Origin of the sequence: Kribbella rubisoli (assembly GCF_004217145.1) — a bacterium.
Lineage (GTDB): Bacteria > Actinomycetota > Actinomycetes > Propionibacteriales > Kribbellaceae > Kribbella > Kribbella rubisoli.
Window position 1 is genome coordinate 619,522 of the sequence record NZ_SHKR01000011.1, and the last position, 110,711, is coordinate 730,232.

Annotated in this window: 122 protein-coding genes and 2 tRNA genes (2 of these 124 only partly in view); 43 read left to right on the top strand and 81 right to left on the bottom strand. The window is 67.9% G+C overall.

The genetic code is table 11. From position 1 onward, the window contains the following. Positions 1 to 324, top strand: the 3' end of a protein-coding gene (locus tag EV645_RS05705; RefSeq protein ID WP_130440448.1) for an NADPH:quinone reductase. It extends 699 nt beyond the left edge of the window; the window shows 324 of its 1,023 coding nt (coding positions 700-1,023); the start codon falls outside the window, past its left edge; its stop codon occupies positions 322 to 324. Positions 325 to 475: 151 nt separating this feature from the next. Here EV645_RS05705 and EV645_RS05710 read toward each other — a convergent pair whose 3' ends face one another. Continuing rightward, on the bottom strand, positions 476 to 1,300 hold the full coding sequence (locus EV645_RS05710) for an AAC(3) family N-acetyltransferase (protein ID WP_130440450.1): 825 nt from the start codon (positions 1,298 to 1,300) through the stop codon (positions 476 to 478). 66 nt (positions 1,301 to 1,366) lie between these two features. Here EV645_RS05710 and EV645_RS05715 point away from each other — a divergent pair, with 66 nt between their 5' ends. After that, positions 1,367 to 2,116 carry a hypothetical protein gene (locus tag EV645_RS05715; RefSeq protein WP_130440452.1) on the top strand — a complete coding sequence of 250 codons (750 nt, stop codon included), beginning with the start codon at positions 1,367 to 1,369 and terminating at the stop codon, positions 2,114 to 2,116. On the opposite strand, the gene EV645_RS05720 is transcribed toward EV645_RS05715, so the two are convergent. Next, positions 2,085 to 3,410 carry an FAD-binding oxidoreductase gene (locus EV645_RS05720; protein WP_242000228.1) on the bottom strand — a complete coding sequence of 442 codons (1,326 nt, stop codon included), beginning with the start codon at positions 3,408 to 3,410 and terminating at the stop codon, positions 2,085 to 2,087. The two genes, EV645_RS05715 and EV645_RS05720, sit on opposite strands and share 32 nt — an antisense overlap. A 190-nt stretch (positions 3,411 to 3,600) precedes the next feature. Here EV645_RS05720 and EV645_RS05725 point away from each other — a divergent pair, with 190 nt between their 5' ends. Both EV645_RS05725 and EV645_RS05730 read left to right on the top strand, forming a co-directional pair. Continuing rightward, the gene (locus tag EV645_RS05725; RefSeq protein WP_198681477.1) at positions 3,601 to 4,830 is read left to right on the top strand and encodes a lactate racemase domain-containing protein; all 1,230 of its coding nucleotides are present in this window, start codon (positions 3,601 to 3,603) and stop codon (positions 4,828 to 4,830) included. Positions 4,831 to 4,852: 22 nt separating this feature from the next. Next, complete coding sequence (locus EV645_RS05730; RefSeq protein ID WP_130440456.1) at positions 4,853 to 6,304, top strand: flavin-containing monooxygenase; 1,452 nt, start codon at positions 4,853 to 4,855, stop codon at positions 6,302 to 6,304. 231 nt (positions 6,305 to 6,535) lie between these two features. Here the strand turns inward: EV645_RS05730 and EV645_RS05735 are convergent, their stop codons facing one another. Beyond that, a complete protein-coding gene (locus tag EV645_RS05735; RefSeq protein WP_130440458.1) occupies positions 6,536 to 7,909 on the bottom strand; it encodes a cystathionine beta-synthase in 1,374 nt (457 codons plus the stop codon). Between the two features lie 78 nt (positions 7,910 to 7,987). Between EV645_RS05735 and EV645_RS05740 the strand changes: the two genes are divergently transcribed. Together EV645_RS05740 and EV645_RS05745 are read left to right on the top strand one after the other, a co-directional pair. Beyond that, positions 7,988 to 9,016 (top strand): SGNH/GDSL hydrolase family protein, encoded by a 1,029-nt coding sequence (locus EV645_RS05740; protein ID WP_130440460.1) that lies wholly within the window; start codon positions 7,988 to 7,990, stop codon positions 9,014 to 9,016. A gap of 114 nt (positions 9,017 to 9,130) precedes the next feature. Beyond that, positions 9,131 to 9,361 carry a DUF4287 domain-containing protein gene (locus tag EV645_RS05745; protein ID WP_130440462.1) on the top strand — a complete coding sequence of 77 codons (231 nt, stop codon included), beginning with the start codon at positions 9,131 to 9,133 and terminating at the stop codon, positions 9,359 to 9,361. Between the two features lie 72 nt (positions 9,362 to 9,433). On the opposite strand, the gene EV645_RS05750 is transcribed toward EV645_RS05745, so the two are convergent. The 4 genes from EV645_RS05750 to EV645_RS05765 form a co-directional block, all read right to left on the bottom strand. Further along, positions 9,434 to 10,273: an LLM class F420-dependent oxidoreductase gene (locus tag EV645_RS05750; RefSeq protein WP_198681478.1), complete on the bottom strand. Its 840-nt coding sequence runs from the start codon at positions 10,271 to 10,273 to the stop codon at positions 9,434 to 9,436. Between the two features lie 5 nt (positions 10,274 to 10,278). Continuing rightward, a complete protein-coding gene (locus EV645_RS05755; protein ID WP_130440466.1) occupies positions 10,279 to 11,409 on the bottom strand; it encodes a VOC family protein in 1,131 nt (376 codons plus the stop codon). A gap of 128 nt (positions 11,410 to 11,537) precedes the next feature. Next, positions 11,538 to 12,362 carry a Bax inhibitor-1/YccA family protein gene (locus EV645_RS05760; RefSeq protein ID WP_130440468.1) on the bottom strand — a complete coding sequence of 275 codons (825 nt, stop codon included), beginning with the start codon at positions 12,360 to 12,362 and terminating at the stop codon, positions 11,538 to 11,540. A 226-nt stretch (positions 12,363 to 12,588) separates the two neighbouring features. Continuing rightward, positions 12,589 to 13,350, bottom strand: a complete 762-nt coding sequence (locus EV645_RS05765) for a DUF4118 domain-containing protein (protein ID WP_242000230.1) — start codon at positions 13,348 to 13,350, stop codon at positions 12,589 to 12,591. A gap of 62 nt (positions 13,351 to 13,412) precedes the next feature. Here EV645_RS05765 and EV645_RS05770 point away from each other — a divergent pair, with 62 nt between their 5' ends. The 4 genes from EV645_RS05770 (at position 13,413) to EV645_RS05780 (ending at position 16,729) form a co-directional block, all read left to right on the top strand. Continuing rightward, on the top strand, positions 13,413 to 13,913 hold the full coding sequence (locus EV645_RS05770; protein WP_130440470.1) for a DinB family protein: 501 nt from the start codon (positions 13,413 to 13,415) through the stop codon (positions 13,911 to 13,913). Then, on the top strand, positions 13,910 to 15,106 hold the full coding sequence (locus EV645_RS05775; protein WP_130440472.1) for a GNAT family N-acetyltransferase: 1,197 nt from the start codon (positions 13,910 to 13,912) through the stop codon (positions 15,104 to 15,106). The genes EV645_RS05770 and EV645_RS05775 overlap by 4 nt, the downstream gene beginning before the upstream one ends. Before the next feature lie 60 nt (positions 15,107 to 15,166). Beyond that, on the top strand, positions 15,167 to 15,313 hold the full coding sequence (locus EV645_RS41775; protein WP_157997011.1) for a hypothetical protein: 147 nt from the start codon (positions 15,167 to 15,169) through the stop codon (positions 15,311 to 15,313). Positions 15,314 to 15,421: 108 nt separating this feature from the next. After that, positions 15,422 to 16,729 (top strand): NAD(P)/FAD-dependent oxidoreductase, encoded by a 1,308-nt coding sequence (locus EV645_RS05780; RefSeq protein ID WP_130440474.1) that lies wholly within the window; start codon positions 15,422 to 15,424, stop codon positions 16,727 to 16,729. A gap of 43 nt (positions 16,730 to 16,772) precedes the next feature. Here EV645_RS05780 and EV645_RS05785 read toward each other — a convergent pair whose 3' ends face one another. Beyond that, positions 16,773 to 17,432, bottom strand: a complete 660-nt coding sequence (locus EV645_RS05785; RefSeq protein ID WP_130440476.1) for a response regulator transcription factor — start codon at positions 17,430 to 17,432, stop codon at positions 16,773 to 16,775. Between the two features lie 115 nt (positions 17,433 to 17,547). Then, a complete protein-coding gene (locus tag EV645_RS05790) occupies positions 17,548 to 18,666 on the bottom strand; it encodes a histidine kinase (RefSeq protein ID WP_130440478.1) in 1,119 nt (372 codons plus the stop codon). Between the two features lie 104 nt (positions 18,667 to 18,770). On the opposite strand from EV645_RS05790, the gene EV645_RS05795 reads away from it, so the two are divergent. The 3 genes from EV645_RS05795 to EV645_RS05805 all read left to right on the top strand — a co-directional run bounded on the left by EV645_RS05795 (position 18,771) and on the right by EV645_RS05805 (position 19,916). Continuing rightward, positions 18,771 to 19,277 (top strand): glycine cleavage system transcriptional repressor, encoded by a 507-nt coding sequence (locus tag EV645_RS05795; RefSeq protein WP_130440480.1) that lies wholly within the window; start codon positions 18,771 to 18,773, stop codon positions 19,275 to 19,277. Continuing rightward, a complete protein-coding gene (gene def / locus EV645_RS05800; protein WP_130440482.1) occupies positions 19,274 to 19,816 on the top strand; it encodes a peptide deformylase in 543 nt (180 codons plus the stop codon). Before EV645_RS05795 ends, def begins: the two co-directional genes overlap by 4 nt. Positions 19,817 to 19,835: 19 nt before the next feature. Then, positions 19,836 to 19,916 (top strand) — tRNA-Leu (locus EV645_RS05805). Positions 19,917 to 19,945: 29 nt separating this feature from the next. On the opposite strand, the gene EV645_RS05810 is transcribed toward EV645_RS05805, so the two are convergent. Together EV645_RS05810 and EV645_RS05815 are read right to left on the bottom strand one after the other, a co-directional pair. Next, positions 19,946 to 20,692, bottom strand: a complete 747-nt coding sequence (locus tag EV645_RS05810) for a hypothetical protein (RefSeq protein ID WP_130440484.1) — start codon at positions 20,690 to 20,692, stop codon at positions 19,946 to 19,948. 61 nt (positions 20,693 to 20,753) lie between these two features. Then, positions 20,754 to 21,602: a uracil-DNA glycosylase gene (locus EV645_RS05815; RefSeq protein WP_130440486.1), complete on the bottom strand. Its 849-nt coding sequence runs from the start codon at positions 21,600 to 21,602 to the stop codon at positions 20,754 to 20,756. A gap of 17 nt (positions 21,603 to 21,619) precedes the next feature. On the opposite strand from EV645_RS05815, the gene EV645_RS05820 reads away from it, so the two are divergent. Next, entirely contained in the window at positions 21,620 to 22,144 is a 525-nt protein-coding gene (locus EV645_RS05820) for a flavoprotein (RefSeq protein ID WP_130440488.1), read from the top strand. On the opposite strand, the gene EV645_RS05825 is transcribed toward EV645_RS05820, so the two are convergent. Then, positions 22,133 to 23,563 (bottom strand): MFS transporter, encoded by a 1,431-nt coding sequence (locus EV645_RS05825; protein WP_130440490.1) that lies wholly within the window; start codon positions 23,561 to 23,563, stop codon positions 22,133 to 22,135. The two genes, EV645_RS05820 and EV645_RS05825, sit on opposite strands and share 12 nt — an antisense overlap. Before the next feature lie 129 nt (positions 23,564 to 23,692). Between EV645_RS05825 and EV645_RS05830 the strand changes: the two genes are divergently transcribed. Next, positions 23,693 to 24,268, top strand: a complete 576-nt coding sequence (locus EV645_RS05830) for a TetR/AcrR family transcriptional regulator (RefSeq protein WP_130440492.1) — start codon at positions 23,693 to 23,695, stop codon at positions 24,266 to 24,268. A 9-nt stretch (positions 24,269 to 24,277) separates the two neighbouring features. On the opposite strand, the gene EV645_RS05835 is transcribed toward EV645_RS05830, so the two are convergent. The 8 genes from EV645_RS05835 to EV645_RS05870 are packed head-to-tail and all read right to left on the bottom strand — an operon-like array spanning position 24,278 to position 29,720. After that, on the bottom strand, positions 24,278 to 24,679 hold the full coding sequence (locus EV645_RS05835) for a type II toxin-antitoxin system VapC family toxin (RefSeq protein ID WP_157997012.1): 402 nt from the start codon (positions 24,677 to 24,679) through the stop codon (positions 24,278 to 24,280). Beyond that, entirely contained in the window at positions 24,676 to 24,972 is a 297-nt protein-coding gene (locus tag EV645_RS05840; RefSeq protein ID WP_130440496.1) for a type II toxin-antitoxin system Phd/YefM family antitoxin, read from the bottom strand. The genes EV645_RS05835 and EV645_RS05840 overlap by 4 nt, the downstream gene beginning before the upstream one ends. Positions 24,973 to 25,011: 39 nt before the next feature. Beyond that, positions 25,012 to 25,920, bottom strand: a complete 909-nt coding sequence (locus EV645_RS05845; RefSeq protein ID WP_198681479.1) for a Ppx/GppA phosphatase family protein — start codon at positions 25,918 to 25,920, stop codon at positions 25,012 to 25,014. Beyond that, on the bottom strand, positions 25,913 to 26,395 hold the full coding sequence (locus EV645_RS05850) for a DUF501 domain-containing protein (RefSeq protein WP_130440498.1): 483 nt from the start codon (positions 26,393 to 26,395) through the stop codon (positions 25,913 to 25,915). The genes EV645_RS05845 and EV645_RS05850 overlap by 8 nt, the downstream gene beginning before the upstream one ends. Further along, a complete protein-coding gene (locus tag EV645_RS05855; protein ID WP_130440500.1) occupies positions 26,392 to 26,997 on the bottom strand; it encodes an FtsB family cell division protein in 606 nt (201 codons plus the stop codon). Before EV645_RS05855 ends, EV645_RS05850 begins: the two co-directional genes overlap by 4 nt. 18 nt (positions 26,998 to 27,015) lie before the next feature. Further along, positions 27,016 to 28,296 carry a phosphopyruvate hydratase gene (eno, locus tag EV645_RS05860; RefSeq protein ID WP_130440502.1) on the bottom strand — a complete coding sequence of 427 codons (1,281 nt, stop codon included), beginning with the start codon at positions 28,294 to 28,296 and terminating at the stop codon, positions 27,016 to 27,018. Positions 28,297 to 28,356: 60 nt separating this feature from the next. Beyond that, positions 28,357 to 28,881 (bottom strand): RNA 2'-phosphotransferase, encoded by a 525-nt coding sequence (locus tag EV645_RS05865; protein ID WP_242000231.1) that lies wholly within the window; start codon positions 28,879 to 28,881, stop codon positions 28,357 to 28,359. Further along, on the bottom strand, positions 28,878 to 29,720 hold the full coding sequence (locus EV645_RS05870; protein WP_130440504.1) for a LysR family transcriptional regulator: 843 nt from the start codon (positions 29,718 to 29,720) through the stop codon (positions 28,878 to 28,880). Before EV645_RS05870 ends, EV645_RS05865 begins: the two co-directional genes overlap by 4 nt. 69 nt (positions 29,721 to 29,789) lie before the next feature. Here EV645_RS05870 and EV645_RS05875 point away from each other — a divergent pair, with 69 nt between their 5' ends. After that, positions 29,790 to 30,242, top strand: coding sequence for a hypothetical protein (locus EV645_RS05875; RefSeq protein ID WP_130440506.1), 453 nt, complete (start codon positions 29,790 to 29,792; stop codon positions 30,240 to 30,242). Here EV645_RS05875 and EV645_RS05880 read toward each other — a convergent pair. From EV645_RS05880 to EV645_RS05925, 10 genes are all read right to left on the bottom strand, one after another. Next, positions 30,216 to 31,406: an aminotransferase-like domain-containing protein gene (locus EV645_RS05880; RefSeq protein ID WP_130440508.1), complete on the bottom strand. Its 1,191-nt coding sequence runs from the start codon at positions 31,404 to 31,406 to the stop codon at positions 30,216 to 30,218. The two genes, EV645_RS05875 and EV645_RS05880, sit on opposite strands and share 27 nt — an antisense overlap. A 32-nt stretch (positions 31,407 to 31,438) precedes the next feature. Then, entirely contained in the window at positions 31,439 to 31,624 is a 186-nt protein-coding gene (locus tag EV645_RS05885; RefSeq protein ID WP_130440510.1) for a hypothetical protein, read from the bottom strand. A 147-nt stretch (positions 31,625 to 31,771) separates the two neighbouring features. Further along, complete coding sequence (locus EV645_RS05890; RefSeq protein ID WP_130440512.1) at positions 31,772 to 32,746, bottom strand: nucleoside triphosphate pyrophosphohydrolase; 975 nt, start codon at positions 32,744 to 32,746, stop codon at positions 31,772 to 31,774. A 6-nt stretch (positions 32,747 to 32,752) separates the two neighbouring features. Then, positions 32,753 to 33,376, bottom strand: a complete 624-nt coding sequence (locus tag EV645_RS05895; RefSeq protein WP_130440514.1) for a hypothetical protein — start codon at positions 33,374 to 33,376, stop codon at positions 32,753 to 32,755. Positions 33,377 to 33,405: 29 nt separating this feature from the next. Continuing rightward, a complete protein-coding gene (gene mfd / locus EV645_RS05900) occupies positions 33,406 to 37,035 on the bottom strand; it encodes a transcription-repair coupling factor (RefSeq protein WP_130440516.1) in 3,630 nt (1,209 codons plus the stop codon). Continuing rightward, entirely contained in the window at positions 37,032 to 37,607 is a 576-nt protein-coding gene (pth, locus tag EV645_RS05905) for an aminoacyl-tRNA hydrolase (RefSeq protein WP_130440518.1), read from the bottom strand. The genes mfd and pth overlap by 4 nt, the downstream gene beginning before the upstream one ends. Before the next feature lie 45 nt (positions 37,608 to 37,652). Continuing rightward, the gene (locus EV645_RS05910; RefSeq protein ID WP_130440520.1) at positions 37,653 to 38,294 is read right to left on the bottom strand and encodes a 50S ribosomal protein L25/general stress protein Ctc; all 642 of its coding nucleotides are present in this window, start codon (positions 38,292 to 38,294) and stop codon (positions 37,653 to 37,655) included. Between the two features lie 60 nt (positions 38,295 to 38,354). After that, on the bottom strand, positions 38,355 to 39,335 hold the full coding sequence (locus tag EV645_RS05915; RefSeq protein ID WP_242000232.1) for a DUF1932 domain-containing protein: 981 nt from the start codon (positions 39,333 to 39,335) through the stop codon (positions 38,355 to 38,357). A gap of 9 nt (positions 39,336 to 39,344) precedes the next feature. After that, positions 39,345 to 39,986, bottom strand: coding sequence for a response regulator transcription factor (locus tag EV645_RS05920; protein ID WP_130440522.1), 642 nt, complete (start codon positions 39,984 to 39,986; stop codon positions 39,345 to 39,347). Beyond that, a complete protein-coding gene (locus EV645_RS05925) occupies positions 39,974 to 41,938 on the bottom strand; it encodes a sensor histidine kinase (RefSeq protein WP_130440524.1) in 1,965 nt (654 codons plus the stop codon). The genes EV645_RS05920 and EV645_RS05925 overlap by 13 nt, the downstream gene beginning before the upstream one ends. 137 nt (positions 41,939 to 42,075) lie before the next feature. Between EV645_RS05925 and EV645_RS05930 the strand changes: the two genes are divergently transcribed. Further along, the gene (locus EV645_RS05930) at positions 42,076 to 42,741 is read left to right on the top strand and encodes a hypothetical protein (RefSeq protein ID WP_130440526.1); all 666 of its coding nucleotides are present in this window, start codon (positions 42,076 to 42,078) and stop codon (positions 42,739 to 42,741) included. A 3-nt stretch (positions 42,742 to 42,744) separates the two neighbouring features. Here the strand turns inward: EV645_RS05930 and EV645_RS05935 are convergent, their stop codons facing one another. From EV645_RS05935 to EV645_RS05945, 3 genes are all read right to left on the bottom strand, one after another. Continuing rightward, a complete protein-coding gene (locus tag EV645_RS05935; protein ID WP_130440528.1) occupies positions 42,745 to 43,725 on the bottom strand; it encodes a ribose-phosphate diphosphokinase in 981 nt (326 codons plus the stop codon). A gap of 26 nt (positions 43,726 to 43,751) precedes the next feature. After that, entirely contained in the window at positions 43,752 to 45,203 is a 1,452-nt protein-coding gene (glmU, locus tag EV645_RS05940) for a bifunctional UDP-N-acetylglucosamine diphosphorylase/glucosamine-1-phosphate N-acetyltransferase GlmU (RefSeq protein WP_242000233.1), read from the bottom strand. Between the two features lie 163 nt (positions 45,204 to 45,366). Next, the gene (locus tag EV645_RS05945; RefSeq protein WP_130440532.1) at positions 45,367 to 46,440 is read right to left on the bottom strand and encodes a beta propeller repeat protein; all 1,074 of its coding nucleotides are present in this window, start codon (positions 46,438 to 46,440) and stop codon (positions 45,367 to 45,369) included. Positions 46,441 to 46,533: 93 nt separating this feature from the next. Between EV645_RS05945 and EV645_RS05950 the strand changes: the two genes are divergently transcribed. After that, positions 46,534 to 46,866 (top strand): VOC family protein, encoded by a 333-nt coding sequence (locus tag EV645_RS05950; protein WP_130440534.1) that lies wholly within the window; start codon positions 46,534 to 46,536, stop codon positions 46,864 to 46,866. On the opposite strand, the gene EV645_RS05955 is transcribed toward EV645_RS05950, so the two are convergent. After that, positions 46,856 to 47,551 (bottom strand): phosphotransferase family protein, encoded by a 696-nt coding sequence (locus EV645_RS05955; RefSeq protein WP_130440536.1) that lies wholly within the window; start codon positions 47,549 to 47,551, stop codon positions 46,856 to 46,858. The genes EV645_RS05950 and EV645_RS05955 overlap by 11 nt on opposite strands. Before the next feature lie 62 nt (positions 47,552 to 47,613). After that, positions 47,614 to 48,087, bottom strand: coding sequence for a hypothetical protein (locus tag EV645_RS05960; protein ID WP_130440538.1), 474 nt, complete (start codon positions 48,085 to 48,087; stop codon positions 47,614 to 47,616). A gap of 38 nt (positions 48,088 to 48,125) precedes the next feature. Here EV645_RS05960 and EV645_RS05965 point away from each other — a divergent pair, with 38 nt between their 5' ends. After that, entirely contained in the window at positions 48,126 to 48,947 is an 822-nt protein-coding gene (locus tag EV645_RS05965; protein ID WP_130440540.1) for an alpha/beta fold hydrolase, read from the top strand. Between the two features lie 64 nt (positions 48,948 to 49,011). Next, the gene (locus EV645_RS05970; RefSeq protein ID WP_157997013.1) at positions 49,012 to 49,452 is read left to right on the top strand and encodes an NUDIX hydrolase; all 441 of its coding nucleotides are present in this window, start codon (positions 49,012 to 49,014) and stop codon (positions 49,450 to 49,452) included. Here EV645_RS05970 and EV645_RS05975 read toward each other — a convergent pair. Further along, the gene (locus EV645_RS05975) at positions 49,417 to 49,899 is read right to left on the bottom strand and encodes a GNAT family N-acetyltransferase (protein ID WP_157997014.1); all 483 of its coding nucleotides are present in this window, start codon (positions 49,897 to 49,899) and stop codon (positions 49,417 to 49,419) included. The genes EV645_RS05970 and EV645_RS05975 overlap by 36 nt on opposite strands. 33 nt (positions 49,900 to 49,932) lie before the next feature. On the opposite strand from EV645_RS05975, the gene EV645_RS05980 reads away from it, so the two are divergent. Next, entirely contained in the window at positions 49,933 to 50,439 is a 507-nt protein-coding gene (locus EV645_RS05980) for a DinB family protein (RefSeq protein WP_130440546.1), read from the top strand. On the opposite strand, the gene EV645_RS05985 is transcribed toward EV645_RS05980, so the two are convergent. Both EV645_RS05985 and EV645_RS05990 read right to left on the bottom strand, forming a co-directional pair. Further along, complete coding sequence (locus EV645_RS05985) at positions 50,424 to 50,870, bottom strand: AAA family ATPase (protein ID WP_130440548.1); 447 nt, start codon at positions 50,868 to 50,870, stop codon at positions 50,424 to 50,426. The two genes, EV645_RS05980 and EV645_RS05985, sit on opposite strands and share 16 nt — an antisense overlap. 15 nt (positions 50,871 to 50,885) lie before the next feature. Beyond that, positions 50,886 to 51,173 carry a hypothetical protein gene (locus tag EV645_RS05990; protein WP_130440550.1) on the bottom strand — a complete coding sequence of 96 codons (288 nt, stop codon included), beginning with the start codon at positions 51,171 to 51,173 and terminating at the stop codon, positions 50,886 to 50,888. Between the two features lie 318 nt (positions 51,174 to 51,491). Between EV645_RS05990 and EV645_RS05995 the strand changes: the two genes are divergently transcribed. After that, entirely contained in the window at positions 51,492 to 51,851 is a 360-nt protein-coding gene (locus tag EV645_RS05995) for a hypothetical protein (protein ID WP_130440552.1), read from the top strand. A gap of 76 nt (positions 51,852 to 51,927) precedes the next feature. On the opposite strand, the gene EV645_RS06000 is transcribed toward EV645_RS05995, so the two are convergent. Further along, the gene (locus EV645_RS06000) at positions 51,928 to 53,106 is read right to left on the bottom strand and encodes a WD40/YVTN/BNR-like repeat-containing protein (protein ID WP_130440554.1); all 1,179 of its coding nucleotides are present in this window, start codon (positions 53,104 to 53,106) and stop codon (positions 51,928 to 51,930) included. Next, positions 53,099 to 53,608: an RNA polymerase sigma factor gene (locus tag EV645_RS06005; protein WP_130443549.1), complete on the bottom strand. Its 510-nt coding sequence runs from the start codon at positions 53,606 to 53,608 to the stop codon at positions 53,099 to 53,101. The genes EV645_RS06000 and EV645_RS06005 overlap by 8 nt, the downstream gene beginning before the upstream one ends. A gap of 158 nt (positions 53,609 to 53,766) precedes the next feature. Between EV645_RS06005 and EV645_RS06010 the strand changes: the two genes are divergently transcribed. Further along, positions 53,767 to 54,249 (top strand): HIT family protein, encoded by a 483-nt coding sequence (locus EV645_RS06010; RefSeq protein ID WP_130440556.1) that lies wholly within the window; start codon positions 53,767 to 53,769, stop codon positions 54,247 to 54,249. A gap of 75 nt (positions 54,250 to 54,324) precedes the next feature. Then, positions 54,325 to 54,789 carry a HEAT repeat domain-containing protein gene (locus tag EV645_RS06015; protein WP_130440558.1) on the top strand — a complete coding sequence of 155 codons (465 nt, stop codon included), beginning with the start codon at positions 54,325 to 54,327 and terminating at the stop codon, positions 54,787 to 54,789. Positions 54,790 to 54,804: 15 nt separating this feature from the next. Here EV645_RS06015 and EV645_RS06020 read toward each other — a convergent pair whose 3' ends face one another. Then, on the bottom strand, positions 54,805 to 55,242 hold the full coding sequence (locus EV645_RS06020; RefSeq protein WP_130440560.1) for a hypothetical protein: 438 nt from the start codon (positions 55,240 to 55,242) through the stop codon (positions 54,805 to 54,807). 201 nt (positions 55,243 to 55,443) lie between these two features. On the opposite strand from EV645_RS06020, the gene EV645_RS06025 reads away from it, so the two are divergent. The 3 genes from EV645_RS06025 to EV645_RS06035 all read left to right on the top strand — a co-directional run bounded on the left by EV645_RS06025 (position 55,444) and on the right by EV645_RS06035 (position 57,590). Further along, on the top strand, positions 55,444 to 55,755 hold the full coding sequence (locus EV645_RS06025; RefSeq protein ID WP_130440562.1) for a hypothetical protein: 312 nt from the start codon (positions 55,444 to 55,446) through the stop codon (positions 55,753 to 55,755). Positions 55,756 to 56,010: 255 nt separating this feature from the next. Further along, complete coding sequence (locus tag EV645_RS06030; protein WP_130440564.1) at positions 56,011 to 56,793, top strand: hypothetical protein; 783 nt, start codon at positions 56,011 to 56,013, stop codon at positions 56,791 to 56,793. Positions 56,794 to 57,152: 359 nt separating this feature from the next. Further along, complete coding sequence (locus EV645_RS06035; protein WP_130440566.1) at positions 57,153 to 57,590, top strand: hypothetical protein; 438 nt, start codon at positions 57,153 to 57,155, stop codon at positions 57,588 to 57,590. Positions 57,591 to 57,615: 25 nt separating this feature from the next. Here the strand turns inward: EV645_RS06035 and EV645_RS06040 are convergent, their stop codons facing one another. After that, on the bottom strand, positions 57,616 to 58,230 hold the full coding sequence (locus EV645_RS06040) for a hypothetical protein (protein WP_130440568.1): 615 nt from the start codon (positions 58,228 to 58,230) through the stop codon (positions 57,616 to 57,618). A 524-nt stretch (positions 58,231 to 58,754) separates the two neighbouring features. Between EV645_RS06040 and EV645_RS06045 the strand changes: the two genes are divergently transcribed. Continuing rightward, positions 58,755 to 59,990, top strand: a complete 1,236-nt coding sequence (locus EV645_RS06045; RefSeq protein WP_130440570.1) for an IS110 family RNA-guided transposase — start codon at positions 58,755 to 58,757, stop codon at positions 59,988 to 59,990. A gap of 99 nt (positions 59,991 to 60,089) precedes the next feature. Here the strand turns inward: EV645_RS06045 and EV645_RS06050 are convergent, their stop codons facing one another. Together EV645_RS06050 and EV645_RS41780 are read right to left on the bottom strand one after the other, a co-directional pair. Next, positions 60,090 to 60,584 carry a hypothetical protein gene (locus EV645_RS06050; RefSeq protein ID WP_130440572.1) on the bottom strand — a complete coding sequence of 165 codons (495 nt, stop codon included), beginning with the start codon at positions 60,582 to 60,584 and terminating at the stop codon, positions 60,090 to 60,092. Positions 60,585 to 61,193: 609 nt separating this feature from the next. Then, positions 61,194 to 61,265, bottom strand: a tRNA-Gln gene (locus EV645_RS41780). Positions 61,266 to 61,388: 123 nt separating this feature from the next. On the opposite strand from EV645_RS41780, the gene EV645_RS06055 reads away from it, so the two are divergent. The 6 genes from EV645_RS06055 (at position 61,389) to EV645_RS06080 (ending at position 68,336) form a co-directional block, all read left to right on the top strand. Continuing rightward, positions 61,389 to 62,384 (top strand): acyl-CoA desaturase, encoded by a 996-nt coding sequence (locus EV645_RS06055; RefSeq protein ID WP_130440574.1) that lies wholly within the window; start codon positions 61,389 to 61,391, stop codon positions 62,382 to 62,384. A gap of 53 nt (positions 62,385 to 62,437) precedes the next feature. Further along, complete coding sequence (locus EV645_RS06060; RefSeq protein ID WP_130440576.1) at positions 62,438 to 63,079, top strand: TetR/AcrR family transcriptional regulator; 642 nt, start codon at positions 62,438 to 62,440, stop codon at positions 63,077 to 63,079. A 74-nt stretch (positions 63,080 to 63,153) separates the two neighbouring features. After that, positions 63,154 to 64,332 (top strand): sensor histidine kinase, encoded by a 1,179-nt coding sequence (locus EV645_RS06065; RefSeq protein ID WP_130440578.1) that lies wholly within the window; start codon positions 63,154 to 63,156, stop codon positions 64,330 to 64,332. Then, positions 64,332 to 64,997: a response regulator transcription factor gene (locus EV645_RS06070; protein ID WP_130440580.1), complete on the top strand. Its 666-nt coding sequence runs from the start codon at positions 64,332 to 64,334 to the stop codon at positions 64,995 to 64,997. The genes EV645_RS06065 and EV645_RS06070 overlap by 1 nt, the downstream gene beginning before the upstream one ends. Before the next feature lie 95 nt (positions 64,998 to 65,092). Continuing rightward, on the top strand, positions 65,093 to 65,872 hold the full coding sequence (locus EV645_RS06075; protein WP_130440582.1) for an ABC transporter ATP-binding protein: 780 nt from the start codon (positions 65,093 to 65,095) through the stop codon (positions 65,870 to 65,872). Between the two features lies 1 nt (position 65,873). Further along, on the top strand, positions 65,874 to 68,336 hold the full coding sequence (locus EV645_RS06080) for an ABC transporter permease (protein ID WP_130440584.1): 2,463 nt from the start codon (positions 65,874 to 65,876) through the stop codon (positions 68,334 to 68,336). 43 nt (positions 68,337 to 68,379) lie between these two features. On the opposite strand, the gene EV645_RS06085 is transcribed toward EV645_RS06080, so the two are convergent. Next, positions 68,380 to 68,733 carry a VOC family protein gene (locus tag EV645_RS06085; protein WP_130440586.1) on the bottom strand — a complete coding sequence of 118 codons (354 nt, stop codon included), beginning with the start codon at positions 68,731 to 68,733 and terminating at the stop codon, positions 68,380 to 68,382. Further along, positions 68,730 to 69,515, bottom strand: a complete 786-nt coding sequence (locus EV645_RS06090; protein WP_130440592.1) for a methyltransferase domain-containing protein — start codon at positions 69,513 to 69,515, stop codon at positions 68,730 to 68,732. Before EV645_RS06090 ends, EV645_RS06085 begins: the two co-directional genes overlap by 4 nt. A gap of 97 nt (positions 69,516 to 69,612) precedes the next feature. Here EV645_RS06090 and EV645_RS06095 point away from each other — a divergent pair, with 97 nt between their 5' ends. Continuing rightward, positions 69,613 to 70,110: a MarR family winged helix-turn-helix transcriptional regulator gene (locus EV645_RS06095; RefSeq protein ID WP_130440594.1), complete on the top strand. Its 498-nt coding sequence runs from the start codon at positions 69,613 to 69,615 to the stop codon at positions 70,108 to 70,110. Positions 70,111 to 70,489: 379 nt separating this feature from the next. On the opposite strand, the gene EV645_RS06100 is transcribed toward EV645_RS06095, so the two are convergent. After that, on the bottom strand, positions 70,490 to 72,250 hold the full coding sequence (locus tag EV645_RS06100; RefSeq protein ID WP_422386617.1) for an ABC-F family ATP-binding cassette domain-containing protein: 1,761 nt from the start codon (positions 72,248 to 72,250) through the stop codon (positions 70,490 to 70,492). A 73-nt stretch (positions 72,251 to 72,323) separates the two neighbouring features. On the opposite strand from EV645_RS06100, the gene EV645_RS06105 reads away from it, so the two are divergent. Next, positions 72,324 to 73,172 carry a fructosamine kinase family protein gene (locus tag EV645_RS06105; protein WP_157997016.1) on the top strand — a complete coding sequence of 283 codons (849 nt, stop codon included), beginning with the start codon at positions 72,324 to 72,326 and terminating at the stop codon, positions 73,170 to 73,172. Here the strand turns inward: EV645_RS06105 and EV645_RS42575 are convergent. The 14 genes from EV645_RS42575 to EV645_RS06170 all read right to left on the bottom strand — a co-directional run bounded on the left by EV645_RS42575 (position 73,156) and on the right by EV645_RS06170 (position 84,007). Beyond that, on the bottom strand, positions 73,156 to 74,307 hold the full coding sequence (locus EV645_RS42575; RefSeq protein WP_242000234.1) for a translation factor GTPase family protein: 1,152 nt from the start codon (positions 74,305 to 74,307) through the stop codon (positions 73,156 to 73,158). The genes EV645_RS06105 and EV645_RS42575 overlap by 17 nt on opposite strands. 7 nt (positions 74,308 to 74,314) lie before the next feature. Then, positions 74,315 to 75,034, bottom strand: a complete 720-nt coding sequence (locus EV645_RS42580; RefSeq protein ID WP_242000235.1) for a GTP-binding protein — start codon at positions 75,032 to 75,034, stop codon at positions 74,315 to 74,317. 148 nt (positions 75,035 to 75,182) lie between these two features. Next, the gene (locus tag EV645_RS06115; protein WP_242000236.1) at positions 75,183 to 75,578 is read right to left on the bottom strand and encodes a type II toxin-antitoxin system VapC family toxin; all 396 of its coding nucleotides are present in this window, start codon (positions 75,576 to 75,578) and stop codon (positions 75,183 to 75,185) included. Further along, positions 75,575 to 75,832 carry a type II toxin-antitoxin system Phd/YefM family antitoxin gene (locus EV645_RS06120; RefSeq protein WP_198681480.1) on the bottom strand — a complete coding sequence of 86 codons (258 nt, stop codon included), beginning with the start codon at positions 75,830 to 75,832 and terminating at the stop codon, positions 75,575 to 75,577. The genes EV645_RS06115 and EV645_RS06120 overlap by 4 nt, the downstream gene beginning before the upstream one ends. Before the next feature lie 28 nt (positions 75,833 to 75,860). After that, positions 75,861 to 76,793, bottom strand: a complete 933-nt coding sequence (locus EV645_RS06125; protein WP_130440600.1) for a 4-(cytidine 5'-diphospho)-2-C-methyl-D-erythritol kinase — start codon at positions 76,791 to 76,793, stop codon at positions 75,861 to 75,863. An 18-nt stretch (positions 76,794 to 76,811) separates the two neighbouring features. Then, a complete protein-coding gene (gene rsmA, locus EV645_RS06130) occupies positions 76,812 to 77,690 on the bottom strand; it encodes a 16S rRNA (adenine(1518)-N(6)/adenine(1519)-N(6))-dimethyltransferase RsmA (RefSeq protein WP_130440602.1) in 879 nt (292 codons plus the stop codon). 18 nt (positions 77,691 to 77,708) lie between these two features. Further along, the gene (locus EV645_RS43110; RefSeq protein ID WP_130440604.1) at positions 77,709 to 78,839 is read right to left on the bottom strand and encodes a resuscitation-promoting factor; all 1,131 of its coding nucleotides are present in this window, start codon (positions 78,837 to 78,839) and stop codon (positions 77,709 to 77,711) included. Positions 78,840 to 79,066: 227 nt separating this feature from the next. Continuing rightward, a complete protein-coding gene (locus EV645_RS06140) occupies positions 79,067 to 79,681 on the bottom strand; it encodes a nitroreductase family protein (RefSeq protein ID WP_130440606.1) in 615 nt (204 codons plus the stop codon). A gap of 21 nt (positions 79,682 to 79,702) precedes the next feature. Then, a complete protein-coding gene (locus EV645_RS06145) occupies positions 79,703 to 80,011 on the bottom strand; it encodes a hypothetical protein (RefSeq protein ID WP_130440608.1) in 309 nt (102 codons plus the stop codon). 112 nt (positions 80,012 to 80,123) lie between these two features. After that, complete coding sequence (locus EV645_RS06150; RefSeq protein WP_130440610.1) at positions 80,124 to 81,014, bottom strand: ornithine cyclodeaminase family protein; 891 nt, start codon at positions 81,012 to 81,014, stop codon at positions 80,124 to 80,126. Positions 81,015 to 81,027: 13 nt separating this feature from the next. Next, entirely contained in the window at positions 81,028 to 82,161 is a 1,134-nt protein-coding gene (locus tag EV645_RS06155) for a hypothetical protein (RefSeq protein WP_130440611.1), read from the bottom strand. Further along, complete coding sequence (locus EV645_RS06160) at positions 82,158 to 82,565, bottom strand: hypothetical protein (protein WP_130440613.1); 408 nt, start codon at positions 82,563 to 82,565, stop codon at positions 82,158 to 82,160. The genes EV645_RS06155 and EV645_RS06160 overlap by 4 nt, the downstream gene beginning before the upstream one ends. A 25-nt stretch (positions 82,566 to 82,590) precedes the next feature. Next, positions 82,591 to 83,496 carry a TatD family hydrolase gene (locus EV645_RS06165; protein ID WP_130440615.1) on the bottom strand — a complete coding sequence of 302 codons (906 nt, stop codon included), beginning with the start codon at positions 83,494 to 83,496 and terminating at the stop codon, positions 82,591 to 82,593. 94 nt (positions 83,497 to 83,590) lie between these two features. Further along, entirely contained in the window at positions 83,591 to 84,007 is a 417-nt protein-coding gene (locus EV645_RS06170) for an SRPBCC family protein (protein WP_130440617.1), read from the bottom strand. 163 nt (positions 84,008 to 84,170) lie between these two features. Here EV645_RS06170 and EV645_RS06175 point away from each other — a divergent pair, with 163 nt between their 5' ends. Beyond that, positions 84,171 to 86,303, top strand: a complete 2,133-nt coding sequence (locus tag EV645_RS06175) for a discoidin domain-containing protein (RefSeq protein WP_130440619.1) — start codon at positions 84,171 to 84,173, stop codon at positions 86,301 to 86,303. Here the strand turns inward: EV645_RS06175 and EV645_RS06180 are convergent. After that, positions 86,275 to 87,192, bottom strand: a complete 918-nt coding sequence (locus tag EV645_RS06180; protein ID WP_198681481.1) for a helix-turn-helix domain-containing protein — start codon at positions 87,190 to 87,192, stop codon at positions 86,275 to 86,277. The two genes, EV645_RS06175 and EV645_RS06180, sit on opposite strands and share 29 nt — an antisense overlap. Before the next feature lie 65 nt (positions 87,193 to 87,257). Between EV645_RS06180 and EV645_RS06185 the strand changes: the two genes are divergently transcribed. From EV645_RS06185 to EV645_RS06205, 5 genes are read left to right on the top strand one after another with little or no spacing between them, the layout of a single operon-like run. Next, the gene (locus EV645_RS06185) at positions 87,258 to 88,574 is read left to right on the top strand and encodes a glycoside hydrolase family 36 protein (protein ID WP_130440623.1); all 1,317 of its coding nucleotides are present in this window, start codon (positions 87,258 to 87,260) and stop codon (positions 88,572 to 88,574) included. After that, a complete protein-coding gene (locus tag EV645_RS06190) occupies positions 88,567 to 89,481 on the top strand; it encodes a carbohydrate ABC transporter permease (protein ID WP_242000238.1) in 915 nt (304 codons plus the stop codon). The genes EV645_RS06185 and EV645_RS06190 overlap by 8 nt, the downstream gene beginning before the upstream one ends. Continuing rightward, a complete protein-coding gene (locus EV645_RS06195) occupies positions 89,478 to 90,287 on the top strand; it encodes a carbohydrate ABC transporter permease (protein ID WP_130440625.1) in 810 nt (269 codons plus the stop codon). Before EV645_RS06190 ends, EV645_RS06195 begins: the two co-directional genes overlap by 4 nt. A 13-nt stretch (positions 90,288 to 90,300) precedes the next feature. Further along, complete coding sequence (locus tag EV645_RS06200) at positions 90,301 to 91,575, top strand: ABC transporter substrate-binding protein (RefSeq protein ID WP_130440627.1); 1,275 nt, start codon at positions 90,301 to 90,303, stop codon at positions 91,573 to 91,575. After that, positions 91,572 to 92,483: a phytanoyl-CoA dioxygenase family protein gene (locus tag EV645_RS06205; protein ID WP_130440629.1), complete on the top strand. Its 912-nt coding sequence runs from the start codon at positions 91,572 to 91,574 to the stop codon at positions 92,481 to 92,483. Before EV645_RS06200 ends, EV645_RS06205 begins: the two co-directional genes overlap by 4 nt. Positions 92,484 to 92,515: 32 nt before the next feature. On the opposite strand, the gene EV645_RS06210 is transcribed toward EV645_RS06205, so the two are convergent. The 5 genes from EV645_RS06210 to EV645_RS06230 all read right to left on the bottom strand — a co-directional run bounded on the left by EV645_RS06210 (position 92,516) and on the right by EV645_RS06230 (position 96,614). Then, a complete protein-coding gene (locus EV645_RS06210; protein ID WP_130440631.1) occupies positions 92,516 to 93,433 on the bottom strand; it encodes an NADP-dependent oxidoreductase in 918 nt (305 codons plus the stop codon). 95 nt (positions 93,434 to 93,528) lie between these two features. After that, complete coding sequence (gene metG / locus EV645_RS06215; protein WP_130440633.1) at positions 93,529 to 95,094, bottom strand: methionine--tRNA ligase; 1,566 nt, start codon at positions 95,092 to 95,094, stop codon at positions 93,529 to 93,531. Between the two features lie 28 nt (positions 95,095 to 95,122). Next, positions 95,123 to 95,965, bottom strand: a complete 843-nt coding sequence (rsmI, locus tag EV645_RS06220) for a 16S rRNA (cytidine(1402)-2'-O)-methyltransferase (RefSeq protein WP_130440635.1) — start codon at positions 95,963 to 95,965, stop codon at positions 95,123 to 95,125. After that, complete coding sequence (locus tag EV645_RS06225) at positions 95,962 to 96,378, bottom strand: type II toxin-antitoxin system VapC family toxin (RefSeq protein WP_130440637.1); 417 nt, start codon at positions 96,376 to 96,378, stop codon at positions 95,962 to 95,964. Before EV645_RS06225 ends, rsmI begins: the two co-directional genes overlap by 4 nt. Further along, on the bottom strand, positions 96,375 to 96,614 hold the full coding sequence (locus EV645_RS06230; RefSeq protein ID WP_130440639.1) for a hypothetical protein: 240 nt from the start codon (positions 96,612 to 96,614) through the stop codon (positions 96,375 to 96,377). Before EV645_RS06230 ends, EV645_RS06225 begins: the two co-directional genes overlap by 4 nt. Before the next feature lie 216 nt (positions 96,615 to 96,830). On the opposite strand from EV645_RS06230, the gene EV645_RS06235 reads away from it, so the two are divergent. Beyond that, positions 96,831 to 98,414, top strand: a complete 1,584-nt coding sequence (locus tag EV645_RS06235; RefSeq protein WP_338419142.1) for a dolichyl-phosphate-mannose--protein mannosyltransferase — start codon at positions 96,831 to 96,833, stop codon at positions 98,412 to 98,414. Here EV645_RS06235 and EV645_RS06240 read toward each other — a convergent pair. From EV645_RS06240 to EV645_RS06305, 14 genes are all read right to left on the bottom strand, one after another. Then, complete coding sequence (locus EV645_RS06240) at positions 98,398 to 98,847, bottom strand: GNAT family N-acetyltransferase (protein ID WP_130440643.1); 450 nt, start codon at positions 98,845 to 98,847, stop codon at positions 98,398 to 98,400. The two genes, EV645_RS06235 and EV645_RS06240, sit on opposite strands and share 17 nt — an antisense overlap. 41 nt (positions 98,848 to 98,888) lie before the next feature. Beyond that, positions 98,889 to 99,566, bottom strand: coding sequence for a DUF1707 SHOCT-like domain-containing protein (locus tag EV645_RS06245; RefSeq protein WP_130440645.1), 678 nt, complete (start codon positions 99,564 to 99,566; stop codon positions 98,889 to 98,891). A 63-nt stretch (positions 99,567 to 99,629) separates the two neighbouring features. Then, positions 99,630 to 100,835, bottom strand: coding sequence for an MFS transporter (locus EV645_RS06250; protein WP_242000239.1), 1,206 nt, complete (start codon positions 100,833 to 100,835; stop codon positions 99,630 to 99,632). After that, positions 100,832 to 101,629, bottom strand: coding sequence for a Rossmann-like domain-containing protein (locus EV645_RS06255; RefSeq protein ID WP_130440647.1), 798 nt, complete (start codon positions 101,627 to 101,629; stop codon positions 100,832 to 100,834). Before EV645_RS06255 ends, EV645_RS06250 begins: the two co-directional genes overlap by 4 nt. Before the next feature lie 43 nt (positions 101,630 to 101,672). Beyond that, on the bottom strand, positions 101,673 to 102,719 hold the full coding sequence (locus EV645_RS06260; protein ID WP_198681482.1) for a pyridoxal-phosphate dependent enzyme: 1,047 nt from the start codon (positions 102,717 to 102,719) through the stop codon (positions 101,673 to 101,675). Next, positions 102,716 to 104,236 (bottom strand): ABC transporter ATP-binding protein, encoded by a 1,521-nt coding sequence (locus tag EV645_RS06265; protein WP_130440649.1) that lies wholly within the window; start codon positions 104,234 to 104,236, stop codon positions 102,716 to 102,718. The genes EV645_RS06260 and EV645_RS06265 overlap by 4 nt, the downstream gene beginning before the upstream one ends. Further along, positions 104,233 to 105,018: an ABC transporter permease gene (locus EV645_RS06270; RefSeq protein WP_130440651.1), complete on the bottom strand. Its 786-nt coding sequence runs from the start codon at positions 105,016 to 105,018 to the stop codon at positions 104,233 to 104,235. Before EV645_RS06270 ends, EV645_RS06265 begins: the two co-directional genes overlap by 4 nt. Continuing rightward, entirely contained in the window at positions 105,015 to 105,953 is a 939-nt protein-coding gene (locus tag EV645_RS06275) for an ABC transporter permease (RefSeq protein ID WP_130440653.1), read from the bottom strand. Before EV645_RS06275 ends, EV645_RS06270 begins: the two co-directional genes overlap by 4 nt. Further along, on the bottom strand, positions 105,954 to 107,480 hold the full coding sequence (locus EV645_RS06280; RefSeq protein ID WP_198681483.1) for an ABC transporter substrate-binding protein: 1,527 nt from the start codon (positions 107,478 to 107,480) through the stop codon (positions 105,954 to 105,956). Positions 107,481 to 107,649: 169 nt separating this feature from the next. Continuing rightward, positions 107,650 to 108,132, bottom strand: coding sequence for a MarR family winged helix-turn-helix transcriptional regulator (locus EV645_RS06285; protein ID WP_130440655.1), 483 nt, complete (start codon positions 108,130 to 108,132; stop codon positions 107,650 to 107,652). Between the two features lie 42 nt (positions 108,133 to 108,174). After that, positions 108,175 to 109,200, bottom strand: a complete 1,026-nt coding sequence (locus tag EV645_RS06290) for a copper resistance D family protein (RefSeq protein ID WP_130440657.1) — start codon at positions 109,198 to 109,200, stop codon at positions 108,175 to 108,177. After that, entirely contained in the window at positions 109,200 to 109,706 is a 507-nt protein-coding gene (locus EV645_RS06295; protein WP_130440659.1) for a copper resistance CopC family protein, read from the bottom strand. Before EV645_RS06295 ends, EV645_RS06290 begins: the two co-directional genes overlap by 1 nt. A gap of 2 nt (positions 109,707 to 109,708) precedes the next feature. Further along, the gene (locus EV645_RS06300) at positions 109,709 to 110,398 is read right to left on the bottom strand and encodes a YcnI family copper-binding membrane protein (protein ID WP_130440661.1); all 690 of its coding nucleotides are present in this window, start codon (positions 110,396 to 110,398) and stop codon (positions 109,709 to 109,711) included. 46 nt (positions 110,399 to 110,444) lie between these two features. Then, positions 110,445 to 110,711: the end of a hypothetical protein gene (locus tag EV645_RS06305; RefSeq protein ID WP_130440663.1), read on the bottom strand. Its footprint extends 267 nt past the window's final position; 267 of the gene's 534 nt are visible here — the last part of the coding sequence; its start codon lies off the right edge, out of view; its stop codon occupies positions 110,445 to 110,447.

Sequence of the window (110,711 nt, forward strand, 5' to 3'; positions counted from 1 at the left end):
AACGCGGCGATCGATGCCGCGATCATCGCGATGCACGGTTCGGTCGCGATCTACGCGACCGACGGAGGCAACACGTTCGAGCTGCCGGTGCGCCCGTCGATGGTGCCGAACGCTCGCTGGCAGTTCGTCCTGCTCTACAACGCGCCTGACTCGTGGCGCCCACGTGCGTTGGGCGACGTCGAGGCCGCGGTCCGGGCCGGCGCCGTGCGGGTGGGACCCGAGGCCGGGCTCCCGTTGCATCACTATTCGCTGGAGCAGGCCGCCGAGGCACACGCCGCCGTCGAGCAAAGCATCGTCGGCAAGGTCCTCATCGACGTACGCTGACCAGGTCCTGTCTGGTAATCCAGCGCCGTAGCGAGGAGGTGCTCGGTGCGGTGCATCGCCGCGCGGGGGCGAAGGGGTCGATGCGGAGCATCGTCACCTTTGCACCCGTGCGGCGAGGTGCCGTGCCGAGTGCCCCGCAGTAGGCGCTGGATTACCAGACAGGACCTAACTGCTGCAGGGCGGCTGCGCAGCGGCACTCAGGGTTGTCGGTGCACAGCAGCGCGGCCGGGTCTGCCTGGATCAGTTGCCGAGCGGCCCCGAGTACGGCGTCCTTCGGGATCCGGCGTACGCGCGCCTGCCCGATGCGGAGCTCCTTCGTCGCGGGACGCAGCACCGGCTCTATGTCGTCGAAGCGGTGGCTCTCGCCGGGGATGTTCGGGAGCTCGATCCACAGGCCGTCGGCGTTCTTCGCGTAGCGGTAAAAGAGCGAGCGGCCGAGGTGCTGCTCGGCGAGATGGATCGTGGTGTTGGAGGTGTGGCTGACGCCGAGCAGGAGTACGTCGCCGTCGAGCGCCTCGATCGGCCCGAGCGGCCAGTCGGCCCGCTGAGCCCCGAGCAGCCGCTCGGCCGCGGGGCCTGCCGCCTGGTAGGCGAACAGCGGATGCGAAGTACGCAACGGCGAGCACGTCTGCCGAAACATCTCCGGCACCCGTCCGAGCCACCGATCCACCGGAAGGTCAGAGCTGAAACTAGTTGCCCCCGACAACTTCTCGTCGAACTCCGCCCAGTCGGCAGCATTCCAGTAAGCATTATCGGGCCGCACCAGCCCCGGCGGCGCCGGAACCCCGGTCAGATCCCACGTCCCACCCGGCATCAACACAGTCCCACAAACCTCGGTCAACGCCTCACAAACCGCCTCCGCCCCACCCTCGACATACCCGAACGAACTAAGCGACGAATGCACAATCACCTCAGACGACCCGTCCAGCCCAAGCTGCCGGAGCCCGTCCACAATGTCCGCCCTGGTCACGACCATTCCCGCAAGCTATCGCGCTTGGAACTGTCCGGTCCTCCGATATTCCGGCAATGAGAGGGTAGGGCCGTGGATTGGGTGAGGCGGCGGGCCGGATGGGTGCTGGGGCTGGGGCTGATCGGCGGGCTGGTGTGGACCGGGATCGTCACCCTGTCGCAGCCGGGGTGGTACGACCCGACGCAGGACTGCTCGCGCAAGCTCGGCCCCGACGCGACCGGCGTCCACACCTCGTGGTTCCCGCCGACGGCGAGCTGTCTGTACGGCGACGAGTCCCGCACCTACATGTCGACCCCGCGAACCGTCGTCCTCTCGATCATCGCCGTACCGCTCCTGATCATCATCGTGACCGGCCTGATCCTGACCGTACGGCGACTCGCAGGTGACCCCGGACCGATCCGCGCGGCCGGTGCCCTCGACCTCCGCAAGCGATGGATCAAGCACCTGACCTTCGGGGCAGCGGACCTGGCGATCGTCTTCGCGCCGCTGACCTTCCTCAACGCGGTCGCGATCGTCTTCGGCGCCATCCCCGGCGGCATCCTGTTCATCGTGACCTCGCTCGTCGGACTCAGCGCGATCTGCACCGCCCTGGACCGGCACCTGGGCCCGCTCCCCAGCCGCGCCCTGGACAGCCGCCGTCGCGGCACGATCGCCGGCGTCACGACGTACGCCGTCGTCTTCGCCGCCACCGCGATCACCGGCGGGCTACCGTTCCTCCGGCTCTGGTCGGTCCCGCTCGGCGGCATCGCGTACGCCGTGATCGTCGCCGTGCAATGGCGTCGCGCGAGCACTAGCGCCAACCAGGTTCAATATTCTGATTGAGGTGGAACACGTTCTCGGGGTCGTACTCACACTTCACCCGGGCCAGCCGGTCGTAGTTCTCAGCACCGAATCCCGCGATCACCCGGTTCTGCCCTTCGTGCCCGATGAAGTTCGGGTACACCTGCCCGGTCGACCAAGGTTCCAGGTCCGCACACACGTCGCGCGCCCACCGGATCGCCCGCGCGTCGTCGCACGGATCCGACCACGCTCCGAACGGATGCGCCACCCAGGCCGCGTCCCGGTACGGCTGCGGCCACTTCTCCGCACCCCGCCGTACGGCGCCGCCCCACGGCAGGACCACCTGCTGGGACCGTGACGGCCAGATCATCTCCGTGGCCCGGTCGCAGAACGCCTGCACGGCCTGGTCGGGGAAGTCCGAGAGCTGCTCCGCGGAGCAGTACCTGCGGAACCCGTCCGGATCGTCGAACATCGACTGGATCTCGACGTACGGCAGCTCGCCGACGAACTGTCCCTCCGGCGCGAGCTCGAACATCGGCGCGAACGCCGCCCGCGCCTGGTTCTCGTCACCGGCACAGACGGCGACCGCGACCACGGCCGGCCGGCCGCGCAGATGCTCGGGGACGAACCGCCGCCCGGTCCGGAACATCACCGCGCCACCGAGCTCCTCCGGGGCACCCGACTCGAACAGCTCCCGGTACGTGCGGAGTACCGAGGGACCGGCCTCCGCCGGCCACACCAGCACCGCGAGCGTCGTCGTTACCACCTGCTCGAGCCGGAACGTGAGTGAGGTCGCGACTCCGAAGTTCCCGCCTCCACCGTGCAGCGCCCAGAACAGCTCGGTGTTCTTGGTCTCGTCCGCGATCAGCAGCCGGCCGTCCGCGGTGACCAGTTCCACCGAGACAAGGGCATCCGAGGTGAGCCCCAGCTTGCGCTCGAACCATCCCGATCCGCCGCCGAGCGCCACGCCCGCGACGCCGGTCGTGGAGGTCCGGTCGCCGGTCACCACCATGCACGGCCGCTGGCACGCACGGTCCAGCTCGCCCCAGGTAGCTCCGCCGCCGACCCGGACGAGCCGTGCGAACGGATCGACCTGCACACCGTTCAGCCGCCGGACGTCGACGACCAGACCGTCGTCCACGACCCCGTCCCCGGTCACCCCGTGACCACCGCCCCGGACCGAGAGCTCGAGCCCCTGCTGCACGCCGTACCGGACCGCGGCCTGTACGTCGGCGGCCGTCTCGCAGCGCGCGATCAACTCCGGCTTCCGGTCGATCATCGCGTTGGCTACCCGCCGTGCCCCGTCGTACGCCCGATCGTCGCGCCGGATCAGCACACCCCCGAACCCTGGCGGCCTGAATCTGTCGACCATGGCAAGTTCCCCCCTTGCTTGCCCTGATGGTGCGTTACCTTCCGCCCGGGGTCAACGCTCGGTTTTTCCTTGCTACCAGGGGTTTTCGCATGGTCACTGCAGGAAGCCGTGGACAGGCCGGGACACTCCGGGCGTGACTGGGTAGGCTCGATGCGTGACTACGGCAACGGTGATCGGCAGTGCGGACCGGGTCCTGGCCGATGACGAGGTGACCGCGTTCGTCGGCGAAGCCCTCGCGGGGGCGGGGCTCGACGGGCGCAGCGTCTGCGTCATCGTCCCGGACGGCACCCGGAGCTGCCCACTTCCGCTACTGCTGGGTGCCGTAACGGCTGCCCTCGAAGGCCGCGCGAGCAAGGTCACGATCTTGGTTGCCCTTGGCACCCATGCGGAGATGAGCCCGGAACAGCTGCGCAAGCACCTCGGCGGTGACTACCCGAATGTGATCAACCACGAGTGGTGGAAGCCGGACACGTTCGTCGACCTCGGCTCGATCAGCTCGGAGCGGGTCGGCGAGATCTCCGACGAGATGCTCCGCGACGAGGTGCCGGTCCGGCTGAACCGGGCCGTCGTCGAGCACGACGTCGCACTCGTCGTCGGCCCGGTGTTCCCGCACGAGGTGGTCGGCTTCTCCGGCGGCAACAAGTACTTCTTCCCGGGCGTCGCCGGCCAGGAGGTGATCGACTTCTCGCACTGGCTCGGCGCCCTGATCACCAGCGCGAACATCATCGGTACGCCGGGCATTACGCCCGTCCGCGCCCTGATCAACGAGGCCGCTGCGCTGATCCCGGCCGAGAAGCTCGCGCTGTCCGTGGTCGCGCAATCGGGGACGGACGCCCTGCACGCGGTCGCGTTCGGCGACACCGAGTCGTCCTGGCAGGCGGCCGCAGAGATCTCCGCGCAGACCCACGTCCGCTACCTCGAGCATCCGGTCCAGCGGGTCGTGTCGGTGATGCCACCGAAGTACGCCGATATCTGGACCGCGGCCAAGGGGTTCTACAAGGTCGAGCCGATCGTCGCGGACGGCGGCGAGGTCATCCTCTACGCGCCCCACGTGACCAAGCTGGCGGCGATGCACCCGGAGATCGAGAAGATCGGGTACCACTGCCGCGACTACTTCGTCGGCCAGTGGGACCACTTCCGCGACCTGCACTGGGGCACCCTCGCGCACTCCACCCACCTCCGCGGCGCCGGTACCTGGGACCCGGCCAGCGGCGAGCACCTCCGGGTCCAGGTCACGCTCGCGACGGGCATCCCGGAGGACGTCGTCCTCGCGGCGAACCTCGGCTACCTGGACCCCGCGGCGTTCGATCTCGCGGCGTACGAGGCCGACCCGGACACGTTCGTCGTACCGAATGCCGGAGAGACCCTCTACCGGCTTCAGTGACCCGCCGGTAACCTCAGGCGGTATGGCTGAGGTCGTCATCATTGGGTCCGGGTTCGCCGGGCTGTGCATGGGTATCAAGCTGAAGCAGGCCGGGTGTGAGGACTTCGTCATCCTCGAGAAGGCGGACGACCTCGGCGGCACCTGGCGGGACAACACGTATCCCGGCTGTGCCTGCGACATCCCGTCGTACCTCTACTCGTTCTCGTTCGAGCAGAATCCGCGCTGGACGCGGATGTTCGCGCCGTGGGACGAGATCCTCGCCTACCTACGGCACTGCGCAGACAAGTACGGGATCGCCGACAAGGTCCGGTACGGCGCGGAGGTCACCGAAGCCGCCTTCGACGAGGCGACCGGCCATTGGACTGTCACGGTGAACGGCGACGAGACCATCGAGACCCAGGCGCTGGTCACCGGCGTCGGCAGCCTGCACGAGCCGAAGCTGCCGGACATCCCCGGCCTCGACTCCTTCGAGGGTACGACGTTCCACTCGGCGCAATGGGATCACTCGGCGGACCTGCGTGGGCGCAACGTCGCGGTGATCGGGACCGGCGCGTCGGCGATCCAGTTCGTACCGCAGCTCGCCGGCGAGGTCGCACAACTGGACCTGTACCAGCGGACACCGCCGTGGGTCACGCCGAAGCCGGACCGTGCCATCGGCAGCTGGGAACGCAAGCTGCACGAACGCTTCCCGGCCGGGCAGCGGACGATCCGCAACGTCATCTACTGGGGCCTCGAAGGCCGTGGCGCCGGGTTCGCGGGCAACCCGAAGTTGATGAAAGGCCTCGAAATACAGGCGAAACGGCACCTGCGCAAGCAGATCACCGATCCCGAGCTACGCGCCAAGCTGACCCCGGACTACCAGATCGGCTGCAAGCGCGTGCTGATCTCGAACGACTACTACCCGGCGCTGACCCGGCCGAACGTCGACGTCGTCACCACCCCGATCGCCCGCGTCACCCCGACCGGCGTGGTCACCGCCGACGGGACCGAGCGGGCCTGCGACACGATCGTGCACGGCACGGGGTTCGCGGTCTCGGCGAATCTGACCCGGATGCCGATCCTGGGCAAGGACGGCGTCGACCTCGCCGACCACTGGAAGCGCAACGGCGTCGGCGCCCACCTCGGCATCACGGTCGCCGGGTACCCGAACCTGTTCCTGCTGGTCGGCCCGAACACGCTGCTGGGCCACTCCTCGATGATCTTCATGATCGAGGCCCAGGTCCGGTACGTGATGCAGGCGCTCCACCTCCTGCGCCGGCGCAATGCGACGTACGTCGAGGTCCGCGAGGAGAGCCAGGAGCAGTTCGTCGACTCGATCCAGGGCGAGCTCGGCGACACCGTCTGGGAGTCCGGCTGCACCAGTTGGTACATGGACGCGTCCGGGCGGAACTCGACCATCTGGCCGGAGTGGACGATGTCGTACTGGCGCCGCACCCGGCGACTCGATCCGAGCGACTTCGCCGTCGTCCATTAGGGGCAGTGTCCCTTAGGGGATGGCCCGGACTCCTCCAGTAGGAGTCCGGGGGTGACGACATACGACCTTGGGATGAGCGAAAGACCGATCCGGAGGCCGATGTTTCGCGGGCGTGGTTGAAGGACTCTTGAGACATGGAAATCCTTCAGATCGCAGGCGCGGCGGTGATCGTGATCGGCATCGTGATCACGGCACTGATCGCCATCATCCCGTCAGTCGTAGACCGCTGACTCAGTCGGCGGACAGATGGACCAGTAGGTCCTGCCGGGTCAGCACGCCCACCGGCTTGCCGTCGTCCAGAACCATCAGGGCGTCCCGGCCCTCGAGCAGCTCGACCGCCTTGGTCACCGGTTCGCCGGCGCCCAGGGAGGGCAGCGCCGGGTCCATGTGCAGCTCGACCATGTCGGCCAGCCGCGCCTTGCCGGAGTACAACGCGTCCATCAGCGTCCGCTCCGACACCGCGCCGGCCACCTCGGCCGCCATCACCGGCGGCTCGGCGCGGACGACCGGCATCTGCGAGACGCCGTACTCGCGCAGGATGGCGACGGCCTCGGCGATCGTCTCGTGCGGGTGGGTGTGCACCAGCGGCGGCAGGCTGCCGTCCTTGCCGGCCAGCACGTCGCCGAGCGTCTTGCCCTGGCGGGCGTGCGCGAGGAAGCCGTACTGCGCCAGCCAGTCGTCGTTGAACACCTTGGTCAGGTAGCCGCGGCCGCCGTCGGGCAGCAGTACGACGATGACGGCTTCGGGGTCGTCGAGCTCGTGCGCGAGCCGGATCGCGGCCGCGGCCGCCATCCCCGCGGAGCCGCCGACCAGCATCGCCTCTTCGCGAGCGAGCCGCCGGGTGAGCGCGAACGAGTCCGCGTCGGAGACCTCGATGACGCGGTCGCAGATGTCACGGTCGTAGGTCTCCGGCCAGAAGTCCTCACCGACACCCTCGACCAGGTACGGCCGGCCGGTGCCGCCGGAGTACACCGAGCCCTCCGGGTCGGCGCCGATGATCTGGACGCGGCCGCCGGAGACCTCCTTGAGGTACTTACCGGTGCCGGTGATCGTGCCGCCGGTGCCGACGCCCGCGACGAAGTGGGTGATCTTGCCCTCGGTCTGCTCCCAGAGCTCCGGGCCGGTGGTCTCGTAGTGCGAGCGCGGGTTGTTCTGGTTCGCGTACTGGTTCGGCTTCCAGGCGCCTTCGATCTCGCGGACGAGACGGTCGGAGACGTTGTAGTACGAATCGGGGTGCTCGGGCGCGACCGCGGTCGGGCAGACCACGACCTCGGCGCCGTACGCCTTGAGCACGTTGCGCTTGTCCTCGCTGACCTTGTCCGGGCAGACGAAGACGCACTTGTAGCCCTTCTGCTGGGCCACCATCGCCAGGCCGACGCCGGTGTTGCCGGAGGTCGGCTCGACGATCGTGCCGCCGGGCTTGAGCTCGCCGGAGGCCTCCGCGGCCTCGATCATCCGGACCGCGATCCGGTCCTTCACCGAGCCGCCGGGGTTGAAGTACTCAACCTTCGCGAGCACGAGCGGCTTCGCGCCGTCTGTTGTCTTCGACAACCGCACCAGCGGAGTGTTGCCGACCAGGTCCAGGAGTGATTCTGCGTAGCGCACGATCTTTACTGTAGTGATATCGACAGCTTTGCCCTATTTTCACTTGTGTCGACGTAACTGCGTGTAATCCTGGTACTTATGAGTAGAGCCAGGGCAGCCAAGAAGCTGGCCCAGGCCGCAGCCTTCGGGGGCGGGGGACTCGGACTCATCGGTGCCACGTTCTACGGCGTACTGACCGCTGAGGCCGAGTATGCGAAGCGCGTGATCGGACCGACGAGGTACTACCCCACTCCGGGCGACGGTCTGTACGGCCGGTATCCAGGACTTCCGATCACGTTCGCGATGATCGGCGACTCGAGCGCGGCCGGATACGGCACCGAGTCGCCGGACGAGACCCCCGGAGTGATGCTCGCCTCCGGGCTGGCCGAGCTGGCCAAACGCCCGGTGCGGCTGGTCGACGTGTCGAAGACCGGCGCGAAGTCCAGCGACCTGGCCGCGCAGGTCGACGCCGCCCTCCAGACCGGCCCGCATATCGCGGTCATCCTGATCGGCGTCAACGACGTGAAGGCCAAGATGCCGCCGTCGACCTCGGTCCGGTTGCTGTCCACCGCCGTACGCCGGCTTCGCGCCGCGGGCTGTGAGGTGGTGGTGGGTACCTGTCCCGACCTGGGTGTGGTCCGGACGATCATGCCGCCGCTGCGGCAGGTCGCCCGGTCCTGGAGTCACCGGCTGGCCGCCGCTCAGACCATCGCAGTGGTCGAAGCAGGCGGCCGCACCGTGTCACTGGGCTCGCTGCTCGGCGAGGTCTTCCGGACCAACCCCGCGATGTGGGGCCGGGACAACTTCCACCCGTCCGCCACCGGGTACGCCGCCGCGTCCGCCGCACTGCTGCCGTCGGTGGCGGCAGCGATGGGGGTCGGGCCCGAGTCGTTCGTGCACCCGGAGCCGTTCCGCGGCGAGGCGATCCTCCCGATCGCGGAAGCCGCCGTACAGGCCGCCCGGAAGGCGGGCACCGAGGTGGCTGCCACCGAGGTCGCCGGCCGGGAGCGCGGTCCGCGCGGTCGCTGGGCGGAGCTCCGGCATCGCCGCCGGCACCCGAAGGCCGACGTCGAGCGAGTGGACGAGCAAGCCGGAGAACAAGCCGAGACAGTGCCTGTCTGCCAATAGTTGTTGGGTTGTGCGTCCGCTGAGCGACACCTTTCATGTCGGGAGTCTTGCCTCCGGGCGGCCAGGTGGTGCACAGTCGATAACTACGCGGTACCCCGATAACGGGAGGCGAAGATGGGCTTGAACCACTCCGAGGAGACGCACCAGCGTTTGGTGGAGGCCGTGCCCAGGTGCACCGGACGCCAGATGACCGAGTGGTTCCAGCTGATGAACGACGGACCGTCGTTCCTGCGCTTCGATGACAGAGTGAGATGGCTCTCCAGCGAGTATGAACTCGCGCACGGGCACGCGACCGCCATCGTTCACGAGTTCGACCTGCTCAAGGCGCATCGGCGAATGGGCTGAGCCGCAAAGGAGACAACGAAAAGACCTGCCCTTTCAGGTGGAGGGGCAGGTCTTTCACGTTCCCGGGCTTGTTCAGAGCAGAGGTGCGAGGGCCTTCGCGAGCGGCTCGAGGACGGCCGGGGTGTGCGGCGGGGGCAGGTAAACGATCGCCAGGTCGAGCCCGACCTCGCCGAGAGCCGCCGCCTGCTCGGCGACCTTCGCGTAATCGCCGTCCGGCCCCAGCCGGACGTGTGACGACAGCGTGATCTCGCTCGGAACGCGGCCGACGTCCTCGCAGTGGGCGTACAGCACGTCGCGCTTGCGGGCGAACTCCTCGGGCGTCCCGCCGACGAAGTTCCAGTGCTGGGCGTACTTCGCCGTCGTCCGGAGCGTCCGCTTCTCGCCGCTGCCGCCGATGCAGATCGGCGGATGCGGCTTCTGCACGCCCTTCGGCTCGCAGCGGGCCTCCGTGAATTCGTAGTGCTCGCCCCGGAACGTCGTGGTCTCCTGCGTCAGCAGACCGACGAGCACCTCGCAGGCCTCCTCGAACCGGTCACTGCGCTCCTTCAGCGAGCCGAGCCGCATGCCGTACGCACCCGACTCCTCCTCGTTCCAGCCCGCGCCGATACCGATCTCCAGGCGGCCGCCGGACACGATGTCGAGGGTCGCGGCCATGTTCGCGAGCAGCGCGGGGTGCCGGTAGTGGATCCCGCTGACGAGCGTGCCGACCCGGAGCCGCTTGGTCGCCTGGGCGAGCGCGGTCAGCGTCACCCACCCTTCCAGGCACGGGCCGGTCGAGTCGGAGTGGATGGGATAGAAGTGATCGAAGGTCCAGCCGGACTCGAACAGTTCGATCTCGTCAGCGGCCTGCCAGACGGCGAGCATGTCGGCCCATTCGGTGTTCTGGGGCGAGGTCTTGATCGCGAATCGCATGACCCTCATCGTATGTCGACTTCGTTGCCCTCCGGGTCGCTGATCAAACAGCTGTGTGGGCTCTGATCCAGCACTCGCCCACCCGCAGCCAGGGCTGTATCGATGCGAGCCTGGACCTGATCCTGCGGTACGACGAGCTGCAGGTGGATGCGGTTGCGCTGCTTCGTCCGCTCGTCGTTCGGATCCAGCTGCTGGAAGAACAGGACCGGGTTCAGCCGGCGTGGATCGTAGATGTCGGACACCTGCGCCCGCGGATCCGGCTGGTAACCGAGCATCGTCCGCCAGAACGTGCTGAGCGCGTCGGCGTCGACCGCATCGATGCCGAACTGGACGAAGCGCAGCGGCCGCGCGTCCGGTGCGAGTCCCAGGTCGTGCGCAGCGTCCTGGATGCGCTTGGCGAGCTCGACGAAGGCCGCGCCGCCGTTGGGCAGGTCGTCCTCCCATTGGTCCTTGCTGCCGTCGATCATCACCCCGGTCGGTCGCAGGTCGATCTGCAGCGGAGTGCTCGCGTCGTCGGCCAGCTTCGCGACGGCGGAGACGAACCGGCTCGCCTGCGCGGGCGACGTCGTCGGGTAGAAGACCATCGCGGCGAAGTTGGTCCGCCAGTCGGCGGCATCCGGTGACAGCTCGTCACCTGGGACCAGGTCGACCTCGTTGCCTTCGGGATCCGCGAGCGCGACGCCCCACGCGCCGTACGGCTCCTGGCCGGTCGCGGCCCGGACCGCGTCCACCGCGTCGGACGGCCGGACGACGTCGACGTGGATGCGGTTGCGGAGCGGCCGGGGGTCGGTGAGGGGCCGGACGGTGATGCCCGGGTCGCGCCGGAGCGGATCCCGATCGGTCTCGTAGCCGAACGCCGTACGCCAGAAGGTCGTCACCGCGGCCGGGTCGGTCGCCTCGAAGGCGAGGTGGACCTGCTGCAGCACGCTTGGATCGGCGGTCAGGCCGAGGTCTTGCGCTGCTTTTGAGATCTCTCGGGCGGACTCTTCGCCGGAGGTCCGCAGTCGTAGACCGGTCGCCCGGAGGTCCGCCTCCGTCCCGGCGGGGAGACGCTCGACCAGCGCGGCGCCGGCCGCGTGCGAGGGAGCGTCGTACCAAGTGGTCAGGGAGCGGTCGAGGAGCCGCCATTCGGTCATGGCACCCACAGTAGAACCGGAACCGGACAGAGTACTTCCGGAAATGCCAGAAGGGCCGGTCCACCTGAACCGGCCCTTCTGAAGACATTACGGCTGTCGCGCCGCCGCGGTTCAGTCGCCGCCGCGGTTCAGTCGCCGCCGCGGAGGATCGCGAGGATGCGCAGGATGTTCCAGTACAGCCAGACCAGGGTGACGGTCAGGCCGAACGCGGCGCGCCAGGCCTCGCTCTGCGGGGCGCCGTGGCGGACGCCCTGCTCGATCATGTCGAAGTCGAGAATCAGGTTGAACACCGCGAGCCCGGCGCCGATCGCGGCGAAGATCAGGCCCATGGCGCCGAAGCCGCCGATCCCGGTCTGCACCCCGAACAGGCTGAGCAGCAGGTTGATGACCACCACGCCGGCGAAGCCCATCGTCCCGATGATCACCATCCGGGTGAACTTCGGCGTCACCTTGATCGCGAAGTACTTGTACGTCGCCAGCGTCAGGCCGGCCGTCACCATCGTGGCCAGCACGGCCTGCACGATGATGCCGGAGTCACCGACCCAGTTGGCGATGAACTTGGAGCCGATCCCGAGGAACACGCCCTCGGCCACGGCGTACGCCATCAACAGCACCGGGTTCACCTTGCGGGCGAACGACAGCACCAGGCCGATCGCGAGCGCCGCCAGCATCCCGGCGAAGAACGCCGGGCCGACCGCGGTGTCCGGGATCGCCTTCCAGGCGATCGCCGCGACCACGGTGACGACACCCAGGGTGGCGGCGGTGCGGACGATCACGTCGTCCATCGTCATGGGGCGGCTCGCGGCCGGAGCACCTTGGTACTGCGGCGGCATACCCGAGCCGCCGTAGCCGTAGGCTCCTGGCTGACCGTACGGAGCGGCCCCCGGATAGGCCTGGCCCTGGCCAGGCGCAAACGCACTCGACCGGTTCAGCACCGGGTTACTGCTCTGCATCATTTCCTCCTGATGACCCACTTCCGGGGCCGTATCGAGATACTACGGCCCCATCCTGAACAACATCTGAGAATCAGGCCGCCGAAAACCCCCTATTTACAAGCGGTTGCGGATCTCAATCGGTTACCGATACACCCGGTCGGCGGCGTCGTACCTGTATGGGCAGGCACGACGCCGGGACGGCGGCCACCCAGGACGTGATGCTCCCGCAGGCCGGATCGGGGGGTCAGACGTGGGGGTGGGTGGCTTCCTGCGTTGCCAGGGCGGCGCCGACCTGGTCGGCGAGGGCGACCGCTACCAGGCGTTGTTCGAGGTCGGGGCGGGCGATGCGGGTGGCGGCGGTGAGGAGGAAGCGGCCGCGGGTCTCGCCTGCGTGCTGGACCGGGAGTTCGATCTCGGCGTTCGTCGGCAGGCCGTCGCGTTCGACCTTCAGGACATGGGATCCGCGGGTGACCGAACCGTCCGGGTTCAGCCGCGGCGCCGCAGTCTGCTTGCTACCGGCAACGAACTTGGCGCCGTCGATTCCCAGCAGGGCGGTCAGTTCGGTCCGGACCTGGTCGATCAGGTCGTCCGTGGATCCACCCGCGGCGACCGCCTGCGAGGTGGTGATGACGCCGTCCAGGTACCCCCGCCGCCGGGACGCGTTGGCTTGTTGCCTCCGGCCCCAGATCGCGATCTGGGTGACGGCGACGCCGATCACCAGCAGCAGCACGGCCTGTTCGACGTCGTTGCTGCTGTTGATCGTGAAGCTGTCGTACGGAACGGTCAGGAAGAAGTCGAACCAGACCGCGCTCGAGACGGCGGCGAGTACTCCGGCGAGCCGGATGCCGAACACCGCGACGGCAACGATGACGACGACCAGCAGCAGGGCCGCGTTCGCGTTGTCGAAATGCTCCCGGAACGGGGTCAGCAACGCACAAACCGCCGGGGGCGCGAGCAGCGAAGCCGTCAGGACGGGTGTGCGGTAACTCTCCACACCCCTATTCATGCGCACTTCACCTGTCCCGATCAACCCTTCTCGCGGAACTCTGTCGCGCCTACCGTTGGCGGATGCCCGAGATCACGCGTACCCGGCCGCCTGAGGACGCCGATGAACGCAGTACGTTCACCGGCCTGCTCGACTTCCTCCGCTCCACGGTCGAGCTCAAACTGAGCGGCCTGACCGAGCAGCAAGCGTTCGCCCGGCCCGTCGACCCGTCCGCATTGACGCCCGCCGGCATCGTCAAACACCTCACCGCGGTCGAGCGTTTCTGGTTCTCCATCGACTTCGCCGGCCTGGGCCTCGAGTGGCCGTGGTCCGAGGACGATCCGCACGGCGGCTTCCCGATCGCCCCCGATGACACGGTCGACGGAATCCTCACCGCGTACCGGGCCGAATGCGCCCGCTCCCGCGAGATCATCGCCGCCGCGCCGTTCGACGACGGAGCCCGCTCGGAGGGCATGACGTTCAACCTCCGGTACGCCGTGGCGCACCTGATCGAGGAGACCGCCCGCCACCTCGGCCATCTGGACATCCTCCGCGAAGCAACCGACGGCGAGGTGGGCGAGTGACGACCGCGTCGTACCGCATCCGGCCGGCCGGCCCCGACGACGTCGCGTTCCTCGCCGACGTCACCCTCACCGCGACCCGCGCCCAGGGCCGGTTGCCCGCGGACTTGGACGAGGCCGACTGGCGCGGCGGTTTCGAGGAGTGGAGCCGCGAGTCGATCGACGACCCGACAACCGACCTCAACGTCATCGAGCTCGACGGCCGGCGCGTCGGCCGCCTGCGGATCAGCCGTACGCCGGGATCCGTCGAGCTGAACGGCATCCAGCTCCACCCCGATGCCCAGAACCGCGGCATCGGTACGGCGATCATCGCCGAACTCCAGTCCGAGGCGGCGACCCGCGGCGTACCGCTCGAACTGCATGTCGAACGCGACAACCCGAACGCCCGCCGCCTCTACGACCGCCTCGGCTTCGCCAAGACCGGCGAGGACGGCGCCGAGGACGTCATGCAGTGGACCGAAGGCACGCAGCTCTGGAACGCCGAGGTCGCCCGGCGGTACGACACCCCCGGCACCGGCATGTTCGCACCTGACGTCCTCGGGCCGACCGTGGATCGCTTGGCCGGGCTCGCGGACGGCGGGCGAGCACTCGAGTTGGCGATCGGCACCGGGCGGGTCGCCGTACCGCTGTCGGAGCGGGGCGTGCCGGTGAGCGGGATCGAGCTGTCAACCGCCATGCTCGCGGAACTCCGCACCAAGGCCGACGAGGCGGCGATCCCGGTGGTTCTGGGCGACATGTCCGTCGTCCGCGCGGCCGGTGAGTTCAGCCTCGTCTACTTGGTCTTCAACACGATCGCCAACCTGCTCACCCAGGAACAGCAGGTCGCATGCTTCCGCAACGCCGCCCGGCACCTCTCGCCCGGCGGTCACTTCGTCATCGAGCTCTGGGTCCCCGAGCTCCGCCGACTCCCACCCGGTACGCCGGCCACCGTCGGCGTCGCGGAGCCCGGCTACATCCTGCTGGACACGTACGACGTGCTGAACCAGCACGTCGTCTCGCACCACTTCCACTTCGGCGAAGGCAGCCAGGCAGAGCTCGGCCGCACCCCGCACCGCTACATCTGGCCGGCCGAGCTCGACCTGATGGCCCAACTCGCCGGCTTCACCCTGGAATCCCGCCACGCCGACTGGACCGGCACACCGTTCACCGCCGACTCCCCCTCCCACATTTCCGTCTACCGCCTCCCGACGACGTAGAGGACGCTGGTACTCGTGGCCACAGATTCGCTGTTCACTCGTTTGGCTCCTGTTCTCAACGTGTCTGATCTTGCGGCCGAGCGTGCGTTCTACGAGAAGCTCGGATTGCCGGTGACCTACGAGGGACCGGAGTATCCGGATTTCATCGCCTTCCTGCTCCGTACTCCGAGTGGCTACCGCCTCGCTCTGGAGGGTGAGTCCGAGTAGTTGCCCGGTGGGTGAGATCACTCCGAAGAGGGTTTGTGAAATCTTTCACGAGCGTTTAGCGTTGAAGTGAACATGAAGTCTGAGAACCACTCAGGGAGTGTGAACCGCATGACAGCCCAGGTGCCGCACATCCTCGTCGTCGGAGGCGGTTACGTCGGGATGTACACCGCGTTCGGCCTGCGCCGCGCCGCCCGCAAGGGCCGGATCCGCGTGACTGTGGTCGACCCGCGGTCGGTGATGACCTACCAGCCGTTCCTGCCCGAGGCCGCGGCCGGCTCCGTGGAACCACGCCACGTCGTCGTGCCGCTGCGCAAAACCCTCAAGGGCTGCCGGGTGGTGACCGGCCGCGTGACCGGTATCGACCACGCGCACAAGGTCGCCAAGGTGATGCCCGAGGAGGGCCCGGAGTACGAGCTCGCCTACGACCAGATCGTGGTCGCGCTCGGCTCGATCGCCCGCACCCTGCCGATCCCCGGCCTGGCCGACGAGGCCACCGGGTTCAAGAACGTCGAGGAAGCGATCGCGCTGCGCAACAAGGTCCTCGACCGGCTCGACGTCGCCTCGTCGCAGCCCGACCCGGCGCTGCGCAAGTCCGCGCTCACATTCGTCTTCATCGGCGGCGGGTACGCCGGTGTGGAGGCGTTCGCGGAGCTCGAGGACATGGCCCGCTACGCCACCCGCTACTACGACAACATCAAGCCCGAGGACATGCGCTGGGTCCTGGTCGAGGCCACCGGGCGGATCCTGCCCGAGGTCGGTGAGGACCTCGGCAAGTACACCGTCGACCAGCTCCGCAAGCGCAACATGGACGTCAAGCTGGAGACCCGGCTGGAGTCCTGCGAGAAGGGCCACGTGATCCTCAGCGACGGCGAGGAGTTCGACGCGGACACGATCGTCTGGACCGCCGGCGTGAAGGCGAACCCGGCGCTCGCCGCGACCGACTTCCCGCTGGACGAGAAGGGCCGGATCAAGACGCTGGCCAACCTGCGGATCGAGGGCGTCGACGACGCCTGGACCGCCGGCGACAACGCCGCCGTACCGGACCTGACCAGTGAGACAGGTGCGTTCTGCGCCCCGAACGCGCAGCACGCCGTACGCCAGGCGCATCAGCTTGCCGCGAACATCCTCCGGGTGGTCGACGGCCAGCCGCCGCAGGACTACAAGCACAAGTACGTCGGCTCGGTCGCGAGCCTCGGCCTGCACAAGGGCGTCGCCCAGCTGTACGGCGTGAAGGTGAAGGGCTGGCTGGCCTGGTTCCTGCACCGGACGTACCACGTGTCCCGCGTCCCGACCTTCAACCGGAAGGCCCGCGTCATCCTCGACTGGACGCTGGCGCTGTTCTTCCGCCGCGAGGTCACCAGCCTCGGCAGCCTGCAGACCCCGAACGAGGAGTTCCGCAGGGCGACCCAGTCGTAACCACCTGATCGGCCGGCCCTCGACTCGCCGGGGGCCGGCCTTCTCATTCCCGCAGCATGTCCGCGTCGTGGACCAGCAGCGCGATCTGGACGCGGTTGTTCAGGTCCAGCTTGGTGAGGATGCGGGAGACGTGCGTCTTCACGGTCGGGATGCTGAGGTAGAGCGTCGCGCTGATCTCGGCGTTCGACTTCCCCTCCCCCACGGCGACGGCGATCTCGCGTTCGCGGTCGTTCAGGTCCTTCAGTCTGGCGACCGCCTTGGCCTTGCGGCTGTCCGTCCCTGAGTCGGCGACCCGGGTGATGAGGCGTTTGGTGACGGCCGGTGACAGTACGGGCTGGCCGGCCGCGACCCGGCGTACCGACTCGACGATCTCGCCGGGCGGGGTGTCCTTCAGGACGAACCCGGCCGCGCCGGCGCGGAGCGCCCGGAGTACATGCTCGTCGGCGTCGAAGGTGGTGAGGATGACGACCTCGGGCGCGCCGGGACGTCGTCGTACCGTCTCGGTTGCGGTCAGGCCGTCGGTGCCGGGCATCCGGATGTCCATCAGGATCACGTCCGGCGCGAGCCGATCGATCAGCCCTTGTACGCCGGAGCCGTCGCCGGCCTCACCGACCACGCGGATGTCCTGCGCACCGCCCAGCATCAACTTCAGCCCGGCCCGCAACAACGGATCGTCGTCGACGATCAGCACGCGAACGGTCATGGGGCCTCCCGGCCTGGACTGAGGAGCGGAGGGAGCGAAGCGACCGGAGCGACGAGGGAAGGCCGGGAGTCACAGCCCCATGACCCGCCGCGCCGGAGGCGTGGCATCAATAGAGTCATACAGGCCACGGTAGCCAGGCGTAGAGGCGGAAGTCGCCTTCGGGGGTGCGGCCGTGTTCGATCCGGCCTTCGACCAGGGCGGCGCGCTCGCTCAATCCCTTTAAACCTTGGCCGTCTCCTCGTCTGCGGTTCGGCGCGGGGTTGCGCAGCTCGACCGCCAATCCGTTGCCGGGGGCACCGGTCACGCTGATCGTCACGGGTTCGCCCGGCGCGTGCTTGACCGCGTTCGTGAGACCTTCCTGCACGATGCGGTACGCCGTACGTCCGACGTGCTCGGGCATCGCGCCCGGCGCGTCGAGGGTCAGGTCGACGGGGATGCCCGCCTCGCGTGAGCCGTTGACGAGGGCGGGCAGATCGGAGACCGCCGGCTGCGGGAGCTCGCCGACAGGAGCCCGCAGTACGCCGATCACCTCGCGGAGATCTTGCAGCGCCTGGTGCGCGCTGGCCCGGATGATCTCGGCGGCGCCGGCGACCTCGTCCGCGGACGCGTCCGGGCGGTACGCGAGCGCGCCGGCGTGCACGCTGAGCAGGGACAGCCGGTGCCCGAGTACGTCGTGCATCTCGCGGGCGATCTCCTCGCGGGCCCGGAGTTGGCCTTGCTCGGCCTCGAGTTTCGCGACCGTCTCGGCGCGATCGGCGCGGTCCCGGAGCGTCTGCAGGAGCTGGCGGCGGGATCGGACGTAGAGACCCCAGCCGGCCACCGCGAGGTAGATGGAGATAGCAGCGATGACGGTGGCCGCGGGATCGTCCGGCTTGTCCCTGATCTTGATGTAGGCGGCCAGGCTGATCGCGTTCACGCCGAAAACCAGGACGGTCGTGCGCAGCGGCCTGTGGATGGCCACGGTGAGGATCAGGATCAGGGCGGCCACCCCGGCGGTCTCCGAGAACGTCGACACGGCGGCGCCGATGATTGCGAGCTGGAGCGGCCAGCGCCGGCGGAACCATAGAGTCAGGCACAGCGCCATCCCGACGACGAAGTCGACGGCGAGCAGGCCCGGGCTGATCGGGTCCTTGCTGCCCTCTTCGTACAGCAGGAGCCCCGTGAGGACCGCGACGACGAAGACAAGGCTGTCCACGATCCAGTCGCGCGTACTCCGGCGGAAGAGCTCCTTCATGGTTCGAATGTAGCGGTGCGTAAGCGTTCTCCGGGGCCGTTGGGGTTGTCCGGATACCGAAGTCGCTTTCTTGCGGTACTTAGGTCAACGGTAGGTTGCCGGGCATGAGTCAGCTCGCTGTCACCGTCATCGGCCCGGACCGCCCGGGCATCATCGCGGACGTCACCGGGGCCCTGGTCGGTACCGGGGTCAACCTCGAGGACACCACGATGACGCTGCTGCGCGGCCACTTCGCGATGATGATCGTCTGCGCCGGGCCGATCGACGAGGTGGAGTCGGCGCTGGAGCCGCTGCAGGGCGAGCTGGTCATCACGGTGCGGACGATGGGTCCCGAGCACGAGCACGCGCCGATCGGCGCGCCGTACATGCTGAGCGTGCACGGCGCCGATCGACCCGGGATCGTCGCCGCAGTGACGCGGATGATCGCGGCCGCCGGCGGGACGATCACGGATCTCGCGACACGGCTGAGCGGCGGGCTGTACGTACTGACCGCGGAGGTCGAGCTGCCGGCGTCCGCGGACCTGGAGATGCTGGACCGGGCGCTCGAGATCACCGCCGAGGAGCTCGGCGTCGGCGTCACCCTGCGCCCGGCGGAGAGCGACGACCTGTGATCGCCTCCTGGTCCCCCAAGTTGCTGGACGTCGAGGGCGCTGTCCTGGACGTCGTTCGTGCGCCGCATCCAGTGCTGGCGACGGAGGGCGCTTTGGTGGATCCGCTCGACCCTTCGATGATCCAGCTCGCGGCCGACCTGGTGGCGACGATGCGGGTCTCCCCCGGGTGCGTCGGTCTGGCCGCGCCGCAGGTGGGGGTTGCGGCGCAGATGTTCTCGCTGGATGTGAGCGATCACCCGAAGACGCGTACGTGTCACGGCGTCTTCGTTCTCTGCAACGCGGTCGTGGTCGAGGCTTCGCGCAACGAGAAGGCCCGCGAGGGCTGCATGTCCGTCCCGGACTTCACTGGCGACGTCAAACGCGCGACCCGGTTGACCGTTCGCGGCGTACTGCCTGGCACCACTGACCCGCTCACCATCACCACCGACGCCTTCGAGGCCCGAGCCCTCCAGCACGAGATCGACCACTGCAACGGCAAGCTCTTCCTGGACCGCGTCGCCGGCGCCCACGCCGTCTACCCCCGAAAGACCTACCAGTAACGAGTACCCTCGTCCCGACGCCCGGGTGGCGGAACGGCAGACGCAGGGAGCTTAAACCTCCCAGCCGAAAGGCATACGGGTTCGAATCCCGTCCCGGGCACAACAACCACCAGCCCCCGATTGGTCTGATTAGTGGGCTATGTCGGCTTGGTAGCAGGTTAGGTGCCAGGTTGCTTGGGTGGGGGGTGTGTTTGGGGGGCGGGTGCAGTGGCCGGAGGCGAAGGTGAGGGTTTGGGGGCCGGCCAGGTAGCACCAGGCGTCGTAGTCTTCGTCGGTGCCGTAGGCGTAGGAGAGGTAGTGCTTGACGGGTTGGCCTCCCAGGAACGGGGTTTGGAGGCGGTGTTGGGCTTCTAGGGGGAGGTTGCCCAGGAAGCCGCGCATTTCCTGGGTGAGGTTGAGTTGTGGGGGTGGGGCGGCGGCGGGCTGGGGAGTGCCGGCTCGGCCCGGGACCAGGTTGCGTAGGGCGCCGCGGGGTTTGGTTGGTTGTTGCTGTACGACGGCGTGCTTGAGGCTGGATGGGACGAACTGGTCCAGGCGGACGCTCTGGGTGCGTTGGCCCTGCGCATTTACGCGTGGAGTCGTCACAGCTAGACCGTTCGGGCCGAGTACGACGGCGTACGGGCGGTCCCGTTCGCGTTTGTGGCGGTCGGCCCACCAGTCGATTCTTGGCCCGACCTTGCGCTCGACGTACGCCTTGACGTCGTCGTGGAGCTCTTCCCAGAAGTGGAACCGGTCCGGGGAAGGGACGAAGTTGAGATCCGTCGCGTCATGTGCACCGGGCATCTGCGGCGTCGCGGTCGAACGCTCCACGCCGCCCGCCTCGCGACGCGTGGCCGGACGTCCGCGGGACTGCTCGGGCAGATTCCCACCGGTCATGTGAACACCCGCTTCGGAGGCATGCCGGGAGCTTCCAACACCTTCACCATCCGGGTCAACCTCACTCCTGCGGCTCTGTGGATAACCCGGCCAACGTCTTGGCTCTGGTGAGGACGGCGTCGAGCATGGGTTCGGTCAGCTTGCCGGTGAAGGTGTTCTGCTGGCTGGGATGGAAGCAGCCGAGGACGGTGATTTCGCCTTGTGGGGTTGGGATCTGGTGTTCCACGGCATGACCGAACTTGGGCCGCGGCCGTGGGATGGTCGCGCCCAACGAGGCCAGTCCGCTGAGCAAGGCGTCGTACCCGAACTTGCCCAGGCAGACGATCGCACGAGCGGTGGCCAGGGACAGCTCCAGCTCACGGCGGAACCACGGCGCGCACGTGTCGCGCTCCTCGGGAGTGGGTTTGTTGGCGGGCGGCGCGCAGCGGACGGCGGCGATCATGCGGGCGCCGCTCAGGCGGAGGTCGTCGCCGGCGTGTTCGCTGGTGGGTTGGTTGGCGAGGCCGATGCGGTAGAGCGACGCGAACAGCCAGTCACCTGAACGGTCGCCGGTGAAGACGCGACCGGTACGGTTGCCGCCGTTCGCCGCGGGAGCGAGGCCGGCAATCAGGATGCGCGGCGCCGGGTCGCCCCAGCCGGGGATCGGGCGGCCCCAGTACGGCTGGTCGGCGAACGACTTTCTCTTGCCGACAGCAACATCTTCCCGCCACTCCACGAGTCGCGGGCAGGCGCGGCAGACGGAGACCCGCGCTTCCAGCTCCCGCAGGTCGTCGGTCGCCGCGAGCTGCACGACCTCGGCCGGGTCGTGCGCCATCGGAGTACGTCGTACTGCGGGATCCTCCGGCCATCCGGTCCCGGGCGGCACCGGGCTCTCGAACAACTGCCCCGTCAACGGATGCGGAAGCTTCATCCCCTCAGACTAAAGACATGAGCATCATCGGAGTCGTCGCGTCCGCCACCGGCGGGGTCGAGCAACTGCGGCAAGGGTTGGTCGTACCTCTCGTCGACCGCGGCCACCAGGTCGCGATCACCCTCACACCCAGGGCAGCTGAGTGGCTCGCGCCGGCCGAGCGGTGGGAGCTGGAGCGCATCACCGGTCTCCCCGTGCGCTCACACCCTCGGCGACCTGATGAGCCGCGGCCGCATCCGCCGATCGACCTGTTCGTTGCCGCGCCCGCCAGTGCGAACACCGTCGCCAAGCTGGCGCTCGGGATCGGCGACAACCAGGCGCTGTCCATTCTGTCGGAGGGTCTCGGGAGTACGCCGATGGTGGTGTTCCCGCACGTGAACGCGGCCCACGCGAGGCATCCCGCGTGGGCCGGTCATCTGGAGACGCTGCGCGCGGCAGGCGTCGTACTCATCGAATGGGAACTCCGCGAGCCGCGAGAACCGGGCGGACGGGAGTTGCCGTGGGCCCGCATTCTCGCTGCCGTCGAGGGACTAGGCGGCTAGCTCCTCGACCGGCTGCGGCTCGGTTGCCTCGACGGCCCGCGTACGGCGGGGGCTCGGAATCGCCAGGGCCAGTACGACGGCTGCGGCGGCGAACGCGGCCAGCAGGAGGAACGTGTCGGTGAAGCCCGACTCGGCGGGGAGGCCCGACGGCTGGAGGTGGCCGGTGATGATCGAGCTGGCCAGCGCCGTACCGATGGAACCGCCGATGGTGCGGATGTTGGTGTTCATGCCAGTGGCTGCGCCGGTCTGCTCGCGCGGGACGTTCTGCACGATCAGGCTGGTCATGGACGCGTAGGCGAGACCCAGCCCGATACCGAACAGAGCCGTGGAGAGCGCCACCTGCCACTGCTGGTCATGGAACTCCGCGAAGAGCAGCGCCGCGAGCAGGCTGAGCGCGGAACCGGAAACGACCTGTGCCTTCACGTTGAACCGCGGTGCGAGCGGACCGCTCATCGACCCGGTGACCGCCATCGTCACCAGCATCGGCAGCATCAGCAGGCCGGCCTGCGTCACACTCGCTCCGAAGCCGAACCCAGCGGCCTTCGGGATCTGCAGGAACTGCGGCACGAACGCGTACACCGCAAACATGGCCGCGCCGAAGAGCAGAGCCACGAGGTTCGTCGTCCACACAGCCGGGCGGCGCATCACCCGCATGTCGATCAGCGGGTTCCGCGAGCGGAGTTCGACGGTGATCCAGCCGACGAACAGGACGACGGCCAGTGCGAACAGGCCGATCGTGCGGAAGGAGCCCCAGCCCCACGTGCGGCCGCTGCTCAGCGGGAGCAGCAGCGCGATCAGCCAGCCGGACAGGAAGGCTGCGGCGAGCCAGTCGATTCGGCCGGCCACGCGGTTCGGCGACTCCGGGACGTACCGGCGGACCAGCACGGCCGACACGGTGACGACCGCCATCGGGACCCAGAACAGCCAGCGCCAGCCGAGCCACTCCACGATCGGGCCGGCCAGCACGATCCCCAGCCCGCCGCCGGCGGCGATGATCGCGGAGACCACGCCGACCACGGACGGCACGCGCTCGGCCGGGAACTCGTCCCGGATGATCCCGAACGCCAACGGGAAGACGGCGCCGCCGACGCCCTGGAAGACGCGGGCGGCGATCAGTACGCCGATGTTCGGCGCGAGGGCCGCGATCAGACAACCGACGGCGAGCGCGGCGAGCGCGATGAACAGCGTGCGCTCCTTGCCGACCATGTCGCCGATACGGCCGAGGAGCGGGGTTGCGACCGAGACAGACAGCAGAAGCGCGGTGAAGACCCAGGTGACCGTGCTCGGGGTGGTGTGCAGGTCGTGCTGGATGACGGGCAGCGCCGGGCTCACCAGCGACTGCAGCATCGAGAACGATGCGACGACCGTGGCGAGGACCGCCAAGGTCAGTCGCGGGTTTCCAGACCTGATGACAGGCATGCAGAAGTCCTTCGAAAGGGGTGTGATCACGCCGCACGACGGCGTGGGAATCCCCGGCCTGGTAAAGTCGAGGTGTGCCTCCACTATAGCGGAGGTATGCCTCCGGTAACAACTGGCTAAGGTGATCGAATGGACAGCGAGCAGAGCAGGCCGGCTTTGCAGGTCGACGTACGGCGGCCGCAGCGGGCGGACGCGCGGCGGAATTTCGACGCCCTGCTCGCCGCCGCCCGGGACGCGTTCGCCTCCAAGGGCGTCGAGGCGTCGCTCGAGGACATCGCCCGCCAGGCCGGTGTCGGCATCGGCACGCTGTACCGCAACTTCCCGAACCGTCAGGACCTGCTCAACGCGGTCTACTTCGGCGAGATCGAGGAGCTGTGCATCGCGGCGGAGAAGGCGGCCGATCTACCGCCGTGGGACGCGCTGACGACGTGGTTGCACCGCTTCGTCGAGTACGCCGCGACCAAGCGCGCCATCTGGGAGTCCCTGAACCGCGAGACCGAGAGCTTCAAGGCCGCGCGAGCGGCGATGTATGCGGCCGGCACCCCGCTGTTCGAGCGAGCCCAGGAAGCCGGCGAGGCCCGCAAGGACGTCTCCTTCGACGACCTCCTCCGCATGGTCAGCGGCCTCACCGCCGCCGGCTTCGTAGACCAGGCCCAACGCGACCGAGTCCTCACCATCGCCCTGGACGGCGTGCGCGTCAGGTAGACGAACGCCTCACCCGCGAGGACTGACGATCTCGAAGCCCGCGTCCCTGCCCGCCTCAGCCAGCCGGTCGTCGTACGTGGCCAAGCCGGTCAGATCCGATCCAAGCACCCGGGCGGTCGCCAGATGAATCGCATCCAGAGACCGCAGCATGCGATCCGGTTCGTTCATCGCGGCGTCCACGATGTCGTCGTCGATGCTGATGAAGTCGAAGGCAAGAAGTAGATCTCGAGCATCCGGGAGCACGGCAGGAAAGACCCGCGTCACCGCCCTCATGACCTCGATCCGCAGCAACGCCGAGCTCACCCATGCGGCGCCCACAGCCTGGTCGTAGAACTCTGCGAATGCCTTGGAATGGCTTTCTTCCACCAGCAGCTTGAGCGCTGCCGAGGTGTCGAGGTAGTACAGACTCACCAAGACTCCTCGTCGCGCAGTGCGGCGAGCGCATCACTCAGCCGATCACTGCCGTCGCCGGCACGCATCCGCGGCCTGAACCCCGGCCGTACTGCGCTGCGCACCCTGCCTTGCTCCGTGAGCCGATCCAGCACCGGTGTCGCCGCCCGCTCGTCCACGGGCACGATCCGCGCGACCAGCCGACCGTACTCGGTCACATCGATGGTCTCGCCATGCCGGACGCGGGCCAGCACCTCGCTCGTCCTGTGGCGCAGTTCCCGCAGCCCCACGGCATGTTCGTTCGGAGTAACCATGCCGCAAAGGTAGCACAATTTTGTGACACAACCTCGCGGTTAGGCGAGGGAGAGCGCGACGCCGTCGAGGATGTCTTGTTCGGAGATAACCAGTTCGTCGAGGGCTAGACGGTTGAAGAGGCGTTGGAGGATTACTGCGCCGGCGCCGATGACGTCTACCCGACCGGGGTGGATCGACTGGACGGCGGTGCGGTCGGTGCGGGTTGAGGTTGTGAGCCAGGTGGTGGCTTGGTGCAACTGGTCCGCAGACAGGTGGGCGTGGTGGACGGCTGTGCGGTCGTACTGCGGGAGGCCCAGCGCGACGGCGGCGACGGTGGTCGCCGTGCCTGCTACTCCGATCAGCGCGCGGGCCTGAGCCAGCGGGACTGTGGTGCCGTCGAGGAGGGCGTCGACGTCGCGCGTGATCGCGGCTAGTTCGGCGGGGCTGGTTGGGTCGGTGGTTACGTGGCGTTCGGTGAGGCGGACTGAGCCGATGTCCAGGGATTCGGCCGCGAGTACGCCGTTCGCGTCGCCCAGGACGAGTTCGGTGGAGCCGCCGCCGATGTCGGCTACCAGGTACGGCGCGGGGAGGTCGAGGGCGGTGGTCGCGCCGCGGAAGCTGAGTTCGGCTTCTTCGGTGCCGGAGATGATCTCGGGGCGTACGCCGAGGCGCGCTTCGATGCCGGTGAGGAACTCGTCGCGGTTGCTGACGTCACGGGCCGCGGAGGTGGCGACGAAACGGAGCCTGTCGACACCAAGAGACTCGACGACAGCTGCGAAGTCGTCAGCTGCCTTGAAGACTCGCGTGAGCGCTTCCGGAGCGAAGGCGCCGGTGGCGTCGACGCCCTGACCGAGCCGGACGATCGTCATTCGTCGATCAACCTCGATCAGCTGACCGTCCACCAGATCCGCAATCAACAGCCGGATCGAGTTGGTCCCACAATCGATCGCTGCAACCCGCTCAGACACACGGGCCTCGGCGGCCCCAGTCGTCCAGGGCTTCCAGTGCCTCGTCGCCCAGCGGGTTCACACCGGGACCGGCGGCCAGCGAGTGACCCACCAGCACGTGCAAGCACTTCACACGGGTCGGCATCCCACCAGCAGTGATACCGGCGATCTCCGAGACATGTTCGATCGACTCGCGATGCGCGAGGTACGACTCGTGGGCGGCGCGGTAGCGGGCGGCCAGATCCTCGTCTTCCGCCAGCCGGTCGGTCATTTCCTTCATCATGCCGGAGGCCTCGAGCGTCCCGATGGCGGACGCGAGCCGCGGGCACGTCACGTAGTACGTGGTGGGGAACGGCGTGCCGTCCGGCAACCGCGGCTCGGTCTCAACCACGTCCGGCAGGCCGCACGTGCAGCGATGCGCGATCGAGCGGATGCCGCGCGCAGTACGGCCGAGCTGTTTGCTGACTGCTTCTTGGTCGGCGGGGCTGACGCTCACCTGGTTACCTTAGGTGACGGCGTGATGATCGGCTTCGGGGTGGGCTTGGCCGGCGTCGGCGTCGCGACGACCGGCGGTTTGCCGGCGCCCTCGACACTCCCCCACAGCTTCGTGTACCAGGTCGGCTTCTGCGTCTCCGTCGCACCGTCCGACGGCGTCGACGGCTCCGGCGGGGCGCCGACCGGCTTCCCGTCCGCGCCGATCACGCGGTACCCGACCTCGCCCGGCATCACCCAGCCGAGCCGCTGCCGCGCCTGCGCTTTCACGTACGCGTCGTCGTCCCAGCGGGCGATCTCGTCGTTCAGCTCGCCGACCCGCTTCTCCCGGTCGCGGATCTCCTGCTGCAGCGCGCTGACCTGCTGGTGCTGGTCGAACCAGACCCGCAGGCTCTGCGCGTACGACACGATCAACGCCCCGAGGACGAGCAGTACGACGGCCGCCCGCCCGGTCAGGTTGCGCGAACCCCTGGTCCGCGCCGGCTCCGGCTGGGTTCCCGCCGTACGGCGTTTGGGCTGGTCGCCCCGCCGGGCCGGTGGACGCGACTGGGTCCGGCTCGACGGACGCGAGCCGGGGCGTGCACCGGATTCCCGACGGGACGGCATACCTGAACCTCCGAAACGTCAGCCCTGGAAGCGCGGGAAGGCCGAGCGACCGGCGTACGTCGCCGCGTCGTCGAGCTCCTCCTCGATCCGGAGCAGCTGGTTGTACTTCGCGGTGCGGTCGGACCGGGCCGGAGCGCCGGACTTGATCTGGCCGCAGTTGGTCGCGACCGCGAGGTCGGCGATCGTGGTGTCCTCGGTCTCGCCGGAGCGGTGGCTCATCATGCAGGTGAAGCCGCTGCGGTGGGCCAGGTCGACGGCGTCCAGCGTCTCGCTCAGCGAGCCGATCTGGTTCACCTTGACCAGCAGGCTGTTCGCCGACTTCTCGGTGATACCGCGCTGCAGCCGCTCGACGTTGGTGACGAACAGGTCGTCGCCGACGATCTGGATCTTGTCGCCGAGCTGACCGGTCAGGCTCTTCCAGCCGTCCCAGTCCTCCTCGTTCAGCGGGTCCTCGATCGAGACGATCGGGTACGACGCGACCAGGTCGGCGTAGTAGGCGATCATCTCGTCCGCGGACTTCTTGCCGCCCTCGAACGCGTACACGCCGTCGGTGTGGAACTCGCTCGCCGCGACGTCCATCGCCAGCGCGATGTCCTTGCCGAGCTGCAGACCGGCCTTCTCGATCGCGACCGCGATCAGGTCGAGGGCCTCACGGTTGCTGGCCAGGTTCGGCGCGAAACCGCCCTCGTCGCCGAGGCCGGTGGACAGGCCGCGCTCCTTCAGGACCGCCTTCAGCGCGTGGTAGACGGTCGCGCCCTGCATCAGGGCCTCGCCGTACGTCGCGGCGCCGATCGGGGCGATCATGAACTCCTGGACATCGACGTTGCTGTCCGCGTGCGCGCCGCCGTTCAGGATGTTCATCATCGGCACCGGCAGGACGTGCGCGTTCGGGCCGCCGACGTACCGGAACAGCGGCAGGCCGGAGCTGTCCGCGGCCGCCTTGGCGACCGCGAGGCTGACGCCGAGGATGGCGTTCGCGCCGAGCTTGGCCTTGTTCGGGGTGCCGTCCAGGTCGAGGAGGGCCTGGTCGATCAGCCGCTGCTCGTGGACGTCGTACCCGACGATCTCCTTGTCGATGTCCTCCAGGATCGCGGTGATCGCCTTCTGGACACCCTTGCCGCCGTACCGCTCCTTGTCGCCGTCACGCAGCTCGACGGCCTCGAACTGGCCGGTGGACGCGCCCGACGGGACGGCCGCCCGGGCGACGGTGTCGTCGTCGAGTAGAACCTCGACCTCGACAGTGGGGTTGCCGCGCGAGTCGAGGATCTCGCGGGCGCCGACGGCCTCGATGGTGGCCACATTGACTCCCAAGTTCTCGATGACGAATCGGTCCCGAGCCTAGCCTCCAGACCACCAGCCTCAGTGGACCGCGTCGGTCCTAACGATCGCATCCACAGGTACCTCCCGCGTCAGTAACACTCCGTTGGGCGCCCGAAAGACCGCCAGATCGCCGGAATCCACACCCAGTAAGACTTCTACGCGCGTGCGCCGGCCGACTTCGCTGTCCTTCGACGGCGCCAGATGCACGTGGGTACGCCGCCCCGGCCGCAAACCTTCCCGCTCGATCGCGGCCAGCGCGGTGCGATTCGTCCCGTGCCACAGCAGGTCTACGGGGTACACCCGTTCCCAACTGTTCTCCAAGGCTTCACACGTCACTGGCATCCCCACCAGCGAATGCCCCTGACACGCGCGGATCAGCTCGCCGTCGACCTGCAGCCGCCGTTTGTCGTTCTGCTCCACCGCCGCGTCGAGCGCCGCGCGATCGAGCCCGAGCAGCCGCAGTACGTCGGCGATCGCCGCCCAGCCGTCCGCACTCATCGTGAGGCCGCGCTCACCTGCTGTGTGCCGGAGCAGCTTGGAGATCGCGCGGCTGTCCTTGCTCACCCCAGCATCCCCCTCAGTTCGGACACCCGTTCAGTGCGGTCCGGGCGCGTGATCACGTAGTACCGCACCGGCGGCAGATCCTTGATCGGGATCTTCCGCACGGCTGCCGTCGTACGCACGGAGCCGTTGACGACGGCCGGTCCTATACCGAGACGGACGAAGTGGACCAGCAGTTCCCAGCCTTCGGCCTCAACCGCGACGGACCACCGGATCCCCTGATCGAGCATGCTCCGCTCCAGCTGCTGCCGATGCGGGCGATCCTTCGGCGGTACGACGAGCGCCTCGTCCTGCAGGTCCTTCAACCGCACGGTACGACGCTCCGCGAGCCGGTGGCCGGCCCGCGTGATCAGGGTCTGCGGGTACTGCGCCAGCAGCTCGCACTCGAGGTCGTCCGGCGGGACGCCCAGCGCCGTGACGCCGATATCCGCCGTACCTTCTCGCACGGCCGCCAACGTCGCGCCGGCGTCGCCGGTGCGAAGCCGTAGTTCGCGGCCCTTTGCGACGAACCGCCGGATGGGGTCTCCGAGCAGGTACAGATACGTGCCCGATCCCGCAATGAGAACCAATGGCCGCGGCGGGAGCGCGTCCAACGTGCCCAGGAACTCGGCCGCGCGATCCCGGCTGTCGTTCGCGAACGCCGCGAGCCGCTCGCCGGCATCCGTCAGGTGCAGGAGCCGGCCTTGCTTCACATACAGCGAGGTGTCGAGCCGGTGCTCGAGCTTCCGGATGCGGGTGTGCAGGGCCGGCTGGCTGACGTGCAACTCCTCGGCGGCACGGGTGAAGTTGCGGTGCCGCGCGAACACCGCGAACGCCTGCAAGTCGTCAGCCACCAGTTCCATCAACAGAAACTATAGCTATGTCGATAAGAACTAGTTCTGCTGGATGGCTGACGCACGGACGCTGGATCTATGAACAGATTGGGAATCGACATCGGACGGGTGATCATCGACGGATCATCAGGCCCCGGTGATACGTCGTTCTTCTCCGGGGACACGGCGGCCATGCTGCGGACGCCCGCAGTACCAGGTGCTTTCGAGGCGATCGCGCGGTTGGTGCCGCTGTTCGACGAGACCTGGTTGGTGTCGAAGTGCGGACCGCGGATCCGGCAGCGGTCGCTGGAGTGGCTGGCACACCATCGCTTCTGGGACCTTACTGGGGTTGCTGAGGGCAACGTTCGGTTCTGTCTGCGGCGGCCGGAGAAGGCGATTCACTGTGCCGAGCTCGGCATCACGCACTTCGTCGACGACAAGCCGGACGTGATCAGTGCGATCACGCCGGTTGTCGCGAACCGCTACCTGTTCAAGGACTGGGCGAGCACCGAGGCTGCGGTTCGGCTAGCTCTCGAGTTGGCGGCGTACTAGCTCGCCGAGTTGTCGGAGGCCGTGGAGCAGGCGGTCGTCGGGGATGCCGGAGTAGCTGAGGCGGGCGTGGTTGGGCTCCTGGTGAACCGGGAAGAAGGTCGCACCGGGGACATAGGCGATCTTCGCCGGCAGCAGCGTCTCCTGCATGAACTTCGCGGCGTCGAAGCCCTCAGGGAACGACAGCCAGGTGAACAGCCCGCCGTTCGGCCGGGTGAACCGGACGGACGGCGGCAGCACGTCGTCGAGCGTCGCCAGCGCGAGATCGCGCTTGTGGCGGTAGACCACGTTGCCGTCGGCGATGTGGCGGTCGATGTCGTACCGGCCGAGGTACGCCGCTGCCGCTGACATGTTCAGCGTGCTGCTCTGGGTGTCGGCGGCAAGCTTCAGCAACCCGAGTTTCTCGAGCACCTCGGGCGCCGCGACCGCCCATCCGAGCCGCACGCCGGGGGCAAGGATCTTCGAGAAGCTGCCGACATGGACCACCCGGCCCTCGGTGTCGAGACTCTTCAGCGTCGGCAGGTGGCTGCCCTCGTAGCGAAGATCGCGGTACGGCGTGTCCTCCAGGATCACGAGCTGATGCCGGTTGGCCAGCTCGATCAGCCGCCGGCGTCGCTGCAGGCTCAGCGTGACGCCGGTGGGGTTCTGGAAATCGGGCACGGTGTAGAGCAGCTTGGCGCCCGGGTTCCGGGCCAGGATCTCCTCGAGATGGTCCACGTCCATCCCGTCGTCATCGATGCGCACCGGCGCGTAGCGCGGTTCGTACGGCGCGAACGCGATCAGCGCGCCGAGGAACGTCGGGTTCTCGGTGATGACGACGTCGCCCGCGTCGAGCAGGAGCTTGGCGGTCAGATCGAGGCCCTGCTGACCGCCTTGGACGATGAGTACGTCGTCGGCGCCGCACACGGTCCCACCGCGCGTGAGCCGCTCCGCGATCAGCTTGCGCAGCTCCGGCAGCCCGCGGGACTCGGTGTACTGCAGGGTGCCGGCGGTCGCTGTGGTGAGAAGCTCGTGGAAGATCTCGCTGAGCTCGTTCATCGGGAACAGCGCCGGGTCGGGGTAGCCGCCACCGAACGAGATCAGCTCCGGGTCGTCGCCGAGCCGCAGAAGCTCACGGATGGCGGACGGGCGGACCCCGTTGATCCGGCGCGCGTAGGGGATGGCCACGATCGTGCTCCTCTCAGTTCACAACCTGAACTTCACAGCCCGAACGAACTGCGGGCATGGGCAAGGCCCCGGGCGTTGTCCTCAGGGCCGGAGATGCCCGTGAGGACATTGTTCGCGATCCGCCAAGCGAAGTACCCCGCCTGGACCGCCCACCGGACACGCAGGAAGGTGTCCAGTCCTCGGTCCGGCCGGCGCCGAAAGGCCTCGGCCGCCGGCATCCGGTTTCTCCGGCACGGCCGGCGGATCTCCAGGCCATCACAACCACGCGATACCCGGGTCCTTCCCGCTTACAGAGCATCGGCGGCGTCGATTGTGATGGCCTGGAGATCCGCCACGCGCGTGGTCCCGGCCGGTGGTACGTGACGTTAGCCGGCGGTCTCGGCTGCGCGGACCTGCTCGGCCAGGGAGGCGACTGCTGTCCGTAGCGCCTGCTCGGCGTCGACGCCGAGACTGCGGGCTTCACGCACGATGGCGAGGAGCTCCGGGCCGATCTGGTCCGCGGACATCTCCCCAGATGTAGCGTCCGCCGGAAGGACCTTCGCGGACCGACCCAGGACCTTGTCGGCCAGGGCTAACGCGGGCAAAGCGAGGGGGATGCCTTCGAGGACCGAGGAGCGCTGCTTCTCGGCGGCCTTGATGGTCTCCCAGTTGGCTTCGACGGCGGCGGCGTCCGCGGCGTCGACGGTGCCGAAGACGTGGGGGTGGCGGCGGATGAGTTTCTCGACGATGCCGGCCGAGACGTCGTCGATCGTGAAGGCCTCGTCGGGGTTGTCCTCGGCGATCCGCGAGTGGAACGCGACCTGCAGCAGCAGATCTCCCAACTCCTCCTGAAGGTGCGAGAGGTCGCCGGTGTCGATTGCTTCGAGGGTTTCGTAGGTCTCCTCGAGGAGGTACTTCGCGAGGCTCTCGTGAGTCTGTTCCTGGTCCCACGGGCAGTTGCGGCGGAGGCGGTCCATCACTCGGACGAGGTCGATCAGCCGGGCGCCGGGTACGTCGTACGACCCGTGCATGATCTCCACCTGGTACGACGGCTCGCGGACGAGCTCGTCGGACACGACCCGGAGGAGACCCGGCTCGCCGTCGTCACCGGTGAGCCAGACGACCTTGCGACCATCGGCGGCCGCGGACGACAGCCAGGTCCAGGCGGCGGAGACGCCGGCCTCGACCTGGGTGACGACCAGTCCGGAGCCGATCACGGCCTGTACGTCGGGCCGGCCCGGACCGCCTGCGGCGCCGATCTCGTCGGCGGCCTCGAGGGCCTGCCAGGTCGCGCGGGTCAGCAGGCCCGGCGCGACCCGGGGACTGGTGAGTACGACCGTGATCGTCCCACCGCTACTCATGAACCGTCAGCCCTGGGGTTGGGCTTGCTGGGCCGCGTCGGCGGCGGCCTTGCGCTTGGCTGCGGTCTGGGGCGACTCGATGGAGAGCGAGCCGGAGACCGTCGTGTCGAGCTTGCCGTCGGTCCACTGGCCGAAGCGGGGCGCGATCGAGACGTTGATGTCCTTCGACGCGTCCTTCACCGCGAGCAGGCCTTGCTGCAGCTTGGCCTGGTCCTGCAGGTCCTTGCTGGTGCCCCCGCCGAGCTTGACGGTGACGACCGCGGCCGTCGCGACGTCGTTGAGGAAGTTGCGCGCGACCGTGTCGGTCTGGAACTTCTCGTACGTCGCCTCGTCGTCGCCGACCGCGTTCTTGGCCGCCGCCGCGGTCTCCGCTGGCGTGACCGTGATCGACTTGTCCTGCTTGACCTGCCCGAGGATCGCGTTGTTCACCAGGTCGCTGAGCGCGGCGGCGGTGTTGTAGTTCTGCCCGAGCGCGGTGGTCACCGCCTGCGAGGTCTTGTCGACGTCGCCGATGCTGATCTCGGTCGTGCCGACAACGGCTGCCGCACCCGGGTGTGTGCCCGCCGCGCATCCACCGGTCAGCAGCACGATCGCCGCCACCGCACCGAGAGCCCGAAGCCGTGTGCTCACCGAATCTCCTCGTATCCCACTCGTAAGTTTCACGCCGGCACCACAATAGGTTCGGCGATCACGTCGTCGATCAACCGGGTGCACCATTGCAGCAACTCCTGGTCCCGGAGCGGCTGACCGCCGACCGGCCTGGTGGCAGGTCTCGGCACCAGAATGGTATGCAGTTGCGGCTTCACCAGACTCTTCGGGTACAGCCTGTTGAGCCGGAGCACCTTCGAATCGGGCAGCTCGACCGGCCCGAACCGGATCATGTTGCCCTGCAGCGTGACGTCGTGCAGCCCCGCCCGGCGGGCGTGGTTGCGGAACTTCGCCACCTCGATCAGGTTCAGCACGGCCTGCGGAATGTCGCCGTACCGGTCGTGCAGCTCCTCGACCAGCTCGGCGATACCGTCCTCGTCCCGTACTGCGGCCAGCCGCTGGTACATCTCCAGCCGCAGCCGCTGCGACGGGATGTAGTCGTGCGGCAGGTGGGCGTCGATCGGCACCTCGATCTTGACCTCGGGCTCCTCGGCCTGGGTGTCGCCCCGGTACTCCGCGACCGCCTCGCCGACGAGCCGGACGTACAGGTCGAATCCGACGTCCGCGATGTGCCCGGACTGTTCGCCGCCGAGCAGGTTGCCCGCGCCGCGGATCTCGAGGTCCTTCATCGCGACCGCCATACCGCCGCCCAGATCGGCGTGCTGCGCGATCGTGGCCAGCCGGTCGTGCGCGGTCTCGGTGAGCGGCTTCTCCGGCGGGAAGAAGAAGTACGCGTACGCACGCTCGCGGCCACGGCCGACGCGACCGCGGAGCTGGTGCAGCTGCGACAGGCCGAGCAGGTCGGAACGCTCGACGATCATCGTGTTCGCGTTCGAGATGTCGATACCGGACTCGACGATCGTCGTACAGACGATGACGTCGGACTGCTTCTCCCAGAAGCCCTGGATCACGTTCTCGAGCGTGTGCTCGTTCATCTGGCCGTGCGCGACCGACACCCGTGCCTCGGGCACCAGCTGACGGATCCGGGCGGCAGCCTTCTCGATCGTGTTCACCCGGTTGTGGACGACGAAGACCTGGCCCTCGCGGAGCAGCTCGCGCCGGATCGCCGCGGTCACCTGGTGCTCGTCGTACGCGCCGACGAAGGTCAGCACCGGGTGCCGCTCCTCCGGCGGGGTCGCGATCGTCGACATCTCGCGGATGCCGGTGATCGACATCTCCAGCGTCCGCGGGATCGGCGTCGCGGACATCGTCAGTACGTCGACGGCCGTCCGCAGCCTCTTCAGCTGCTCCTTGTGCTCGACGCCGAACCGCTGCTCCTCGTCGACCACGACCAGGCCGAGATCCTTGAACGCGACCTCGCCGCTGAACAGCCGGTGCGTCCCGATCACCACGTCGACCGACCCGTCGGCGAGGCCGTCGATCGTTGCCTTCGCCTCCTTGTCGGTCTGGAACCGCGACAGCGGCGCCACGTTCACCGGGAAGGCGGCGTACCGCTCGGCGAAGGTCGCGTAGTGCTGCTGGACGAGCAGGGTGGTCGGGACGAGTACGGCGACCTGCTTGCCGTCCTGCACCGCCTTGAACGCGGCCCGTACGGCGATCTCGGTCTTGCCGTAGCCGACGTCGCCGCAGACGATCCGGTCCATCGGCATGACGCGTTCCATGTCGTGCTTGACGTCGTCGATCGTGGCGAGCTGGTCCGGCGTCTCCACGAACGGGAACGCGTCCTCGAGCTCGCGCTGCCACGGGGTGTCCTTGGCGAAGGCGTGCCCCTTGGTCGCCTGGCGTGCGGCGTACAGCTTGATCAGCTCGCCGGCGATCTGGCGGACGGCCTTGCGGGCGCGGCCCTTGCGCTTGGCCCAGTCGCCGCCGCCCATCTTGTCCAGCGTCGGCTGCTCGCCGCCGACGTACCGCGTGACCTGGTCGAGCTGGTCTGTCGGCACGTACAACCGGTCGCCGGGTTGACCGCGCTTGCTCGGCGCGAACTCGATCACGACGTACTCGCGGGTGGCCTTCTGGGAGCCCGATCCGACCGTGCGCTGCATCATCTCGACGTACCGGCCGACGCCGTGCTGCTCGTGGACGACGTAGTCGCCGGGCTGCAGCTCGAGCGGGTCGATCGTCTTCTTCCGGCGCGACGGCATCCGTTGCTGGGAACGGCGTTCGGCCGCGGAACGCTGGCCGGCCAGGTCGTTCTCGGTGAGTACGGCGAACTTGATGCCCTCGGCAATGAACCCGTGGTCCAGCTGCCCCTGTGAGATCAGTACGACGCCGGGCTCCGGGATCTCCTCGATCCCTTCGACCACACGCGCCGGCAGCTCGGCCTCGGAGAACACCTCGGCCAGACGTTGCGCGGGACCGTGCCCTTCGGTGACGCAGACGACGCGCCAGCCGTCCCGCAGCCAGCCGCGGATGTCCTCGGCCGCGGCCGCCGTCTCACCGCGGTACGGATCGACTTCGTGGACCGCAAGGATCTTGCTGGTGACCGCCCCGGCCTCGGCGTCGATGTCGAACGAGATCCGCTCGCCCATCGAGTCCCGCAGCTCAGGCATGTCGGTCGGTGCCGCCGCGAACGGCGAGAGGCTCCACCAGGCAAGGCCCCTGCCCAGGGCCTGCGACCGGACGTCACCGAGCGACATGTACGCCGCTGCGCCGAGGTCGATCGGGGCCTCGCCACCACCGGCGGCCGCGGCCCATGACGCCTCCAGGAACTCCTGGCTGGTCGCGACCAGATCGTGCGCCCGGGCCCGGACCCGCTCGGGGTCGCTGACGATGACATGCGTGCCGGCGGGCATCAGGTCGACGAGCAGCTCCATGTTGTCGACGAGCACCGGAGCCAGCGACTCCATGCCCTCGACGGCGTGCCCCTCGGCCAGCTTCTCGAACAGCTCGGCCAGCTCCGGGTGCTCCTTGGCGAGCTCCGCGGCGCGCGAACGGACCTCGTCCGTCAGCAGCAGCTCGCGGCACGGCGGCGCCCAGAGACCGTGCTCGGCGATGTCCAACGAGCGCTGGTCCGCGACCGCGAAGTACCGGATCTCTTCGATGTCGTCGCCGAAGAAGTCGACCCGCAGCGGGTGCTCCTCGGTCGGCGGGAACACGTCGATGATGCCGCCGCGGACCGCGAACTCACCACGCCGCTCGACGAGATCGACCCGGTGGTACGCCGCTCCGGCGAGCCGCTCGACGACATCCTCGAGCTCGACCGAGTCTCCTACGTGCAGCTGCACCGGCTTCAGATCGGCCAGGCCGCCCACCTGCGGCTGCAGCACGGACCGCACGGGCGCGACGAGGATCTTGATCGGCCCGGTGGTCTCGTCGGACGGATCCGGGTGCGCGAGACGTCGCAGTACGGCGAGACGCCGGCCGACCGTGTCGGAACGCGGCGAAAGGCGCTCGTGCGGGAGGGTCTCCCACGCCGGGTAGTAGGCGACCGTGCTGGGCTCTTCGACGAGGCACTGCAGCTCCTCGGTGAGCTCCTCGGCCTCGCGGAAAGTGGCCGTGACGGCGAGGACCGGGCGGTCCGCACCGTTCTGTGCTGCTGCGATCGCGGCGAGCAGGACCGGGCGCACCGGGCCGGGCGCGCTCAGGTCGAGGGTCGTGACACCGTCACTACGGGCGTCACGGACGGCCTCGGACACCACCGGATCGGTGATCAGGGTGTCTACCAGGCCGGTCAGATTCACGAGTTGTACTTCCCTTGGGTCGCATCCAGGCCGTCGGTGAGCAGGGACTCGACGGCGTCCGCGGTCCGGTCGACGGCGAACGGAAGATCCTTGCGTTCGGTCGAGGAGAACTCGTTGAGGACGAAGTCGGCGGGCGCCTGCCGGCCCGGCGGACGACCCACACCGAACCGGACTCGATAGTACTCACCGGTGCCAAGCGATTTCCGCAGCGACTTGAGCCCGTTGTGGCCGTTGTCCCCGCCGCCGAACTTGCACCGCAGTACGCCGAAGTCGATGTCGAGCTCGTCGTGGACGACGAGCAGGTTGGCCGGGTCGAGCTTGAAGAACTTCAGCAGGCCGGAGACCGGGCCGCCGGACTCGTTCATGTACGCGCGGGGCTTGGCCAGCACCGTCCGCAGGCCGCTGATCCGGGTCTCGATCACCTCGGCCTTGACCTGCTTGCTCTGCTTCCACTTCCCGCCGGTCCGGGCAGCCAGCTCATCGGCCACCAGATGACCGATGTTGTGCCGGGTGCGGGCATACGAAGGGCCGGGATTCCCCAGTCCGACGACCAACCACACGTCGTCCGCCACGGATCCCGGCCCTCCAGAAGTTCGGCTGCTGATGCCGAGTGCAGACTACTCGGCCGCGGCGGCCACCGGCTCCGCGGCAGTCGGCTCGTCCCGCTCGATGCCGGCCTCGGCCTCGGCCTCGGCCAGCTCGGCCTCGGCCTGCTCAGCGGTCTGCTGAGCGGTGATGTTCACGACCAGCGTGTCGGGCTCGATGGCCAGCGTCGTGCCGGCGGGCAACTGCAGGTCCGACGCGTGGATCTGGGCGCCGACCTCCAGGCCCTCGATCGAGACGGTGACGCCGTCGGGGATGTGCGTCGCCTCGGCCTCGACCAGGATGCTCTGCGCCTCCAGGACGACCAGGGCGTCGCTGACAGCCTCGCCCTCGAGGTGGACGGCGATGTCGACCTGGACCTTCTCGCCACGGCGGACGATGACCAGGTCGACGTGCTCGATGTGGCCCTTGATCGGGTCGCGCTGGACCTGCTTCGGCAGCGCGAGGTGGGACTCTCCGCCCTCGACCTCGATCATCAGCAGGGCGTTGGCGGTCTTCAGGGCCAGCATGGTGTCGTGACCGGGCAGCGTGATGTGCACCGGGTCACTGCCGTGGCCGTAGAGGACAGCGGGAACCTTGTTGTCCCGGCGGATTCGGCGGGCAGCCCCCTTGCCGAACTCCGTACGCGATTCGGCTTGGATCTTGACCTCGGCCACGAGATGAACTCCTAAAAGCGTTGCGGTGATCAGTTGTCTGTATGGAACTCGGCTGCGGCCTCAGCGGGCGCCTGCTGACCCCGGAGAAGGCGTCAGGCAACGAACCACCGCGTCGATCACGGAGCCGCGCCCTGCACTTCTCGGGGGGCGTCCCTCGCCGAGGCAACCAAAACAGTCTACCCACCACTCCGCCCAGACGGGAAATCGTACTTCCAAGGCACTTTGCTCCCCGCGCGCCGGCAGTTCCCGTGACCCGTTTCCGGCCATACGTTGCCGGTGGTCAGGTGAGTTTGGTCCAGACCTCGCGGAGGCGCGGGCGGCGTCGCCTTCGAGGCCGGCGTTGTCGAGGGTTTTGGCGAGTTCGTCGAACTCCGGGCCCCAGCGCCAGGCGACGCTGCGGAGCTGGTCCGGGAGCGTCGGGTCCTTGAGGGAGCCGGCGTCGGCGCGGGTCTGCTGCGCGACGAGCGCCTCGGTCACGCCGTGCTTCTCCGCCAACTGGAACGCCAGTACGGCCAGCGCCGCCTTGCCCTTGTTGTAGAGCGCGTACGACGACTTCGCCGCGCTCGCCGCACCCGGCTCCGTGCCGACCACCATCGGCGTGACCGCGGTCCCCTCCCACAGCGCAGCGACCTCGGCGGCCGCAGTACCGGACAGCATCAGGTGGGTCGGGCTCGGTCCACCGGTCGGCGGCGGTCCGACCACGCCGGCGTCGACGAAGGTCGCATCCGGTACGGCGGACTGGGCCTCGCGCAGCGACATCGGCGAGAGCGGATTCGCCTCGACGTACAGACCGCTGAAGCCCGCGCCGCCGACCTGCTTGGCGATGTCCACGGCACCCTGCGGAGCGCACGAGCACAGGACGGCGTCAGCAAGCTCGACCGCCTGCGGGAACGGCGTACCGATCAGGCCGGCGTCTTCGGCGCGCTGCCGTGAAGCCTCGCTGCGACCCTCGGGGACCCAATGCACCTCGTGACCGGCAGCGACCAGCTGCTTGGCGAGCTTCGAGCCCATGGCGCCGGGATGGAAGACGGCGATTCGCATGCCGCCAATCTAGTGCCCGCCGAGGTACGCCAGTACGGCGAGGACGCGGCGGTGCTGCTCGTCGTTGGTGAGCAAGCCGAGCTTCGCCAGGATGCTGCCGACGTGCGTCTCCACGGTCCGTTCGGTCAGGAACAACCGCCGGCTGATGCCGACATTCGTACAGCCTTCGGCCATCAAGGCGAGCACCTCGCGCTCGCGCGGCGTCAACGGCGCAAGGCGGTCGTCGGCGCGCTGGCGCCCGATCAACCGGGCGACCACCTCGGGGTCGAGCGCGGACCCGCCGGCGGCGACGCGGTCGAGCGCGTCGAGGAACTGGTCCACGGCAAGAACGCGATCCTTCAGCAGATACCCGAACCGACCGGTCGCGACCAGCTCGACCGAGTGCCGCGTCTCGACGTGCTGGGACAGCAACACGATGCCGAGCTCCGGGTTCTGCATCCGCAGCCGGCGTGCGGCCCGGGCGCCGTCGTCGGTGTGGTCCGGCGGCATCCGGATGTCGATCAGCGCCAGATCCGGCGCCGTCTGCGCGACCGTCGTCATCAGGCTCGGCGCATCCACTGCCAGGCCCGCGATCTCGTGCCCGGCATCGGCCAGCAACCGCGCCAGCCCCTCGCGGAACAACGCCGAATCCTCCCCGATCACGATCCGCACGGCAGCACCACTTCCACCGTCGTACCGCGGCCGGCAGGGCTGCGAAGCTCAAGCGAGCCGCCGACCGCCGCGACCCGGTCGAGCAGCCCGCTCAGACCCGAGCCAGGCCGGGGCGACGCTCCCCCGCACCCGTCGTCCTCGATCCGCACCGTCACCTCGTCACCGGCCCGCGCCACCCGGACCGCGATCGCCGTCGCATTCGCGTACTTCGCCGCGTTCGTGACCGCCTCGGCCGCCACGAAGTACGCCGTTGTTGCCAGCTCCTCCGGCAGATCGGACGGGATCTGCAGCCGGACCGGGATCGGCAACGACTGCGTGATCGCACTCAGCGCAGCCTGCAACCCGTCGTCCAGGCTGGTCGGACGCAACCCGTGCGCGATCTGCCGCAGTTCGGCGACCGCAGTGGCCAGCTCCGCGACCCCCTGGTCCAGCAGCCCGTCGACGTCGACCGTGCCGTCGTCCAGGTGCCGCTGGGCCAACCGCATCGCCATCCCGAGCGACACCAGCCGTTGCTGAGCTCCGTCATGCAGGTCCCGCTCCAGCCGCCGCCGTTCAGCATCACCCGCCTGGACAAGCCGCGTCCGGCTCGCCTCGACCTCACGCAGCGCACCAGCCAGCTCCGCCCGCAGCCGGGTCACCTCGACCAGACTGGCCGCCCCAGCCGCCACAGCCTTCAGGACGGCGGGATTCAGTGCATCAGACGCCAGTACGCCGATCTGCGCACCGCCCAGCATCACCGGCACGAGCTGTGGTCCGCGGACCGGCGTACCAGCGGCGTCTACGAAGCCGGAGGCTCCTGGGACGAGCAGACCGACTCGGAGGCCTGGATCGCGCAGCGCAGTACGCAGAGCGGCCTCCAGCTCCTCCGGCTGGGCCTGCTCGGTGTGGATCCGACGCTGCAGGTCCTCAATCGCCAGCAGGGCTGCACGCCGTGGCGGGTAGAGGCGCCTGTCGACCCAGCCCTGCAAGCGGGATCGCAGTGGAGACAGGAGCAGCGCACACACGGCAGTAGCCGCAGCAGCTACGACGGCTGAGTCGCTGATGATCAGTCCGAGAGAGACGGCGGCTGCGGCGTACGTGCCGAGCAGAACGACCGTGACGATGCCGTAGGTCACGGTGTCGGCCAGCACGCGATCGACGTCGTACAACTCGTGGCGCAGCATCGCGACAGCGACCGACACGGGGAGGCTCACCAATGCGATCACGCCGAAGACAGTCGCGATGACACCGGTGTGGCCGGTGATGATCAGCTCGGCCCCGCAGACGAATGGATAGAGCACAGCAGCCAGACCGGCCAGCGACAGCCACTTCACCTGCGCACGCATTCTGCTGTCGGCTCGGCGGTATCGCAGGACCACCGAGACTGCGGCCGCGATCAGCGCAACGAGCAGCGCACCGAAAGCGGCTCCGCTGAGGATCTTGAGCGGCAACGGCATCGGGGCATACGGCCTGGGCAGATCTTGAAGAGGCTCGAGGAAGGGCGTCGAGTTGAAGGCGCCGAACACCTGCTGCGCGGCACCGAGGATCACCAACACAGGTGGAAGCACGCGCCAGCGCGGACCGGGCAGCCGGCCGTCCGGGAAGTACAGCAGCAACAGACCGACCGCGACGAACAGCCACCAGCCGCTCTCGTCGAACCACGCGACCACTCGGCTGTTCAGCGGCAGTCTGCCCGGATCACTCACCACAACGCTGAAGTAGACGTCCCGCGACGCCAGGAAGACCGCTGTCGCACCGACCCAGGTCAGAAGGGCCCCGACAGCGTTGCGCGGGACCCGCAGGCTGATCACGAGTCCGAGTACCGCAGTGGCCGTCGCGACACCGCCCAGGCCGACGTAGTTCCGCAGCGTGTGCGGACCGGTGCGGTAGGCGATCAGGAGCCAGCTACTCCCCACGACCATCGCCAGGACGAACAGGGAAAGACCGAGCGCGACCCACCGTGGCCACCGCATGTCGTCAGGGTAAGGCCGCGATTCGCCTCCACGGCTCCGAGCCAGCACGGAGATCTGTCTCCGTGGCCGCTCCGATGTGCCACCCCGGTGCTGACCGGTTCCCTGAACTGTCAGAACTCATCAAGGGGGTCCACACCATGTCCACGGAAACCACCAGGCAGCCCGCCGTACCGACTGCTGATCCCACCACCCGCCGGCGCATCGGGATCGCCGGCCTGATCCTCGTGACCAGCGCCGTCCTCGCCCTGCCCGGTGGCATCCTCTGGCCGGAGCCTGCCGGCGGCGGCGACACCTACACGTACGGCGACATCCAGCCACTCCGCGATCGCTGGTGGGGGCTGCTCGTGTTCCTCAGCGCCAACCTGGTGCTGAACGTCCTGGCCCAGGCACTGCTCACCGTCTACCTCGTCCGCCGCCGCGGTGCAGCCTGGGCAACGGTCGGCGGCCTGATCATGTGGATCGGTACGGCGCTGTACGCCGTCGGCGTGGGCGGCTGGGCAGCGGCGTACTACTTCGCTACCGCTCCCGGCGTCGATCCGTCGGCGATGGACCGCATCGGCGACGACACCCTGCATCTGCTGGGCCCGCTGATGATCGGATCGCTGCTGGTCGCGCTCGGCACGGTCGTCCAGGCGGTCGGGCTGTTCCGGTCGCACGCCGTACCACGCTGGATCCCGGTGCTGTGGCTGACGATCGTGCTGACCTTCGTCATCCCCGGCAACGGCTGGGTCGGCCTGCTCACCGCCGTACCGATGTGCGCGGCGTCCATCGGTACGGCGTACTACGCGTGGCGGAAGGCCTGAGCCTCAGGCGCGACCCTCGAACAGACTGGTCACCGATCCGTCCTCGAAGACCTCGCGGATGGCTCGGCTGATCAGCGGGGCGATCGACAGCTCGGTGAGCTTGTCGAAGCGGCGGTCCTCCGCGATCGGGAGCGTGTTGGTGACGATGACCTCGCTGGCCTGGCAGTTCTTCAGCCGGTCCACCGCCGGACCGGACAGGATCGCGTGAGTCGCGGCGATCACCACGCCGGCGGCGCCCTCGGCGTACAGGGCGTCGGCGGCCTTGGTGATCGTGCCGGCGGTGTCGATCATGTCGTCGACCAGGATGCAGACCCGGCCCTTGACCTCGCCGACGACCCGGTTGGCGACCGTCTCGTTCGGGCGGTCGATGTCGCGGGTCTTGTGGATGAACGCCAGCGGCGCCCCGCCGAGCCGGGCCGACCACTGCTCGGCCACCTTGATCCGGCCGGCGTCCGGCGAGACCACGGCCAGCTGCTGGTCGCCGTACTTCTGCCCGACGTAGTCACTCAGGATCGGCAGCGCCATCAGGTGGTCCACCGGGCCGTCGAAGAAGCCCTGGATCTGCGAGGTGTGCAGGTCGACGCAGATCAGCCGGTTCGCGCCCGCGGTCTTGAACAGGTCGGCCATCAGCCGGGCCGAGATCGGTTCGCGGCCGCGGTGCTTCTTGTCCTGGCGGGCGTACCCGTAGAACGGGAGCACGACCGTGATCCGCTTGGCCGACGCCCGCTTCAGCGCGTCGACCATGATCAGCTGCTCCATGATCCACTCGTTGATCGGCGAGGTGTGGCTCTGGATCACGAACGCGTCGCTGCCCCGGACCGACTCCTCGAACCGGACGTAGATCTCGCCGTTGGCGAAGTCGTACGCCTGTGTCGGAACCAGGCCGCTGCCGAGCTCCTCGGCAACCTGCGCGGCCAGCACGGGATGCGCCCGGCCGGAGAAGACCATCAGGTTCTTCTCGGTGGTTCGTTTCATCCCGCTCATCGCCGCGCCTCCCGTTGTTCTGCTGTTCAGGACTGCTCGTCGCCGGCCTGTTCGGCCAGCGCCGCTTCGGCCGCCTGAGCGGTCTTGGTGCCGGCCCGCTTACGCGCGACCCAGCCCTTGATGTTGCGCTGCCGCCCGCGTGCGACCGCGATCTCGCCCGGGCCGACGTCCTCGGTCAGCGCCGTACCGGCCGCCAGGTAGGCGCCGTCCGCGATCGTCCGCGGGGCGACGATGACCGAGTTGCTGCCGATGAACGAGTGCTTGCCGACGTGGGTCGGGTGCTTCGCGACGCCGTCGTAGTTCGCGAAGATCGTGCCGGCGCCGATGTTCGCGCCGTCGCCGATCGTCGCGTCCCCGGCGTACGTCAGGTGCGGGACCTTGGCGCCGTCGCCGATGGTGGAGTTCTTGGTCTCGACGAACGTGCCGATCTTGCCCTTCACGCCCAGCTTGGTGTTCGGGCGCAGGTACGCGAACGGGCCGACGGACGCGCCGTCGCCGATCACCGAGAGTGAGCCGTGGGTCCGGACGATCGTCGCGTTCGCGCCGATCTCCATGTCCGTCAGCGTCGTGTCCGGGCCGATCGTCGTACCGCTGCCGACCGTGGTGGCGCCGTGCAGCTGGATGTTCGGCAGCAGGGTGACGTCGCGGGCCAGCTCGACGGTCGAGTCGATCCAGGTGGTGTTCGGGTCGACGATCGTGACGCCCTCGAGCATGTGCTTGAGGAGCGTACGGCGGTTCAGCTCCGCCCCGAGCGTGGCGAGCTGGACGCGGTTGTTCACGCCCTCGGTCTGCATCGCGTCGTCGGTGACGTGCGCGCCGACGCGCTTGCCGTCGTTCCGGGCGATCGAGATGACATCGGTCAGGTACAGCTCGCCCTGGGCGTTGTCCGTGGTCAGGCGGCTGAGACCGTCACGCAGTGTGATCGCGTCGAAGACGTAGATACCGGCGTTGATCACGCGGATCTCGCGCTGCTCGGCGGTGGCGTCCTTGTGCTCGACGATCGCGTCCACCGCGCCGTCCTCGCCCTGGACGATCCGCCCGTACCCGGTCGGGTCCGGGACCTGCGCGGTCAGGACGGTGACCGCGTTCCCCTGCTTGTCGTGGTCGGCGATCAGGTCGTGCAGCGTCTCCGCCTCGAGCAGCGGGACGTCACCCGACGTGACGATCACCGAGCCGTCGAAGTCCGGCGGTACGACGGTCAGCCCGGCGCGGACCGCGTCTCCGGTGCCGAGCTGCTGCTCCTGGACGGCGGTCCTGACGTCGGGGTCGACCTCCTTCAGGTGCGCCTCGACCAGCTCGCGGCCGCTGCCGACCACGACGACCAGGTGTTCGGGGGCGAGTGCCCGGGCGGCGACGACGGCGTGCCCGACGAGGCTGCGCCCGCCGATCTCGTGCAGCACCTTCGGCGTCGCCGATTTCATCCGGGTTCCGAGCCCGGCGGCCATGATCACGACCGCCGCGGGGCGATGGGAAGTCACGCGGTCTTCTCCTCGAGTTCCCTGCGAGTTTCTTTCAACAAGTATCAGCATGGGCACCCGATGCAGTGCCCGCGCAAGCCTACTTGCTCAAGATCCGAACCCCACCCCGCCCTCCACGAGACCGATCTCACCCTCGGTCGCGTCCGGGACGCTCAGTGACCGATCAGGGTGTGTAGGTCGCCAGGGCGCTGAACGGGGAGCTGGTGGAGGCTGCTGTCATGCCTACTGTCCAGATTCGGTCAGTTGCGGCTGTGACGGCGGTGAGGGTGCCGGTTGGGGCCTTGGGGGCGGGGGCTTGGGTGAACTTGGTGCCGGTGAGTTGGAGGACGTAGGGCTTGGCGGTTGAGTTGTCGGCTTCGAAGCGTTCGCCGACGGCGATGGGGTGGTTGTTGCGGAGTACGACGTCGTACAGCTGGGCCATGCCCGCGGGGACCGGGACCTGGGTCCACTTCGTGCCGTTGTAGTGGAGGGCGAGCGGGGCGATGCCGGCGGCGTACTGGACGCCGACGAGCCAGATGTTCTTCGGGCCGGCGGCGGCGATGCCGGTCGGGATCTGGGAGCCGTCGACCGGTACGTCCTTCACCAGGGTCCAGCGCTTGCCGTCGAAGTGCGCGAGGCCGGCGTTCAGGCCGAGCCAGGCGTCCTTCGCGGACAGTACGGCGAGGACGTTGGCGTTGATCGACTTCTCGAGACCGGTGTAGAGCGGCTGCCATTTCCCGCCGGCGTACCGGTAGACCACGGCTCGCTCGGTGCCGCCGACGTTCGCCCACCCGGCGACCCAGACCGACTTGTCCGGCGCGATGACGACATCGTCGAAGGATCCGGTCGGTACGGCGGGCGGCTTCACGACCTGCCACTTCGTACCGTTCCAGTGCATGGCGAGCGGTTTGGTCTTCTCCGGGTCCGTCCGGTCCTCACCGACCGCCCAGACGTTGGCCGCAGTACCGACCGCGACGCTCTCCAACGTCGCGTTCGTCGTCACCGGCTGCGCGGTCGCCTTCCAGGTCTTCCCGTCCCACCGCATCGCCAACGGGCGCTGATCGGCGAAGTCCTGCACCTGATCGCCGCCGACGGCCCAGGTGCCGCCCGCTCCGCTCGCCACATCGTTGAACGTGGCCGGCTGCCGATGCGTCGGAGTCGTTGCCCATTGCAACGGTCCTGCGGCGGCGGCTTGCGTTGCCAGTGCGGTCGCGATGATTCCGGTGATCGCGGTGATGATGCTTTTCTTCAGTTTCACAACGGTTCCCTCCGAGTCAGCGTCACGTACACCCCTCCCGACGCCGTCAACCGGCCGCTGCGTTACACCCCGAACTCTGCCAGTCTGGGGACCATGGCCCTCACCCTCGGAGCAATCATCCTGAACGTCCCGAAAACCGGCCCCGCCGCCGAGTTCTGGAGTCAGGCTCTCGGTTTCACCACCGACGGCAACCCCGACTTCCTCATCCCGCCGCCGTCGGCCGCGCCCACCCGCCTCCACCTCGACGAGACCGACCGCACCCATCTGGACCTGTGGTTCGACCACGAATCCTCAACCCTGGAAGCCGAAGTGGACCGCCTCATCGCCCTCGGCGCCGAACGGGTCGAAGATTGGCCCTACCCGCCGAACGCCGACTTCGTCGTCCTCAAGTCCCCCGACGGCACGGTCTTCTGCATCATCGATTGAACAGATTCGCAGCTAGCGGTACGGCGCTGTCCCGGCCGTACGGGTCCTCGTCGTGTGCGTTGGCGATGAGCAGCGAGTGGACGCGGCGGTAAACGATCAGCTGCTCAGCGTCGTACCCGAGCTGCTCGACGAACGCCTGGTCGAACGCTGCCTCGACCTCGCGGACCCTGGGCGACCAGATGTCGTACAAGCCGGCAGCCGCTGCCGCGTCGAAGACCGGATCACCCGGCATCGTCAGCAGGCCGAGATCGAGCAGCGCCACGGGCCAGAGGTCGTCGTCGACGAGGATGTTGCCCGCGGTCACGTCACCGTGCACGACTCGGGTTTCCGGCTCCTTCAGCTCGGCCAGCTCGTTCAGCAGTAGCTCGACTTTGGCGTCGAAGTCGTCGATGACCGGGGCGAGCTGATCGCCGAACCGCGCCACCCGCCGACGTACGAGAGCTGTCAACGCCTCGATCCACGAGACTCCTTCGGGCCTGAACGGGTCGGCCTCGTCGAGCACCGTCATCCGACGCACCACCTCAGGCGCCTCGACCTCCGCAAGTGCCGCGAGTACGTCGACAACGCAATCCCGCGCCCGCTCCCACCCCGCCGTCCCGAACGCAGGCGCAACCGTGTGCAGCGGTACGCCGGGCAGCTCCGCCTCGATCGTCACGCAGTACGGGCCCGGCCGAATCTCGAGCATCCGCGTCGCCGTACCCAGGCAACTGCTCCCGCAGAAAACCGTCTGACAGCGGCATACACACCTCAGATGAAGGATTGTTCGGCGAAGCTCAGGCCGCCGCGTTCGGTTTGGGTCAGGTACTGAGAGCTGCTGTGGATGGGCGCGGTGCGGAGGTATTGCGTGTAGCCGGGCGCCCTCAGCTGGAGGTCGAAGTTCTGGCCGTCGATGTGCCACACCGAGTCCGGGTTGTGGTCGGGTGAGGCGAGACGGTAGAGGCCGGCGATCTCCAGCAGGTCATTCATCGGGTCGAGTTGGCCGGTGATGTCCCATGCCTCGTCGAACACCAGCGTCGCCGGGGCGATCCAGAAGCTGAAGTGCCTTTCGGCGGGCGCCGGATCGACCCATTTCACGATGTAGTCGAGGTCGAGGAGCACCCGGTTCCACGGGAAATTGCCCTCGCGTACGCCGATGCTCACGGCATGCACGCGGCAGTCGTGCCAGCCCATCACCTCGAAGTCGGCATCCGTCCACGTCGCCTTCTCCAGCTCCTCCTGCATCGGCCAAGTATGTCGGAGGAGCCTGGCATCCTCGCTGCATGCGTGATTCGTTGGTGGATGTCGGCGACGTGACGCTGTTCGTGCGCGAGCTCGGGCAGCGGACCGAGAAGCCTTCGCTGGTCGTGATCCACGGCGGCCCGGACGTCGGTCACGGGTATCTCCTGCCCGGATTCGAGCCGCTGGCCCGCGATCATCACGTCGTACTGTTCGACTTCCGCGGTTGCGGGCGGAGCAGCCGCGGTCTGCCCGACGACGAGCTCCAACCGGAGTACGTCGTAAGCGATGTGCATCGCCTGATCGATCGGCTCGATCTCGGGCAGGTCGACCTGCTCGGGTTCTCGACCGGCGGCCGCGCCGCGATGGGCTTCGTCGACAAGCATCCCGAGCAGGTACGGCGGTTGGTGCTCGCCTCCACATCGGCGTACACGTCCGCGGACAACGCGGTCTACTTGGCCGACTGGCCCGAGTACCAGCGCCGCCAACGCATCGAGGACGAAGCCGATGGGGCCCTACGCAACTCGACGATCTTCGTGTGGGACCTGGACCTCGCCCCGGCGTACCTCGAGCTCCTCAACTCCCTCGGCACCGACCTAGGCGACTGGTCCGAGGAACGCGCAATCAAAGGCCTCATGCACCCGTGGTTCGAAGGCGACGCCGAACAGATCCTCCGCACCTTCAACAAGCCAACCCTCATCCTCCACGGCGAATACGACATGGGCTTCCCCGTCCAACTAGCCCACCGCCTCCACACCGCCGTCCCCAGCAAGCTGATCGTCATCCCCAACACAGCCCACATGTGCCACTTCGAAAAACCCGACACCTGGGCAGGCCACATCCGCGACTTCCTTGCCAGCCGATGACGGCCCCAAGGTCGAACCCCCGCTGCCGCAAGACCGTAGGGTCGAGCCCCGGAGCGACAGCCTGGTGAGGCTGGCGGTCAAGCTGATCCTGCTCGACCCCGACGATCGCGTACTCCTCATCCACGCCAAGGACCCGAAGTCACACGCCGAGTGCTGGTACCCGGTCGGCGGCGGCGTCGAGCCCGGCGAATCTCTGCAACTGGCGGCCGCACGCGAGACCTACGAAGAGACTGGTTTAGTTGATCTTCCGGTTGGTACGCCGGTATGGCGTCGCGATCACCGCTACGAGTTCAACGGCCAAGCATTCGACGTACACGAAGAATGGCTCCTGCACCGGGTCGAACACTTCACCCCTGCACCGGCAAACCTGAGCCCCTACGAAGCCCGCACCATCCTCGGCTTCCGCTGGTGGCGCGCCCAGGAACTCCTCACCACAACAGAAACCATCTTCCCGCCAGAACTCGGCCGGCTACTCCGCGACCTCGTCGCCGGTCGGCATCCATAGGCGTACGTCGTCGTAGATCGCCCCATCACGATCGTGAAAGCCGCCCGGCATCCGCCCCCACTCTCGAAACCCGAGCCCGAGGTACGCCGCCTCCGCATCGGTCCCGCCCCGACAATCGAGCTCCAGCACCGAGCACCCCCAGCCATACGCCTCCGCCCTCGCAGCGCCCACAATCCTCCGCGCCAACCCCGTCCCCCGAGCACCCGGCACAATCACAAATCCACCAAGCTCCGCCCGGTGCCGACACAACCGATGCCCCAACCGCCGCACCGTCGTCATCCCCACCACATCACCCCGGTCGACCGCCACAAAGAAGCACGACTCGCTCCCCCGCTCCTCTTCCACGGCGGCCCGCACCAACTCGGCGGTCTCCTCAGCCGTAAACGCACACAACCGCTGCCGGTACAGACTCTCGATGTCACCCTCACAAACCCGCCGAATGATCACGAGTTCGACGGTAGTCGCGGCTAGGGTCCGGGGATGCCGGACGTCAAGGGTGAGTTGTTGAAGGCGCTGCAGGGGAGTCGGGCTGTGATGCTGGCGAAGTTGGACGGCCTGCCGGAGTACGACCGACGGCGCCCGCTGACTCCGAGCGGTACGAATCTGCTCGGGCTGGTGAAGCATTTGACCGGCTTGGAGTACGGCTACCTCGGGGAGTCGCTCGGCCGCCCACCGACCGAGCGCCCGTCATGGTTCCGCGACGACCCGTCCACCGAGATCGACATGTGGGCGACACCTGATGAGTCGAGCGAGTACGTCGTTCGCACGTACCAGCAGGCTTGCGCTCACTCAGACAACACCATCAACGAGCTCAATCTGAACAGCCCAGCCCACGTCGCGCATTGGGCCGAGGGCGGCCAGCACACGACCCTGGGCGTCCTGCTGATCCGCATGGTCAACGAAACCGCCCAGCATGCCGGCCACGCCGACATCATCCGCGAACTGATCGACGAACCGTCCTGGACCGACGACTACCGCCCCCGCTGAAGTCCCTCAATCACATCAGCCAGTTCCCCCACCGGCTTCCGCCCGTCCAACTCCACCGTCGCGCCACGCCGGAGCAGCGGCTCCACAGTCTCGACGTACGCCGCAATCTCGGCCTGCTGCTCCGCCGTCCTGCCATAGGGATTGTTGGTCCGCGTGCTGACCCGCTCGATCAGCACCTCAACCGGCGCAGTGATCAACACCACCTGCTCGAACCGATCGTAAAACCGCCCCTGATTCTCAACCGCCCCCGAAACAACAACATCAGGCTCATCGGCCAGTAGCTGCTCCATCCGGCGCTCGTCCCATCGGCCGTCCGCCCCGACCCACCCGTCGTAGTCGGTGTCGATCGCCAGCCACCCCCGCCTGCGCAACTCGTCAAGCAGAGTCGTCTTCCCGGCCCCCGACATACCAGTCACCAAGACCCGCGCCATGCGACGGCACTCCTCTCAACGACGGCTGCCCCACTCGCGATGCCAGTACGGGGCGTCCTGGCTGCCAACCCTCAGGATCGCATCAGGTTCAGCCGGAGCGGGCCAGAACTGCACGAGATACGCATCGACCAGCCCGTCGGCGAACTCCCCGTCCTGCCCCTCGTCCCGACCGCGCTCACTCACCCGAACCCGATAGCTGCCCGCCGCGATCCCGACCAACTCACCACCGGTTTCGCCTGCCCACGATGACCACCAGATCCTGGTCGCCGGTACGTCGACGGACACCTCGACAACGTCTTCCATGACGCATCAGGCTCGTCCGGAGCCGCGTCCGCCACCACGATCCGCACCGGCGATCCGCCCGACCGCCGACCGAAATGCAGATAAACACCACCACCATGCGCGACCCCCACAAGCCCATTCACCTGCCCGCGAAAGAACCGATCCACCTCACCGTCGAACCCGATGCCCTCCCAGCCAATGTCGAACTGCCCGTAATCGGTCTCAACCACCTCGTCCATCAACACTCGCTCCACCCGCAGAACACTAGAACCAGCCCAGCCTGACAGCCGACTGCGTAAAGGGGGCGCGGCGAGTGGCGTTCCGCATGATGATGGTGCGATGCCTGAAAAGCACTCACGCGCCGTACCTGGTGGCCGAGCTTTCTACCTGACTGAACGCCTGTGGGCGTTGTCGGCCGGCCTTCCCGTCGAGTCGGTTCCGATCGACGCTATCGGCGAGTTCGACCAGAACTGCTGGTTCGGCGACGGACCAGTCACGTGCCGGATGGTCGCCCGCCACGCCGGCCTCATCCAGAAAGCCGACCTCAACTACCCGGTGATCCTGTCGTCAGACGGACGCCTCATGGACGGCGGCCACAGAATCTCCAAGGCCTGGCTCAACGGCGCCACCACCATCAACGCCGTCCGCTTCAAAGTAGACCCCGAACCGGACTACTACGAATGGGCCACCACCACCTGACCCGCCGCCACCAGCTCGGGTGACGGCGTCGCCCCGTCAAGCGTGAACTCTTGCGACACGCGTCCATTGTCCGACCTCAGCGGGGCTGGAAGTACTTCCAGGTTTTGCCGTGGTTGGTGCTGGTGATGGCCTGGTTGCCGTTGTATTGCATGCCGTAGACGAAGTCGCCTGCCGTTGTCAGGTTGCCCAGGTCGGTCGGTGGCGTGTACGACTTCCCGGCGCCGGGGCGGAGGAGTTCGCGGTTCTTGCCCTGGTAGAGCGCGAGGCCGGTCCCGTTGTCGAAGGCAACGGGAGACTGCAGGTACGGCTCGTCTCGCGTGGCCACCGTCGTCCAGTGTTCGCCCCGGTCGGTGGACAGCCGCAGCGGTACCTGTTCATCGTGCTGTATCCGGGCGGGCTTGAAGCCCGGGATCACCACGAGCGTCCGGCCGTCCGGGCTGACCCCCAGCCCGCCGAGCACACGGCCTGGGCTGATGACGGAGTGGCCCCAGGTCTTGCCATGGTCGTCGGTCCAGTAGATGTTGCCTACGCCGCTGTTCCTGGCGGCGACCACCCACCACCGTCCGGTGCTGTCGCGCTGGGGCTGGGTGGCGTTGTCGATCCCGGGAATCTTGATCTCCCGCAGAACGCCGGTCTCCGGATTGAGAGCCCGGAGGGTGCCGTACGCCAGCAGGATGTCACCGTCCCCGAACTCGGTGGTCGGCGGAGCCCAGCGGACCTTCTTCTCGATCCGGCCCTGATCCGTCAGGCGGACCATCACGGCCTGGGCCCAGGTCGGATCGCTGCCCTTCATGCTCGTCGGCATCGACAGGGCCAGCACCTCGTCCCGGTCCCGCACCACGGTGTAGTCGTTCTTGCGCACCGGCGCGGTGGCCCGCACCCCGTCGCGGCTCAGCACCGCGGAGGACTTCCAGGTGGATCCCGGCTGCACTATCGACCACACCGCGCCCCACCGCTTCGGAGCCGCGAAGGCGACGCCGGCCATGGCCGCTTTCTTGTCGTGGATCACGTTCTCGGCCGCCTGGTCGACCGGGATCGCTGCCTGTTTGGCGGTGGTCGACTTCTCGGTGCCGGTCAGGTTCCCGAGCGGCAGGAGGGCGGCCAGTACTGCGATCGTCACCGCCGCGACGACTCCGGCCCCGGCCAGCGCCTGCCGACGGTGCCGGCGGCGTACGCCACGGCGTTCCAGGGCCTCGAACGGCAACGGCTGCACGGTCTCCTGGACGTCCCAGGCCAGTTCTTTCAGCTCAGACATGGTTGACCTCCTCGGCGTCGTCGGCGAACTCGTGGACCAGCGGGGCCAGGCGGGATCTACCCCGGGTGAGGCGAGCCTTGACCGTCCCTTCGGGAACACGCAGCTGTACGGCGATCTCACGCACCGTCAGGTCGACGATGTGGTGCAGCACGATCGCCTCGCGCTGCTCAAAGGGGAGCTGCCGCAGGGCCTCGACCAACGCGACCCGATCCGCGGATATCCCGGTCACCGTGGTCTCTGGAACCCCTGCACGCGAGAGCAACCCATGGAACCGGGTCGCGCGCCGGTACCTCCGGCGTACGGCGTTCAACGCGACCGTCCGCAGCCACGCCTCCGGATTCTCGAGCTGCGCGAACCGCCGCGGCTTCTCGACCGCCCGCACGAACGCCTCTTGTACGGCGTCCTCGGCCTCACCCAGGTTCCCGCAGATCGCGAACAGCTGCCCGACCAGACGCCGATAGCACCCCTCATACAGCTCGCGCACCATGTCGCCGTCAGCCATCACCACTCCCCAGATCGACCCCTTTGCCTCCATGAGTCCTGACAGGAGGATCCGGTTGCACGACGACAGCACTATGCCCGAGGTTCTTCACGAGATTCCCGCCGACCACGGCCGCCCGGGGCAGAATGTGCGAGTCTGCGACCGCTGGAGGCGACCGAATGTTCAACCACGAGCCTGCGGGATACGACTGCCCTTTCTGCCTGGTGCTCGCGGGTGGCGAAGACAACTTAACCAGTCAGCAAGACGTCGTTCTGCGGACCGACCGGGCGATGGCGTTCGTCGCCTCACGCTGGTGGCCGAACAACCTCGGTCATGTCCTGGTCGTGCCGACGGGCCACCACGAGAACCTCTACGATCTGCCCTCTGTCGACGGGCACGCCGTACAAGATGCGGTGCGAGCAGTCGCGATAGCCATACGACACACGTACGGCTGCGATGGGGTCTCCACACGTCAACACAACGAGCCTGCCGGCTACCAGGATGCGTGGCATTACCACGTGCACGTGTTTCCCCGCTACAAGGACGACAACCTCTACAACACGCCCCATCTCGCGCAGCCCGCAACCCGCGAAGAACGCGAACCGTACGCCCGGAGACTCCGCTCGTACTTCGCAGATCAGCCCGTCATCCCGGAGTCGTGAAACCCGCCGAAGGCAATGCCTTTGGGTCTCAGATATGCGTTGCCAGACTGCTCAGGCATCGATTCACTTGGCCGTGTGGACGTACCGGATCCGGATGGGCCTGACGAAATCCGCATCGGACCGATCGTTGTCCCGATCATCGAAGATGACGATCCGTGGGTCGCGGAAGACCGGGCGCTCTGGTCAGCCGCGAACGCCACGGCGCGGGCCATGCACACGTGGGAAGAGCTGCGCCGAGGAATGAGTCATGAGGACTGGCGAGTCCGGCACGAGAGTGTTGTTCGCATCTCCGCGCGCTGGCGGAACGACCCGCGAACGCTGCCCGCGATTCTCCAGATGGCAGTCGAGGACCCGATCCCCGCAGCTCGAGACTCGGCCGTCATGTGTCTGACCGACTACCCCGCCGAGTCTGTCCGCGGAACCCTCGAGCGGGCCGCGCACGATCCCGACGCCGAGGTGCGATGGTCTGCCAACTACTGCCTCGCTCAACATGGCTTCGATCACGAGCCCGTCTGGCCGGACGATGAACAGACGGAGTAGGACCCTGCCAAGCGCCTAGAGCCAGGGCGGGTCGTATCGGCGTACATAGGCCCTTGCGCGTTCTGTCGGATCGGCCCAGTACTGGTGCGGTTGTCGATGCACGTGCGCTTCACAGAACTCCCGAAGGTCACTGCTGATCGTCTCCACCTGACGGATGGGCAGACCCTCGAAGTCGCTGTTGACCTGCAGGAGTTCGGACTCGAGGTTCCAACCCGACGCATCGAAGGCCCACGTGCCCCACCTCGCATACACGTGAAGCGGATGCTCGAAGTCACCCAAGTACAAGGCCGCCAAGGCGATCTCCTGATCGGGATAGAACTCCCTACACGTCCAGGCCAGCACATGGCACGCCCCACTCGCGAAGAAGGCCTGATCCGCCCGCTCCCACGAGACCCGTTGATCCGACCGCTCGATCGCCGTCCGCCGAAACACCCCAGAAGCCGTCGCCGCCACGACCCGATCCTAACGAAGCAGTCCCCTCCACTGTGAGGTTCCAGGCAACCCGAGCCAGACGAGCTCCGACAGCCGCAGGACACGAACCGCGGCAGATGAGCACCTCAGCCGGGTCACCAGCCCTCGGCGGGACATGCTCGTGTTCGCTAGCAATTCCGCTAGCACAGCCAGCCCCGCGCGAGGTCGTCTACGATGCGGGCCATGTCATCCGGGTCGCAGATCTTCCCTCCGCGTGAGGAGATCATGCGGAAGTTCTGGCATGCGTTCGCTCTGGCATCTGCGACGACGGTGGGCATGGCTGCGCTCGGTGTTCTCGCCGGAGCCATGCAGGGTTGGCTTAGGTGGCCGACTAGTTTGGCGGCTCTCGCGTCACTCGTCTTTTGCCAGTTGAGGTGGTCCGACGCTGCGGAGTACCTAGCGAAGGCGAAGGGCATCTACCACCCGATGTACGGCGTCCTCGGGCCACTCGGCCTGGTCCTGGTCGTGCTCACCAGGTCGACGCAAAAGACTTAGTCGGGCCAGAGCTGATTGGCCCGTCAGCAGCAGATGGACGTTTCACCTGACGGCCGCCGCAACGATTCGCCAGACCTGGCGCGTCCTACAAGCATGAGGTCCATTCGGCGCAGTGCAGGGTGTCGTGCGTACGCGTGGCCGGCCGTCGTTCTCATCGCCTGTGCACTTGCGGCTTGTGGGAACGAGGCAGCGCCACCTTCCGGGGCAAGCAGTGCAAACCAGCAGACGCCGGTCCCGTCAGCTTCTGTGCCTCCGGTGTTTCTCGACCGGGCGCAGGTTGTCGCGCGAGCCGTCCGGGCTGTGGGGATCCCGAAGCCTCCGGCAGGAATCCTCCTGTACTCGTCGCGGACGCCGGACCTGGGCTTCGACACGACCGAGCAGAAGGTCGCGTGGGGGGCCGGGCACGTCACCATCGCCCCGGGCGTAAAGCTCGGATCAGGTGGCACGACCCGCATCGACTTCGGGAACGGATCGAGTGTCTCGGCGAGCGTCCTCGATCCCCGGCCCGCCCTGACTGAAGCAATCGGAGCCACGTATGACAACTGCGGACACGTACACGTACCGGCGTCGAAGTGCAGACTCACGATCACCGGCGCTTCCCGGACCACCGCCAAGGTAGACACGAGCCGCGGACCCGCGACCGTGCCCGCCTGGTCCTTCACCGCAAAGGGCAAATCACGACCGATGGTCGTCCTCGCAGTCTCGAAGGATGTGCTCAAGCCCGTCCCACAGCCCGTCCCACCGCCCGGGCTCGCCGAGCCGGCCCCTGGCCTCGTCGGGAGCGAGCGGCTCACCCGGATCGACGGCAGCACCCTCACTTTCAGCCTCTCCCTCGGAGCCTGCGATACCGACCTTCGAGCTCATGCCGTCGAGTTCGAAGACATGGTGATCATCGGAGGAACCCATGGGCCGGCACGGAACGGTGCTCCCTGTCCCCTCGTTCTCCGTAGCAAGACAATGGTCGTAACCCTGGCTGCCCCACTCGGAGACCGAGCAGTCATCAGCGCCGCCACAGGCGCCAGGCTCATACCTTGGTGATCGCAACCGCCAAGCCCAAGCCTCTATCTCCGCAGCCTGAGACCGTCGCACCAACACGATCAGGCGATCCGTGCCCCGTCCGGCGGACTGGCTGCCGTCCGCTCATGCGCGGCGTTGGGCCGCCAGATGATTTGCGAGCGTCGAAAGCGCGGATCGCGGCGTGTGCGGATGTTGCACTTCGGCCACGGTGCGGCCTGAGTCGGTCCGCGTATGCGATGTTTTGGCAAGTGATCACTTGTGGTGTGGGACGGCCACGCCGACGTCTTCGGCGGGTGAGCTTCGTGTGCGCGTTTCTCGCCTTCGGCTCGGTGGTGTCGCTTACGGGGTGCGAGACTGTCGCGGGTGCCGGGTCAACTGGTATGAGTGTCGATGGGCAAGGTCGCCCGGTTGTCGTATTTGCACTCTGCAACGACCACATCGATGGGGCAACGGTCTATCGTGATCGAACGGCGGCCGACCCGGCGGGCGACGACTCTACGGTTTCAGTTGCGGACTGGGATGCGGTTTCGCCGATCACGCCTGAGAGCGCGATCAACGCAAGCTTGAACACCGTCGAGCCATCTGCGGCGTGGCGCCGGACTAGCCCGCCAGTGGCATTGAAGCCCGGTGTTCTGTACGTCGCGTACGGCTGGACCCGCGACAGCACCTGGTACACGGGGCACGTTGAGTTCACGCTCGAGCGTCTGTCCAACTTGAAGCCCGGTCAGGTCCTCAGCCAGACCTACGTCGAAGCCAATGACCGATTCGAGGACAGGGTGCAGCCGTATTCGCAGTTCGCGGCAGAGAAGTGCGCCTAGGGGTCGGGAGACCAACGAGAGGGTCTCAGTGATCGCGCCGAGGCGCATCTCCTGGCTGTCGAGTGATGCCGAACGGCACGATAGCGATGATCCAGATGAGGCCGGCGATTGGCCACAGCCACTCAGGGTTGTGGGGCCAGGCCTCGAGTACGGCGGGAATGGTGAGGGCGATGGCGAGCCCGGCGGCGGACAGGGTGCCGACAACGCGCCGCCTGGTCGGGCTTTCCAGGGTCTCCGTGTAAAACCTCTCGTCTTGATTGCTCGATGGCGGGGTCCGGGCCCAGTAGGTGATCAGGCCGGCCGCGCGTTCCTGGGCGATCTTGGGCTTCCACAAGCCCACGGCGGTGCAAGGGCGACCATCTCGCCGAATGATGATGATTCCGCGCGAGCCGGGTTTGGCCGAGATGACGTTGTCTCTGGCGATTCGGTGGGTCCGCAGCCGATTGCGCACAACCAGTTCGTCAGCTGAGAGCCAGACCGCGGGTCGTATGGCCCCAAACCACCAGAGCGCCGCATATATTGCGATCGCCTCCAGTGGGTCGCTGATCGGGTGGTCGTCCTGCATGGCGGTGGAGATCAGCGCGATCGCACCAGTGGCGACAATTGCCGCTCCGGTGCCGAGCCGGATGCTCAGGGCCACCCGCCAACCGTGGATGGCCGCACCGTCAGCCAATCGCGGTTCAGCGCGACGGTCTGTGTTCACTCACGAATCATCGCAGGGGTGCGCCTGCGAGCGGAATCCGTTGCCAAACCCGCCGCGTCCCCCTAATGAGTGGGTAACACGGTTCCGGGCGGCTAATGAGTGGGTAACACGGTTCCGGGCGGCTGTTGACGTCTTCCCGTCCCTTGGCCGCTCAGGCCTCCTATCAGGCCGACGCGACTGACGCCCGGGACCTGTTCGCAGCGTTGATCCGGTTCGGCGCGTCGGTCTGGTTGGCGGGCCGCCGGACGGGAGTGTGGTCGTGGTTCGAGTCCGCCCGCACGGTCGATACCTCGTTCACCGGGAGCCTTCGAGCTCTGATCCGCAGACCGGGGCCGTGGGGGTTGCTGGGATCGCGAACGGCTCATCGGAGGGAAGACCGCAGAGTCTCATCATTAGGGCGCCGCGCGTTCTCGCCAGGGTCCGAACCGGACCGAACACAGGCTTTGAGGAGGTGCAGACAGGTGAAGGTGTTCTGCGGGATCGACTGGGCCGAAGGCCACCACGACATCGCCCTGATCGACGACTCCGGTCAGCTCATCGCGAAGAAGCGCATCCGCGAAACCGTGGCCGGGTTCGCCGAACTCACCGACATGTTCGCGGCGGCCGGCGACTCCGCCGAGGACCCGATCGCGGTCGCGATCGAGACTCCACGCGGTCTGCTGGTCGCGGCCCTGCGCGCGACTGGGCGGCCGATCTATCCGATCAACCCGATGGCGGTCGCCCGCTACCGGGAACGACACACAGTCAGCCGGGGCAAGTCTGACCACGCGGACGCGATGACGCTGGCCAACATCTTGCGCACCGACCAGCACGTCCACCGCCAACTGCCGGCCGACACCCACCTGGCCCAAGCGGTCGCCGTCCTTGCTCGGGCGCTCCAAGACGCCACCTGGCGCCGCACTAAGGCCTCCAACGAGCTGCGCTCACTGCTGCGCGAGTACTACCCGGGTTTCCTCGAGGCCTTCGCCGGCAAGATGACCAGCAACCTCGCCTCGGCCGATGCCCGCGCGGTCCTGGCAATAGCGCCCACGCCGGCCGCGGCGGCCAAGCTGTCGAAGGCACGGATTGCTGCCGCGCTGCGCCGAGGCGGCCGCCTGCGCCGCATCGACACGACCGCAGCACACCTGCACGCCGCGCTCCGCGAGCCACAGCTGCGACAGCCCGATCTGGTCGAGCAGGCCATGGGCCGCCAGGCACTCGCGCTGCTCGCGGTCCTCGACACCGAGTGCCGCAACGTCGACCAACTCGGCGGGGCCGTCGCCGACGCGTTCCAGCAGCACCCCGATCACGCCATCATCACCAGCTTCCCCGGTCTGGCCGACAACACCGGCGCCCGGGTCCTGGCCGAACTCGGCGACGACCGGACCCGCTTCACCGACGCCCGAGCGGTCAAGGCCTATGCCGGGTCCGCACCCATCACCCGCGCCTCCGGCCGCACCGTCTCGATCACCCACCGCCGCGTCAAGAACGACCGCCTCGCCGCCGCAGGCTGGTCCTGGGCCTTCGCCGCGATGGCTCACGACGAACACGCCCACCGCCACTACCGACACCGACGCGACCGCGGCGATCGGCACGCGGCCGCGTTGCGCCACCTGTTCAACCGGATGCTCGGCCAGCTCTACTTCTGCCTGCAGACCGGCCAGCAATACCAACAACACAAGGCCTTCGCCGCGCCACAGCTCGACCTTCGAGACTGAGGTGAGTTGGCATCCAACCCGGCCTTTCAGGTCCGGGCGTGGGCCGAGCCGGCCACCTCCCGGCGCCTCCATTGCTCACCTCAGAAGCTTGTGCCGCGGTCACGAAGTCACCTGGACGTCGGCGGTGGCAGCGACCAGCGTGGCCGGAAGAGTATTGCGCCCTTCAGGTGGCAGGTCGCCACCACGTAGCACGTACTCCGCGCCCTGCAGCTCGTACAGTCCGGCATCACCCGCTACGAGATAGCGGCTAGGAGCAGCGTCATCTGCACCGGTGCTTGGAACAAGAAAGACTAGATACTCTCTGCCCGACTCGACTATCGCCGAGGTGTTGCCCAGTTGGCCCACGACACCCAACTGCCTAAGTTCGATCTCTGAACCCACCACCTTGCCCCAGATGACCTTGGCCACCGTGAGCTTGGTGATCGTCGCCGGAAATCCAGAGACTGCGCCCGAGATCTGTTCCCCGGCGATCACCCTGACGATCGAGGTACTGACCGCACGAAGCTCGGCGAGTGTCGCAAAGGCTTGCACATGATTGGCGATGAGCCGATGTTGTGGCTCGTTGGTTGCACCTGAACCCGCCACCTGCGACACCGGATTGCCTCCATTGCCAGTTCACCGCCGACCTGGCTGCAGAGCTGCTGTGACAGCAAGGAACATCTCTTGCATCGGCGCCGGCGGCACAAGCTTCGCCCACACCAACAGACCCTTCCGACACTGCCACCAAACACGCGGTGTCGGAAGGGGTCATCCGATGAGTGCTGGCTACCCGCAACACTCCTGACTTGCCACTTCGCCACATCGGAGGTCTGATAGCTGCCAACCCAGGCCTCGCCGGCGCGGATTACCTCAGCGGGGGGCGAACCCCATCCACCCCAGACGCAACCGAACCAGCGCCACCACGAATGCGGTCACGCGCGATAAGCGCCAACACGGGCGCGCTAAGCGCCGGGCGGGTGGGAGCGGCGCGCAGCACGGCGAGGAACGAGCCGCGCGTAGCACCGCGTCGGGGCGAACCCCAACCACCTCACACACGGCGAACCGGCCCCACCACGAATGCGGTCACGCGCGATAAGCGCCCACAGGGCGCGCTAAGCGCAGGGCGGGTGGGAGCGGCGCGCAGCACGGCGACGAAGGAGTCGTGCGTAGCACCGCGTCGGGCTGCCGCAGTACGTCCGCGCGGGGCTCCCGTAGTACGTATAGCTCCCCCGCCAGGTTTCGATCCTGGTCTTCGAGATTCAAAGTCTCGCGGGCTGCCGATTACCCCACGGGGGATCGTGGTTGCCGGGACAGTTTGCCATGAGTGGGGTGGATCGCACGTTGAGGGGTTCCTTACCTACGGTGCCGTAGGTTACGGTGGCGTAGGTAAGGACCCCCGACCCGAGGGATGAAACAGCTATGACCCCACCCGTTGCCACGCCGGACGCGCCCACCCGTACCGCGCCCGTCGTCGAGGACGTGAACACCGGGACGCTCGGCGGCGAGCAGAAGAAGGCCTGGGAGCAGGTGGCGCTGGCATTGTTCATCGGCATCCCGTTCCTGGCGGTGCTGGCGGCGGTGCCGATCGCGTGGGGCGGTTTCCTCGGCTGGCGGGACGTCGTACTGGCAGTCGTGTTCTATACGGTCGCGGGGCACGGGATCTCGATCGGTTTCCACCGGCTGTTCACGCACAAGTCGTTCAAGCCGAACCGGCCGATGAAGTACGCGCTGGCCATCGCCGGCTCGCTGGCGATCGAGGGGCCGGTGATCCGCTGGGTGGCCGATCACCGCAAGCACCACAAGTTCTCCGACCGCGACGGCGACCCGCACAGCCCGTGGAAGTACGGCAACAGCATCGCAGCGCTGACGAAGGGTTTCTTCCACGCCCACGTCGGCTGGCTGTTCGACACCGAGCAGACCCCGCAGCGCCAGTACGCACCGGACCTGCTGAAGGACGAGGACATCGTGCGGGTGTCCCGGATGTTCCCGCTGCTGGTGGCGGTGTCCCTCCTCGCGCCCGCGGTCATCGGCGGCCTCTGGTCCTGGTCGATCTCCGGCGCGCTGACCGCGTTCTTCTGGGCCAGCCTGGTCCGGATCGCGCTGCTGCACCACGTGACCTGGTCGATCAACTCGATCTGCCACACGATCGGCGACCGGCCGTTCAAGAGCCGGGACAAGTCCGGCAACGTGTGGTGGCTGGCGATCCTGAGCCAGGGCGAGTCGTGGCACAACCTGCACCACTCCGACCCGACCTGCGCGCGGCACGGCGTACTCAAGGGTCAGCTCGACACGTCGGCCCGCTGCATCTGGTTCTTCGAGAAGGCGGGTTGGGTCACCGACGTCCGCTGGCCGGTCAAGGAACGGCTGGAGGCCCGACGTGTGGACTCTTCGCCCCGTACGCTCAAGGCTGCCTGAAAACTCCCACCGGCAATACCCGAAGTGCGGCATGATGCTGACGTGATCACGACGTGACGGAACCCAAACCGCGGCGGTCCGGCCGGATCCGGATGACCAGTGCCGAACGTCGCGAACAACTCATCACGATTGCCCGCGGCCTGTTCGCACAGAAGGGGTACGAGGCGACCTCGGTCGAGGAGATCGCGCATCGCGCCGAGGTCTCCAAGCCGGCCGTCTACGAACACTTCGGCGGCAAGGAAGGCCTGTACGCCGTTGTCGTCGACCGCGAGGTCCGCTCGTTGCTCGACGGCGTCACCGGCGCGCTGACGGCCGGCCGCGCGCACGAGCTCGTCGAGCAGGCCGCGCTCGCGCTGCTCGACTACATCGAGAAGAACGCCGACGGTTTCCGGATCCTGGTCCGCGACTCGCCGGTCGGATCGTCGACCGGTTCGTTCATCTCGATCCTCAGCGACGTCGCGACCCGGGTCGAGCACATCCTCGCGGAGGAGTTCAAGCGCCGCGGCCTGGACCCGAAGAACGCGCCGATGTACGCCCAGATGCTGGTCGGCATGGTCGCGCTCACCGGCCAGTGGTGGCTGGACGCCCGCAAACCGAAGAAGCCCGACGTCGCCGCCCACCTCGTCAACCTCGCGTGGAACGGCCTGTCCGGCCTCGAGGCCAAGCCCACGCTCTCCACCAGGCCGCACAAGTAACATCCCGCGGTCGTACGTCGACATCCGCCCGCAGGCTGACCCCGGCGCACAATCGGCCCCGTACCCTGGCGAACATGACGGGGATACTGACCGCGCGGCCGCTGCCTGCCCGGAGCAGGGCGTTCGACCTGCTGCTGGCCGGTGCGCTGTGCGTGACAGCCGGGTTCCTGTCGCTCGCGCAGGCGCACTTCGGCGGCATCCTCGCGTTCGGCATGCTGGTCCCGCTGATCTGGCGGCGTACCCACCCCGAACTGGTCTTCTTCGCCGTCTGCTCCGTCGCGGCCCTGCAATGGCTGATCGGGGTCGATCTGCAGCCCGGCAACATCGGCCTGCTCGTCGCCCTCTACGCCATCTCCGTGTACGGCGACACCCGCCTGAGCCGGATCGCCCTCGGTATCGGCGGCCTCGGCGTGCTGATGGCGGTCTCGCGGTACTGGTCGAACTCCGACTGGAAGCAGCAGGTCACGATGATGGTCGCGCTCGGCGCGCTCGTCTTCGGGGTCTGGGCGTTCGGCGAGCGCCGCCGTACCCGCGGTCTGTACGTCAATCAGCTCGAGGAGCGCGCCGCCCAGCTCGAACGGGACCGCGACCGGGAGTCGAAGCTGGCCGTGAGCAACGAACGGACCCGGATCGCCCGCGAGATCCACGACGTGGTCGCGCACGGCCTGTCGATCATGATCGTCCAGGCCGACGGCGGTCTGTACGCCGCGGACCAGTCGCCCGAGGCGGCGAAGAAAGCGCTGGCGACCATCGGCGACACCGGCCGCGCGAGCCTGACCGAGATGCGCAAGATGCTCGGCCTGCTGAAACAGGACGAGCAGAACGAACTCGATCCGAACCAGCCCCGCCCGCAGCCGGGCGTGTCCAGCCTGCCGGAGCTGATCGACAACGTCCGCGAGGCCGGGCTGAACGTCACGTACGACGTCACCGGCGAGCCCCGCGATCTACCCGCGCTGCTCGGGCTCACGGCGTACCGGATCGTGCAGGAGGGGCTGACCAACACGCTGAAACACGCCGGGCCGGGAGCGCGCACCTCCGTCTCGTTGGACTTCGGGCGCGAGATGCTGACCGTGGTGGTCACCGACGACGGTCGCGGTGCCGGCGTCGCGCCGAGCTCCGACCCGGGTCACGGCCTGGTCGGGATGCGGCAACGCGCCTCGGTCTCGGGCGGTACGGTGAGCGCCGGACCGAAGGCGGGCGGCGGTTACGAGGTGATCGCCAAACTGCCCTACAACTTGCCGAGCGGAGAGTAATGGACGACGTGATCCGGGTGTTCCTCGTGGACGATCAGGAACTCGTCAGAGCAGGTTTCACGATGCTGGTGGACTCCCAGGCCGATATGCGCGTGGTCGGGCAGGCCGGCGACGGCGGCGAGGCGGTCGAGAAGATCCAGGTCACCGCGTGCGACGTCGTACTGATGGATGTCCGGATGCCCCGGCTGGACGGGGTCGAGGCGACCCGCCGGCTCCAGTCGTTGCCAGAGGCACCGAAGGTGATCGTGCTGACCACGTTCGACCTGGACGAGTACGCGTTCGCCGCGATCAAGGCCGGCGCGGCCGGCTTCCTGCTCAAGAACACCCCGCCGGCCGACCTGCTGTCCGCGATCCGCCAGGTCCACTCCGGCGACGCCGTGGTCTCCCCCAGTACGACGAAGCGCCTGCTCGAGCACTTCGCCGGCGCGCTGCCCGACACCGAGACCGAGCGCCCCGACCTGGCCGAGCTGACCGCCCGCGAGCGCGAGGTCCTGGTCGAGGTGGCCCGCGGTCTGTCGAACACCGAGATCGCCAAGCTCTTCACGTTGTCCGAGGCAACGGTCAAGACGCATATCGGCCGCATCCTGGCCAAGACCGGCCTCCGCGACCGGGTCGCGCTCGTCGTCCTGGGGTACGAAACGGGCCTGGTCAGACCCACCAAGTAATACCCAGGTAGGACCCGTAGTCCCCACTGCGGTCCGACGTAACCGGGCGCGGCGATCACTAACTTCTTGGTGAAACCTCAAGACCAAGGAGTGACATGAGCTTGCAGACCGGAGAGCTTGCGGCCGGGCGGTTGCCGCAGGACGGGGAACCGCGGACCGCGATCCGGGCGCACGAGCTGCGCAAGGTGTACGGACAGGGAGACACCGCGGTCGCCGCGCTCGACGGCGTCTCGGTCGACTTCGGCGTCGGCCAGTTCACCGCGATCATGGGCCCGTCCGGGTCCGGCAAGTCGACGCTGATGCACTGCCTGGCAGGCCTCGACACGCCGACCGGCGGTCAGGTCCTGCTCGGCGAGACCGAGCTGACCCGGTTGCCCGACGCCGAGCTGACCAAGATCCGCCGGGACCGGGTCGGCTTCGTGTTCCAGTCGTTCAACCTGCTCCCGATGCTGACGGCGAAGGACAACATCCTGCTGCCGCTCGAGCTCGGCAACCGCAAGCCTGATCAGCAGTGGCTCGACACGCTGATCGACGTACTCGGTCTCGAGGACCGGCTCACGCACCGGCCGTCGGAGCTGTCCGGCGGTCAGCAGCAGCGGGTCGCCGTCGCTCGGGCCCTCGTCGGGCGGCCGGAGGTCGTGTTCGCCGACGAGCCGACGGGCAACCTGGACTCGCGGTCCGGCGCCGAGGTGCTCGGCTTCCTGCGGCGTTCGGTCCGCGAGTTCGGCCAGACCGTGGTGATGGTCACCCACGACCCGCTGGCCGCGTCGTACGCCGACCGCGTCGTGATGCTTGCCGACGGCAAGCTCGCGGGCGAGCTGCGGCAGCCGACCCCGGAGAGCGTCCTCGACGCCCTGCGCCAGCTGGGAGCCTGACGTGCGACGTTCCATCCTCTCCTCGCTGCGCGCCCACGTGGGTCGCCTGGTCGCCGCCTGCCTGGCGATCGTTCTCGGGGTCGGTTTCGGTTCGCTGGCGATGATCGTGCACTCGTCCGCGTCGCACGGAGTCGACGAGACGATCGGCGCGCAGTACAAGGGTGTCGACGCCGTCGTCTACCCGGACCAGGCGACGATCTCCCCCGCCGACATCGCCAACGTGCGGAAGCTGCCGCAGGCTGCATCGGTCATCACGCTGACGACGGCGTACATGGAGGTGTCGTACCCGGACCTGGTCCGGCCGACCACGCTCCCGATCGACGCGCTCTACGACACCACCCATATCGCGGGTCCCGCCACCTCGTCCGGGCGGTTGCCAACCGCAACGAACGAGATCGCGTTGCCGGCCCGCGCCGCGGCCAAGCACAAGGTCACCGTCGGCCAGAGCTTGCGGATCAGCTCGTACGACGACAAGTCCTGGAACGCCACCGTCGTCGGTCTGATCGACGACTCGAAGTCCGTCGGTACGTCGTCCGCGGTCGCGACCCCGGCCGCGGTGAAGATCTTCGAACCCGGCGCATTCGTCCGCGGGATCGCGATCGCCGCCAAGCCCGGCGTCACGCAACAGCAGCTTGCCGATGCTGCGGGACCCGTTGTTTCCAAGGGTTTGGAGACCTTCACCGGGGCGGGATTCATCGAACACGAGGTGAAGAGCTACACCAACGGCATCGACGTACTCGGCGGCGTGTTCGGGATGTTCGCGGTCATCGCCCTGTTCGTCGCGTGTCTGGTGATCAGCAACACCTTCACGATCGTGATCGCGCAGCGCACCCGTGAGATGGCGCTGCTGCGGTGCGTGGGCGCGTCCCGGCGGCAGGTGTTCTCCTCGGTGATCGCCGAGGCGAGCGTCGTCGGCGTGATCGCGTCCGCGATCGGTGTGGTCTTCGGCGTCGCGCTCTCCGCGCTGGGGCTGGCGCTGTCCCGTGAGTTCGACTGGGGCATCCCGCCGCTGCCGCTGCACCTGGACCCCTCGTCGGTGTTCCTGCCGCTGCTGCTCGGCACCGTGGCGACCCTGGTCGCTGCCGTGGTACCGGCTCGCCGAGCGACCAAGGTGGCGCCGCTCGCAGCGCTGCGTCCCGAGGCTGCTCCGGCGGCCGCATCCAAGGCCGGCGTACTGCGCCTGATCCTCGGCTTCCTGCTCCTTCTCGGAGGTGGGCTGCTGCTGGCGGCCGGCGCGGTGTCGCACCAGGTCCTGGTCGGCGTCGCGGGTGGAGCGATCTCGTTCCTCGGCATCCTCGCCGTCGGTTCGCTGCTGGTGCCGGCGCTGATCCGGGTCATCGGCGCATTGCCGGCTCGCAGTGGCGGCGTACCTGCAAGGATCGCGGTCGCGAACGCGGTCCGGAACCCGAAGCGTACGGCGGCCACGACGTCCGCGCTGCTCATCGGCGTGACGCTGATCAGCCTCACCTGCGTCGGGATCGCCTCGGTGCGGAAGACGTTCGACGTGTCGATGGACGGCCAGTACCCGGTCGACCTGATGGTGACGACGTACAAGGAGAAGATGCCGGCCAGCGCCGAGCAGCAACTCCGCGACATCAAGGGCATCACGCAGGTCGTGCCGGTCAGCCAGGTGCTGGTGAAGTCCGGCGGCCAAGAGGTCCAGGTGACGGGTATCGACCCGGCGAAGGCCGGTTCCGTGATCCACAACCCGGAGGCGGCCGCAAAGCTCAAGCCGGGTACGGCGTTGTTGGACCGGTCAACGATGATCATGCTCAAGCTCGAGAACGGATCGCCGCTGACGATCGTGTCGGGCCAGCACAAGCTGAGCGTCACGGCCCAGCAGGCGACCGGGCTCGATCCGATCACCGTGAGCTCGTCCGATCTCGCCAAGCTGGCGCCGACCGCGCCGGTGACCGGGTTCTGGCTGGCATCGGACCCGAAGGCGGACGGCTCGGACGTGATCGACGCCGTGGACCAGTCGATCCCGACCGTGAAGGACCTCTCCGTCACGGGCGGCCTGGCCGAGCGGACCAGCTACACGAAGATCTTCGACGTACTGCTGATCGTCGGTGTCGGTCTGCTCGGGGTCTCGGTGCTGATCGCACTGGTTGGCGTGGGCAACACACTCAGCCTGTCGGTCCTCGAGCGGACGCGGGAGAACGCACTGCTCCGCGCGATGGGCCTGTCCCGCCGCCAACTGCGCAGGATGCTCGCGGTCGAATCGTTGCTGATGGCATTGGTCGCGGCCGGTCTCGGGATCGTGCTCGGCCTCGTCTACGGCTGGACCGGGACAAGCGCGCTGATGGGCGGCCAGACCGTCGACGGCGGCGTCGAGTACGCCGTACCGGGGACGCTGCTGATCATCATCGCGGCCGTGGCTGCGGTCGCCGGTCTGCTCGCCTCGGTGTTGCCCGCTCGCCGGGCCGCCAAGGTCGCTCCGGCCGGTGCCCTGGCGACCGAATGAGCCAGCGGCTCGCCCGGCTTGAGGGGGCCGGGCGAGCCGCTAGTCACACAATTTCAACCCGATTCCCGTGCCCGTCGGCGGTGTGAAACCGCCTGCGGCCCGGGATCGTGTCGTTGTCCCAGGTGACCGGATAGCCGAGGTTCGCGAGCTTCGCCGCCAATCCGTCCAGATCGTCGACAGCCAACGCCGGATGCGCCTTCTTCGCCGGAGTGAACCCCACCTCCACCCCGACGTGGATCTCCGCATCGCCGGCCTTGAACCAGCAACCGCCACGCGATTTGAGCAGCTCCGGCTTCTCCACCTCGGTCATCCCGAGTGCCTCGCCGTAGAACGCCCGCGCCACGTCCTCACCACCAGGCGGGCACGACACCTGCACATGATCGAGTCGCACGCTCATCCCTCCTTGCGTGCCACTGCGAAGATCCGGCGGAACGGCAACAAAGTGCCGTACGGCTTCTGCGGATAAGCCTCCGCCAACCGAGCGCCGTACTCCGCCTCGAACTGCTTCCGCAGCTCATCCGGCAACGACTGCAGCACCGGTCGCGCCCCGGTCCCCTTCACCCATTCCAGTACGGCGTTGTCCCCCGCCAGCACGTGGAAGTACGTCGTCTCCCACGCATCCACCACGCAACCCTCCGCGCTGAGCACGTCGACGTACTCCGCCGGCCCGGGCACGTCCGGCCGGAGCGACGCGTCCTTGGCGTACTCGGCGTACGGCCCTGACTCGGCGAGCTCACGCAGGATCGCGTGCGACGGCGCGTTCCCGTTGCCCGGGATCTGGATCGCCAGCCACCCGCCCGGACGCAGCGCCCGCACGAACCCGGGCAGCAGGCTGACCTGCTCCGGGATCCACTGCAGCGTGGCGTTCGTGACGATCACGTCGAGCGATCCCGGCTCGGCGGCCCACTCGCGAACGTCGCCCACCTCGAAGCTCAGGTGGTCGTCCGCGTACTCCGCTGCCACCTCGAGCATCTGCGGCGAGCTGTCGATACCCCGGATCATCGCCTCCGGCCAGAGGTCGCGCAGTGTCGCGGTCAGCGCGCCCGGACCGCAGCCGAGATCGACGACAGTCCGTACGTCGGTCGCCTGCACCCGCTCGACCAGATCCCGGAACGGGCGGGCCCGCTCGTCGGCGTACGTGCCGTACTGCACTGGACTCCACACCGGTGACGTCCGCATCGGTCTGCACCTCTCTCCAGGATTTATCTTGACATCGAGATACTCTAGTCCTGCCACTTGTCTTGATGTCAAGAGTCTTGATGGGTAGTCTCGAACCATGGAGGACGAGGTCGATCGGCTGATCGAGGCCTGGCGCCGTGAGCGCCCCGACCTCGACGTGGCGCCGATGGAGGTGCTGTCCCGGGTCAGCCGGCTCGCGCGGCACCTGGATCGCGCCCGCAGCCAAGCGTTCGACACCCACGGCCTCGAGTCGTGGGAGTTCGACGTACTCGCGGCTTTGCGCCGGGCGGGTGCGCCGTACCAGCTCTCCCCCGGCAAGCTCCTGAAGGAAACCCTGGTCACCTCGGGCACGATGACGAACCGGGTCGACCGGCTCGCCGCGCGCGGCCTGGTCGAGCGCCTACCGGATCCATCCGATCGCCGCGGCGTGCTCGTCCAGCTGACCACCGCCGGACGCGACGCGGTCGACGCGGCGATGGCCGACCTGCTCACCCACGAGCGCGCACTGCTCGGATCGCTCAGCGAGCGCGACCAGCAGAAGATCGCCCGCGTACTGCGCGAACTGGTCCGCCCGTTCGATCTCGAAAAGCACTGACAATAGGCGGACAAACGCGCTGCGGAATTGTGCCGGAATAATCCGAAAAGACGACCCGTCACTTCTGCCCGGCCCCGATCGTTGCTAGTTGCAACGAGATCGAGAGATTGCTGTAGCCGACGACTATCGACACTGAGTGAGCGCCCACACTAGGGTCATCACCGTCGGTGGCTGACCGACTACAAAATGTCAGGACACGGTGACTTCGGCGGCAAGAGGTGGTCCGCCGAAAGTGGCCGCGCGGTGTCCGGGGCTCGGGGCCCGAACAACGCCGGCCGGCACGGGGGCCGCTCACCCAAGCTCGGCGCCCCCTCCGAATCACAGGGGATCGGAGGGGCGCCGCAGCTCAAACGGCGCTACTCGGGGTCTACTCGGGGGTCTACTCCGCCAGTTCGGCCGCTTCGAACCAGGCCGTCTCCAGCTCGGCCCGTTCGTCGGCGAGCTTGCGCAGCTCGGTGTCCAGCTCGGCCAGTCGCTCGTAGTCGCTCGCGCTGGCGGCCAGCTGGTCGTGCAGCTTCGCCTCGGTCTCGGTGAGTTTGGCGAGCTGCCGCTCGATCCGGTTCAGCTCTTTCTTCGCTGCCCGCGCCGCTGCCGGGTCAACTGACAAATTGCTGGACATCTCCGGCGCCGCTGTCAACGCATTTGACGGCGCCCGCCGCGGAATTCCGGCCTCGAGTTCGTCGAGATACTGATCGACCCCGCGCGGCAGATGCCGCACCTGGCCGTCACCCATGATCGCGTAAACCATGTCGCTCACGCGCTCGAGGAAGTACCGGTCGTGGGTGACCGTCACGACGACGCCCGGCCAGCTGTCAAGGAAATCCTCCAGCACGGTGAGCGTCTCGACGTCCAGGTCGTTGGTCGGCTCGTCGAGGATCAGCACGTTCGGCTCGTCGAGCAGGATGCGCAGCAGCTGCAGCCGGCGCCGCTCGCCACCGGACAGGTCCGAGATCCGCGTCGTCAGCTTGTCCCCGGTGAACCCGAAGCGCTCGAGCAGCTGCGACGACGTCAGCTCACCACCTCGCCCCGCAAGCGCCGCCGTACGGCGGATGGCGGTGATGTGCTCGAGCACCGTCGCCGCACCGTCGACCTCGTCGAGGGTCTGGGACAGGTTCGCGACGCGGACCGTCTTGCCCTGCTTGACGACGCCGCGGTCCGGGGCGAGCTGCCCGGTGAGGACCTTGAGGAACGTCGTCTTGCCGGCGCCGTTCGGGCCGAGCAGCCCGATGCGGTCGGCCGGGCCGAGGCGGAACGTGACGTGGTTGAGCATCACCCGATCGCCGAAGCTCAGGCTGACGTCCTCGACATCGAACACGTCCTTGCCCAGCCGGGCGGTCGCCAACTGCGACAGGGCGAGCTTGTCGCGTGGCGGCGGCTCGTTCTCGATCAGGGCGTTCGCGGCGTCGATCCGGAACTTCGGCTTGGTGGATCGCGCCGGTGCACCACGGCGCAGCCAGGCGAGCTCCTTCTTCAGCAGGTTCTGCCGCTTGGTCTCAGTGACCTGCGCGGAACGGGACCGCTCGGCCTTCGCCAGCACATACGCGGCGTACCCACCGTCGTACGACGAGACCTGGCCGCCCTGCACCTCCCACGTGACCGTGCAGACCGCGTCCAGGAACCAGCGGTCGTGGGTGACGACGATGAGGGCGCCCGCACGATCGACCACGTGCTCGGCGAGCCAGCTGACCGCCTCGATGTCGAGGTGGTTGGTGGGCTCGTCGAGGACGAGCAGATCGACCTCGGTCAGCAACAGCCTCGCGAGGGAGGCCCGTCGGCGCTCGCCACCGCTCAGGCTGCCGACGAGTGCCTGGTGGTCGACCTCGCCGAGCAAGTGCTCCATCACCGAGCGTGCGCGCGGATCGGCAGCCCAGGTGTAGGTCTCGACATCGCCGAGCACCGCGTGCAGCACAGTCTGCCCGGGGTCGAGGTCGTCGGTCTGTCCGAGGTACCCCAGCCGCAGGTCGCGGTTGTGCGTGATCCGGCCGCTGTCGGGCTCCTCACGCCTCGCCAGGACCTGTAGAAGCGTCGATTTGCCGTCGCCGTTCCGTCCGACCACGCCGGCCCGTTCTCCGCGCCCGATCCCGAGGGTGACCGAGTCGAGCAACGTCCGGGTGCCGAAGCCTTTGGAAACAGCTTCCATATTGACCAAGTTAGGTGCCGCCATAACGCGCCCAAGGGTATCCGACCGGGACAGCCGTGCCAGGATCGTCCAGGTGCTGACTCCTGCCTGGCTCGAGGGCCTGTCCCTGGGCGACCCGATCGCGGCCGATCCGCTGGAGGGCGGGTACGCCAGCAAGACCTACCGCGTGCGTACGTCGCTGGGCCGGACGGTGGTCGTGAAGACCCAGGACAACCTGCCGTCCGACCTGTATCCGCTCGAAGCCGATGGCCTCGACGCGCTGCGGCTTCCAGGCGGGTTCGCCGTACCGGAGGTGCTTCGGGTCACGTCGTCGTTCATCGTCCTGGCCGACCTCGGTACGACGGCCGCGTCGCCGACGTACTGGGAGGATGCGGGGCGGGCCTTGGCGCTGCAGCATCAGCAGACGGCGGACAAGTTCGGGTACCACCGGGACAACTACCTCGGTACGCTTCCGCAGCGGAACCCGTGGACGACCGACGGGCATGCGTTCTTCGCCGAGCAGCGCCTACTCCGGTACCTCGAGGAGCCCAACTGCTTTGGACAACTCCCTTCCGGCGATCGCCGCCGCCTGGAACGCGTGACCGACAGGCTGGTGGATCTCGTGCCCGACCAGCCGCCGTCGCTTCTGCACGGCGACCTCTGGCACGGCAACCTTCTCCCCGGCCCCGACGGCGAGCCCGGCATGATCGATCCCGCCGTCAACTACGGCTGGCCCGAAGCCGACCTCGCCACTCTCCTCATCTACGGCAACCTGTCGGAGACCTTCTTCTCCGCCTACGAGGAGTTGCATCCGCTGGCTGACGGCTGGCGCGACCGCATGCCGCTCCTCCACCTTCGCGAGCTCCTGTGCATCACCGCCCACTGGCCGGACCGTGCGGAAACCGTCGCCGAGATCCACACGATCCTCAAGAGCTTCGATTGAGGTTGAGCACGTACTCCTTCTGATTGAGGGGGTTGCCGTCGGTTCGTGACCGGGTGGGTGCCGGGCCGGAGACCGGTTGGTAGGTGTGGAAGGTGGTGGCGAGAAGGCCTTCGCCGTGACTCAGGGACGGCAGGAGGCTCTCGAACGGATGGGTGGTCGCCGCCGGGATCGTGCCCTCCAGGTGGGCCTGCGTCTCGGTGAGGGTGGTCCGGGAGACGAGACCGCGGTGCTCGGCGACGTGTGCGAGAACGCGTGACACCGTGTCGGCCGGAACGTCGAGCTCGAAGTGGTTGACCGGCTCGAGGACCGTCGTACCGGCTCGGGCGATCGCCTCCAGGAGGACGAGCGGCACCAGCCGACGGAAGTCACCGGCCGTCGTGCCGACACTGTCGTAGGCGGTGTGCGTGAGGTCGACCCGGATGTTCGGGATCTCCCAGCCGTACAGGCCCTGACGGAGCGTCAGGCGCACCGTCTCCTCGATTGCGGTGTGGAACGCGCGCGGCAGCCCGCCGAGCTCGACCACCAGGTTGTACTCAATGCCTTCGGCAAACGGTGCGACGTGGAATCCGACGCCGGCCAGCCACAAGTTGCCCGGCGCCATCATCTCCCGGACCGCGTCGCCTTCGCCGTCAAGGCGTTCGACATGGATCGGTGTGGTCTCGCTGAACGTGACATCGACGCCGTACTCCGTTGCCAGCAAGGACGCGATCACTTCCTTCTGCACCTCGCCGTACAGGCTGACGGTGATGTCGTCGGCCTTGCGGACCCGGATCAGCGGGTCCTGCTCGGCGAGCTGCGTCAACGCCTGGAACAGCTTGACCCGGTCCCGCGCACTCACCACGGTCTCCAGCGTCGGCGGCGCGAACAACCGGCCGACCTGCTTGGTACGCACGCCGAGCTGATCGCCGATCCGGATGCTCTTCAACCCGCGCAACGCCACGATCTGGCCGGCCTCGGCCCTGTCAACGGGATGACCCGCCACCTCGATCGCGCTCGGACGAGCCTGGTACTCCGCACCGTCCACCGGCTGTACGTCGACGTACGAGCGTGCCGTCAACGTGCCCGCGAACATCCGGGCCAACGCGATCTTCTGCCCGGCCGCACCGCGATCGACCTTGAAAACCCTTGCCTGCAAAGGATTCTCAGCCGATCCAGTGGCCCGAGGCAACCATGACCGGATGCCTTCGATCACCTCGGGTACCGCCGACGCCGGTCATCGCGGACCCGAAGTACACCGGATGCACCCATGCCTTCGCGACCTGCCGGCGCAGCTCGCCGGCGACGTCCAGCGGACCGCCGGCCAGGTACCGCTCGAGGAAGTCATCGTTGCGCTCAGCAAGCATCTCCGCGAGCGGCTCGTCGTCGAGGGCAACCAGGTCGGCGGACCGCGTCCCGAGGTCCGTGACTCCGACCATCGGCACAGCGGCCGGCGTCAGCAAGCGTTTGATATCGGCAAGCAGTTCGTCGTACCGCGCGCCGACGCGGTCGATCTTGTTCACGAACAGCAGCGTCGGGATGCGCAGCCGCGACAGTGTGCGCATCAGCAACCGCGTCTGCGGCTGCACGCCCTCGACCGCGGAGATCACCAGCACCGCGCCGTCGAGCACGGACAATGCCCGCTCGACCTCGGCGATGAAGTCGGAGTGTCCCGGCGTGTCGATCAGGTTGACCGGCAGGTCGCCGAGCGCGAACGACACCACCGCCGAGCGGATCGTGATGCCGCGTTTCCGCTCGAGATCCATCGAGTCGGTCTGGGTGTTCCCGTCGTCGACCCGGCCGACCCGGTCGATGACGCCGGCGGCGTACAGCAGCCGCTCGGTCAGGCTGGTCTTACCGGCGTCGACATGCGCCACAATGCCCATCGTCAGAGAGTTCAAGAGTCCTCGCGAATGCGTCGAAACGATCAGAACCAATGAGGTCGATCGATCCGCGGCGCATTCCGGTCTCCTGTCTCTCCACTAAGGGGCAGTCGGACCGTAACACCACACCCAGGGTGTGGACGAGCGATTTTCAGGCTTTGAGGATTGGTACGTCGTACCGCTGGATCAGTCCGTCGCGAGTCACCAGCGTCAATTTCTCAACGAGAGCCTGGGCCACCAGCATCCGATCGAAGGGATCCCGATGGATCGCCGGCAACCGCCCCGCGAGGTCGGCATGCGTCATGGAGACCGGCAATTCGCTGAGACCACCGCGCTCGATCCATTCCAGCAGGTTGTCCGGCAGTTTGATCTTCCCAGCAGCCTGCTTGATCGAGAGCTCCCAGACGGACGCAGCGCTGACATAGACCTCGAGCTCTGTGTCGATCCGGACTCTGAGATCGTCCGAGAGCTCAGGACTAGCTTGTAGCCACCAGATCAGCACATGCGTGTCCAGCAGAAGACGCGCTGCCCCAGGCACTACCGTCACGAGGGAATGCCGAAGTCATCTGCGATCTGTGCGTTCGTCTCTGGCGAGTCCCAGTCGTCGGCCAAGCTGATCTGATCAGCCAGCGAGCCCCATCCAGTACGCCGGCGGGAAGTAGGCAGCGGAACTACCTTCGCGACAGGACGGCCTGCACGGCTGATGATGACTTCCTCACCATGCTCTACCCGCTCGATAATCCGAGACAGCTGCGTCTTCGCTTCATGAATGTTGTACTGCGGAGCCGGCTCGCCCATCATGCCTCCTTAGTCCACTTGGCTAAGTGTACTAGTGAGAGACGATGGCCGGGAGGATTCGGGCGCCGGGGACCGGGCCCTCGGCCTGGCGGACCATGCGGCAGAGGCCGGACTCGGCGAGTTCTACGGCGAGGTCGACCGCGCTGCGGCTGTCGGCGGCGAGGAACAGGCAGGTGGGGCCTGAGCCGGAGATCTGCGCGGCGAGAGCGCCCTGGTCGAGGCCGAACTGGAGCGTGTCGCCCAGCTCCGGCCGCAACGACAGCGCTGCCGCCTGCAGGTCGTTGCTGAGAGCAACAGCGAGGGCGCCGGGCTGGCCGGAGAGCAGTGCGGACAGCAGTTCGGGACGGACCTGGGGCGCCTCGACGCGGCGCAGCGGTCGCAGGCGGTCCAGTTCGCCGTACACCTCGGGGGTCGACAGGCCGCCGTCGGCGATCGCGAACACCCAGTGGAACGTCCCGCGGGACATCACCTCGGTGACCTGCTCGCCGCGGCCCTGACCGAGCGCCGTGTGCCCGACCAGGCAGAACGGCACGTCACTGCCGAGCTCCGCCGCGTGATGTTGCAGCTCGGTCTGCGTGAGCTGCAGGCCCCAGAGCCGGTTGCACGCCACCAGGGTCGCTGCGGCGTCAGTCGATCCGCCGGCCATCCCGCCTGCCACCGGGATCGTCTTGCGGATCGTCAGGTCGACGCCCTCGTCGACGTCGTACTCCGCCTGCAGCAGCCGGGCGGCCTTCACCGCGAGGTTCGTCTCGTCGGCCGGTACGTCGTCCGCGAAGTCCCCCACGATCTCGACCGAGACCTCGCCGTCGTCGTCACGGACCTGCGCCGTGATGTCGTCGTACAGGGCAACGGCCTGGTACACAGTGGCGACGGGGTGGAACCCGTCAGGGCGCGGCGGACCGACCGACAGACCGAGATTGATCTTGGCCGGTGCCCGCACCGTGACCTCAACAGAAGGTGGCACGTCGCACAGGCTAGTGCCTTACTGAGTCCGACCTGCACCTGCGAGAGCCGCGAACTCTGTGATCCCGAGCATCTCGCCGCGCAGTTGCGGGTCGATTCCTGTTGCCGCGAACACCTCGTCGAGTCGTGCGCGGTCCGGCATCCAGCGGGTCAGCGCGGACCGGATTGTCTTACGCCGCTGCGAGAACGCGGCCTCGATCACCGCGAACACCTCCTCGCGGCTGGCCGGCGTCTGCGGCGGATCGCGTCGTTCGAACGCGACCAGCCCGGAGTCGACGTTCGGCGCCGGCCAGAAGACATTCCGTCCGATCGGCCCGGCGCGCCGCACCTCGGCGTACCAGGCAGCCTTGGCGGACGGTACGCCGTAGGTGCGCGAGCCGGGCGGGGCGGCCAGGCGGTCCGCGACCTCGGACTGCACCATCACGAGACCGTGGCGTAGCGAGTCGGACACTTTGAGCAGATGGAGCAGCACGGGTACCGCGACGTTGTACGGGAGATTCGCCACACAGGCGGTCGGCGCACCGATCTCCGCCGGGGTCACGTCCATCGCGTCGGCCTCGACCACGGTCAACTCCGACGCCTGCTCGGGCGCGTACGTCGCGATCGTGGACGGGAGCGCCTGCGCGAGCAGCGGGTCGATCTCGACCGCGGTGACAGGGTGCCCTGCGGCGAGCAGCGCCAGGGTCAGTGAGCCGAGCCCGGGGCCGACCTCCAGCACGGTCTCACCGGCGGACAGGTCGGCGGCTCGCACGATCCGTCGGACCGTGTTCGGGTCGATGACGAAGTTCTGGCCGCGCTGCTTGGTCGGACGGACTCCGAGCGCGGCGGCCAGTGAACGCACATCCGCCGGACCGAGAAGCCTCGGTCCGGCGGATGTGGATGAATCAGACGAGCTCACGCCGTCAGTGTGTCAGCTTCAGGCCTTCTTGCCGCACACCGGCCAGGCGCCGTACCCACCGCGGTCAGCCTTGACCTTCTCCGCGATCGAGATCTGCTGCGCCTTCGACGCACCGTTGGCGTTGTTGGCGTACGCCGTCCCGCCGTAGGCCGCCCAGGTGCCGTGGTCGAACTGGAGACCGCCGTAGTACCCGTTGCCGGTGTTGGCTGCCCAGTTGCCGCCGGACTCACACGCGGCGATCCGGTCCCACGCGCCACCACTGCTGGTGGGGACCGACGGCTTCTCGTCCGTCGTCGTGGTCGTCGGCTCTGTCGGCTTCGGCTTGGTGCCGACCAGGACCTTCTCGTCGACCGGCGCCGTGACGACCTTCGACGTGACCACCTTCGTGGTCGACAGCTTGCCGTCCAGGTAGGTGTACAGGTACGTGACGGAGGTGGAGCCGTCGGTGCCCTTGGCCGTGGTCTTCTTGGTGCCCTCGACCAGCGTCGCCGACTTGGTCTCGTCGGTGCCGTGCGCAACCGCCAGCGTCTTGGTGATCCGCTTCTGCAGGACCTGCACGTAGCCGATCTTGTTGACGCCGAGCTTCAGCGGGGTCGCGGCGGCCGGGGTGATCCGGTCGTCGGCGTCCCAGCTGATCTTCGCCTCGGTCAGGGCCTCGCCGACGGTGCCGGCCAGCGACTTGATCGTCGCGACCTTGCCCAGGTGGACGATCTGCACGGTCTTCGGGGTCTTCACGACCAACTCCAGCCCCTGGCGCCCGAGCGGCGCGCTACGGCTGGTGGAGAGCTGGGCACCGTCGTACCGCAGACCGAGGTCGGCGAGCGCTTCGTTCACACTGTCGGCGGTGGTCCAGTAGGCCTTCTTGGTGCCGTCGGCGTTGACGGTCAGCTCGCGACCGTACTGGACCGAGATCTCCTGGCCGTCCTTGAGCTTGGAGTCCGGAGCCGGCGCGACCACGTCGTGGGCACCGATCTGAACTTTCTCGGCCTTCAGGGCGTCTGCCACGGTGGAGCCGAAGGTGTGAACCTTCTGCACCTGGCCGTCGACGGAGAGGCTGACCGTCTTGCTCTTCTCGGCATACGCCACAGAGCCGCCCGCGACGGCAATCGCGGCGGTCGCACCGACGGCCGCGATGATGGACTTACGCACTAACGCTCCCAGGTAGGGCTACCCGGGCACGGGGTGGGACAGCACAGGCACCGACCGTCGACGCCGGACTGGCTGCCCGGAGCTTCTTGGTCCCGCCGAGGGGATGTGCTGCCCGGAATCTTCCCCGATCCCGGCCAACATCACGGGACCATAACGAAGATATGCCGGAAGTGCCAATCCCCTGGTCGGCGAGTCGTAAATGGGTGTAACGGGGCCGACATGCCTCGTTACACCAAGTGATTGCCCCATTGGCCCCGATGCACCACTTCGGCGGTCGTCCTGCGACCCCGTTTCAGCGACGGCGAGCGCTTGTCCGGGGCCCGGTACCCGACCGACAGCACGCCGACCAGATCGAACCCCTCGGGTACGCCGAACTCCTTCAGCAGCCGGCCCGCTTTATCCGCAGGAGGCCCGAAAAAGCAGGCTCCCAGGCCTTCGTCGACGACGGTCTGCAGCATCAGCAGCACCGCCATCCCGGTGTCGACGTACCAGTACGGCGCCGTCCAGTGGCCCTCGTCGCGATCGGTCCAGCCCTTGTCCGGTTCGGTGTACCGATCGAGGTACGCGTCCTTGTGCGCGAACGCGAGAACGAGCAGCGGAGCGCGCCGCAGGCCTGTGATCCACTCCACATACTTCTCGTCCGGATCCTCGGCCGCGATCCGCCAGTACCGCTCCCGCTCGTCACCCTCGAGCGTCAGGAACGCCCACCCCTGGCTGAACCCGCCCGAGGGGGCCCGGAGACCGTTTTCCAGGATCCGCTCCCGGACCTCCTCCGGCACGGCCCGATCCGGGTCGTAGTTCCGCACCATCCGCCGCCGCCGCACAACCTCACTGAACTCCATGAGGTGTGTCTACCAGCGGGCTCACCCGACGTCGTCGCCGACCTCCAGGTGCCGCCAGAACTCCGGCGTCGGCTGCATCGTCACACCGGCCGAAGCCATCATTTCCTGGATCTGTGCCCCGGAGTGCTCGAAGAACGCCTGGAACGACGCCTCGTCGGGCCACTCGTCGACGACGAGAACCTCGTTCTTGTTGCCGTAGAAGTGATGTGAGATCAGCCCACGACTCGACGCGTCCGCAATCACACCTTCGAAGAGCGCGCCGTTGTCGGCACCCAACTTCTCGATCGCTGTGGGGTCCCCAGTTACCCGCAGGGTCATCAGAACGCTCATTGCCCCTCCCCCTTGCAAGCCGGCCCCGAACGGGGCCGGCGCCCTCAGCCTGCGCCCGTCCGACCCCCCGCGCAACGGTCGGCACGAACGTTGACGGTCGGCGTCCGCACGGTCACAAAACCAGTTTCGCCAGCAGGTATGCCTCCGTGCCGGCCAGGCCGACCGAGCAGAAGAGGACGGTCCTACCCGTCACGTTGCCGCTCAATGCCGCGCCCAGGCTGATCAGACGATCGTGTTGCGGGGTGCCGGCGAGGATGAACGGCGGGTCGTACGCCCGGGTCTGCGCGACCGAGTCGGTGACCACCAGATCAGCCCGATCGATGAGCTCCGGCCCGAACTCGGCGCGCCCCTGCTGCTTCGGTCCAAGAGTCGTGACGAAGGCACCGTCCTTGACCCAGGCCGGGTCGATCACCGGCGTCGGACTGTTGGTGGCCAGCACCACAACATCCGCGCCCTCGACGGCTTCCTGCGCTGACTCGACCGCGGTCGCGGCCAGCCCAAGGTCCTCAGAAGCCCTTCTAGCAAAGGCGATTCGCCGCACCCGGTCCCGGCTGAACACTCGCACGCCCGACAACCGTCGTACCGCTCCAATCGCCCAGAGCTGAGTAAAGGCCTGCGTGCCCGTCCCGATCAACGCAAGGGTCTCGGCGTTCGACCTCGCCAGCGCATCGACAGCCACCCCACCGATCGCCCCCACCCGCCGCGGTCCCAGTTCGTTGCCCACAGCAATCCCCCGGACCTCACCACTCCCCCAGTCATGCAACACGACAACCTGCTGTCCCGGATCGGTCTCGAACGAGTCATACGACCGATACCCGAACCACTCCCCCTCCAACGCCCCAGTCGTAAACACCAACCGCCCGTCGCCCAGATCCGTGCTGACCCGAGGCGGCGTACGCAATCGCCCTTCGTGAGCAGCAAGAACCGCCTCCCGCATCCACCCAACAGCTTGCCCAGGGCGCAGCCGGGCCCGGATGTCGGCGTCAGTGAGGACACTTACCACGGGCCGATCTCCTTCAGTCGCGCTGCGGGGAGCGCGATTGCCTCGGACCGCCCGGTCCCGCCTGTTGTCCGCGGGGCCCTTCGCCCTGCTCCGATGGCGCGTGATCGGCGGCGCCCACCGGCCGCTTCGTTGCGCCGGCAGCAGGCGCCTGGGGCGCAGTCAGAGCGCGCAGCCGTTTGAGGTCGGGTGGGAGGTTGCCTCTGGCTTGGCGACCAGCCTGGTTCAGCCGGGATCCCGGCCGCTGGGCTTCCTGCTGAGCACGCTGCGCGTTGTCGATGCGGTACTTGCGTTCGATGCGATTGAGTTCGGTGTCCAGACCGGCGATCGCTTGCTGAGCGGCCTTCGTACCCGCCTCGGCCTTCTGATCACGCCCCAGCGACTCGTCGGCCTCGACAGCAGCCAGCCCGGAGAGGGATTCGCGCAGTGGAGCGACCAGTTGTTTGCGTACTTCGGCCCGGTGCGCCTCCGGCATGAGCCCGGGCTCGGCAAGCCGTTCGTCGATCATCAGGTCGACCGCAACGTTCCAGCGTTGACTGTCGTCGGCACACATCAGCTTCTGGGTGACCTCGGCGCTGGTCAGGCCGCTACGCTCAGCCACCGCCTTGTCGAGGTGCCGGACAGCGGGCGAGAAGGCGGCGTACGCGTCGACACCCGGTTGGGCCAGAACCGCGGCCTCGACCTTCTCCAGACCCGCATCGGCGAAGACGTCGATGATGATGTTGTCGAGGTTCCGCTTCGTCCATTGCTCGGTGCGGCCTTCGTCGTAGGCGGCCGCGGCAGCGTCGTACGGGTAAGCCTCCGGTGCCGACATGTCGCCGAGACGAGCCATCAGATGAGCGGCTTCGTGAGTCAGCGTGTCCATCGCGTCGCGCAACAGCCAGGCTTCGTCGTCGGTCAGCGGGCGATCGAGGTCCCGTGCCTCGCGCAACCGATCGAGGACCTGGCGGACGGAGACCGCGATGCTGCCGTCGGGGTGTGCGCTGCCGACATTCTCCGGATCGGTCTCCTCCAGCACCCGTCCGTTCCACCGGGTTCGAGGACCACCAGGCCTACCGCCGCCGGCTCGTTGCTCGACGGCGTAGACCACGGCGGCGACCAGTCGGTACTCCCAGGACTGCGGTGGGATCTGGACCACGGCGTCGGTCACGAGCCGTCGGTCCGAAGTCGCTCGATCAGCCTTACCAGGCTGGAGTTCATCCGCAGGATCGTCATGGACTCGCGCAGCGGGGCTTGCTTGGACAATGCCGCGATCTCGGCTTTCGCGCGTTCGGCGTGAGCGATGCGCTCGGCCGGCGAGCCCTCGTCGATCAGCACCTGAGCCACCAAGGCGGATGCGCGCTGGTACTGCGGACTGGTGCCCGGCTTTGGTCCGCTGATCAGCTCGGGGAGTTTTCCGGCTCTGATGAGTGCGTGGCCGCGGGAGCGCTCGTCCGGGATCTGTTCCGCGAGGGCCTTCATCCGTGCGACTTCGGCTGCCACAGTGGCCTCGTCGGCGCCTTGGAGGGAGTCGGCGAGCTCGAGTAGCTGGGCGTCGAAGGCGTCGTAGTCCACGGAATCAGCGTATCGGCAGAGTCGTTTACCAGGGCCCGCCGAAGGCGTTGTCGGCGTTGGTGTTGAGGGTGGCGCAGAGTTCGGGGACGGAGATGTTGAGGACGTCGGCCATTCTGCGGACGGTGTGGGGGATCAGGTAGGACGCGTTGGGCTTGCCTCGGTAGGGCGAGGGGGTGAGGTAGGGGGCGTCTGTCTCGACGAGGATGCGGTCGAGGGGGGTGACGGCCAGGGCGTCGCGGAGGGACTGGGCGTTCTTGAAGGTCACGACGCCGGCGAAGCTCAGGAACGCGCCGCGGTTCACGCATTCGCGGGCGAACTCGGTGTCGCCGGAGAAGCAGTGCATCACGAGGCGGTCGGGGACGCCCTCGCGGTCGAGGATGCGCAGGATGTCCTCGTGGGCGTCCCGGTCGTGGATCATCAGCGTCTTGCCGAGTCGCTTCGCGAGTTCGATGTGCGCGGCAAACGACTCGTGCTGCGCCGTACGCCCGTCCTCGCCGGTGCGGAAGTAGTCGAGTCCGGTCTCGCCGATCACGCGGACCTTGTCCGAGCTCGATGCCAGCCGCTCGATCTCCGCGAGCGCGCTGTCCAGCTCGCTGGCATCCTTCAGCTTCGGTGCCTCGTTCGGGTGCAGGGCGACGCCAGCGATCAGGTTCGGGTACTGCGTGGCCGCCTCGACCGCCCACACCGCGCCGGGCAGATCGCACCCGACCTGCACGATCCGCGTCACGCCGACCGACGACGCCAGCTTGATCGCCTCGGCCGGGCTCAGCCACGCACCGTCCTCGCCGTCGGCGATATCGAGATGACAGTGCGCGTCGACCACGCTCATCGGCAACGGATCAGGCACGGCCGGCCGACTCCGATCCCGCGATCGCCCGTCCTCCCCGATCGCAGCCCGCTCCCGAGTCGGCCGATCCACACCATCAGACATGGTGCCTAGATTACTGACCCCGCCCGAGTCACTGGCGGGTTGTTTCACCACTGGCGGCTTGTAACGCGTCAGCGGCGAAACAAACCGCCACCGGCTACGCCTCAGCGGCTTCCTTCACCTTGGTGACCAGTGACTCCCACATGGACTGGGAGTGCTTGGCCTCTTCCTCGGTCGCGTTGTTGTCCTGGGTCAGCTTCAGGTGGGTGTTGCCGGTCAGCTCGTACGTGAGGGTGTGGTAGTTCTCGGGTACGTCGGGTTGGCCCGTGAGCGGGCTGAAGTGGGTCAGCTTCAGGAGCCGCCCGGGCTCGAAGGCGAGGATCTCGCCCTTGTCCTGGTACGGCTTGCCCTCCCACTCACCGGCCCAGGTGATCGGACTGCCTACCTGCCAGTCGGTCTCGACCTCGGCGCCGAACCACAGGTCCTTCAGCTTCTGCGGGCTGGTCAGCACCTCCCACACCTGCGCCACCGGTGCATCGATGTCGACCTCGGCCACTGCCTCATATCCAGTCATCGTCAATCTCCTCTCTCCCCTGACCGTACGGTTCCCGGTCCCCATGCGCTTGTAGAAAAGCGTCAGCCGGATCGTGCAGGAAGTCAGCACCCACGGCCATGTTCGCAGCCCGCACGGCCCAGTAGTTTGCGTCTCGGTTCCGCCCGACCGACAGGAGCAGCCGATGCCCCGGATCAGCGCAGTTCTCGCCGCACTCAGCCTCGTCGTGGGAGCGCTACACACAGACACCGCCCCACCGATCCCCGTGCAGATTCTCAGCCTGACAGACCTGCACGGCTACCTCTCGGAGACCGAGAACCTGACCATCGCCGGCCCGGCCGGCACCCAGCAGGTCGGCGGTGCCGCTTATCTCAAGGCACACCTCGACCAACTGAGGAAGCCGAACAGCTTCCTCATCGGTTCGGGCGACCAGTTCAGCGGCTGGCCGGACTACACGCAGGCGTTCGCGAACGAGCCGACCATCGAGGTCCTGAACGCGTTCGGGATGGACTTCGACGTTGCCGGCAACCACGAGTTCGACCGCGAGTTCCCGTTCCTGCGCCGGATGCAGACCGGCGCCTGTTACGGCAAGCCCGGGTTCGACAGTTGCTTCAAGGACTCCACCGGCCGGAACTTCCACGGCACCGATTACGCGTACCACGCGGCGAACATCGTCGACCCGCGGACCAAGCGGCCGGTGCTCCCGCCGTACTGGATCGCGAAGGCGGGCTCGCAGCGGATCGGGTTCATCGGGCTCGGCTTCCCCGGTACGCCGACCGAGACGCTGTCGATCGAGGGATCCGGGTTCGAGTTCCAGGGCGTGGTCGACGCGGCGAACCGGGCCGCGGCCGCGCTCAAGGCCCAGGGAGTGAACGCGATCGTCGTCAGCATGCATGAAGGCGGTCAACAGGGCGGCTTGTACGACGAGTGCAAGAATCCGAGCGGTCCGATCTTCGACGCGGCGCGGGCGATGTCGCCGGACATCGACGTGATCCTCGGCGGCCACTGGCACACCGCGTTCAACTGCATGATCCCGGACCCGAACGGCGTACCGCGTCCGGTGCTGGAGGCAAGCAACCACGGCCGGGTGCTCGGCGAGGTCAACCTGTCGCTCGATCCCGCGACCGGTGAGGTGATCCGGTCCGCGACGACCGCGACCAACCACGCGGTCACCAAGGACGTCACGCCTGATCCGAAGATCCAGAAGATCGTGAAGTACTGGATGGACAAGTGGACGGCCCGCCAGGCACAGCCGCTCGCGAAGCTCGACCGCGATCTCGACTTCGCCACCACGACGGAGAGCCGGACCGGAAACCTCGTCGCCGACCTCTACAAAGCTGAGGCGAAGGGCGACTTCGCGCTGGTGCCGGCCGACCTCGGCGTCGATGTGATCGCGGCCGGTCTCAAGGCCGGCACGGTGACGTACGGCGAAGCATGGCCGGTCGCCGGGATCTCGCCGATCACCACGCTCTCGATGAAGGGCTCGACCGTCGAGGCCGTCCTGGAGCAGCAGTGGATCCCGCCCGCGTACGGCTGCAGCCGACTGTCCGCGCTGGCGACCTCGGCGAACTTCCGCTACAGCTACGACCTCGGCAGACCCGTCGGCGACCGGATCGATCCGGCGAAGGTCTTGATCAACGGGAAGCCCTTGCAACTCGACAAGACGTACCGCGTGACGACGAGCGCGGCGATGCCGTTGCACGGAGCGCAGTACGGCTATCCGGGCTTCCAGCAGTTCACCAAGCTGACCCGTGCGTCGAAGATGGGCCAGGAGGTCTTCCTCAACTATCTGCGGACCCATCCGTTGCTCAAGGCACCTAGCCTGGGACGCGTCACCGCAATCCCCGGTACGCCGCCGCCGGTCGACGGCCCGTTCGGTCCGCTGAACCTGCTACCGCAGATCGAGATGACGGCGACGGCCACCAGCCAGGGCTCGCCCGCCTACACCGCAGCGTCGGCGATCGACGGCAACTGTACGACGATGTGGCACTCGAACTGGAGCCCGCACGCACCGCTTCCGCAATACATCACCCTCGATCTGAAGACGCCGCGTGCGGTCGAGGCGCTCGTCTACACGCCACGCCAGGACGCCGACGTGCCGAACGGCCGGATCTCGTCGTACGACGTCCAGACGAGCCTCGACGGGATCACGTTTACCTCGGCGACGACGGGGTCATGGGACGGCAGCGTCGATGCGAAGATCGCCCGACTCCCAGCCGCAACGACGGCCCGCTACGTGCGACTGATCGGACTGGCCGGCGGGGCGGACTACGCGGCGGCGACCGAGCTCAATATAGCTCTAGCTCCGGGTTCCTGACCTTGGCGCGATGGGCGGTCGGCGAGATCCCGAAGCGGCGGCCGAACTGGCGGCTGAGGTAGTGCGGTGAGTCGAAGCCGACCGCTGCGGCGATCTGCGCAACGGACATGTCGGTCGCGCCGAGAAGCTCGGCGGCGCGCTGCAGACGGAGCGCCAGTACGACGTTCATGATCGAATCGCCGACCTGTTCCTTGAAGAGATGCGCCAGACGGGAGACGGACACCTGGGCGAGCCCGGCGAGTGAAGTCAGCGTGTGCGGCCGAGCCGGGTCCGCGGTGATTGCCTCGAGCACCAGATGCACGCGGGCGTCCAGGTGTTGCGTCTCCCGGCGCAGGCTTGCGACCGCGGTCAGCAGCACCTCCTCGATGCCGTTCATCGTCAGCTCGGTCGCGACACTCTTCTCCAGCAGGTGCAGCTCGGTGTCGCCGGTCGGCGACAGCCCGGCCCGCTGCGCGTCCCGGTGCAGCCGGTCGAACGCCGACACCACGCGGTCGGTCTCCGACGACCTGGTCAACCGCACATACGACAGACCAGGCATTGCCTGTGGCAACGACAACCACGCATGCCACTCACGCCGCGGCTGGAAGTGCGCCCACCACGACTCCCAGTAGGTGCCCACGGTCCCGTAGTCGTGCGGCGTACCCGGGCTGACCAGTACGACGTCCCCGTGGCGCAGGGTCAGCCTGTTCTCGCCGATGAGATACCGGCCCGTCCCGGACGCGGTGTACAGCAGGTACCAACTGCCGACGCCGTCCGGCCGGACGACCCGATAGTCGCCGCCGCTGTGGAAGTGGCCGGTCACCAGCTTGCTCGGCGGCGGGATCTCGCTGTACAGCTCGATCAGCACCTGGGTAGCAAGATCGTGCTCGAAGTCAGCAGGCTCCGTCATGGTGGATCCCCTCGTAAGGGCTCCAAGATTAGCAAGATCCTGCACCCCGACGAATCGAGTCATCCGTGCCTTTCGCCCCCGTCGCCGAGCTCGAGTACGACGCCTCCACGCTGGTCTTCGAGCACGGCTGGCAGTCCTGGAGCCCGAGCGGCTGGTACCGCCTCGACGCGTCGCCACCGCGGCCGACCGCGCCGAACCACCACGTGATGGCGTACCGCCCCGGCGTCGAGGCCGGCCGGTTCCAGGGCGAAGGTCTGCTCGCCGTCGCGACCGCCGGCGAAATCACAACCGTTGCCGCGAGCACCCCAGACGTCGTGCCGTCGATCCGCGCCGAGATCCACGACGACCGGCTGCTGATCTCTGCGGACGGCGAGGTGCAACTCACCACCAGCACGCACGCCAACCCGAACCAAGCGCTGGCCGACTGGGCTGACACCTTCGCCGCCGGTGCACCGCCCGTCCGCGTGTTCGGCCCGTCGTGGTGCAGCTGGTACGCGTACTGGGGCAAGGTCACCGAGCGCGACGTGATGGCCGAAGTCCGCCAGTTCGACCAGCATGACCTCAGCATCGACCTGGTCCTGCTGGACGAGGGATACCAGGCGGCGATCGGGGACTGGCTGACGCCGCGTGACGACTTCGGATCGACCGTCCGGCTCGCCGCCGACATCCGCTCGAGCGGTCGCCGCGCCGGCATCTGGGTAGCGCCGTTCCTGGTCGGCAGCGGCAGCGAGACGGCCCGCAAGCATCCCGAGTGGCTGGTCCCCGGGATCAACGCCGGTACCAACTGGGGCCAGGAGCAACTAGTTCTCGACGTCACCCATCCCGGCGCGGCACAGCACATCCAGGACGTGTTCACCGAGCTGTGCCGGCAGGGGTACGACCACTTCAAGCTCGACTTCGTGTACGCCGGGGCGATCGACGGCGAACGCCACGAGCAGCTCGACGGCATCGCGGCGTACCGGCATGGGATGCGGCTGCTGCGCGAAGCCGTCGGACCCAACCGGATTCTGCACGGGTGCGGTGCTCCGATCCTGCCGAGCCTCGGGCTGGTCGACTGCATGCGGATCTCGCCGGACACCGATCCGTTGGTCGACCCACCATCCGGCGACATCAGCCAGCCGGGTCAACGCGGCGCCCGGTCCACGTCGGTGGCGCGCGAGTTCCTGCACGGCCGGTGGTGGGCCAACGATTCCGATTGCCTGATCGTGCGGCCGGACGTCCAGGAACGGGAGATCTGGGCGGAACACATCTCCGAAGGTCCTGGTCTGCGGATGTCGAGCGACCCGATCGGCGAGCTCGATCGCTGGGGGCTCGATCGGACCCGCGAGCTGCTCGTCCCGAGTTCGCCGCGGCCGCATCCGTTGAAGGATCCCGATGCTTAGGCCCGCGCCCCGCCGTACTCATCGCATCGGCCGGGGCAGGCAGACGGCCGCGGCGTACGCGCTGCTCGCGCCGAGCCTGGTCGGCGTACTCGGCTTCTTGCTCGCGCCCGTGGTGATCGTGCTTGTTCTCAGCCTGTTCGACTGGAAGTTGCTGTCGACACCGGAATTCATTGGACTCGCCAACTACCGCAAGCTGTTCACCGACTCTGACGTCTGGCACTCGCTGCTGGTCACGCTGTACTACGTCATCATCTGCGTGCCCGGTACGACGATCCTCTCACTGCTCCTGGCGCTCCTGGTCGACCGCAAGCTTCGCGGGATGAAGTACTTCCGCGCGCTGCTCGTGATCCCGTGGATGGCGACGCCCGTTGCCCTCGGCCTCGTCTGGAGCTGGATCTTCGACCCGGGCCGCGGCGCCCTGAACCAGTTCCTCGGACTCTTCGGCGTCGACGGTCCGGCGTGGCTGTCGTCGCCGGTGCTGGCGATGCCGAGCGTCGCAGCGGTGCACATCTGGCAGTTCGCCGGGTACAACATGCTGTTCTTCCTGGCCGGCCTGCAGAACATCCCGCCGTCGTTGCGCGAGGCATCGTCCCTGGACGGCGCGTCGCCGGTCGCCCACTTCTTCTCGATCACGCTGCCGCTGCTGCGGCCGACGATGCTGTTCGTGCTGATCACCAACGTGATCGGCTCGTTCCAGGCCTTCGACACGATCTTCGTGATGACCGAGGGCGGACCCGGTGACAGCACCGAGGTGACGACGTACCTGATCTACGACGAGGCGTTCAAGAAGTTCGACTTCGGCTACGCGTCGACGATCTCGGTGCTGCTGTTCGCGGTGGTGCTGATCGCGACGATCTCCCAGTTCGTGTACTTCGAACGCCGTACGACCTATGAGGTGTCCGGATGAAACTGCGCATCTTCGTGTACGCCGTCCTGGTGGCCGGCTGCGTACTCGCGATCTTCCCGTACTTCCTGACCGTGCTCACCGCGTTCAAGGGCCCGGGGCAACTGTCGGAGACGATGCCGTGGGAACCCGGAGTACCGCCGAGCACGGCCGCGTTCCACCGGCTGTTCGCATCCGGCTTCGGCGGCTACCTGGTGAACACGACCCTCGTCACGGCGGGGATCACGCTCGGGCAGGTCGTGTTCGCGGTGCTGGCGGCGTACGCCTTCGCGCGGCTGTCGTTCCCCGGCCGGGACGCGTTGTTCTGGGTCTATCTGTCGACATTGATGGTGCCGCCGGTGGTCACGATGATCCCGCTCTACCTGATGATGCAGAAGCTCGGCCTGGTCGACACCTGGGCAGGTCTGATGCTGCCGACGATGCTCGGTACGCCGTACGCGATCTTCCTGCTCCGCCAGTTCTTCCGCGGCATTCCCGCGGATCTCGAGGACGCCGCCCGGATCGACGGCGCCGGGCGGGTCCGGACGCTGGTGTCGATCGTGCTGCCGTTGTCGAAACCGGTCCTGGTCACCGTCACCACGCTCGCCGTGGTGGCCAACTGGAACAGCTTCCTCTGGCCGCTGATCATCACCAGCAGCGAGGACAAGCGGTTGCTGTCGGTCGGGATCGCCTTGTTCAAGGGGGAGATCGGCGTCGATTACAACGCCGTGATGGCCGGCAGCCTGATCGCGCTGGCGCCGCTGCTGGTCCTGTTCATCGTCTTCCAGCGCTTCATCGTCCGCTCGGTCGCAGTTACCGGGCTCAAGTAGTTCGGAGGCTCTCATGTCTTTGTCCAGGAGGACTTTTCTGATCGGCGCCGGAAGTGTGCTCGCCCTCGCCGGCTGCGGCTCGTCGAACGACAAGGCGAGCAGCGGCGGCGGCAAGGTCGAGCTCGTCTACCGGCTGTGGGACGAGCAGCAGGAGGTCGGCTACAAGGCGGTCTTCGCGGAATTCACGAAACAGAACCCGGACATCACGGTCCGGATGGAGGTGCTGCCCTGGGACCAGTACTGGACCAAGCTCACCACCGAGCTGGCCAGCGGCAAGGCGCCGGACGTGTTCTGGCTGACCGTCGACTACTTCCCCGACTTCGCCGGCAAGGGCGTCCTCGCGCCGCTCGACGACCTGATCTCGAAGGCCGGGCTCAAGCTGGACGCGTACAACCCGAACGTCGTGCAGTCGTACAAGTTCGAGGACAAGCAACTGGGGATGCCGAAGGACATGGGCATCGTCGGACTGCTGTACAACAAGGACCTGTTCAAGAAGGCAGGCGTGACGATGCCGGCCGAGCTGACCTGGGCGCCGGACGGCTCGGGCAGCTTCCTCGAGATCGCCCGCAAGCTGACCGTCGGCACCAAGCAGTGGGGGTTCTGCTCGTGGAACCACAACCAGACCCAGTGGCTGAACTGGATCGCCTCGAACGGCGGCCACGCGATGGACAAGCCGTACGGCACGTTCGACTTCGCCGGCCAGAAGTCGGTCGAGGCGCTGCAGTTCGCCCGTGACCTGATCTTCAAGTGGAAGGTGTCCCCGGACGGCACCCGGACCAACCCGCCGACCGGACAGGCAACCGAGATGTTCTACCGCGGCGAGGTCGCGATGTTCCCGGCGAACAACGCACTGCTCCCGTTCGCGCTGCCCGAGGTGAAGTTCCCGATCGGGGTCGCCGCGATGCCGGCCGGACCCGCCGGGCGCACGGTGGTGATCAACGGTCTCGCCGAGACGATGTTCGCGAAGACCAAGCACCCGGAGGAGGCCGGCAAGCTCGTCGCCTTCCTCGGCACGGAGAAAGCGCAACGCCTGATGGGCGACGCGGGCTACATCATCCCGGCACTCACCGACGCCGGCGCCGGATACCAGACCTTCTGGCAGAAGAAGGGCATCGACGTCCAGCCCTTCCTCGACTCGGCCGCCGGCAGCACGGTCAACCTCCCGATCGCCGACGGCTGGACCTCGAAGTCCACCGAAATCAACAAGGCCGCCAACGACCTCTTCCTCGACAAGACCCCCGTCCAGGACATCGCCGCCGCCATGGACAAGATCGGAAACGACCGATGAAGGAACTGACCGACTCGTACGACGACCGGGCGGACGACGCCGTACTGCGCCGGCGGCTCGCCGGCGATGGGTATCTGTTCTTTCGCGGCTTGTTACCGGTTGATGTGGTAACCGACGTGCACGAGCAGTTGGCGCGGATCTTGTACGACAGTGACTGGTTGGCGCGGGATGCGGATCCGCGTGAGTTGGTGGCGTCGGGGCGGGCCGTTGAGGAGGGGTCGGCCGGGTTCTTCGGGGCTTATACGGCGATTCAGAGCACGCAGGCGTTTCACGAGCTCGCCGTACGGCCGGAGTTGATCGGGCTGGCCGGACGGTTGCTGGGTGAGGAGGCGTTCGCGCATCCGGCGCATATCTGCCGGATCGCGCCCCCGTCGCCGGGGGCGAATCCGACGCCGATCCACCAGGACTACCGGTTCATCCAGGGCAGCGTCGACACGCTCACCACCTGGCTCCCGTTGAGCGCGGCGCCGCCGGAGATCGGTGGGCTCCGGGTGTACGCCGGGTCGCCGCGTCTCGGCGTACTGCCGGTCAGGGCGTCGGACGGCCCGGGGATGTTGCGGGCCGAGGCCGACGAGAACCACCCGGAGTGGCGTACGACGTCGTACCAGCCGGGCGACGTACTGCTGTTCGGGAGCCTGACCGTGCACGGCGCAATGCCGAACCGGACCAAGCATCTGCGGCTGTCAGCCGACTTCCGCTACCAGGCACGCAGCGCACCTATGGCGCGCGACATGCTCGGCACCGGCAAACCGCACTACCACCCGGACGTGCCGGACTTCCCGACCCTCACCCGCGGCTGGACCTCGACGGAATCTGTCGAGGTCCCGGCCGGGGTGAACTTCGTCGACCGCTGGGACCCGCGAGTGGACGACGTACCCACGCCGCAGTCCCGCTTCGCCTACGCCTGATCCATCACAGCTGAGCCATCACGCCGGAGCCGTCACGCCTGGGGCAGGACGACGATCTTGCCTCGGGCGTGGCCGGACTCGCTCAACGCCTGGGCCTTGCTCGCGTCGGCCAGGCCGAAAGTCTCGGCGATTCGGATCGTGAGCTTGCCGTCGGCGGCCGCCTGGAGCTGGGCGTCGAGGGCGGCGCGGACCTGCTCGGGGGTGCCGGTGCCGCCACCGGAGGTTTGGATGCCGAGCTTGCCTGCGGCGAAGTCGGCGATGGTGACGATCCGGTCGGTGCCGCCGCGGAGTTCGATCGACTCCTCGAGGCCGCCCTTGCCTGCGGTGTCGATCACCGCATCGACACCCTGCGGAGCGGCCTCGCGGACCCGCTCGACCAGACCCTCGCCGTACGTCACCGGGATCGCGCCGATCGAGCGCAGGTAGTCGTGGTTCGCCTCGGATGCCGTGCCGATCACCGTGAGACCGGCCGCCTTCGCGAGCTGGACGGCGACTGAGCCGACCGCGCCCGCGGCGCCGTGGATCAGGATCGTCTCGCCGGACTTCACGCCGAGCAGGTCGAGCACCCGCTGCGAGGTCTCGCCGGCCACCGGTACGCCGACGGCCTGCTCCCAGCCGAGACCCGCGGGCTTGCGCGTCACATTGCCGCCGAGCGCGTACTCGGCGTACGAACCGCCGGTCGACCAGCCGACGACCTCGTCGCCGACCGCGAAGGCAGCGCCGTCACCGGCCTCGTCCACCACACCGGCGACCTCGAACCCCGGGATCGCGGGGAATTTCGCCGGCGCGAAGTCCTTCGTGAAGCCGCGGCGGATCTTCGCGTCGTACGGGTTCACGCCGGCCGCACGCACCTTGATCCGCACTTGCCCGGGTCCGGCGTGCGGCTCCGGCACGTCCTGCACCTTGAGTACCTCGGGATCGCCGTACTCCTCGAACACCACAGCCCGCATGCCACAGCCTCCTCGAATTGGTTGTTGCTACAAGAAAAGGCAGCGCCGCCGCCCGGCATTCCCGGACGGCGGCGCGAGTTTGTCGCGATACAGACTCAGCTCTCTTCGAGGCGCGGGAACAGCGCGTCGCCCTTCGTCAGCGTGGAGCCGGCCGGCAGCTGGCCCCAGGTGCCGGCGTCCTGCACGCGCTGGTCCTTCAGCGCGCCCAGCTTCTCCTCGGCGCCGAGCAGCTCCCACAGCTTCGCGGACGACTTCGGCATCGTCGGGTTGTGCAGTACGGCGACCGCGCGCAGCGTCTCGGCCGCGGAGTACAGGATCGTCGCGAGCCGGTCCTGCTTCGACTCGTCCTTCGCGACCTTCCACGGCTCCTGCTCCGTGACGTACCCGTTGACCGCGCCGACCAGCTCGTTGATCGCGGCCAGCGCGTCCTGGAACGCCAGCGTGTCCAGAGCCTTGTCGGCGGTGGCCACGGTCTGCGCGAGCTTGTCCGCCAGCGCCTGCTCGGCCGGTCCGTGGTCGGTCGGCTCCGGCAGCACGCCGTCGAAGTACTTGCCGACCATCGCCGCGATCCGGCTGGCCAGGTTGCCCAGACCGTTCGCGAGCTCTGAGGTGTAGACCGCGCTCAGGTGCTCCCAGGAGAACGAACCGTCCGAACCGAACTGGATCGTGCGCAGGAAGTAGTACCGGAACGCGTCCGAGCCGAAGTGGTCGGTGATCTCGTGCGGCGCGATCGCGGTCAGCTTCGACTTGCTCATCTTCTCGCCGCCGACCAGCAGCCACCCGTGCGCGAACACCTGGCGAGGCACGGCAACGCCGGCAGCCATCAGCATGGCCGGCCAGATCACCGCGTGGAACCGGAGGATGTCCTTACCGACCAGGTGTACGTCGACCGGCCACAGCTCCTCGAACCGCTTCGGGTCGGTGCCGTAGCCCGCAGCCGTCACGTAGTTGAGCAGCGCGTCGATCCAGACGTACAGAACGTGGTCCTCGTCCCACGGCACCGGGATACCCCAGTCGAAGGTCGAGCGGGTGATCGACAGGTCCTGCAGGCCCTGCTTGACGAACGCGATCACCTCGTTGCGCGCGCTCGCCGGCGCCACGAAGTCGGGCTGCTCGTCGTACAGCTCCAGCAGCTTGTCGGCGTACGCCGAGAGCCGGAAGAAGTAGTTGGTCTCCGAGACCAGCTCCAGCTCGGTGCCGTGGATCATGCACAGCTGGGTGCCGTCCTCGCCGGTACGGATGTCCGCGGGGAGCTTGAACTCCTCGCAGCCGACGCAGTAGAGGCCCTCGTACTCGCCCTTGTAGACGTCGCCCTTGTCGTACAGCGTCTGCCAGAACTCGCGGACCCGCTCGGTGTGGCGCTGCTCGGTGGTCCGGATGAAGTCGTCGTACGCGATGTCGACGTCGACCCAGGCCGGCTTCCAGGCCTCCTCGACCAGCTTGTCCGTCCACGCCTGCGGCGTCATGCCCTGCGCCTCGGCGCTACGCATCACCTTCTCGCCGTGCTCGTCGGTACCCGTCAGGTACCACTTGCGCTCGCCGCGCTGCGCGTGCCAGCGCGTCAGGACGTCCCCGGCCACCGTCGTGTAGGCGCTGCCGATGTGCGGCGGAGCCGTGACGTAGTAGATCGGGGTGGTGACGTAATAGGCCTTCTCGGACATGTTCCAAGCGTAGTGGCGCGCGCGAATGCTATTTACCAGGGTCTCGTGCAGCCAGTACGGCGTCGTACACCGTCCGCTTCGGGACGTTGAAGCGCTTCGCGACGTCAGCAATCGCTTGTTTGCGGTGCGTACCCGCTTCCTCGTCCTTCGCGACCTCCCGGGCCAGGTCCTCACCGGTGACGATCTTGTCCGGGTCGGCGCCGGCCACGACGATCGTGATCTCCCCGCGGACGCCGTCCTTCGACCAGGTCACGAGCTCGTCGAGCGGGCCGCGCTTCACCTCTTCGTAGGTCTTGGTCAGCTCCCGGCACACCGCCGTACGCCGATCCGCGCCGAACGCTTCAGCCATCGCCTCCAGGGATGCGGTGATCCGGTGCGGCGCCTCGAAGAAGACCATCGTCCGCGGCTCTTCTGCCAGCTCCCCGAGCCGCCTCCCGCGCTCACCGGGTTTCCGCGGCAGGAACCCCTCGAACGTGAACCGATCCACCGGCAACCCGCTCAACGCCAACGCGGTCAGCACCGCCGAAGGCCCTGGCACCGCCGTCACGTGAACCTCGGCCTCGATCGCCGCCGCCACCAGCCGGTACCCCGGATCCGACACGCTGGGCATCCCCGCGTCCGTCACCACCACCACTGTCAGCCCGTCGACCAACGCCTGGAGCAACTCCGGCGTCCGCTCCCGCTCGTTCCCCTCGAAGTAGCTGACCACCCGGCCACCGACCGCGATCCCCAGCTCCGAAGTCAGCCGCCGCAACCGCCGCGTGTCCTCCGCAGCCACCACATCTGCCGCCGCCAACACCCGCCCCAACCGCGCAGAAGCATCAGAAACATCCCCGATAGGAGTCCCCGCCAGCACCAATCGCCCGGTCATGGCAGAAGTGTGAAAGCGTCGAGGTGCCGCGGCCTCACGACAGTGAAGTGCCGGCGATCCAACGTGGCGATCTCCCGAGCGCCGAGCGCCTCCGCAACGGCGACCACCGAAGCGTCCGCCACCCCGAGCGGCAGATCGGCGTACGTGTGCATCAGATCCGCGATCCGCTCGAGCTCGGAATCACATTCGGCAATCGCGAAGTCGCCCGCCGCGAGCGACTCTACGAAGTCGGCCTCCACCTTCGCTCCGACCTCGCGCTGGACGAGGTAGCAAACCTCCGGTATGACGAAGCTCGGCACCACCAACTGTTCCCGGTTCAGGTGAGCGGCAGCGAAGAGGTCGACGCAGGCACGGTGGTCGTCGTCGTTGGACAGCACCGCTGCGACAAGCGGTCCGGTGTCGACGACGATCACTCGCTGCGGCCGAACTCGTCTCGCAGGATCTCCTCGCTCTGCCGTGCGATGTCCGGACGGCTTCCCGCTCCGGCGCCGAACCACGACGGCGGCCACGGTCGAGGCTCCGTCGCCCGGCGACGGCGCATCTCGAGGCGGTGCTTGAGGATCTCTCGCATGTCCGGCACGAGCTCCGCGGCGGCTTCGTCGGGCAGCTCGTCGATCAGCGCGTGCAGCTCCTCGCGTGGCGTGCTCATGGGACTGATTGTAGGAGGTTCGGCGCAGCTGGTTCTGGTTATCCACAACCGCCCGGGAGGCGGTGGTACCGGGGCGTCCGTACGATGGCGGGCGTGGCTGCTGTGATCGAGGATGGGACTGCGCGGCGTAGCGACGCCGGCGAGGGGCTGGAGACGCTCGGGCGGGACGTGCTCGGGAGACGGCTGCCGCCGCTCAAGGAGCGCCTGTATCCGGCCATGCCGCGGGACTTCGACGGCGGGTGGATCGCCACGCTGGCGATCACGCTGATGGCCGGCATCCTGCGGTTCTGGCACCTCAGTACGCCGGTGAAGTTCGTCTTCGACGAGACGTACTACGCCAAGGACGCGTTCAGCCTGCTCAAGTTCGGGTACGCGCGCCAGTTCATCGACCAGCCCGAGGGCGCCGCCGACAAGGCGATCCTGAGCGGCAACCTGGACGTCTTCAAGCCGACCCCGAGCCTGACCGTGCACCCCGAGGTCGGCAAGTGGATGATCGCGGCCGGTGAGCAACTGTTCGGGATGAACACGTTCGGCTGGCGCTTCATGCCGGCCCTGTTCGGCACGCTGACGGTGCTGCTGGTGATCCGGACGGTACGCCGGATGACGCGCTCGACGCTGATCGGCTCGATCGCCGGCCTGCTGCTCGCGGTCGACGGCCTGCACTTCGTGATGTCCCGGGTCGCGCTCCTCGACATCTTCCTCGCGTTCTGGCTGGTGGCAGCGGTCTCCTGCCTGGTCGCGGACCGTGACTGGACCCGCCGCCGGCACGCGGACACCCTCGACACCCCGACCTCCGACGGAGAGCGTCGTACGATCGGCCGCTGGCTGCTCGTCCGCCCGTGGCGCATCGCCGCCGGCATCTGCTTCGGCCTCGCGCTCGGCACGAAATGGTCCGCCGTCTGGACGCTCGCCGCCTTCGGCGTACTCGCGTTCGCCTGGGACTTCGGCGCGCGGCGCGCTCTCGGCGTACGGTTCGCGTTCGTGAAGTCGGCGCTGGTCGACGGCATCCCGGCGTTCGTCAGCCTGGTGCTCGTCGCGGGCATCACCTACCTCGCGACCTGGACCGGCTGGCTGCTGCACGACAACGCGTACGACCACAACTGGGCTGCGAGCAATCCGGCACACGGCGTGATGAAGGTCGTGCCCGACGACTTCCGGTCATTGCTCGAGTACCACAAGGAAGTGCTCGCCTTCCACACCGGCGACTACATCAAGCACGCCACCCATCCGTACCAGTCGAACCCGGCCGGCTGGCCGATCATCGCCCGCCCGATCGGCTTCGACGCGGTCAACGACATCAAACCCGGTACGCCGGGCTGCAACGCCCCGGCCGGGACCAACTGCCTGCAGGTGATCTCTGCCCTCGGTACGCCGCTGCTGTGGTGGGGCGGCGCGCTCGCGCTGATCGCGGCGCTGGTGTTCTGGATCGGGTCCCGCGACTGGCGGTACGGCGTACCGATCGTGGGCTTCGTGACGTGCTGGGTGCCGTGGTTCGCGTTCGACGACAGACCGATCTTCTTCTTCTACGCCGTCACGATGATCCCGTTCACCGTGATGGCGGTGGCGCTGATCCTCGGCAAGATCCTCGGACCGGCCCGCGCGGCCATCGGTACGGCGGCAAGCTCGGCGGGTGCGGCGATGAGTACGGCGTCGCCGCGCCGGCTGATCGGCAGCGCGGTGGTCGGCGCGTTCGTCGTCCTCGTCGTGCTGAACTTCGCCTACATCTGGCCGATCCTGACCGACAAGGTCCTCCCGCACCCGGACTGGCTCAACCGGATGTGGTTCAAGTCGTGGATCTGACCGCGTAATCAACGTTCTCGAACGGCCACTCCGCGGCTAGCCAGCCGCTGACGGCTTCGTACAGCGGAACGTCCAGCTCGGCCCTGTCCGCACTCACCCAGGACCGGACGTCGGTGACGCCAGGGTTCTTGCGCGACGGGTAGATGTAGACGCAGCCGATCACGTCTGCGTCGATCACGGTGAAGGTGAAACCGCGTCGCTGCACGAAGTCCTCTGCGTGCCGCTGCAGATCTCCGAGATTCGACTCCAGCGTCATCCCGTCCACCGGCGGCCAACTGCCGCCGAAGCCCGGCGTCGCGCGGATGTGTTCGATGCTGCTCGTCCACGCGGCATGATCCGGGACGTTGTGCTCCGGGCCGAGCGGTTCGAGCCGGAAGCGCGGCGTGATCAGTTCCCGGGGCACGTCGAAATCAGCTGGTACGAAGTCGCTCATGCCCGCAGGCTATGAGGCCGCGGCCCCGGACCGCACGCGTATTAGTGCAGCTCGTGGTGTCCCTTGCCTTTGTTCTTCTTGCCGTGGCGCTTGGCCGACGACTGGCCGCCGACGCCGCCGAACAGCGCGAGGCCCTTCACCACGACGGTCGGTGCGTTCGGGTTGGGGTCGTCGCTGCCACGGGCGCCGAAGCCGCCGAAGATGCCGACACCCTCGTTGCGGACCGTCACGCCCTCGGGCACGGTGATGTCGATCCCGCCGAACACCGCGAACGCGTAGATCGTCACCTCGCGGCCCTCGAAGACCGCGTTGGTCATGTCGAGATCGTGCCCGCCGAACACCGCGAACGCGTTCGTACGCCGCTTCACCCGCCAGCGGCCGGTCCGCTCGCCGCCGCCGAAGATCGCCACCATCGTGTCGAAGCTCTGGCTCGGGTCGGCCGGCTCCTCGATCGGGACCGGGCTGTTGGAGACCGACGGCTGCGTCACGGGCAGTGGCACCGGCTGGGCCTGACCCGGTACGACGAGGTCGCGCGTGATCGGCTCGAGCTCGCCGAGCGTCCTGGCCTGCAACGCCTGCTCGAGGCGTTCGGCATGCTCGTCCTGCGACAACCGCCCCGACATCAGGGCATCCCGGAGTACGTCGACGACCTGGTCACGATCGGTGTCGGACGCCCGCAGGTGCGCGTGCGGGTGCGGGCGGTCGGGCAGATTCTCCATAAGACGGAACGATATATCGAGAAGGGCTCGGTGCGGACTCCGGAAATCCCCCGATCCTGACCCCTACTCCGCCGATCGGACTCTAAGGGCGCAGAGCATCGCGATGAGGGTGATCGCGGCGAAGGTGAGCGCCGTACCCGGGTAGCCGCCGAGGCCGAGGCCAAGGCCGCCGATCGCGGCGCCGAGGAACGTGCCGAGGCTCATGCCGGCCGCGTTCACGCTCAGCGCCGAGCCGCGGAGGTCGCCGCTGCGGCGGACCAGCAGCGTGGTGACGCAGGCCGCGACGGTTGCGTGGCTGGCACCCATGAGCGCGGTGAGCAGAAGCGTGAGCGGCAGGGTCGGCGAGAAGTAGAACGCCGCGACCGCGACCAGGGCGACGGTGATGCCGCTGAGCAGCAATTTCTCGGGGCTGATCCACGCGCGGTCGGTGGCGAGATAACGCCCGGCGAAGAGATTGCCGAGGAAGAACGACGCGCCGCTCAGCGACCACACGAGCGCGAACCAGCCCGGAGCCAGGTCGAACTTGTCGTCGTAGAAGGCGGCGAGGTAGGCGAGGTACCCCATGAAGGCCGCGGTTCGGAGCATGGCGACGGCGAGCAGCGGGAGTGCACCAGGGACGAGAGCCAGGTCGCGGTACGTCGCGAGGTAGCTGACCCGCTCGTTCTTGCTGCGGGGTGGCTTGCGCCCGCGTCCACGCCAGAAGAAGGCCGCGGACAGGGCGAGTGAGACCACCGAGGCGGCGAGCAGGTTGCCTCGCCAACCCCAGATGAGTCCTGGTACGGCGAGCACCGGCGCGGCCAGCATCGCCATCGCCGAGGTCGTCGCGGACACCAGCGTCGCCGCCCGTCCCGCAGCCGCCGGCGAGCGGAACCGGTCAGCCGCCGCAGCCCCGATCGACGGCGCCAGGATCGACGTCGACGCACCGATCAGTAAGCAGAACGCCGCCAAGGCGAACACGTTGCCCACAGCCCCTAAAGCCGCGGAGATGCCGAGCAGCGCGAGCCCACCCGCGGCGACCAGCTCCCGCGCCACCCGATCCATCAACGGGGCCAGCGAGACCCCGACCGCCAGGGCCGCCAGTCCGCCGAGCCCGCGCAGTCCGCCGATCTCCGCGACGCTCCCACCCGCGGTCTGCGCGATCGGCACGAGATACATGCCGAACACGGTGAACGGAATCAGGCTCACCGTCGAGGCCAGCAGGAACGGCCACAACCGCCTCGCCATCCGGAGATCGCCAGGCACCTCGGTCGAGGGTGTGACTGTGGTCATCTGTCCGTCCTGTAGCGGTAGAGGCTGCTCGGGCGGGAGCTGAACTGGGAGAAGGGAAATGGTTCCGCCGACAGCGCGGTGACGCCCTCGCCGAGGAACGCGCGCACGACGGCGCTGCCCGTCTGTGCGTAGACAGCGAGCGGCTTCGATTGCTCGCGGCAACGAGTGAGCAGTACGTCGAAGCTGCCGTTGGACAGCGTCATACCCGTGGCGACCACAGCGTCGGCTGCATCGACGACCTCGATCATGTCCCGCGAGACGGGCAGACCGGAAGCGGTCTCGCGGAGGTTGAAGTCGCACGGGAGACAGACGCCACCGCGCTCGGTGATCGCGTCGACGAGCGGGTTGACGACGCCGATCAAGGCAACTTTGGTGCCATCAGCAACATCCAGCAGACCGGCCACGGCCGCATCACGGGCCCGCGCCCGGACGTCCGGCGTACCGGCCGGGAGGACGATCTCCTCGGCGCGCTCCGCCGTGTGATGAGGCTCGACCGCGGCCAGGTAGGCATCGAGTGCGGCGATCCGCACCGGGAGCGGATCGTCGGACGTGAGCACGTCGGCCAACGTCCGCCCGGAGGTGTCCGCGCAGTACGACGGCTCCAACTCCCCCGCCTCGAACGAACACGCTCCGAAGACCTCGCCGACGCGCAGCAGCACGTAGTAGTTCCGGTAGGTAACGTCCGCCCCTGGCAACCGGGTCGTGTGATGCAACCAGAAAGCGCTGGTGACGTTGAAGTCCGCCGGCGAAGGAGACCCAGCGAGCACAGCGGCAGTGAGATCAGCAACGGTCATGGCAACTCGGCCAGCCTTTCGGGGTTGCAGTCACGGGCACACACTAATGCGACGGGGTCGCAGATGGAAGTTTCTCGTGGTGGGCCAGTGCCGACTCGCGGCGGTCCCAGGACATGGCGGACCACGGGACCGAGAGGTCGTCGAGGGAGTCGATCTCGAGGGGGCGCATCGACGCCATCGGGCGAGCCTCGGCGTGGCGGGCGAAGGCGGACTCGACGTAGCGGGTCCCGGTGTCGGCGGCCAGGAAGACGTGCTTGCGGCCGCGGTCGCAGCCGTGTTCCCACAACGCCGACAGGTACGCCGCCCCGGCCGACAACCCAGCGAAGACCCCGGACGTCCGAAGCAGGTCGACCGCCGCCGACATCGCGTAGTCGAACGAGACCCAATGCAGCCGGTCGTACAACTCGTGCCGCACGTTGCGGAACTCGATCGAGCTCCCGATCCCCGCGATGATCATGTCCGGATCCTGCGTGTGGCCGGCCCCGAACGTGATGCTGCCGAACGGCTGCACGCCGACCAGGTTCACATCCCGCCCACGCTCCCGCAGGTACGCCGCGATCGCGCCGGTCGACGCGCCCGTACCCACCCCGCCGACCAGACACAGCGGTCCGTCCGGCACCACCTCCGCTACCAGATCAGCAACCGCGCGATACCCGAGATAGTGGATGTCGTCGTGATATTGCTGCATCCAGTGGTAGGTCGGGTTGTCACGCAGGATCTCGCCGATCCGGCGGACCCGGAGGTTCTGGTCGAGCTGCAGGTTGTTCGAGGACGGCACCTGCTCGACCGTCGCGCCGAGGATCTCGAGCTGGATCTTCAGGGTCCGGTCGACCGTGGTCGAGCCGACGATGTGGCAGTTCATCCCGTACCGGTGGCAGGCGAGCGCGAGCGCGTGCGCGTAGATCCCGCTCGAGGAGTCGATCAGCGTGTCGCCACGCCGTACCCGTCCGGTCTCGAGCAGGTGGCGGACGGCGCCGAGCGCGGAGTACACCTTCATGGTCTCGAACCGCAGGCAGATCAGATCATCCCCGACCCGGATCGGATCGGGATCTTTGATGGCCTCCGCCAGGTGGTCGTGCAGTCGCGTCATCGGCGCGGTTCGCTCCTTGTGTCGATGGATAACACGGGCGGAGATTGAGGGGCACCGATCCGCGCGGCTGCCACCAGCCGGCGGGTCAGTTCATGGTGTGGTTCTGTGGTGAGGGTCGCCGGCGGGCCTTGTTCGACCACGCGGCCCTCGTCGAGGACCAGGACCTGATCCGCAACGGTTGCGACCAGACCGAGGTCGTGGCCGATCCAGATCAGCCCCGTGCCACGGGTCTTCAGCTCGGTGAGCAGGTCGAGGACAAGCGCCGTACCGCGGTCGTCGAGGGCCGTGGTGATCTCGTCGCAGATGAGTACGTCGGGGTTCGCGAGGACGGCTCGGGCGAGGGCTGCGCGTTGGAGCTCACCACCGGAGAGCCGGCTCGGCGGGCGGGCCGCGGTGATCGCGGCGACGCCAAGTCTCGCGAGGGTGGCCTGTGCTTCTTCTCGGGCCTGTTGCGCTGGGAGGCCGCGGAGGCGTTGCGCCGTACGGGCGACCTGCTGATCGACGGGGCGACGCTCGTCGAACGAGCCGCGGACCTCCTGCCAGACGTACTGGACGCGGCGGGTCTGCTCGCGGGTGCGGTTACGGAGGACCGGCAGCGGTTCGCCGTCGAGGCGGATGCGGCCGGTGTGGCGCTCGTGCAGACCCGCGAGACAGCGGGCGAGGGTGGTCTTGCCGCTGCCGGACCGCCCGACGATGCCGAGACAGGCGCCGGCACGGACCTCGACGGCGACATCACGCAGTACGACGTCGCGACCGCGCGGCCGCAGCGAAGCAGACAGGTTCATTGCCTCTAGCAACGGCTGCCCACCGGTGGAGGTTCCCGTCGCGGGCAGGTCGGGCGACGCCGGCAGTACGTCGGCGACCACTCGGCCCGCGTCAAGCACCACGACCCGGGTTGCAAGCGCCCGCACGAGGTCGAGATCGTGACTGAGCAACAAGATCCCCAGTCCCGTCCCGGTCAGTTCACGCAGCTCCTGGACCAACTGCAGGCGGGTGATCGAGTCGAGTCCGGTACTTGGTTCGTCAAGGACCAGCACCCGCGGTCCGCACGTCAAGGCCTGTGCCAGCGCGACCCGCTGCCGCTGCCCGCCGGAAAACTGATGCGGAAACCTCTTCAGGGTCGCGCGGTCGCCCGGCAACTGCGCTACGCGGACAGCCTCCTCGACATCGCCGTCGTGAAGCTTCGCGAGCTCGCGCAACGTCGTACCGATCCTCCGGGCCGGGTTGAGTGCGCTGCCCGGATGTTGCGGCATGTACGCAACCACGCGCCCACGCACGTCGGCCTGGGTCCGCCCGTTGCTGTCGACAACCACCTCACCGCCGACCTCGACCCGACCGTCGAGCCGTACGCCGCCACCGTGCTCGCCGAGCAACGCCAACGCGGACGTCGTCTTACCGGACCCGGAGGCGCCGACGAGCGCCGTCACCTCGCCGGCGACAACCTCGAACGACACTCCATCCACGAGAATCGCCGACCCAGCCGTAGCTCTCAGGTCGTCGACTCGCGCCAGCGTCATACGGCCGCCATCTGCCGCGACCTGTGCACCAGGCGGTCGGCGAGCAGGTTGAAGCCCAGCGTGAAGGAGACGAGGAGAAGCGCCGGCGCGAGCACCGACCACGGCTGGAGCAACAGGCCCTCGCGGTTGCGGGACACACTGACCGCCCAGTCCGGCGCCGTCGGGCTCAACCCCAGCCCGAGGAAGTTGACCGAGGCAACCAGGAAGACTGCGAGCGTGATCCGCGTGCCGAGGTCGGCAGCCACCGGACCCAGCACCGAGCGCCCGACGTACCCGATCTGAATCGCGAACCACGACTCACGCTGCATCCGCAACGCCTCAACCACCGGCCCACTCGCCGCATCCAACGCCGCCGCGCGGACGAGCCGTGCCACCGTCGGCACGTTGACCATGGCCACCGCCATCATGATCGCGAGCGCGGACGCCCGCCATCCGACGGCCACCACACTGATGACCAGCAACGACGGCAACGGCAACAGCACATCCAGCGGCCGCATCAACCCCTCGTCCAACCACCGATGCCGGGTCGACGCCGCCACCAGCCCGATCGCCCCACCCACGACGTACGCCAACACCACCGCGCCGACAGCCATCCCCAACGCAGTTCGCCCGCCCACCAACAACAGCCCGAACACGTCCCGCCCCAGCCCGTCCGTCCCCAACAGACCCTCGGACGAGTAAGGCAGGCCCTTGCCCACCTCGTACGACACCAGAGGCCCGAGAATCGCGATGCCCAACGGCACGGCGATCAACCCGGCTGCGATCCATCCACGCCGGTTCATCGGAGCAGGGCCGTTCGCGGGACCAAGCGGTTACAGGCGAGGTCTGCCGTCAGGTTGATGAGCAGCGCTGCGACCGCCAGCACCAGCGTCAGACCTTGCACAGTGGGGATGTCGCGGGTTTCCACGCCGTCGACCAAGGCCGTCGCGAAGCCGGGGATAGCGAAGATGGCTTCTACTACCAGGACTCCTCCGAGGAGCGTGTCGCCGGTGCGGGCCAGTTCTTGGACACCCGGTACGGCGGCGTTCGGGAGGACGTGACGGAGCAGGAGCTGACGACGGGGTACGCCGAGCCGCCGCGCCTGGACGACGTACTCGGCGTGGAGCGCGTTGATCGTGCCGGCCCGGACCTGGCGTGACAGCAGGCAGACGGTGCGACCGAACAGGACCGCCACCGGCAGGACCAACAGCGCGGGCGACGCGAGCAGATCCCCGCCGACCCACGTCGCCGGCAGCCAACCGAGTCGCAGCGAGAAGACCGCAACCAGCACGACCGCGATGACGAAGTCCGGGATCGCCGACAGCGCCAGCGTCACCGACGTAATCGCCCGATCGATCCGCCCGTTCTCCCGCGTCCCCATCACGATGCCCAGGGCAACGGCCAGCGGCACCACGATCGCGAGCGTCGCGACCGTCAGCACGAACGTCGCACCGATCGAGGACCGCACGATGTCGATCACAGGTCCCCCGCTGATCAGCGACGTGCCCAGGTCACCCGTCAGCACGTTCCCCAACCAGTGCACGAAGCGCTCCGGCGCCGGCCGGTCCAGCCCGAGCTCAGCCCGCAACCGAGCGACCTGCTCCGGCGTCAGCGTCTCGGTGAACCGCAGCTCCGCCGCATCCCCCGGCAGCAACGACGTAAGCACGAACACCAACACCGACAGCACGGCCAGTTGCAGAACCGCGAGCAGCGCCCGCTGAGCGGCGTACGACCGCATTCAGGCCAGCCACACCTTGTCGAACCGCCCCTGATCCAGCGTGTTCGGCGGCACCGCCTGCACACCCTGCACCTTGGCCGACACCGCGACGAGATAGTCCGGCAGGCCCCACGCCAGGATCCCGCCCTCGTCGCGCAACGTCTTCTGCAGCCCGCCGTACTTCTCGGACCGCTCGCTCTCAGACGTGATCGCCCGCGCCGCAGCGAACCCGGCGTCGAACTGCGGCCGCCTCCAGTGCGTCACGTTGAACGGCGAACGCGACAGCAACCGATCCGTGAAGTACTGCGGGATGGGCATCGCGCCGGACCGATGGTTGCCAATAGCACCCTTCGTCAGCAGGTCCTTGGCGTAGGTCTGCGGACTCCCCGTCGTCACCTTCAACCGCACCCCCGCCTCCGCGACCTGGTCCGCGAACAACGTCGCCGCCTCGACGAACCCGGCCGAGGCATCCGCGGTGAAGATCTCCACTTCCTTCCCCACCAGCCCTGCCTTCGTCAGCAAGGCCTTCGCTCGATCCACATCACGCTCGCGGGCCGGCAGATCGGCGGGGTAGTACTGATACCCCTTACCGAAAAGGTCATTCCCGACCTCGCCGCGCCCCGCGAGCACGACATCCACCAGCCGCTGCCGATCCGCAAGCAGCTTGAACGCGAGCCGTACGTCGGGATTGTCGAACGGCGGCCGATCGACCTTCATCACGAACGCCTGCATCGTGCTGGCCTTCGCCGCGACGACCCGCACCGCCTTCCCGGCCGTCCGCGCGAACGTCGCAGTCATGTCGTTCGCGTACTCCGCCTGCCCACCCTGTACGGCGTTCGCCCTCGCCTCGGAGTCCGCGGACAGGATGTGCAACTCCTCGATCCGTGCGGGCTCGTCCCAATACTCGTCGTACCGCGAGGCGACCATCGACCGCCCCGCCTCGAAGGAGGCGAAGCGGAACGCACCGGTGCCGAGAGGCTTGGCCGGATCCTTGAATCCGTTGCGCACGATCTGCGTGCCGATGCCGGCAAGCAGCGCCGGGAACTCCGCGTTCGGAGCGGTCAGCACCAGCTCGACCGTCGACGGCCCCAGAGCCCTGCTGCGCTTGAGATCCAGCGTCGCGAGCGACGACTGCGCGACTCGCTCCGGCACGGCGGGATCGGCGATCCGCGCGAGGCTGAACAACACGTCCTCGGCGACCAGCTTCGCGCCGTCATGGAAGCTCGCGTCCTGCAGGCTGAACCGCCAGGTCGTCGCCGTCCCGTCGTGCTCCCACTTCGACGCCAGCCGCGGCACCGGCTTCAGATCCGGTCCGAGCTCGACCAGCTTCTCGTACATCGCCTTGTGCCGTGCGATGTCCACGAACAGGCTCTGCACATGCGGGTCGAGCACCTCCTTCGCCCCGCCCCCGGCGTACACAGCGCGCAACCGCCCGCCCTGCCTGGGCTGCGCCGCCGCTTCACCGTCCGCCCCACATCCGGCCACCGCAGCCAGCCCGGCGGCACCGGCCACCCCCAGGAACCCACGCCTGCTCAACGCCTCGGACACGCGCCACATCCTCACGTTAGTGAAAACGATTGTCAAATCCAGCGCGCATCCGAACCCGACGCGATCATTCTTCCGACCCCGCTCCCGCCCCCGCTCGCCGTAACGGCGTGTCACCACGACCTTCCCCTCGGCTACGATCCGCAGCGTCGCCGAGAGGGCTCGAGCAGTGTTAGTCGTCGCAGTCCGAGGGGGTGCAGGTGACCGGTAGGTCGGCGGCTATGCGGTCGAGGACGGTGGTGAGTTGGGCCTGCTCGTCAGCGCTGAGGCGGTTGAAGAAGTAGGCGCGGACGGCAGCGACGTGGTCGGGGGCGGCGGCGTCGATGGCTTTGCGGCCGAGTTCGGTGAGCCGGACCATCGAGCCGCGGGCGTCGGCGGCGCATTCCTCGCGGCAGACCAGGCCGCGTTTCTCCATCCGGCTGACCTGGTGGGACAGGCGGCTACGTTCCCAGCCGACGGACCGGCCGAGGTCGCGAGTCCGGAGTACGCCGTCTTCCGCCTCCGACAGCGGATGGAGCAGGGCGTAATCGGCGCCGGACAGGCCCGAATTGCCGATCATTCGCGCCTCGAGCGCGCGCATGAGCTCGCGATGCGTGTCCCGGTACGACTGCCAGAGCCGCGCCTCACGCTGATCGAGCCACTGCGGTTCACTCATGAAGACAGTGTACGGATATCTGTTGACATGTCATCGAGTCCGCTACGGCGTGCGCGACAAGGCGACCGCGAGGCCGATCGTGCCGGCCATCACCAGCAGTTCGAGTACGGCGAGCCGCCGGAACGCGACCGGATCACCCGCCTCCAACTGCGGCAGCGTGCTCTGCCGGTGCAGCTGCCCGATGATGACCAGCGTCGTGAACGCCAGGGTCTTGCCCAGCACCAACGCGCCGTACCCGCTCGTCACCCACTGCGTGATCAGGCCCCAGCCGTCCTGCCGGCCGCCGAGGTGGATCTCGGCCGTCAGCAGACCCGTGAGCCCGATCGTCACCGCGCACACCAGCGCGAGCGCGCTGAACACCTCGACAGCCTGGCGCGAACGCGAATACCGCAGTACGGCGCCCAATCCGCCGACCCACGCGGTCGCGGCGACAACGTGCACGACCAGCGAGGTCGTCGCGAGAACGGACCACGCGCTCGTCCGATCGAGCGCACCGTGCCCCGTCAGCAGTGGTCCCGTCAGAGCGGCAACCGTCAGTACGGCGGCAAGCCGCGCACCGCGCATCGTCTTCACGCCGCTCAACACAACAGCCAACACTGCGGTCAGTACGACGGCAGCCGCGAGGGCGCGCACCTGCGTGAGCTGACCAGCCGGCTCGGCATGCTCCGCCAGATGCGACAGCGGTATGCCGAGAATCACTGTCGCCGTGGCGATCAACCCGCCGATGCTTGCCACCGCCCAGATCCCGGCCGCCAACGCCGCGTCCTGGCAGGCCCGAATCGCCTTACTGCCAAGCTTTCCGCCATCCGCAGGCAGGAACAGCAGCACCGCCAGCACCGCTCCGCCGGTGGCGACGGCGGACGCGTCGGCGACGATCCGCAGTACCGGAACCGCCCAGGACACACCGAGGCCGGCGCCGAGCAGCCCGTCCACCGCCCGCTGCGGCGCACCGCCCGCGGCGTACAGCGCCGCCACCATCACAACGATGCCGGAGGCAACCATCCCGAGGATGAGCCGGCCGGCCCGCCCGACGGGGCGGACGGTGGCGGGCGGCAGCGGTTTGCTCATCAGGCCGCCGGGCGACGACGGACGATGACGATCGCGAGCGCCACGACCACCAGCATCACCAGGCACATCGCGACGATCGTGACCATACTGCCGTTGCCCTCGGAGGCCGCCGGCGTACCGGCGGGCTGCGTGGCGGGATGACCGGCGTGCGTGACGCTGAAGGACCCGGAGATCGTGATCGGGTGCCCGTCGGCCGATACGACCCGGGCCTCGACGGTGTACTTCCCGGCCTCGATCATCGCGCCGACCGGCTGGGTGACCGTGTTGTCGACCACCTCGGCGTCGCCGTTCGCGACGTTTTTACCGCTGGGCGAATTGACCTGCACCTGCGTCCCGTTCGACCCGACCGGTTCGTTGAAGGTCAGGATCACCTTCGTCGGCGGCGCGGCCATCGACGAACCGTCCGTCGGCGTCATCGACTCGAGCTTGGCGTGCGCCGCCGCCACGCCGGTGGAAACCACCAGCGTGAACAGCGACGCCACCAGAATTGCGATCAGTCGACGCACGGCTACTGCTTCTCCACAGGGGCAGAAGCCGGACGACGCGGCCGAAGCCCGAAGGCCAGGCCGATCAGCCCGACGAGCAGCCCACCAGCGCCGAGCCAGCGCGCCAATGTGTCCGACGTACCCTCCGACGTTGTCGCCGCCACCGGAGTGAGAGCGGCCGCCAGCTTCAGCGTCGGCGCCGGGTGCTCGGGCTCGTCCGCACCGTCCTTGGCGACGTCGGACCACTTCACCACCTCACCGTCGCTGTAGGTCTGCACGGCGGGGAAGCTCAGCGAGTCGACCCCGTCCGGCAGCCGGCCGACCGACAACGCGAACTCGTCGAAGTCGTTCGCCGGGATGCCGCCCGCGGTCGCGGTCCAGGTGACCGTGGTGATCGCCTTGGTCAGCGTCACGTCGCCGACCTTGACCTCGGCCGGCAGCTTCTCCTCTTTCTTCTCCACCTTCCATCCGTCCTTCACCTGCGCACCGACGGACGCGAACGGATGGTCCTTGGGCAGGCTGACGACGAGCTTGGTGGTGCTGGTGTTGTCGGACTCGGTCGGCACGCGGAAGACCAGCTTCGCGTACCCGCCGGGCTTGGCGTCCGGGGAGGACACCGTGACGTGCGCGGACGCCGATCCCGCGGCGCCGATCACGACCAGCGCGGACGCCGCGACGATCGCGCCGGCGCGCAGGACGAATCTCTTGGGCATGAGAGAACCTTTCAAGGCATACGAGTAATCCGGCCCGTAGGCCGGTTCAGACAGCAGCGATCACTCGTACGCCGGGAGGCCCGCGGCGGGAAACGTTCGACTCGAGCCATGACGCGGCAAGCCGCACCGGCGAGGACACCACGACGAACCTGCGGGCGCGCCCCGGCACCGGATGCAGAACCGGCAGCCGGGGAAGGAACCGCGCGAAGATGCGTACGACGCGCGTGATCCAACGGTGGGCCTGGCTGACCGCAAGCACGCCGGCCATCAGGACCGAGAGGTGCGTGGCGGTCATCATCAAGCTGCTGCCGAC

Excerpts from the sequence above, each read along its gene's own strand:
- EV645_RS05745 (WP_130440462.1), top strand. The coding sequence starts at position 9,131 with ATGGGCTTGAACCACTCCGAGGAGACGCACCAGCGTTTGGTGGAGGCC.
- EV645_RS06065 (WP_130440578.1), top strand. The coding sequence starts at position 63,154 with ATGACGGGGATACTGACCGCGCGGCCGCTGCCTGCCCGGAGCAGGGCG.
- rsmI (WP_130440635.1), bottom strand. The coding sequence starts at position 95,965 with ATGACCGGGCGATTGGTGCTGGCGGGGACTCCTATCGGGGATGTTTCT.
- EV645_RS06120 (WP_198681480.1), bottom strand. The coding sequence starts at position 75,832 with ATGATGGGCGAGCCGGCTCCGCAGTACAACATTCATGAAGCGAAGACG.
- EV645_RS05990 (WP_130440550.1), bottom strand. The coding sequence starts at position 51,173 with ATGGAAGACGTTGTCGAGGTGTCCGTCGACGTACCGGCGACCAGGATC.
- EV645_RS05770 (WP_130440470.1), top strand. The coding sequence starts at position 13,413 with ATGCCCGAGATCACGCGTACCCGGCCGCCTGAGGACGCCGATGAACGC.
- EV645_RS05935 (WP_130440528.1), bottom strand. The coding sequence starts at position 43,725 with ATGAGCGGGATGAAACGAACCACCGAGAAGAACCTGATGGTCTTCTCC.
- EV645_RS06145 (WP_130440608.1), bottom strand. The coding sequence starts at position 80,011 with ATGAGCGTTCTGATGACCCTGCGGGTAACTGGGGACCCCACAGCGATC.
- EV645_RS06255 (WP_130440647.1), bottom strand. The coding sequence starts at position 101,629 with ATGACCGTTGCTGATCTCACTGCCGCTGTGCTCGCTGGGTCTCCTTCG.
- EV645_RS05915 (WP_242000232.1), bottom strand. The coding sequence starts at position 39,335 with ATGCGAATCGCCGTCTTCCATCCCGGCGCCATGGGCTCGAAGCTCGCC.
- EV645_RS06265 (WP_130440649.1), bottom strand. The coding sequence starts at position 104,236 with ATGACGCTGGCGCGAGTCGACGACCTGAGAGCTACGGCTGGGTCGGCG.
- EV645_RS05760 (WP_130440468.1), bottom strand. The coding sequence starts at position 12,362 with ATGCAGAGCAGTAACCCGGTGCTGAACCGGTCGAGTGCGTTTGCGCCT.
- EV645_RS06300 (WP_130440661.1), bottom strand. The coding sequence starts at position 110,398 with ATGCCCAAGAGATTCGTCCTGCGCGCCGGCGCGATCGTCGCGGCGTCC.
- EV645_RS05730 (WP_130440456.1), top strand. The coding sequence starts at position 4,853 with ATGGCTGAGGTCGTCATCATTGGGTCCGGGTTCGCCGGGCTGTGCATG.
- EV645_RS06235 (WP_338419142.1), top strand. The coding sequence starts at position 96,831 with ATGCCGCGGGACTTCGACGGCGGGTGGATCGCCACGCTGGCGATCACG.
- EV645_RS05955 (WP_130440536.1), bottom strand. The coding sequence starts at position 47,551 with ATGCTCGAGATTCGGCCGGGCCCGTACTGCGTGACGATCGAGGCGGAG.
- EV645_RS06190 (WP_242000238.1), top strand. The coding sequence starts at position 88,567 with ATGCTTAGGCCCGCGCCCCGCCGTACTCATCGCATCGGCCGGGGCAGG.
- EV645_RS05785 (WP_130440476.1), bottom strand. The coding sequence starts at position 17,432 with ATGACCGTTCGCGTGCTGATCGTCGACGACGATCCGTTGTTGCGGGCC.
- EV645_RS06095 (WP_130440594.1), top strand. The coding sequence starts at position 69,613 with ATGGAGGACGAGGTCGATCGGCTGATCGAGGCCTGGCGCCGTGAGCGC.
- EV645_RS06240 (WP_130440643.1), bottom strand. The coding sequence starts at position 98,847 with ATGAGCGACTTCGTACCAGCTGATTTCGACGTGCCCCGGGAACTGATC.
- EV645_RS06200 (WP_130440627.1), top strand. The coding sequence starts at position 90,301 with ATGTCTTTGTCCAGGAGGACTTTTCTGATCGGCGCCGGAAGTGTGCTC.
- EV645_RS06285 (WP_130440655.1), bottom strand. The coding sequence starts at position 108,132 with ATGAGTGAACCGCAGTGGCTCGATCAGCGTGAGGCGCGGCTCTGGCAG.
- EV645_RS06000 (WP_130440554.1), bottom strand. The coding sequence starts at position 53,106 with ATGTCTGAGCTGAAAGAACTGGCCTGGGACGTCCAGGAGACCGTGCAG.
- EV645_RS05875 (WP_130440506.1), top strand. The coding sequence starts at position 29,790 with ATGAACAGATTGGGAATCGACATCGGACGGGTGATCATCGACGGATCA.
- EV645_RS06100 (WP_422386617.1), bottom strand. The coding sequence starts at position 72,250 with ATGGAAGCTGTTTCCAAAGGCTTCGGCACCCGGACGTTGCTCGACTCG.
- EV645_RS06035 (WP_130440566.1), top strand. The coding sequence starts at position 57,153 with ATGAGTGTCGATGGGCAAGGTCGCCCGGTTGTCGTATTTGCACTCTGC.
- EV645_RS05820 (WP_130440488.1), top strand. The coding sequence starts at position 21,620 with ATGAGCATCATCGGAGTCGTCGCGTCCGCCACCGGCGGGGTCGAGCAA.
- EV645_RS05890 (WP_130440512.1), bottom strand. The coding sequence starts at position 32,746 with ATGAGTAGCGGTGGGACGATCACGGTCGTACTCACCAGTCCCCGGGTC.
- EV645_RS06195 (WP_130440625.1), top strand. The coding sequence starts at position 89,478 with ATGAAACTGCGCATCTTCGTGTACGCCGTCCTGGTGGCCGGCTGCGTA.
- EV645_RS06270 (WP_130440651.1), bottom strand. The coding sequence starts at position 105,018 with ATGAACCGGCGTGGATGGATCGCAGCCGGGTTGATCGCCGTGCCGTTG.
- EV645_RS05985 (WP_130440548.1), bottom strand. The coding sequence starts at position 50,870 with ATGGCGCGGGTCTTGGTGACTGGTATGTCGGGGGCCGGGAAGACGACT.
- EV645_RS06205 (WP_130440629.1), top strand. The coding sequence starts at position 91,572 with ATGAAGGAACTGACCGACTCGTACGACGACCGGGCGGACGACGCCGTA.
- EV645_RS06230 (WP_130440639.1), bottom strand. The coding sequence starts at position 96,614 with ATGAGCACGCCACGCGAGGAGCTGCACGCGCTGATCGACGAGCTGCCC.
- EV645_RS05870 (WP_130440504.1), bottom strand. The coding sequence starts at position 29,720 with ATGGAACTGGTGGCTGACGACTTGCAGGCGTTCGCGGTGTTCGCGCGG.
- EV645_RS06070 (WP_130440580.1), top strand. The coding sequence starts at position 64,332 with ATGGACGACGTGATCCGGGTGTTCCTCGTGGACGATCAGGAACTCGTC.
- EV645_RS06290 (WP_130440657.1), bottom strand. The coding sequence starts at position 109,200 with ATGAGCAAACCGCTGCCGCCCGCCACCGTCCGCCCCGTCGGGCGGGCC.
- EV645_RS05885 (WP_130440510.1), bottom strand. The coding sequence starts at position 31,624 with ATGCCGGCGGCCGAGGCCTTTCGGCGCCGGCCGGACCGAGGACTGGAC.
- EV645_RS05950 (WP_130440534.1), top strand. The coding sequence starts at position 46,534 with ATGGCCCTCACCCTCGGAGCAATCATCCTGAACGTCCCGAAAACCGGC.
- metG (WP_130440633.1), bottom strand. The coding sequence starts at position 95,094 with ATGTCCGAGAAGGCCTATTACGTCACCACCCCGATCTACTACGTCACG.
- EV645_RS05960 (WP_130440538.1), bottom strand. The coding sequence starts at position 48,087 with ATGCAGGAGGAGCTGGAGAAGGCGACGTGGACGGATGCCGACTTCGAG.
- EV645_RS06250 (WP_242000239.1), bottom strand. The coding sequence starts at position 100,835 with ATGACCACAGTCACACCCTCGACCGAGGTGCCTGGCGATCTCCGGATG.
- EV645_RS05815 (WP_130440486.1), bottom strand. The coding sequence starts at position 21,602 with ATGAAGCTTCCGCATCCGTTGACGGGGCAGTTGTTCGAGAGCCCGGTG.
- EV645_RS05790 (WP_130440478.1), bottom strand. The coding sequence starts at position 18,666 with ATGAAGGAGCTCTTCCGCCGGAGTACGCGCGACTGGATCGTGGACAGC.
- EV645_RS06010 (WP_130440556.1), top strand. The coding sequence starts at position 53,767 with ATGTTCAACCACGAGCCTGCGGGATACGACTGCCCTTTCTGCCTGGTG.
- EV645_RS06210 (WP_130440631.1), bottom strand. The coding sequence starts at position 93,433 with ATGCGGGCTGTGGTGTTCGAGGAGTACGGCGATCCCGAGGTACTCAAG.
- EV645_RS06025 (WP_130440562.1), top strand. The coding sequence starts at position 55,444 with ATGTCATCCGGGTCGCAGATCTTCCCTCCGCGTGAGGAGATCATGCGG.
- EV645_RS05825 (WP_130440490.1), bottom strand. The coding sequence starts at position 23,563 with ATGCCTGTCATCAGGTCTGGAAACCCGCGACTGACCTTGGCGGTCCTC.
- EV645_RS06180 (WP_198681481.1), bottom strand. The coding sequence starts at position 87,192 with ATGACGGAGCCTGCTGACTTCGAGCACGATCTTGCTACCCAGGTGCTG.
- EV645_RS05855 (WP_130440500.1), bottom strand. The coding sequence starts at position 26,997 with ATGCCGTCCCGTCGGGAATCCGGTGCACGCCCCGGCTCGCGTCCGTCG.
- EV645_RS06085 (WP_130440586.1), bottom strand. The coding sequence starts at position 68,733 with ATGAGCGTGCGACTCGATCATGTGCAGGTGTCGTGCCCGCCTGGTGGT.
- EV645_RS05980 (WP_130440546.1), top strand. The coding sequence starts at position 49,933 with ATGCCGGACGTCAAGGGTGAGTTGTTGAAGGCGCTGCAGGGGAGTCGG.
- EV645_RS06275 (WP_130440653.1), bottom strand. The coding sequence starts at position 105,953 with ATGCGGTCGTACGCCGCTCAGCGGGCGCTGCTCGCGGTTCTGCAACTG.
- EV645_RS06005 (WP_130443549.1), bottom strand. The coding sequence starts at position 53,608 with ATGGCTGACGGCGACATGGTGCGCGAGCTGTATGAGGGGTGCTATCGG.
- EV645_RS05840 (WP_130440496.1), bottom strand. The coding sequence starts at position 24,972 with ATGGTTACTCCGAACGAACATGCCGTGGGGCTGCGGGAACTGCGCCAC.
- EV645_RS05810 (WP_130440484.1), bottom strand. The coding sequence starts at position 20,692 with ATGACCGGTGGGAATCTGCCCGAGCAGTCCCGCGGACGTCCGGCCACG.
- EV645_RS06090 (WP_130440592.1), bottom strand. The coding sequence starts at position 69,515 with ATGCGGACGTCACCGGTGTGGAGTCCAGTGCAGTACGGCACGTACGCC.
- EV645_RS05930 (WP_130440526.1), top strand. The coding sequence starts at position 42,076 with ATGTCCACGGAAACCACCAGGCAGCCCGCCGTACCGACTGCTGATCCC.
- EV645_RS06245 (WP_130440645.1), bottom strand. The coding sequence starts at position 99,566 with ATGGAGAATCTGCCCGACCGCCCGCACCCGCACGCGCACCTGCGGGCG.
- EV645_RS06075 (WP_130440582.1), top strand. The coding sequence starts at position 65,093 with ATGAGCTTGCAGACCGGAGAGCTTGCGGCCGGGCGGTTGCCGCAGGAC.
- EV645_RS05995 (WP_130440552.1), top strand. The coding sequence starts at position 51,492 with ATGCCTGAAAAGCACTCACGCGCCGTACCTGGTGGCCGAGCTTTCTAC.
- EV645_RS06260 (WP_198681482.1), bottom strand. The coding sequence starts at position 102,719 with ATGACGCGACTGCACGACCACCTGGCGGAGGCCATCAAAGATCCCGAT.
- EV645_RS05740 (WP_130440460.1), top strand. The coding sequence starts at position 7,988 with ATGAGTAGAGCCAGGGCAGCCAAGAAGCTGGCCCAGGCCGCAGCCTTC.
- EV645_RS05750 (WP_198681478.1), bottom strand. The coding sequence starts at position 10,273 with ATGCGATTCGCGATCAAGACCTCGCCCCAGAACACCGAATGGGCCGAC.
- EV645_RS05710 (WP_130440450.1), bottom strand. The coding sequence starts at position 1,300 with ATGGTCGTGACCAGGGCGGACATTGTGGACGGGCTCCGGCAGCTTGGG.
- EV645_RS06140 (WP_130440606.1), bottom strand. The coding sequence starts at position 79,681 with ATGGAGTTCAGTGAGGTTGTGCGGCGGCGGCGGATGGTGCGGAACTAC.
- EV645_RS05965 (WP_130440540.1), top strand. The coding sequence starts at position 48,126 with ATGCGTGATTCGTTGGTGGATGTCGGCGACGTGACGCTGTTCGTGCGC.
- EV645_RS06055 (WP_130440574.1), top strand. The coding sequence starts at position 61,389 with ATGACCCCACCCGTTGCCACGCCGGACGCGCCCACCCGTACCGCGCCC.
- EV645_RS06175 (WP_130440619.1), top strand. The coding sequence starts at position 84,171 with ATGCCCCGGATCAGCGCAGTTCTCGCCGCACTCAGCCTCGTCGTGGGA.
- EV645_RS05830 (WP_130440492.1), top strand. The coding sequence starts at position 23,693 with ATGGACAGCGAGCAGAGCAGGCCGGCTTTGCAGGTCGACGTACGGCGG.
- EV645_RS06165 (WP_130440615.1), bottom strand. The coding sequence starts at position 83,496 with ATGTCTGATGGTGTGGATCGGCCGACTCGGGAGCGGGCTGCGATCGGG.
- EV645_RS05795 (WP_130440480.1), top strand. The coding sequence starts at position 18,771 with ATGAGTCAGCTCGCTGTCACCGTCATCGGCCCGGACCGCCCGGGCATC.
- EV645_RS05765 (WP_242000230.1), bottom strand. The coding sequence starts at position 13,350 with ATGAATAGGGGTGTGGAGAGTTACCGCACACCCGTCCTGACGGCTTCG.
- EV645_RS42580 (WP_242000235.1), bottom strand. The coding sequence starts at position 75,034 with ATGGGCATTGTGGCGCATGTCGACGCCGGTAAGACCAGCCTGACCGAG.
- EV645_RS05780 (WP_130440474.1), top strand. The coding sequence starts at position 15,422 with ATGACAGCCCAGGTGCCGCACATCCTCGTCGTCGGAGGCGGTTACGTC.
- EV645_RS06170 (WP_130440617.1), bottom strand. The coding sequence starts at position 84,007 with ATGACTGGATATGAGGCAGTGGCCGAGGTCGACATCGATGCACCGGTG.
- EV645_RS05755 (WP_130440466.1), bottom strand. The coding sequence starts at position 11,409 with ATGACCGAATGGCGGCTCCTCGACCGCTCCCTGACCACTTGGTACGAC.
- EV645_RS05925 (WP_130440524.1), bottom strand. The coding sequence starts at position 41,938 with ATGCGGTGGCCACGGTGGGTCGCGCTCGGTCTTTCCCTGTTCGTCCTG.